The 115,343-nt window shown below is 70.3% G+C and carries 84 protein-coding genes and 1 riboswitch (1 of these 85 running past the window's edge); of the genes, 40 read left to right on the plus strand and 44 right to left on the minus strand.

What is annotated here, in order from left to right:
- Positions 1-144 precede the first annotated feature (144 nt).
- Complete coding sequence (gene eccCa / locus ACGF8B_RS15435) at positions 145-4,077, minus strand: type VII secretion protein EccCa (RefSeq protein WP_392739274.1); 3,933 nt, start codon at positions 4,075-4,077, stop codon at positions 145-147.
- Positions 4,078-4,376: 299 nt separating this feature from the next.
- Here eccCa and eccD point away from each other — a divergent pair, with 299 nt between their 5' ends.
- From eccD to ACGF8B_RS15500, 13 genes are all read left to right on the plus strand, one after another.
- The gene (gene eccD, locus ACGF8B_RS15440) at positions 4,377-5,777 is read left to right on the plus strand and encodes a type VII secretion integral membrane protein EccD (RefSeq protein ID WP_392738403.1); all 1,401 of its coding nucleotides are present in this window, start codon (positions 4,377-4,379) and stop codon (positions 5,775-5,777) included.
- 17 nt (positions 5,778-5,794) lie between these two features.
- Positions 5,795-7,354, plus strand: coding sequence for a type VII secretion protein EccB (eccB, locus tag ACGF8B_RS15445; RefSeq protein ID WP_392738406.1), 1,560 nt, complete (start codon positions 5,795-5,797; stop codon positions 7,352-7,354).
- Positions 7,355-7,457: 103 nt separating this feature from the next.
- Positions 7,458-7,823: a hypothetical protein gene (locus ACGF8B_RS15450; protein WP_241196407.1), complete on the plus strand. Its 366-nt coding sequence runs from the start codon at positions 7,458-7,460 to the stop codon at positions 7,821-7,823.
- Between the two features lie 109 nt (positions 7,824-7,932).
- Positions 7,933-8,256 carry a WXG100 family type VII secretion target gene (locus ACGF8B_RS15455; protein WP_259930064.1) on the plus strand — a complete coding sequence of 108 codons (324 nt, stop codon included), beginning with the start codon at positions 7,933-7,935 and terminating at the stop codon, positions 8,254-8,256.
- A 13-nt stretch (positions 8,257-8,269) separates the two neighbouring features.
- Positions 8,270-8,713 (plus strand): type VII secretion system-associated protein, encoded by a 444-nt coding sequence (locus tag ACGF8B_RS15460; RefSeq protein WP_342280486.1) that lies wholly within the window; start codon positions 8,270-8,272, stop codon positions 8,711-8,713.
- A gap of 135 nt (positions 8,714-8,848) precedes the next feature.
- Positions 8,849-11,530 carry an AAWKG family protein gene (locus ACGF8B_RS15465; protein ID WP_392738411.1) on the plus strand — a complete coding sequence of 894 codons (2,682 nt, stop codon included), beginning with the start codon at positions 8,849-8,851 and terminating at the stop codon, positions 11,528-11,530.
- A gap of 20 nt (positions 11,531-11,550) precedes the next feature.
- On the plus strand, positions 11,551-12,045 hold the full coding sequence (locus tag ACGF8B_RS15470; protein WP_392739276.1) for a YbaB/EbfC family nucleoid-associated protein: 495 nt from the start codon (positions 11,551-11,553) through the stop codon (positions 12,043-12,045).
- Positions 12,046-12,052: 7 nt separating this feature from the next.
- Positions 12,053-12,397: a hypothetical protein gene (locus ACGF8B_RS15475; protein ID WP_392738413.1), complete on the plus strand. Its 345-nt coding sequence runs from the start codon at positions 12,053-12,055 to the stop codon at positions 12,395-12,397.
- Between the two features lie 19 nt (positions 12,398-12,416).
- Positions 12,417-25,574 (plus strand): hypothetical protein, encoded by a 13,158-nt coding sequence (locus ACGF8B_RS15480; protein WP_392738416.1) that lies wholly within the window; start codon positions 12,417-12,419, stop codon positions 25,572-25,574.
- Complete coding sequence (locus ACGF8B_RS15485) at positions 25,571-26,278, plus strand: type VII secretion system-associated protein (protein WP_392738418.1); 708 nt, start codon at positions 25,571-25,573, stop codon at positions 26,276-26,278. The genes ACGF8B_RS15480 and ACGF8B_RS15485 overlap by 4 nt, the downstream gene beginning before the upstream one ends.
- Positions 26,275-27,711, plus strand: coding sequence for a hypothetical protein (locus ACGF8B_RS15490; RefSeq protein WP_392738420.1), 1,437 nt, complete (start codon positions 26,275-26,277; stop codon positions 27,709-27,711). Before ACGF8B_RS15485 ends, ACGF8B_RS15490 begins: the two co-directional genes overlap by 4 nt.
- Positions 27,712-27,810: 99 nt before the next feature.
- Positions 27,811-29,259: an argininosuccinate synthase gene (gene argG, locus ACGF8B_RS15495; RefSeq protein ID WP_392738423.1), complete on the plus strand. Its 1,449-nt coding sequence runs from the start codon at positions 27,811-27,813 to the stop codon at positions 29,257-29,259.
- A 258-nt stretch (positions 29,260-29,517) separates the two neighbouring features.
- The gene (locus ACGF8B_RS15500) at positions 29,518-30,891 is read left to right on the plus strand and encodes an alkaline phosphatase (RefSeq protein ID WP_392738426.1); all 1,374 of its coding nucleotides are present in this window, start codon (positions 29,518-29,520) and stop codon (positions 30,889-30,891) included.
- Here the strand turns inward: ACGF8B_RS15500 and ACGF8B_RS15505 are convergent.
- Complete coding sequence (locus ACGF8B_RS15505; protein WP_392738428.1) at positions 30,819-31,634, minus strand: hypothetical protein; 816 nt, start codon at positions 31,632-31,634, stop codon at positions 30,819-30,821. The two genes, ACGF8B_RS15500 and ACGF8B_RS15505, sit on opposite strands and share 73 nt — an antisense overlap.
- A gap of 486 nt (positions 31,635-32,120) precedes the next feature.
- Here ACGF8B_RS15505 and ACGF8B_RS15510 point away from each other — a divergent pair, with 486 nt between their 5' ends.
- Entirely contained in the window at positions 32,121-33,293 is a 1,173-nt protein-coding gene (locus ACGF8B_RS15510) for an NADH:flavin oxidoreductase (protein WP_392738431.1), read from the plus strand.
- A 276-nt stretch (positions 33,294-33,569) separates the two neighbouring features.
- On the opposite strand, the gene ACGF8B_RS15515 is transcribed toward ACGF8B_RS15510, so the two are convergent.
- A complete protein-coding gene (locus tag ACGF8B_RS15515; RefSeq protein ID WP_392738434.1) occupies positions 33,570-33,806 on the minus strand; it encodes a hypothetical protein in 237 nt (78 codons plus the stop codon).
- A gap of 503 nt (positions 33,807-34,309) precedes the next feature.
- On the opposite strand from ACGF8B_RS15515, the gene ACGF8B_RS15520 reads away from it, so the two are divergent.
- Positions 34,310-34,858, plus strand: a complete 549-nt coding sequence (locus tag ACGF8B_RS15520) for a GNAT family N-acetyltransferase (RefSeq protein ID WP_392738437.1) — start codon at positions 34,310-34,312, stop codon at positions 34,856-34,858.
- A 64-nt stretch (positions 34,859-34,922) separates the two neighbouring features.
- Here ACGF8B_RS15520 and ACGF8B_RS15525 read toward each other — a convergent pair whose 3' ends face one another.
- Positions 34,923-36,125, minus strand: a complete 1,203-nt coding sequence (locus ACGF8B_RS15525; RefSeq protein WP_392738440.1) for a cytochrome P450 — start codon at positions 36,123-36,125, stop codon at positions 34,923-34,925.
- A gap of 742 nt (positions 36,126-36,867) precedes the next feature.
- On the opposite strand from ACGF8B_RS15525, the gene ACGF8B_RS15530 reads away from it, so the two are divergent.
- From ACGF8B_RS15530 to ACGF8B_RS15555, 6 genes are all read left to right on the plus strand, one after another.
- Positions 36,868-37,044 carry a hypothetical protein gene (locus ACGF8B_RS15530; RefSeq protein ID WP_392738442.1) on the plus strand — a complete coding sequence of 59 codons (177 nt, stop codon included), beginning with the start codon at positions 36,868-36,870 and terminating at the stop codon, positions 37,042-37,044.
- Positions 37,045-37,424: 380 nt separating this feature from the next.
- Positions 37,425-40,511: a lantibiotic dehydratase gene (locus tag ACGF8B_RS15535; RefSeq protein WP_392738445.1), complete on the plus strand. Its 3,087-nt coding sequence runs from the start codon at positions 37,425-37,427 to the stop codon at positions 40,509-40,511.
- Positions 40,512-40,534: 23 nt separating this feature from the next.
- Complete coding sequence (locus tag ACGF8B_RS15540) at positions 40,535-41,836, plus strand: lanthionine synthetase C family protein (RefSeq protein WP_392738448.1); 1,302 nt, start codon at positions 40,535-40,537, stop codon at positions 41,834-41,836.
- A gap of 128 nt (positions 41,837-41,964) precedes the next feature.
- Complete coding sequence (locus ACGF8B_RS15545; protein WP_392738451.1) at positions 41,965-42,828, plus strand: hypothetical protein; 864 nt, start codon at positions 41,965-41,967, stop codon at positions 42,826-42,828.
- Positions 42,818-43,804, plus strand: coding sequence for an alpha/beta hydrolase (locus tag ACGF8B_RS15550; protein WP_392738453.1), 987 nt, complete (start codon positions 42,818-42,820; stop codon positions 43,802-43,804). Before ACGF8B_RS15545 ends, ACGF8B_RS15550 begins: the two co-directional genes overlap by 11 nt.
- Entirely contained in the window at positions 43,801-44,352 is a 552-nt protein-coding gene (locus ACGF8B_RS15555) for a hypothetical protein (RefSeq protein ID WP_392738456.1), read from the plus strand. Before ACGF8B_RS15550 ends, ACGF8B_RS15555 begins: the two co-directional genes overlap by 4 nt.
- A gap of 209 nt (positions 44,353-44,561) precedes the next feature.
- Here ACGF8B_RS15555 and ACGF8B_RS15560 read toward each other — a convergent pair whose 3' ends face one another.
- Positions 44,562-45,932, minus strand: a complete 1,371-nt coding sequence (locus ACGF8B_RS15560; RefSeq protein ID WP_392738459.1) for a peptidase C39 family protein — start codon at positions 45,930-45,932, stop codon at positions 44,562-44,564.
- Positions 45,933-46,130: 198 nt separating this feature from the next.
- On the opposite strand from ACGF8B_RS15560, the gene ACGF8B_RS15565 reads away from it, so the two are divergent.
- On the plus strand, positions 46,131-46,760 hold the full coding sequence (locus ACGF8B_RS15565) for a uridine kinase (RefSeq protein ID WP_392738462.1): 630 nt from the start codon (positions 46,131-46,133) through the stop codon (positions 46,758-46,760).
- A gap of 361 nt (positions 46,761-47,121) precedes the next feature.
- Positions 47,122-49,035, plus strand: a complete 1,914-nt coding sequence (locus tag ACGF8B_RS15570) for an AAA family ATPase (protein WP_392738465.1) — start codon at positions 47,122-47,124, stop codon at positions 49,033-49,035.
- Positions 49,036-49,092: 57 nt separating this feature from the next.
- Here ACGF8B_RS15570 and ACGF8B_RS15575 read toward each other — a convergent pair whose 3' ends face one another.
- The 10 genes from ACGF8B_RS15575 to ribD form a co-directional block, all read right to left on the minus strand.
- Positions 49,093-50,199: a hemolysin family protein gene (locus ACGF8B_RS15575; RefSeq protein ID WP_392738467.1), complete on the minus strand. Its 1,107-nt coding sequence runs from the start codon at positions 50,197-50,199 to the stop codon at positions 49,093-49,095.
- Complete coding sequence (locus tag ACGF8B_RS15580; protein WP_392738470.1) at positions 50,196-51,545, minus strand: hemolysin family protein; 1,350 nt, start codon at positions 51,543-51,545, stop codon at positions 50,196-50,198. The genes ACGF8B_RS15575 and ACGF8B_RS15580 overlap by 4 nt, the downstream gene beginning before the upstream one ends.
- A gap of 186 nt (positions 51,546-51,731) precedes the next feature.
- On the minus strand, positions 51,732-52,196 hold the full coding sequence (locus ACGF8B_RS15585) for a PH domain-containing protein (RefSeq protein ID WP_392738473.1): 465 nt from the start codon (positions 52,194-52,196) through the stop codon (positions 51,732-51,734).
- Positions 52,197-52,227: 31 nt separating this feature from the next.
- A complete protein-coding gene (hisG, locus tag ACGF8B_RS15590; RefSeq protein WP_392738476.1) occupies positions 52,228-53,076 on the minus strand; it encodes an ATP phosphoribosyltransferase in 849 nt (282 codons plus the stop codon).
- Positions 53,077-53,139: 63 nt separating this feature from the next.
- Positions 53,140-53,412 carry a phosphoribosyl-ATP diphosphatase gene (locus tag ACGF8B_RS15595; protein ID WP_018524273.1) on the minus strand — a complete coding sequence of 91 codons (273 nt, stop codon included), beginning with the start codon at positions 53,410-53,412 and terminating at the stop codon, positions 53,140-53,142.
- A 34-nt stretch (positions 53,413-53,446) separates the two neighbouring features.
- Complete coding sequence (gene ribH, locus ACGF8B_RS15600) at positions 53,447-53,932, minus strand: 6,7-dimethyl-8-ribityllumazine synthase (RefSeq protein WP_124718909.1); 486 nt, start codon at positions 53,930-53,932, stop codon at positions 53,447-53,449.
- Between the two features lie 30 nt (positions 53,933-53,962).
- Entirely contained in the window at positions 53,963-55,261 is a 1,299-nt protein-coding gene (locus ACGF8B_RS15605; RefSeq protein WP_392738481.1) for a bifunctional 3,4-dihydroxy-2-butanone-4-phosphate synthase/GTP cyclohydrolase II, read from the minus strand.
- Positions 55,258-55,902: a nicotinamide mononucleotide transporter family protein gene (locus tag ACGF8B_RS15610; RefSeq protein WP_342280513.1), complete on the minus strand. Its 645-nt coding sequence runs from the start codon at positions 55,900-55,902 to the stop codon at positions 55,258-55,260. The genes ACGF8B_RS15605 and ACGF8B_RS15610 overlap by 4 nt, the downstream gene beginning before the upstream one ends.
- Positions 55,899-56,516: a riboflavin synthase gene (locus tag ACGF8B_RS15615; RefSeq protein ID WP_392738484.1), complete on the minus strand. Its 618-nt coding sequence runs from the start codon at positions 56,514-56,516 to the stop codon at positions 55,899-55,901. The genes ACGF8B_RS15610 and ACGF8B_RS15615 overlap by 4 nt, the downstream gene beginning before the upstream one ends.
- Positions 56,517-57,617: a bifunctional diaminohydroxyphosphoribosylaminopyrimidine deaminase/5-amino-6-(5-phosphoribosylamino)uracil reductase RibD gene (gene ribD, locus ACGF8B_RS15620; protein WP_392738487.1), complete on the minus strand. Its 1,101-nt coding sequence runs from the start codon at positions 57,615-57,617 to the stop codon at positions 56,517-56,519.
- A 160-nt stretch (positions 57,618-57,777) separates the two neighbouring features.
- Positions 57,778-57,908: riboswitch (FMN riboswitch) on the minus strand.
- A 268-nt stretch (positions 57,909-58,176) separates the two neighbouring features.
- Between ribD and ACGF8B_RS15625 the strand changes: the two genes are divergently transcribed.
- Entirely contained in the window at positions 58,177-60,513 is a 2,337-nt protein-coding gene (locus ACGF8B_RS15625; RefSeq protein ID WP_392738490.1) for a chitinase C-terminal domain-containing protein, read from the plus strand.
- Positions 60,514-60,613: 100 nt separating this feature from the next.
- On the opposite strand, the gene ACGF8B_RS15630 is transcribed toward ACGF8B_RS15625, so the two are convergent.
- The gene (locus tag ACGF8B_RS15630) at positions 60,614-61,837 is read right to left on the minus strand and encodes an ROK family protein (protein WP_392738492.1); all 1,224 of its coding nucleotides are present in this window, start codon (positions 61,835-61,837) and stop codon (positions 60,614-60,616) included.
- Between the two features lie 173 nt (positions 61,838-62,010).
- Between ACGF8B_RS15630 and ACGF8B_RS15635 the strand changes: the two genes are divergently transcribed.
- Together ACGF8B_RS15635 and ACGF8B_RS15640 are read left to right on the plus strand one after the other, a co-directional pair.
- Positions 62,011-63,258 (plus strand): MFS transporter, encoded by a 1,248-nt coding sequence (locus tag ACGF8B_RS15635; RefSeq protein ID WP_392738495.1) that lies wholly within the window; start codon positions 62,011-62,013, stop codon positions 63,256-63,258.
- Positions 63,259-63,437: 179 nt separating this feature from the next.
- The gene (locus ACGF8B_RS15640; protein ID WP_392738497.1) at positions 63,438-64,838 is read left to right on the plus strand and encodes a uracil-xanthine permease family protein; all 1,401 of its coding nucleotides are present in this window, start codon (positions 63,438-63,440) and stop codon (positions 64,836-64,838) included.
- A 20-nt stretch (positions 64,839-64,858) separates the two neighbouring features.
- On the opposite strand, the gene ACGF8B_RS15645 is transcribed toward ACGF8B_RS15640, so the two are convergent.
- Positions 64,859-66,442: an FAD-dependent monooxygenase gene (locus ACGF8B_RS15645; RefSeq protein ID WP_392738500.1), complete on the minus strand. Its 1,584-nt coding sequence runs from the start codon at positions 66,440-66,442 to the stop codon at positions 64,859-64,861.
- Positions 66,443-66,561: 119 nt separating this feature from the next.
- Between ACGF8B_RS15645 and ACGF8B_RS15650 the strand changes: the two genes are divergently transcribed.
- Complete coding sequence (locus tag ACGF8B_RS15650; protein ID WP_392738503.1) at positions 66,562-67,104, plus strand: CGNR zinc finger domain-containing protein; 543 nt, start codon at positions 66,562-66,564, stop codon at positions 67,102-67,104.
- A gap of 112 nt (positions 67,105-67,216) precedes the next feature.
- Positions 67,217-67,948 carry a DUF5995 family protein gene (locus tag ACGF8B_RS15655; RefSeq protein ID WP_392738505.1) on the plus strand — a complete coding sequence of 244 codons (732 nt, stop codon included), beginning with the start codon at positions 67,217-67,219 and terminating at the stop codon, positions 67,946-67,948.
- Between the two features lie 282 nt (positions 67,949-68,230).
- Here ACGF8B_RS15655 and ACGF8B_RS15660 read toward each other — a convergent pair whose 3' ends face one another.
- From ACGF8B_RS15660 to ACGF8B_RS15685, 6 genes are all read right to left on the minus strand, one after another.
- Complete coding sequence (locus ACGF8B_RS15660; protein WP_392738507.1) at positions 68,231-69,163, minus strand: GNAT family N-acetyltransferase; 933 nt, start codon at positions 69,161-69,163, stop codon at positions 68,231-68,233.
- Entirely contained in the window at positions 69,160-71,331 is a 2,172-nt protein-coding gene (locus ACGF8B_RS15665) for a peptidase C14 (protein ID WP_392738510.1), read from the minus strand. Before ACGF8B_RS15665 ends, ACGF8B_RS15660 begins: the two co-directional genes overlap by 4 nt.
- 63 nt (positions 71,332-71,394) lie before the next feature.
- Positions 71,395-72,234 carry an SDR family NAD(P)-dependent oxidoreductase gene (locus tag ACGF8B_RS15670; protein ID WP_392738513.1) on the minus strand — a complete coding sequence of 280 codons (840 nt, stop codon included), beginning with the start codon at positions 72,232-72,234 and terminating at the stop codon, positions 71,395-71,397.
- 187 nt (positions 72,235-72,421) lie between these two features.
- Positions 72,422-73,267: an amidohydrolase family protein gene (locus ACGF8B_RS15675; RefSeq protein ID WP_384755379.1), complete on the minus strand. Its 846-nt coding sequence runs from the start codon at positions 73,265-73,267 to the stop codon at positions 72,422-72,424.
- The gene (locus ACGF8B_RS15680; protein WP_392738518.1) at positions 73,264-74,451 is read right to left on the minus strand and encodes a mandelate racemase/muconate lactonizing enzyme family protein; all 1,188 of its coding nucleotides are present in this window, start codon (positions 74,449-74,451) and stop codon (positions 73,264-73,266) included. Before ACGF8B_RS15680 ends, ACGF8B_RS15675 begins: the two co-directional genes overlap by 4 nt.
- Positions 74,451-75,821, minus strand: coding sequence for an aspartate aminotransferase family protein (locus ACGF8B_RS15685; RefSeq protein WP_392738521.1), 1,371 nt, complete (start codon positions 75,819-75,821; stop codon positions 74,451-74,453). Before ACGF8B_RS15685 ends, ACGF8B_RS15680 begins: the two co-directional genes overlap by 1 nt.
- A 304-nt stretch (positions 75,822-76,125) precedes the next feature.
- Here ACGF8B_RS15685 and ACGF8B_RS15690 point away from each other — a divergent pair, with 304 nt between their 5' ends.
- The 10 genes from ACGF8B_RS15690 (at position 76,126) to ACGF8B_RS15735 (ending at position 87,946) form a co-directional block, all read left to right on the plus strand.
- Entirely contained in the window at positions 76,126-76,983 is an 858-nt protein-coding gene (locus ACGF8B_RS15690) for an IclR family transcriptional regulator (protein WP_392738524.1), read from the plus strand.
- 208 nt (positions 76,984-77,191) lie between these two features.
- Complete coding sequence (locus tag ACGF8B_RS15695) at positions 77,192-79,339, plus strand: peptidase C14 (RefSeq protein WP_392738527.1); 2,148 nt, start codon at positions 77,192-77,194, stop codon at positions 79,337-79,339.
- A gap of 31 nt (positions 79,340-79,370) precedes the next feature.
- Entirely contained in the window at positions 79,371-80,627 is a 1,257-nt protein-coding gene (locus ACGF8B_RS15700) for a Gfo/Idh/MocA family protein (protein WP_392738529.1), read from the plus strand.
- An 83-nt stretch (positions 80,628-80,710) separates the two neighbouring features.
- A complete protein-coding gene (locus tag ACGF8B_RS15705) occupies positions 80,711-81,967 on the plus strand; it encodes an ABC transporter substrate-binding protein (protein WP_392738532.1) in 1,257 nt (418 codons plus the stop codon).
- A 109-nt stretch (positions 81,968-82,076) separates the two neighbouring features.
- Positions 82,077-82,982 (plus strand): carbohydrate ABC transporter permease, encoded by a 906-nt coding sequence (locus ACGF8B_RS15710; RefSeq protein WP_093541011.1) that lies wholly within the window; start codon positions 82,077-82,079, stop codon positions 82,980-82,982.
- 2 nt (positions 82,983-82,984) lie between these two features.
- Positions 82,985-83,944, plus strand: coding sequence for a carbohydrate ABC transporter permease (locus ACGF8B_RS15715; RefSeq protein ID WP_392738535.1), 960 nt, complete (start codon positions 82,985-82,987; stop codon positions 83,942-83,944).
- Positions 83,945-83,950: 6 nt separating this feature from the next.
- Complete coding sequence (locus ACGF8B_RS15720) at positions 83,951-84,979, plus strand: NAD-dependent epimerase/dehydratase family protein (RefSeq protein WP_392738538.1); 1,029 nt, start codon at positions 83,951-83,953, stop codon at positions 84,977-84,979.
- Positions 84,980-84,987: 8 nt separating this feature from the next.
- A complete protein-coding gene (locus ACGF8B_RS15725; protein ID WP_392738541.1) occupies positions 84,988-86,043 on the plus strand; it encodes a dihydrodipicolinate synthase family protein in 1,056 nt (351 codons plus the stop codon).
- A complete protein-coding gene (locus ACGF8B_RS15730) occupies positions 86,027-87,049 on the plus strand; it encodes a hydroxyacid dehydrogenase (protein ID WP_392738543.1) in 1,023 nt (340 codons plus the stop codon). Before ACGF8B_RS15725 ends, ACGF8B_RS15730 begins: the two co-directional genes overlap by 17 nt.
- A gap of 48 nt (positions 87,050-87,097) precedes the next feature.
- The gene (locus ACGF8B_RS15735) at positions 87,098-87,946 is read left to right on the plus strand and encodes a fumarylacetoacetate hydrolase family protein (protein ID WP_392738546.1); all 849 of its coding nucleotides are present in this window, start codon (positions 87,098-87,100) and stop codon (positions 87,944-87,946) included.
- An 18-nt stretch (positions 87,947-87,964) separates the two neighbouring features.
- Here ACGF8B_RS15735 and ACGF8B_RS15740 read toward each other — a convergent pair whose 3' ends face one another.
- From ACGF8B_RS15740 to ACGF8B_RS15760, 5 genes are all read right to left on the minus strand, one after another.
- Positions 87,965-89,656: a flavin monoamine oxidase family protein gene (locus ACGF8B_RS15740; protein WP_392738549.1), complete on the minus strand. Its 1,692-nt coding sequence runs from the start codon at positions 89,654-89,656 to the stop codon at positions 87,965-87,967.
- Positions 89,657-89,703: 47 nt separating this feature from the next.
- A complete protein-coding gene (locus tag ACGF8B_RS15745; protein ID WP_392738552.1) occupies positions 89,704-90,501 on the minus strand; it encodes a carbon-nitrogen hydrolase family protein in 798 nt (265 codons plus the stop codon).
- A gap of 198 nt (positions 90,502-90,699) precedes the next feature.
- Positions 90,700-91,155, minus strand: a complete 456-nt coding sequence (locus tag ACGF8B_RS15750; RefSeq protein ID WP_329817661.1) for an Lrp/AsnC family transcriptional regulator — start codon at positions 91,153-91,155, stop codon at positions 90,700-90,702.
- A gap of 110 nt (positions 91,156-91,265) precedes the next feature.
- Positions 91,266-92,723 carry an aldehyde dehydrogenase family protein gene (locus ACGF8B_RS15755; RefSeq protein WP_392738555.1) on the minus strand — a complete coding sequence of 486 codons (1,458 nt, stop codon included), beginning with the start codon at positions 92,721-92,723 and terminating at the stop codon, positions 91,266-91,268.
- A 196-nt stretch (positions 92,724-92,919) separates the two neighbouring features.
- Positions 92,920-94,386, minus strand: a complete 1,467-nt coding sequence (locus ACGF8B_RS15760; protein ID WP_392739278.1) for a GuaB1 family IMP dehydrogenase-related protein — start codon at positions 94,384-94,386, stop codon at positions 92,920-92,922.
- 308 nt (positions 94,387-94,694) lie between these two features.
- Between ACGF8B_RS15760 and ACGF8B_RS15765 the strand changes: the two genes are divergently transcribed.
- A complete protein-coding gene (locus tag ACGF8B_RS15765; RefSeq protein ID WP_392738557.1) occupies positions 94,695-95,717 on the plus strand; it encodes a terpene cyclase in 1,023 nt (340 codons plus the stop codon).
- Positions 95,718-95,825: 108 nt separating this feature from the next.
- Here the strand turns inward: ACGF8B_RS15765 and ACGF8B_RS15770 are convergent, their stop codons facing one another.
- The 4 genes from ACGF8B_RS15770 to fmt all read right to left on the minus strand — a co-directional run bounded on the left by ACGF8B_RS15770 (position 95,826) and on the right by fmt (position 100,302).
- Positions 95,826-96,842 (minus strand): sugar-binding transcriptional regulator, encoded by a 1,017-nt coding sequence (locus ACGF8B_RS15770; RefSeq protein WP_266919297.1) that lies wholly within the window; start codon positions 96,840-96,842, stop codon positions 95,826-95,828.
- A gap of 152 nt (positions 96,843-96,994) precedes the next feature.
- The gene (rpe, locus tag ACGF8B_RS15775) at positions 96,995-97,678 is read right to left on the minus strand and encodes a ribulose-phosphate 3-epimerase (RefSeq protein WP_384755420.1); all 684 of its coding nucleotides are present in this window, start codon (positions 97,676-97,678) and stop codon (positions 96,995-96,997) included.
- A gap of 186 nt (positions 97,679-97,864) precedes the next feature.
- Positions 97,865-99,298 carry an RsmB/NOP family class I SAM-dependent RNA methyltransferase gene (locus tag ACGF8B_RS15780; protein WP_392738561.1) on the minus strand — a complete coding sequence of 478 codons (1,434 nt, stop codon included), beginning with the start codon at positions 99,296-99,298 and terminating at the stop codon, positions 97,865-97,867.
- A gap of 71 nt (positions 99,299-99,369) precedes the next feature.
- Positions 99,370-100,302 (minus strand): methionyl-tRNA formyltransferase, encoded by a 933-nt coding sequence (gene fmt, locus ACGF8B_RS15785; RefSeq protein WP_392738564.1) that lies wholly within the window; start codon positions 100,300-100,302, stop codon positions 99,370-99,372.
- Between the two features lie 229 nt (positions 100,303-100,531).
- Here fmt and ACGF8B_RS15790 point away from each other — a divergent pair, with 229 nt between their 5' ends.
- Positions 100,532-101,074, plus strand: coding sequence for a hypothetical protein (locus ACGF8B_RS15790; RefSeq protein WP_266691986.1), 543 nt, complete (start codon positions 100,532-100,534; stop codon positions 101,072-101,074).
- A 227-nt stretch (positions 101,075-101,301) separates the two neighbouring features.
- On the opposite strand, the gene ACGF8B_RS15795 is transcribed toward ACGF8B_RS15790, so the two are convergent.
- From ACGF8B_RS15795 to ACGF8B_RS15850, 12 genes are all read right to left on the minus strand, one after another.
- A complete protein-coding gene (locus tag ACGF8B_RS15795) occupies positions 101,302-103,446 on the minus strand; it encodes a primosomal protein N' (protein ID WP_392738567.1) in 2,145 nt (714 codons plus the stop codon).
- A gap of 126 nt (positions 103,447-103,572) precedes the next feature.
- The gene (gene metK, locus ACGF8B_RS15800; RefSeq protein ID WP_342279870.1) at positions 103,573-104,781 is read right to left on the minus strand and encodes a methionine adenosyltransferase; all 1,209 of its coding nucleotides are present in this window, start codon (positions 104,779-104,781) and stop codon (positions 103,573-103,575) included.
- A gap of 242 nt (positions 104,782-105,023) precedes the next feature.
- On the minus strand, positions 105,024-106,226 hold the full coding sequence (coaBC, locus tag ACGF8B_RS15805; protein WP_392738571.1) for a bifunctional phosphopantothenoylcysteine decarboxylase/phosphopantothenate--cysteine ligase CoaBC: 1,203 nt from the start codon (positions 106,224-106,226) through the stop codon (positions 105,024-105,026).
- A 133-nt stretch (positions 106,227-106,359) separates the two neighbouring features.
- On the minus strand, positions 106,360-106,632 hold the full coding sequence (gene rpoZ, locus ACGF8B_RS15810; RefSeq protein WP_003970369.1) for a DNA-directed RNA polymerase subunit omega: 273 nt from the start codon (positions 106,630-106,632) through the stop codon (positions 106,360-106,362).
- An 89-nt stretch (positions 106,633-106,721) separates the two neighbouring features.
- Positions 106,722-107,339, minus strand: a complete 618-nt coding sequence (gmk, locus tag ACGF8B_RS15815; RefSeq protein ID WP_259932685.1) for a guanylate kinase — start codon at positions 107,337-107,339, stop codon at positions 106,722-106,724.
- A 38-nt stretch (positions 107,340-107,377) separates the two neighbouring features.
- Positions 107,378-107,701, minus strand: a complete 324-nt coding sequence (locus ACGF8B_RS15820; protein WP_003970367.1) for an integration host factor — start codon at positions 107,699-107,701, stop codon at positions 107,378-107,380.
- Between the two features lie 244 nt (positions 107,702-107,945).
- Positions 107,946-108,785, minus strand: a complete 840-nt coding sequence (pyrF, locus tag ACGF8B_RS15825; RefSeq protein ID WP_392738575.1) for an orotidine-5'-phosphate decarboxylase — start codon at positions 108,783-108,785, stop codon at positions 107,946-107,948.
- Complete coding sequence (locus ACGF8B_RS15830) at positions 108,782-109,891, minus strand: quinone-dependent dihydroorotate dehydrogenase (RefSeq protein ID WP_392738577.1); 1,110 nt, start codon at positions 109,889-109,891, stop codon at positions 108,782-108,784. The genes pyrF and ACGF8B_RS15830 overlap by 4 nt, the downstream gene beginning before the upstream one ends.
- 63 nt (positions 109,892-109,954) lie before the next feature.
- A complete protein-coding gene (gene carB / locus ACGF8B_RS15835) occupies positions 109,955-113,263 on the minus strand; it encodes a carbamoyl-phosphate synthase large subunit (RefSeq protein ID WP_392738580.1) in 3,309 nt (1,102 codons plus the stop codon).
- Positions 113,256-114,398 (minus strand): glutamine-hydrolyzing carbamoyl-phosphate synthase small subunit, encoded by a 1,143-nt coding sequence (gene carA, locus ACGF8B_RS15840; RefSeq protein WP_392738583.1) that lies wholly within the window; start codon positions 114,396-114,398, stop codon positions 113,256-113,258. The genes carB and carA overlap by 8 nt, the downstream gene beginning before the upstream one ends.
- Positions 114,395-114,973: a hypothetical protein gene (locus ACGF8B_RS15845; RefSeq protein ID WP_392738585.1), complete on the minus strand. Its 579-nt coding sequence runs from the start codon at positions 114,971-114,973 to the stop codon at positions 114,395-114,397. Before ACGF8B_RS15845 ends, carA begins: the two co-directional genes overlap by 4 nt.
- Positions 114,970-115,343, minus strand: the final stretch of a protein-coding gene (locus ACGF8B_RS15850) for a dihydroorotase (protein ID WP_392738586.1). It continues 940 nt past the right edge of the window; only the last 374 of its 1,314 coding nucleotides appear in the window; its start codon lies off the right edge, out of view — the gene reads right to left on this strand; it ends in the stop codon at positions 114,970-114,972. Before ACGF8B_RS15850 ends, ACGF8B_RS15845 begins: the two co-directional genes overlap by 4 nt.

Here is a 115,343-nt window from a genome sequence, read left to right on the forward strand (position 1 = left end):
GCGGGGGGGGGCGCGCCCGGGGGCGGCGCCGGGGGGGGGGGTCGGGGGGGCCGCCGCCGGGGGGGGGGCGCGGGGGGGGGGGGGGCCCCCCCCCCGGGGGGGGGGGCCGGGGGGCCCCCCCCCCCGCGCCCCTCGTTGTGCGGCTCAGTCCCCGGCCTCCTCGGCCAGTGCCGTCTGTACGAGGGTGGCCTTGCGCCGGACGATGTACTGGGCCCGGCCCGGCGGCAGGTTGCGCGGCTTCACGTTGCCGAACACATAGCCCTCGGACGGCGGGCAGGACAGCAGCATGCCGGGCGTGTTGACCTCGTCCAGGCGGCGCAGCAACTGGTCGTTGAGGCCGCGGCCGGAGCCGGTGGCCGACCGCACCGCCACCACGTGCAGACCGACCTCGTAGCCGAGCGCGAGATGGTCCAGGAGCGGGGCGAACGGGTGGTCGTAGGAGCCGGTGCCGCTGACCATGTCGTAGTCGTCGATCAGGACGAACAGCCGGGGCCCGGTCCACCAGTCGCACTGCCGCATCCGGGACGGGGCGATGTCCGGGCCGGGGAGCCTGGTCTTGATGGCGCGGGCCGCGCCGCCGACCATCTCGCGCAGGGCGTCGACCGCGACGACGTGTCCCAGGCGGTACTCCTCGGGTACGGCGTCGACCAGTTCGCGGCGGTAGTCCACCACCAGGATGCGGGCCTCGGCCGAGGTGTACCTGGCGGTGATGGAACGGACCAGCAGACGCAGCAGGTTGGTCTTGCCGCTCTCGCTGTCGCCGATGCCGATCAGGTGCGGGGTGCGCCCGAAGTCGTGCCAGACCGGCGAGAGGGTCTCCTCGTCCAGGCCGATCGGGACGCGCAGTCCCTCGGTGCGCTCCGGCTCCGGGAGTTCGGCGGCCGGGAGGCGGTGCGGCAGCATCCGTACCGGCGGGGCCGGCGGTCCCTGCCAGTGTCCGGCGATCCGGTCCACCAGGTCGGCGACGCCCTCGGCGAGGTCGTCGGCGCTGTCGCTGCCGTCGATGCGGGGCAGGGCGGTCAGGAAGTGGAGCTTGCCCTCCATGGTGAGGCCGCGGCCGGCGCCGCGCGGCACGGTGGCCGCCTTGCGGATGTCGATCATCGAGTCCATCGGGTCGCCGAGCTTGAGCTCCAGCCTGGTCAGCGACTGGTCGCGGACCTGGGCGGGGAGTTCGATCCAGCGGGCGGTGGTGACGACCAGGTGGACGCCGTAGTTGAGGCCGCGGGAGGCGATCTGGTGGAAGGTGGGGATCAGCGAGTCGAAGTCCTGCTTGACCGTGGCCCAGCCGTCCACGACCAGGAAGACGTCGCCGTGCGGTTCTTCGGGGAACTCCCCGGCGGCGCGGCGGCGCCGGTAGGAGGCCATCGAGTCGATGCCGTGGTCCTGGAAGAACTGCTCGCGTTCGTTGAGCACGGCGGTCACCTCGGCGACCGTGCGGCTGATGCGTTCGGTGTCGAGCCGGCCGGCGACGCCGCCGACGTGCGGCAGCCGGGACAGTGCGGAGAGTGCGCCGCCGCCGAAGTCCAGGCAGTAGAACTGCACTTCGCGCGGGGTGTGGGTGAGGGCGAGCGCGCTGATCAGGGTCCGTACCACGGTCGACTTGCCGCTCTGCGCACCGCCCGCGACCGCGACGTGGCCGCCGGCGGCGGAGAGGTCCACCGTCAGCGGGTCGCGGCGCTGCTCGAACGGCATGTCCACGAGTCCCAGCGGCACCTTGAGCCTGCCCGGCCCCGCGGTGCCCGCCGGGGTCAGGCCCCGTTCCGGATGGGGCTCGGGCGAGGGCAGCAGCAGGTCGAGGGCGGGCGGCAGATCCAGCGGCGGCAGCCACACCTGGTGGGCGGCCGGTCCGGAGCCGCGCAGCCGGTCCAGGGCGACGGAGAGCAGTGTGTCGCCGGTGTCGGGCTCCTCGGCCGAGGCGGCCGGTTCGGGGTCGGGGGTACGGGCGGGCGCCCGCGGCACGACCCAGTCGGTGGTCCAGGGCATCACCTGGCTGGCGACCCTGGCCTGCACGGCCGCGCCGCGCCGCTTGCGGTAGGGGCCGGAGACGTACGCCGCGCGGAAGCGGGTCAGCGCCTCGACGCCGCTCTTCAGGAAGCCGCTGCCGGGCTGGGAGGGCAGCTGGTAGGCGTCGGGCACGCCGAGCACACCGCGCGACTCCATCGCGGAGAAGGTGCGCAGCCCCACCCGGTAGGAGAGGTGGCTCTCCAGCTGGTGCATGCGGCCCTCGTCCAGTCGCTGGGAGGCGAGCAGCAGATGGACCCCGAGTGAACGGCCGAGCCGTCCGATCATCACGAACAAGTCCATGAACTCGCGGTGCGCGGAGAGCAGTTCGCTGAACTCGTCGACGACGACGAAGAGGCTGGGGAGCGGTTCGAGATCGGCGCCGGCCGCGCGGGCCTTCTCGTACTCCAGCGCGGAGGTGTGGTTCCCGGCGCTGCGCAGCAGCTCCTGGCGGCGGACGAGTTCGCCGTGCAGGGCGTCCTGCATGCGCTCCACGAGGGCGACTTCGTCGGCCAGGTTGGTGATCACCGCGGAGGTGTGCGGGAGTTCGTCGAGACCGAGGAAGGTGGCGCCGCCCTTGAAGTCCACCAGGATGAAATTGAGTGTTTCGGAAGAGTTCGTGAGGGCGAGGCCGAGCACGAGGGTGCGCAGCAGCTCGCTCTTGCCGGATCCGGTGGCGCCGATCAGCATGCCGTGCGGGCCCATGCCGCCCTGCGCGGACTCCTTGATGTCCAGTTCCACCGGGATCCCGTCGGCGCCGACGGCGACCGGGACGCGCAGCCGGGCGGCGCCGGTGGAGCGTTCCCAGAGGGTGGCCGGCTCGTGCCGGTACAGGTCGGGGATGCCGAGCAGGGTGGTGAGTTCGACGTCGGTGTCCAGCGGCTGGGCGGCGTCCGCCGAGAGGCTCATCCGGTACGGCGCGAGCAGCCTGGCCAGCGCTTCCGCGGCGGCCGGGCCCATGGCGTCGGGGCGGCCGAGGAGGGTGGTCTGCTCCTTGCGGCTGCGGTCGGTGCGTACGAGGTTCAGGGCGTCGGGCTGCACGTCAAGGCGCAGGGTGGTGCGGCCGGGGCGCCAGCTGAGGGCGCCGGACAGGTCGAGCACGACGACGTTGCGCAGTCCGGGGCCGTCCAGGCGGTGGCCGGTGGGCACGGTGGTGCCGTCGACGACGATCACCGTGAACGGTTCGTCGCGGCCGGGCACGGCCTCGGGGTCGAAGACGGGCCGCTCGGTGAATTCGGCGCCGAGCAGCTCCTCCAGGTCACGGAAGGCGGAGGCGACGAGCCGGGAGGGGCCGGCGCCGTCCTGTTCCTGGGCGTGCTGGCTGTGCGGGAGCCACTTGACCCATTCCCATTCGGCGCGCCGCTCGTCGGCGACGCACAGGGCGATCCACAGCTCCTCCGGCGGGTGGAAGAAGGCGAGCTGGGACAGGACGGCACGGACGGTGTCCCGTACGGCCCGCTCGTCGCCGCGGAACAGGATCCGGGTCCAGGACCGCAGGTAGAGCCCGGTGGGCTGGTCGGGGACGACTCCGTACGCCTTGATGAAGCGGCGCAGCGCGTGGGCGCAGAGCGGTTCGAGGTCCTCGACCGGTTTGGTCGCCGTCGGGGTGAGGCGCAGCGCGAGCTGCTGGTCGCCGACGGCTATGCGCACCTCGGCGAAGTCGTCGTCGGAGACCCGGCGCTCCCACAGCCGGGTGGAGCGCACCATGGTGCGCAGCACCCGGGGTTCGGGGTGCCGCCAGGCGAGGGCTTCCTGCTGGTCGCCGACCGCCTCGTGGACGCTGCGCCGGATCTGCGACAGGTAGCGCAGGTAGTCGCGCCGTTCGCCGCGCAGCCGCTGTTTGCGTTCGCCGCCCTTGCGCATCATCTGGCCGATGAGCATGGCGGCCGAGGCGGTGACCATCATGCCGAGTGCCAGGTAGGTGAACACACTGCTGCCGCCGCCCGGACGCATGAACATCAGCATCATGGACACCGACATCATGGCCATCGGGAGGTAGGTCCAGATCGCCGAGGAGTCGGGAACCGTCTCCGGCAGGGTCGGTGGCTCCTGGAGGTTCAGCTCTCCTTCGGGCATGTCCGGGCCGCGACGGCGGGCTGGGCGGCGGAAGAGGACCACACTCAACGAACAGACTCCTTCGACGACGGCGACGGCAGGCCGCGGACGGCGGCGGGCCGCCCGCCGTGACGGGTGGACCGGACCGGGATGGGCGCACAGGAGTGCCGGCCGGCGCACAAGCCGGACGGTTCCGGACCAACAGGGACTCGTGAGAGGTCCGTTGACGACGGCCCGGATGATGATCAGTAGTCTGCATCCGAATCACCAAGCGCGTCCACGTCGCATCCGACAAGTCCCCGAGAACGCGAGCCCTGACCTTGACCGACAGCTCCGTGGCGGGCCTGTGCCGCCTCACCATACGTGCCCCCGAAAAGACCATCGACCTTGCGGTGCCAGCCGATGTTCCGGTGGCCGATCTCCTTCCCACCGTGCTGCGTTACGCGGGTGAGGAACTGGAGGAGAACGGCCTGGACCACAGCGGCTGGGTGCTGCAACGGCTGGGTGGACCGGCCCTGGACGACGAGGGGACGCTGGAGACCCTCGATCTCAAGGACGGCGAGGTGCTGTATCTGCGCCCGCACACCGACGCCCTGCCCGAAGTGCGGCTGGACGATCTGGTCGACGGCATCGCCAGTGTGGTGCGCGACCGGCTGCACGGCTGGAGTGCCGACTCCAGCCGGCGGCTGCTGCGCGCCCTGTGCGTGCTGACGCTGGTCGCCGGACTGGCCCTGCTGGCCTGGCCGGGCGGCCCGGCCGGAGTGCGTGCCGCCGGGGCCGGCGCGGTGGGGGCGCTGTTGCTGGCGGGGGCCGCCTCGGCGAGCCGGGCGGTGGGTGACGCGGCGGCCGCCGCGGTGCTCGGGTCGATGGCGAGTCCGTATCTGGCGCTGGCCGGCTGGCTGCTGCCGGGCGGCGATCTGGGCGGACCCGATGTGCATCAGGTGCTCGGGGCGCGGCTGTTGGCGGCGGGGGCCGCCGGTGCGGGTGGTGCGGTGCTGGGGCTCGCGCTCGCGGCGGTGTCCGTGCCGTTCTTCCTGGCGACGGCGGTGTTCTGGTGTGCCGTCGCACTGGGCGGGGCACTGGCCGGGCCCGCCGGTCTGACGATGGACGGCGCGGCGACGGTGCTCGCCGCGCTGGCGGTGGTGCTGGGTGGTTTCGTTCCGGCCCTGGCGTTCAAGCTGGCGGGGATGCGGATGCCTTCGCTGCCGACCAATTCGCAGCAGCTCCAGGAGGGCATCGAGCCCTACGCGGGTGGGGACGTGACCACCCGTACCGAGCTGGCGAGCGGCTGGATGACCGCGCTCTACGGGGCGGCGGGCACCGTCTGCGCGGCCTCTCTCGTGGTGCTGGCCGACGATCCGAACCTGCCGGAGACGCTGACCGCCTCGGTGCTCTCGCTGCTTCTGCTGATGCACGGGCGCGGCATGGTCAATGTGCCGCAGCGGCTCGCGCTGCTGCTGCCCGGCATCTGGGGCGCCGCGCTGCTGACGCTGGCTCTCGCCGCGTCCCTGACGGCCGACGAGCGGCCGCTGCTGGTGGCGGGGCTCGTGGCGTTCACCGCGCTGCTGGCGATCGTGTCGTGGACGGTGCCCGGGCGCCGGCTGGTGCCGTACTGGGGCCGCGCGGCCGAACTGCTGCACTCGGCACTGGCGATCAGCCTGCTGCCGCTCGCGCTCTGGGTGCTCGGCGTCTTCGCCGCGCTCCGGGCGATCAACGGCTGACCCGGAAGGTATGCGACATGCAGTCCAAGCGTGACCAGGTCCAGGCCCACACCTTCGTGATGGGCCGGCTGACCTCGGGGATGCTGCTCGCCGACCCGGACGCCCCGGAGAGCCCGCTGGGGCGGACCACCCGCGGGGTGCTGGTCGGTGTGGTGATCACCGCGCTGGTGGCCGCCGGTTCGCTGGTGTACGGCCTCATGTCCCCCGGCGGCAACGACGCGTGGCGGGCGTCGGGGACCCTGGTGGTGAACCGGGAGACCGGTGCCCGTTACGTGTACGTGGACGGCCGGCTGCGTCCGGTGCGCAACTACGCCTCGGCGCTGCTGGTCGGCGACGGGAAGCTGAAGTCCGAGGACGTGGGCACGTCGTCGCTGAAGGGCACCGCGGTGGGCGCCCCGGTCGGGATACCGGGTGCGCCGGACTCCGTACCGGGGGTGCAGGACCTGGAGAAGGACCCGTGGCAGGTGTGCTCGGTGCTCGCGTCGGAGGCCGGGGCGGGCGCCGGGGGTTCGGGCGGCGCCACCGGCAGGAGCGGTGCGTTCACCGCGTTGGTGGCCGGTGCGCCGGTCGATGGGCGCGGGATGGGTGCCGGGCAGGGCCTGGTGGTGTCGGGGCCGGACCGGGCCCGGTACCTGGTCTGGCAGGGCAGCAGGCTGCGGCTGGACCGGAGCGGTAGCGCCGCGGTGTCGCTGGGGTACGGGTCGGTGACGCCCCGGCCGGTGTCGGCCGCGTTCCTGGACGCGCTGGTGCAGGGGCCGGACCTGGTGCCGCCGGCCGTGCCCGGCCGCGGTGGGGCGGGGCCGTCGCTGGGCGGGCGTCCGTCGAAGCTGGGGCAGGTGTTCCAGTCGCGCACTCCGGGGGCGGCACGCCAGTACTACCTGTTGCGCAAGGAGGGGCTGGTTCCGCTGACCGAGACCGGGGCGGCGCTGGCGCTGGGGGCCGCCGAGACCAAGGACCGGGCGTACGGCGGCGCGGCCCCGGCCGCGGTGGTGATCGGTGCGGCCGAGGTGAAGGCCGGGCTGGCGCCCGGTGCGGAGGGCAGCGAGCCCGTGCCGGCCGGTCTGCCGGCCACGCCGCCGCGCGCCGAGGCCGTACCGGCGGGCTGGGCGGCCTGCGCCCGGGTGCGGCCCGATCACGGGGACGGCACCCGGGTGACCGGTGCGCTGGTCCCGCTCGGCGCGCTGCCGCCTGCCTCCGCTGCGTCGCCGGAGCACATCGTCCCGGCCTGTCTGCCGGTGGACGCGACGGCGGTACGTCCGGGGCACGGGGCGCTGGTCAAGGCGCTGGGTGCCGGTGGCACCGATGTCGGCTCCACCACCTACTTCGTCGCGGACGACGGGGTGAAGTACCGGCTGCTCTCCCAGGCGGCGCAGAAGGCGCTGGGGTACGACGGTGCCGCCGCCCAGGCGCTCCCGTCACCGCTCCTGGCGATGCTGCCGTCCGGTCCCGACCTGAGCCCCGAAGCGGCCGCGGCGGGGCGCACGGTGGGCACCACGGCGCCCTCCTGCCCGCAGGCGGAGGGTGACGGGAACGGCGGCAAGGGCAACGGAGCATTGCCGACGGGTGAAAGAAGTTGATGGATCCTCAGGAAAAGCTCAGATGCGGACGAGGATCATTGAGCACACCACGGATCTGATCATAGGATCACCGCCATCCAGCAGTTGAGGCATGGGAGACACCGTGGCAGACGCAGGCGCTCAGGCGGCACCGGGCGGCAACCTCCAGCAGTCGAGCGAGAGCTCGACCAGGAACGGCATTCAGGCGCTTGAGGCCGCCTACAGCGGAATCCTCAAGTCCCGCCAGGACGTCGACGACACCCGCAACAACCTGAGCAAGGGATACCAGGGCAGCGACGGCGGCCAGTACGGTGCCCTGCTGAAGCAGTGGGACGACCAGGTCAACATCATCCTCCGCAACCTGGAGGACATGGTCGACAAGCTCAACACCAGCCTGGTGGAGCACGGCAAGACACAGGGCTCGTCCAACGACGCGATCAACCAGGCGTACAGCGCCTCGCAGAAGGCGTTCGACGACCTGATGGCGTAGGACCCGCCCCGGACGACGCATCCCGTCGTTCCGTCCGCCGGACGACCGGCACCCCTCGCCGCCACCGCGGCGGGGCACTCTTCCCAGGCAGTGAAGCGAGGTCTCCCCGATGCCCGACAACCTGACCGACGGTTACATCCTGGTCGACTACGGCCACATGAACAACGCCGGCGACGACATGGTCCGCCAGACCCAGGCGATCGCCCGGACCCTCGCGTCCCTGGAGGCGGAGCTCGGCGAGCTGCGCAAGACGTGGTACGGCTCCGACGCCGACACCTACCGCCAGAAGCAGGCCGCCTGGGACCAGGCGGTGCGGAACATGGAAACACTGCTCAACTCGCACGCGGCCCTGCTGACCGACATCTCGGGCAACTACAAGTACAGCGAGAACTCGCTGTCGCAGATGTGGTCCGAGATCGCCATCGGCCGCTGAGCGGGAGCCCCCGATGGCCGATCTGACCCACCTCGACGGCAAGAGCCTCAAGTCGTTCGCCGAGAACGACGTCACGGATTTCCAGACGGCGCTGGACAAGATCCGCAAGGACGACCCCAACGGTCTCAGGGCGCTCAAGAGCATCCTCGACGGGCGTACCACCCCGGGGACGCTCCAGCAGGACCCGGCGCTGGCCATCGGTCTGATGGGGACGGACGACAGTGTGCACGGCCAGTCCCTGGTGGCGGCGGTCAAGAAGGCGGCCGGCTCCGTGGACGAGATCTTCGAGAGTCAGCAGACGCTGTTCAAGCACATCAAGAGCGATCTGCTGACGACCATCGAGAAGCTGCTCAGCACTCAGGGCAAGAGTCTCGAATCGATCGACGGCGCCGCGCTGCTCGACATCTTCTCGGACGTGGACAAGGAACTGGGTCCGACCACCAAGACCGGTACCTGACCCGCCCGCCCCCGCCGGGGGCGGTCCGCTCCGGCGATCCGCCCGGGCCGCTCCGGCGGCCCGGGCCGGCCCGTCTGTGCACCGCCTCTTCTCCGCCCGCCCCGATCCTCCTTCTTCGCCCCCGGAGCGTTCCGCATGTCGACCCCCACTTCACAGAATTACGACGCCGACGACTACTGGGGGCAGGCCGTCACCAAGCTGACCGGCTATCCGATGCCCAGCCGCAAGGGCCTGTTCACCGGCCTGAGCAGCAAGGAGAAGAGCCCGCTCTTCCGGATGAGCCTGGACAAGATCGGTGTCCAGTCGGTGATCAACGCGGCCACGCAGGGTTCGCTGAAGAGCGACGGCCAGGACTACGACCTGTACTTCTACTCCAACAAGAACGGCCGCGTGGAGATGTACCACGCCCGGCTGGTCTTCATCGGCTCCTTCATGTCGGAGAAGGGGCGCAGCCGGGGGCTGGAGGCCAATGAGTCGCTGAGCGGCGGGAAGTACAAGGGCAAGTACGGCGACGACTTCGACATCGGCCCGCTCGGCCAGTACATGGGAGGGCCGGGGGCGGCCCTGGGCGCCCTGATCGATTCGAAGACCACGCACGGCGCGTCCTTCAACGGCGCCTCGGTGCCGGACGCGAACGTGGTGGACCTCAACTCCTTCCAGCGCACCGCCCAGGCCTTCGACCGGGCGGCCCAGTTCTTCGTCGACCAGTCGGCGGTCCTCGCGGGGTGGGAGAAGTCCCTGGGGAGCGAGCAGTCGGCCTGGAAGGGCCAGGCCGCGGGCATCTTCTGGCAACTGGTGCACCAGCTGAACGGGAACTACGACAACTACAAGGAACAGCTGGGCGCGGGGGACAAGTTCGACGCGGTCGGGGATCCCGCGTTTACACCGAAGTCCAACCATTCCAAGCAGCTGATGGCGGCGCAGCAGACGCTGCTGACCCAGGCGAAGTCGCTGCGAACGGCCTGGAACGCGTGGATGGGGCGCAACGAGCACGACCCGCACTTCCATCTGATCCAGGTCCTGGACGACATCCTGAACTGGCTGACCCAGCACAACATCCCGTTCATCACCTCGACGACCTCCACCGGGAACGTCATCAACCCCACCACCACGACGACGTACTCCACCAAGGACGGTTTCCAGGAACCGCATCCGACGTACGGCGATCTGACCGACATCCAGAACTGGGCCGCGGTGGGCAATGAGGCCGTCAAACGGTGGAACGACTTCATCGAGCAGCCGCACCCGGACATCGAGGGGCTCCAGGCCGGCCTGAACGGTACGGCGATGACGGTGCTGTCCGATCTCAACAACTCCTGGATCGACGCCACCACGCCGTTCGAGTCGCCGCTCACCACCAAGAACACCGGGTCGCTCACGGAGTTCTACACCAAGGAGAAGACCGAGAAGGCGAAGGAGGATGCGGACAAGAGCAGCAAGGACCTCAACACGGCCCTGGACAACCTCAACAAGGGCATCGGTGACATGGGGAACAACGTCACCAAGTCGCTCAACGACTTCGGGGGCGGGCCGGGCGGTCTGAAGGATCTGCTGGGCAATCCCGACACGAAGGATCTCAACGGTGACTCGGGCAACGGCCCCGGCGGTGACACCGGCAAGGACGTGACGAGCGACCTCAACAAGAACATCGACAAGATCCTCAACCCGGGCAACGGCGACTCGACCCAGGGCAACGGGGACACGACGCACACCGGCCCGCTGAACCCGACGATTCCGCCGCCCAACCTCCCCGGCAATTCGGTCCTGAACCCCGGTGGCGGGACCACCTCGCTCGACAAGAACCGCAACCTGGTCACGACGTACCCGAACGGCGACCGGGTGACGTACGACCCGAAGACCGGGAAGTACACGGTCACACCGCACCAGGGCAAGACCACGGTGCAGGACCTCAACCCGGGCCAGAGCGTGACCAACCCGGACGGCAGTGTCACCAAGCTGAACAAGGACGGCACGCTCACCACCACGTTCAAGGACGGCAGCCGGCAGATCGTCGATCCGGAGACCGGCAAGGTCACGAGCATCGACAAGAACGGCAAGGAGACGGTCACCGACCTGAACCCGAAGAACCAGTTCCAGTGGCCGCCGAACACCAACAACCACCTCACTCCCCCGCCGACCCACCAGGATCTCAATCACGACCTGAACCGTGACCTGAATCGCGATCTGAACCACGACCTGGACCGGGATCTCCACCGGGATCTGAACTCCCTGGGCGGGAACTCCCACACCTCGTCGAACAACTCCTCGTCCGGTGGCGGTCAGAACCGTTCCGGCAACGGCGACTACGAGGAGTACGACAGCACCTTCCACCCGGGCGGGACGCTGGGAGCGCCGCCCGGCGCCACCGGCAGCCAGCCCCCGGCCTCCCTGCCGGACACGGGCATCGGTTCGGGTTCGGGCACGTCGTCGGACGGCTCCACACCTCTCAACCCGATGATGCCGATGGGCGGCATGGGTGGGATGGGTGGCATGGGCGGGATGGGTGGCGCGGGTGCCGGTGGGCAGGCGGGCGGCTCGTCGGGCGAACGCGTCCGCAACGTCCTGACGGAGAGCGGCCCCGGCACGCGCGGCGGTTCGTCCCGCTCCGGCGGGCGGCGCGGCGCGGACGAGGAACGCAGCGCCCGCAGGGCCCGTACCGCCACCAGCTCCACGGCCGTCGCGGGCGGTACGGGCGGCGGCACCCAGGGCGGGCAGGCGACCGGCAGCGGTGAACGCGACCGGGTCCACTGGGTGGCCGAGGACGAGGACGTGTGGGGCGCGGAAGAGGGCGGCACGCCCACGGTGATCGGGCGGTGAGCGGGCGGATGGGCGGAGCGATGGACGGGGCGCCGCAGAGCGCGGGGCGCGGTGAGGTCTCGCCGTACGCCAGGTCCGTGGAGGCCCGGCTCGCCACGGCGATGGCCGAGCTGGAGGCCACCGAGAAGGGGGTGGCGAAGGCCGAGGCCGAACTGCGGCGGGCGACCCGCACCGTGCGGTCGGCGGACCGGTCGGTGGAGGTCACGGTCGGGCCGCAGGGCGAGCTGACCGCACTGCGGTTCCTGGAGGGGAAGTACCGGACGATGTCGCCCGGCGAGCTGTCGAATGCCGTGCTGGACGCGTTCGGCCGGGCGCGTACGGAGATGGCCCGCCAGGTCATGGAGACCTTCGAGCCGTTCACCCGGCCCAGCACCGAGGTGCCCGAGCTCACCGGGGTGGACATCGACTGGGCGCGGATCTTCGGGCCCGAGGTGCTCCAGGACCCGGAGGAGCGGGCCCGGCAGGAGTCGGGGCGCCGGCTGCGGGACGAGATCGACGAGGACGAGGAGCGCTGAACACCCCATGAGCGACGGCTACTTCGCCGAACCCGCCCGGATCCAGGCCGGGTTGCGGCAGATGTTCTCGATCAGTACCTCGATCGGCGCGATGGTGGACGACTTCGTCGTCGACGTGCGCGCCACGAGCGACTGGCCGGGTCAGGACGACAGCTTCGCCAAGGAGGTCATCCCGCAGGAGCAGAAGGAGCGGGAGAGCAGCAGCGAGACGGCGATCGCCCTGTCCGAAGCGGTCAACGGTGTGGCGCACGGTACCTCCGTCAACCTGAAGTCGATCACGTCCAACCAGAACAACATCCTGGACGCGATCCGGGACCACCGGATCAAGCCCAACACCAGCGGAAAGCGCTGACGGCAGAGAGCACGGCCCCATGTCGATCAAGGCGACGCCCGAGCTGAACAACCTGCTTTTCGTTCTCATCGGCGAGCGGTTGCTGCAGGCGGACGAGGACCTGGCGTACGCCAGCCGACGGCCGTACCACCGGCTCGCCGACCGTCTCACCGACCTGTCCGGTGAGATCGAGCAGTCGGTCGTCGGGATCAGCAGGTCGCTCCCGCCCAAGGTGGGCGCGAGCTATCTGCAGTCGATGAAGCTGTTCATCGACAACGGGGGAACCAACCATCTCCGGGACTTCTCCGACCAGTTGAAGACCATCGGCGACGGTCGCACCGACACGTCGATGAACATCATCGAGTCCAAGTGGCAGATCATCGCCGAGCTGATCAGGTTGATGATCGAGCTGCTCGTCATCTTCGTGATGTCGTTCTTCTCGGGCGGGGCCTCGGCGAGCGACGCGGCGGTGGCGAAGGCACGCAGCCGGGTGGTGCTGCTGACGGTGCTGGACACGCTGCTGAAGCGTACGCATCTGATGCCGAGCCTGAGCGAGGCGTTCCAGGAGGCGTTCCAGACCTTCGCGGTGCGTCTCGCCCTGATGATGGCGGGGCCCGACGGGCGCCGGCCGAAGGGGTTCGACTGGAAGGCCATCGCACAGGACGGTGTCTTCGGCGCGTTCGCGGGGTTCTTCCACAGCACTTTCTCGTCCGGGCTCGGGAAGCTGCTGAAGAACTTCACGGGCAACGGTCCGGTCAAGAACCTCACCAAGGACGTGACGGACAAGGCGCCCCGGCCGAGCAAGTTCTCCCCGAAGAACCTGGCCAACACCGCGCTGAACGACACGAAGGACTTCCTGACCTCCGGTGGCTCGGAGGCCGTCGCGGAGATCGTGGCCGGTGGTCTCATGACGGGGAACTGGACGACGAGCTGGGACACCTTCCTGGGCTCCGGGATCAGCAGCAAGGCCGAGCATCTGCTGGGGAGCGGCGCGTCCAAGCCGGGGACCTGGGTGAAGAACAACTTCACCGGGAAGAACGTGCCGACGTCGAGCCAGTCGGACGGGGACGGCACGGGGGCGAAGTCCGGGAGCGGAACGGACTCCGGGAGTGGAACGGACTCCGGCACCGGGAACACGGCCACGACCGGCACCGGTACGGGGACCGGGAGCGGCGGGGGCTCGGGGAGCGGGAAGAACGGCGGCAGCACGAACGGCGCCGGTTCCCCGGACCAGACGAAGTCGACGCAGGAGACCGGGGCGACGGACGAGTCGGGGCGGACGGGGAACGACGAGCACACGGGGCCGGAGGGGGACGACGAACGCTCGGGGCCGGCGTCGAAGTCGCCGTCGTCGGGGCCGTCCGGCTCGAACGGACCGGCCACCAAGGGGTCCGTCAACACCTCCAGCAACGAAGACCACGACTACATCCCTCCCCACGACGACACCGACGACACGAACGACGCCGAGGAGGAGTCCCAGCAGACTCCCGACGAGCGCACGGTCCCCCCGGCGAACACCGATTCGCACGGCGGCCCGAAACCGAGCCACAACCCGACGCCCACTCAAGGCCACCGGACGCCCGACTCGCAGCAGGGCGAAGAGCGGGGCGAAGAGCGGGACGAGGAGCAGGACGAGGAGCAGGGGGGCCGGCAGGAGACCGGGCCCGAGTCGGAGCAGAAGGCCGGCACACCGTCCGCGCAGCCCGACACACAGCCCGATGCGCAGACCGACGCCTCGAAGAACCAGGACCAGAACGAGACCGAGAACGAGACCGAGACCGAGCCCAGCACTGGGTTGCTCACCGAGGACGGCTCGTCCGACAACGGACAGGCCCTGTCCGACGCCGGCTCCTCGTCCACCCCGCAGGTCACCCCCCACACCGCCACGGTGCCGGAGCATCAGCTGTGGTCGCAGCTCCTCGGCACCCCCGGTCCCCCGTCGCAGCAGTTGCTCGACGACATCGCCGCCCACCGTCGGGGGGCCGCACCGTCGCCGGAGGAGATCGGCCTCCGCAGGGAGCTGCGGCAGAAGCTGAACGACACCGAGGGCGGCGTCACGATCTTCATCGACGACGCGGCCAACTTCGGTCATCAGGCCGCCGCCACGATGCTGATGGACTCCCTGAACGAGCTGGGCTACCAGGGCCCCATCACCGCCATCGCCCCGGCCAACGTGCAGCAGAAGCTCGCGCTGCTGCTGAGTGACGAGCTCAACGCCCGTGTCACCTGGCAGACCCAGACCTTCGACCCCGACCGCCCGATGGCCGATCCCCGGGCCTCCGGGAGGCCCGGGGTTCAAGGGCTGGTCATGGTCGCGGCGAGCGACCGGCTCGACGGCGACGAAGAGGTGGCGGAGCGGTTCCTGAACCTTCTGGGGATCGACCGGGCGATCGTGCTCAAGCCGTACGCCTGGGACACCTCGCACCGCTATCTCTACAGCAGGCCGTCCCCGGACTCCGCCGTCGAGGTCACCGACCTGGAGGAATCCGAGTCGTCCGGCAACACCATCGCACCCGACGCCCTGTTCAATTTCCACACCCCGCTCCTCACCCAGGACGAGCTCACCGACCTGATCGACCGGCGGGTCACCGCCTCCGACGTCGCCGAGGGGCTCAAGGAGATCGTCCGGGCCGTGCACGAGAACGGCACCGAGGTCATGCCGGTCTACGGCCTCCACAACGTCACCGAGTCGGGCCGGGCGTCGGCGCTCAGCACCCTGGCCGCCGGAATCAGCAGATCCGGGATCGACAGGCCGTCCGTGATCCTCTCGTTCGGCCGCACCACGGTCGACTTCGCTCCCGTGCACACGGACGCGCAGCTCAGGCGGACCGACATCACCGCACCCGACCTCCGCGAACAACTCGAACAGCTGGGGCCGAACGACGTCCTCGTCGTGCAGAGTGCGGGCCTCCCGCAGGACGTGTTCCGGCAGGTCTTCCAGCTCGGCACGCTGCCGGCGGTGCTGGAAGGTGCCAACACCACCAACCTGATGCAGCTGCTGGGCCGCCCGTACTTCTCCGCGCTGACCAACCACACCCCGTACGACCGGCTGGACGAGGTCGCGGCGAGCCACCTCGAACAGGTGACCAAGGCCATCACCCATCCCAGCCAGTGGGGGCGCAGGGCCGCGAAGCTGACGAGCGAGCAGCCGACGCGCGCGTGGCAGGCGCTTCAGAACGTTCACACGGCCCAGTCCGTGACGTCGGCCCTGCCCAGGGACGGGGACGGACACGTCCTGACGCAGGACGAGTGGATGCGCCTCAAGGCGGACGGGGTGCTGAGCGTCGGCGAACTCAAGTCGGTGCTCGGGAACGGCGCGGACGTTGTCGCCATGATCGCGGACATCGGGTACACCGGCCGCACAGCGACCATCAGCGCGGGGCAACTGGCCACACTGCGAACCCGGCTGGGTGAGCTCCGGGCCGGGCATCTGGTCGAGGTCCGCAACGCGATGGACCACCTGTCGGTCGTGCCGGAACCGGGCGCGGCCGAGGTCATAGCGGAGGCCATGGACGAACTGACACAGGCCGGCTCCCGGCTCCACGACTACTTCGCCGGCCTACGGGCCAAGGCGCACGACCCGGACAACGACCAGACCCTGCAGGCGCTTCGCCTGGTGCTCACCGATCGTCCGGCCCTGCCCCGGACCGAGTCCCTGGTCCAGGGCCAGGAAGTGAACCAGCAGCAGGAGACACCACGCTGGCAGACCGACTGGGACCGGGTCGACGACTCCGACGACGACATCGAGTACTCCGAGAGCTCGGGACCCCATTCCGTCGCCACGTCCAGCAGGTCCACTCCGACGTCCAGCCGTTCGCAGAGCCCTGTCGCCAATCGGCCGGCCACCGAGAGCCGACAGCAGAACACATCCCCGAACGAGAGCGAGAGCGAGAGCGACGACGACGGAGACGAGAACGAGAACGGGGACGGGGGCGACACCGAGGACAACGGCAATGACAACGGCAGCGACTACGACAGTGACTTCGGTGGGGACGTCGACTTCAGTTTCGGGTTCTTCGGCGACACCGGACCCGGAACAACACCGGACAACGCCTCCGGGCCGGCCGTGCAACCGTCCGATGTAGGCGATACCTCCGAAATCGCCCCTCCTCGGCTCGTACTCAGATCCGCCCGCTCGGCGGACGACGCCACGACCGACTCGGACGACATCGTCAAGCAGACGGTCGCGACCGGCTCGTCCGACTCCTCGCTCCTCGCGTCGTACACCCCGTCCGACTGGGCCGCCCGGAACGAGCGCTACAGCACCGTCATCACCTCCGACACCTTCCAGGACCACCACCACAGCGAATCGTCGATGTACCGCAAGCAGCGCCGGACCCCCTGGAGCGGCCAGAAGGTGTCGTTCTTCGCGGCGCACGGCACTCCCACCCGGGTGAAGCTGACGCGGCAGGACGGGACGAGCATCGTGGTCAGCGGCAGGGAGCTCGGCCGCTACCTGGAGCACTCCACCGACCTCGGTCCGAAGGACCGCCCCATCGTGCTGTACGCCTGCTCCACCGGCGCCTCGCCCACACACGGCGGGCTCTCCGTCGCCCAGCACGTCGCCAATGTGACGGGCCGGCCGGTGTACGCGCCCACCACCTCCGCAGGTACGGCGCTCGACTCCGAGCAGCAGCCGCGCCCGGTCCTCTTCCGCGACGACGCGGAGAATTCCGGGCAGTGGATCGCGTACACCCCCGAACCGACCGGCGCCGAACTCACCGCGCTCGCCCGCACGGCGGGCCTGCACCCCCCGGCGGGCACCACGGAGGCCACGGACACCGCGGCCGGAACCAGCTCCACCGGTCCCGCGACGACGCCAGAGGACGCCCCCGGTCCCTGGGTCACGACGCGAACGCTCCAGCTCGTACGTACGCTGCGCGGCACCTTCGGTACGCAGATCGGACAGTCCCCCGACCACGATGCGCTGCTGGCGGCGCTCGGCGCACTGGACAGTGAGCGTTTCGGGGGCGACGACACCGTCTGGGCGCCCTACCGTGACGGGCGGATGACGCCCGATCTGCTGCGCCGCATCAGCGAGGAGCTGGGAGGACAGGGCACACCGGGGCTGGACCGGTACTCCGCCCTCTTCGACCGGGTCAATCAGGAATCCGGCGGGAACGGACCGGCGGCCGGATCGTCGCAGGACGACCTCCGGTCACCGTCCCGCGACCTCACACAGGACGTCATCGAACCCGCGTCGGCACAACAGCCGCAGCAGATACAACAGACACAGGTGACTCAACAGACACAGCAGGCACAGCAGGCACAGCAGGTGTCCACATCCACGGACACCGATGCCTCCACCACTGTGGTCCAGCTGGTGGCGGCCCAGCTCGACACCGATCGCCCCGCCGAGGTCGACGACAACATGCTGCCCGCCCCGGCGCCGGGAGCGGTCCAGCGGTTCCCGGGCGATCTGACACTGCCCACGTACATCACCGGGGACGGTGTGGACGAAGATTCCGCCTTCACCTACGGTCAGAGCCAGGTGATCCAGCGGGGTGTCGACAACGTACTGAGGCGCATAGCCGGCTCGGCCCTTCCGGTCCCCGTCCGGAGCTCCGGCGCCGCCGGCAACCCGCTCGCCGAACTGGAACGGGCGCTCAGGCAGACGCCCCATCTGTTCCACGGGGACGGCTGGGTCTCCGCCCCCTTCAAGGACACCTCGGGGCGCATCCGCCAGCTGCGGGTCTCCCAACGGCCGCAGGCCCCCTGGTCCATGATCACCAATGAGAAGGGCGGGGCGATCTCGCTCGATCCGGTGAAGGTGGACCAGATCCACCGCAGCCAGATCACCTCCGGGAAGTCGGAAACGGCAAGTTCCTCAAGGCAGTTGGGCGTGGCGGTTCCGCTGGGACCACCGATCGGCCCCGCGAACATGTTCGGGCGGGTGGGCCTCACTCTGGGCTTCACGAAGTCGGTCGACTTCAACCTCCAGGACCAGACCCTGAGCCAGGTCGAGAGCCGCCACTCCGACGAATCGCATCTGTATCTGAGCGATGTGATGTACAGGGTCGAGCTGACGGACCCGGCGCCCGAGAAGTACGGGAAGCTGAAGCAGTTCACCCAACGGATCAGGCCGGTCACCCGGTCCACGGCGCCGGTCCAGGACAACGGATCGCAGACCTCCCTCACGTTCGGCGTGAAGGACGGGCTGCTGCTGCGTCTGCCGGACAACCTGACCGCCAAACGCAGTCACGAGCACGCACCGCAGACGATGCGGCTCGGCGAGCACAGCGACTACCGCATGGTGCACACCGAGGGATACGGCTCGGTGGCCGCGATCCAGGAATGGGCGGTGGGCCAGGCCGAGGCGGTCGTCGGCTCGTCGATGCACGCGGAGATCAGCCGCTTCTTCAGCTCGGAGAACTTCATCCGGACCGCGGACCGGATGGCGCACGGCACGGTCACCAGTCAGCCGATGTTCACGGAATCCGGGCAGCCCGGCGGTGTGTTCGCCGTGGACAAGATCGTGCCGGTCGAGGCCACCCAGATCTCGGAGACCGACTCGGCAGAGCTTCGCAACGCCATTCAGCGGGTCATCAAGAACGATCGGAGCACGTCGACGGCGTACAGCCAGGACCTCCAGTTCACCGTCGGCCCCAGCTTCTCCTTCGACGAGTACGCGACGAGCGCGGCCCAGCCGCGCGTCCAGGTGGGCGGCTTCGTCCAGTTCGGCAACCGGTCCACCCGGACCACCGGCTTCGGCGGCTCGGGCAGCCGCAAGATCGTCGGACGTGCCAAGAAGGTGCGTACCGAGCTGTACCTGGTGAAGAAGACCGTCCACGTCCGCAAGTCCGGACAGGACAGGGCCACCGAGTTCGACGTCTGGACCCTCGACCGGATGACCCGCGCGGAGGCGCGCCGCCTGGCCGGCTGGGACGACGGTACGAAGCTCCGTACCCGCTCGGCGGAGCACACGGCTCTCAACTCCGCCCAGGCCGAGGGCGACAACGGCAGCGGCAGCGGCAGCAGCAGTTCCGTCCCCCCTGTCGCCCCCGTACCGCCGAACACCGGTGAGCCCCCGGCCCCGGTCTATCTGCCCCAGGATCATCCGACGCTGCTCGGCATGGCGCGGGTGGAGGCGTTCCTCCCCGACACCGACTCCGTCGAGGGCGCTGCCGCGGACACCACCGGACCGCCGACGACGCCGCCCGCGACACCACCCGCGGCCCGGTCCACTACGCCGCCGCCCGCAGCGTTCCTCAACGGGCTGACGGAGAGTGTGATCGCCGCCATCGCCCAGCAGCACCCCGGTCTCGTCGCCCCGTTGGCGGACTTCACGACCCCCGACGACAAGTCGAAGGGATGGCGGGGCAAGAACCACTTCAGCGCCGCCCTGCAGAACACACTGAGTGTGATGGACGCCCTGAGCCATCACAGCGTGGCGGGGCAGCTGGAGTCCTTCACCACGGACGGAATCCCGATCCGGCTCGTCGACAACACGGGCACCAAGCGGAAGTACCGCTGGATCCGGGCCAAGGGCGAACTGACCGGGCGCCGCTACGAGGGCACGCGCAACGAGCTGATCCTGCGGAGCAGCACCCCCGGAGCCCAGCGGCTGGACAGCTCGGCCACCGTGTCCCACACCAGGGAGGCCGGGGTCGACGTCGGCATATCGGCGCGTGAGAACAACGCCGACGCGTTCAAGCAACCGATCAACAGCGGAGTGATCACCCCGGCCGGCCGGTTCGGCCGGCAGAAGGCCCGGAAGACCGGCTCCGGTGCCACCGTCTCGTACGAGCCCCTGCACGCCACGTCGGGCCCGTCCCATGTGTTCAGCTACCAGCTGTCGGTGACCGTCACCAGCGGCGGGTACTGGCGCTTCCGGGAGCCGCTGCGGGTGCTCGGGGTGCTCGGCACGGGGCTCTCCGTGGGACGCAACGCGGAGGTCGACCTGATCGGTGGCGCGGCGAGCCGTCCGGCGGTGACCGGACGGATCCTGCTCGACGTGCCCGACGAGCACATCCCGCCGACCGCTCCACGCCCGCGGCAGGAACAGGCTTCGACGCCGCCCGCTGCCTCCCCCCTCGCCGTCACACTGAATACCGAGGACGTCCGGAAGCTGCTGGGCGACCCGGAGAAGACCGCCGTCGTGACCGATACGGGCCGGGGCACCGGCGCGGAGGCGAACGCGCACGAGAACACCCGAGAGAACAACCAGGGGAACGGGGAGAACGGGGAGAACGTCGAGGAGATCGAGCTCCGGGAACAGGAGACCGCGCCGACTCCGTTCGGTGATCTGCCCCACCAGGTCATCGCCGTCGCGGGCGGCTCCGAGCTGAGCCGGGGCGTGGAGACCGCGCTCAAGGAAGGTTCCGGCGACGCCTGGCAGTTCAGCCTGCACGGAGCCGCTCCGCACGACGCGGTGATGCGCCAGTTCCAGCCGCAGGTCCTGGCCTCGTTCCTGGACCAGTCGATCAGCCGTGCGGGAATGCGCATGGTCGAGCTGTTCGGCGCCGGACCGTACGTCAACCGGATCGGCCGGCTCGTCCACCGTGTCACCCTGCGGAATCCGGTCGTGCAGTCGAAACCGGTCGCGGTGGAGACCGAGGTGACGCTCGGCGCCGAGACCCAGGTCACCCATGCGCGGACCTCGGTCACGGTGGCCAAGCTCAACCTCGGGGTCGCCTACGCACGCAGCCACGACCAGGGGCCCTCGCTGGTCGGTACGTACGGGCTCGTCCTGAACGGGGCGTGGACCAAGGGAAGCACCGCGACCGCGACGAACACCGTGTCGGTGGAGAACGACCGGGACGACGAGAACCTGAAGTACCTGGTCACCGCGGACGTCGATCACGAGGTCGGGTTCACGACGCGTGCCAACGGGCTGGCCGGTCCGCTGCGCGCCCTGCTGCCGGCGCTGCGCACCCGCTTCGCGGGGTTCACACTCACCATGCCCGGCGGCTGGCTCGGCCATGTGCCGGAGAAGGTCGCGCACCGCCTCGGCCTGGTCGGCAGCACACTGCCCGCCGCGCCCACCTACAGCGAGGACGCCTGGTCCCCCTCGCCCTGGCTGAAGGACACTCCGTTCGGCTCGTTCCCGGTCAACTCCCTCGACTCCGCCGCGGCCTCGCGGCACTTCGCCGAACTCCTCAAGTCGCGGGGGGTGGACGACGCCGGCCGGGACCACATCCTGGACATGGTGACGCCCCGTGCGCTGCTCGCCCTGCGGCAGCAGATGGCCGCCGCCAAGGGCGGGGTCACCGCGGTGACCCGCACCGCCTGGACGAAGCTCGGCGAGGTGTCCATCGGTTCGCAGCGTGCGACGGTACGCATCGAACTCATCCCGGAGGATGCGACGTTCGACGGGATCGATCACAGTGTCACGTTCCAGGAGACCCTGGGCATGACCGAGACCGTCGAGGTGAACAAAGTCAAGGCGGTCACGACCACGACCGGACTCTCGGTCACCGAAGCCGTGCGGACCCAGAACACGGCCGCTCCCACGGCCGGCCCGAGCCTCTCCGAGTCGCTCGCCGTCACCCAGCAGAAGACGGTGGCCGCTTCGGCGAGCCGCATGAAGAACTACACGTTCTACCCCAACGAGCCGTTCGCCGACTTCCTCACCACGTACCGGATCCGCATGGTGCTGGTGAACGCGGACGGGACGGAAGTGCCTTCGAGGGAATTCACGGTCGGCACCCTGCGGGAGCAGCTGCCGCTCAGCCTGGCGGTGCCGAACGCCGCGGACAACACCGGCGGCAATCCGGTGACGGAGGGGAACCAGCCCCCCAAGGTCACGGTCCGAAGGCCGGGACAGCTCACCGACGAGGCCATCGAGCGATGGCGACGAGCGGGGCAGACGAAGGCGTTCACCATGCCGGCCAACGGCTTCATGCCACGTCGGATCACCGACACCGACATGGCGTTGGACGCGGCCCACCTCGCCCTGGCCAAGGCCCACAACACCGATCTGCCGCACCTGCCCAAGCCGAGCAGCGGGACCGTCGAACTCACCGGCACGAATCTGGCCGCGGCGACGGGCAAGGCCCGGAAGTCCGGTCTCGCCCGCCAGGGACGGGCCTCGGGCCAGGCCCTGTCCGACGGGCTGGCGAGCACCCAGACGGCGGCCTTCTTCGGCAACACCGCGACGGGCAACGGCTACCTTGCCGCCACGATGCACGACGCCACTGTCGCGCTGGACACCCAGGGCAGCTACCGGCTGTTCTCCCGGCCCCGGCTGAGCGAGGCGGTGCTGCTGAGCGTGGCGGCGGACGCCACGATGGAGAGCCCCGAGCGGCAGACCGTGAGTTCGGACCTGTCGGTCACGGAGACCGGTGCCCAGGGCACGACGCTCGGCGCGACCGTCGGCACGTCCGTACCGGCGGTGGGCACCGTCTCACCCGCGCCGACCGGCAGCGGGGGGAACACCGGTGAGTCGACGACCCTCAAACTCGCCTCCGCGGACGGCACGCAGCAGAACATAAAGCCCAAGACGGGCCGGGCACTGCTGTTCTCGATTCCCACGGACTGGCTGGGCGAGGCGACGGTCACGCACGGCCGGGCCGCCAGTGTGTTCGTCCAGGGCAGCAGGTCGCAGACCGTCGAGTACCGGACCAATGTCCTGGCCTGGGTACGGGAGGACGTGGCCCGCGATCTCGGACTGATCGACGACACGACCTTCCCGTCCGACGTCACCGCCGCCTGGACCTCGGTGACGAAGGCGAGCAAGGCGTGGGTGGACGCGGACAAGGCGTACTGGAAGGTCAGGCGCGCCGTCACCGAAACGACCGGGGACACCGGCCCCACTCCAGAGCAGGTGGACCAGATGGCGGTGCTGTCCGAGCGCGCCCGCGCCGCGATGCGGGAGTTCCGGCGGGTACGGGCGGCGACGGACCGGCTCACCCAGTGGCACCACCGCACGCCGCGCAATGGCCCCCGGCCGCCTGCGGTGAGCTTCACCGCCCCCGAAACGCCGTCGACGACGTTCCCCAAGTACACCGGGACGGCGTTCACACCGGCCCCGGCGACGGCGACGCCCTCCGTCGACCCCTCCGTCGACGAGCCGCACACGCTCGTCTCCCCGGACGGCGAGACGTACACACTGCACAACGTGCCCGAGGACGGTGACGCGTTCTACCACGCGCTCGCTGCGGGGATGCGGCACACGAACACCACGCTGCCGGGCGCGGCCGGCAGTGCCATGGCCACAGCGCCGGACGTCACCGAGCTGCGCGACCGGTTGACGGACACCCTGACGAACGACTCGGGCGACCTGCTGGACTTCATGACCCCGGATCTCCTCGATCGGTTCGACCCCGAGGAGCTGGCCAACGGCGGCCCCACGTTCGCCGCGGGGTCGCCCGAGGCCCATGAGTTCGCGGACGATGCGCACACCCTGCCGCTGTACGCACGGCTGTCGGCCGACGAGCGCAGGGCGCTCGCGCTGGCGCAGTTGCAACGCGCCGGGAACTCGGGCGACGAGCGCGGCTGGAACCACGGGGCCGCGGACCTGTTGCCCGCGCTCGCGGCCCGGACCCTCGGTGTCAGGGTGACGGTCGTGCGGGACGACGGCACGTTCCAGGACTTCGAGCCCGAGAACGCCCGGACGCCCCCGGCACATGTCGTGCTGTACCTCAAGGACCGCCATTACCAGGCGGCCCTGGCTCCCGTTCCCACCGTCTGGGAGACGAACCATCAGTCGGATTCGGAGGACGACTCGGAGGGCCTGAAGGGCTCGGAGGACCTGGAGGACCTGGAGGACCTGAAGGGCTCGGAGGGCTCGGAGGGCTCGGAGGACCACGACCAGGACGACGAGAACGACGAGAACGACGACGAGAACGTCCAGGAGACCGAGACCAACGCGGAGAACGACGACCAGGGCGACGACGGGAGCGCGTCGGAGGCTGACTACGACGGGGACAGCGACACAAGCACGTCCACAACGCCCCCGTCGCAACGGACGAAGCACATTCGGAAGCGCAAGCCCTCCGAGCAGAACGACGACTCGACGACGGACACGGACACGGAACCGGTGCCACCGTGGACGCCCTCCGGCTCCAGGGCCGACTCCCCGGCTCCGTCCGAGACGGATACCGCCCCCGACGAAGCGACGACCCCGGCGCCCGCGACCACAGCCTCCGAAACCGACTCCACCACCGGATCCCGGACCGACTCCGAACACGACACCACCACCGACGACGACAAGAGCGCGTCGGATACGGGCAACGACGGGGACAACGACACAACCACGTCCACAACACCCCCGTCGCAACGGACGAAGCACATACGGAAGCGCGAATCGCCCCAGACATACGGCGGTTCGACGACAGACACAGACACGGACACGGACACGGAAGCGGATGACGACGCGGCACCTTTGCGGACGTCCTCCGTGTCCAGGACCAACTCCCCGGTCCCGTCCGGGAGCGAAAGCACGGCCGACGACACAACCGACGAAGCGACGACCCCGGCGCCCGCGACCACAGCCTCCGAAACCGACTCCACCACCGGATCCCGGACCGACTCCGAGCACGACACCACCACCGACGACGACGAGAGCGCGTCGGAGACGGGCAACGACGGGGACAACGAGACGAACACGTCCACAACGCCACTGGCGCAACGGACGAAACGAATCATCAGGAGCAGGCCACCGGCGAGGAACGACGGCTCGACGACGGAATCGGACACGGGCACGGATGACGACGCGACACCGCCGCGGACACACACCGAGGACGAAGCAACCGACGGGTGGGTGACCGAGTACGACTACGGGCCCCTCAGCGACGGTTCGTCGCTGCCCCCGGCCCCGCCCCCGACCCCGGTTCCGTCGACGCCCCCGGCGTCCCCGGTCCCGCCGGCCGTCCAGTCGCCCCCGGACTCGTCCACTCCCCCGCCACCACCGCCTCCGCCACCCCCGCACGCGGATGGCGACAACGGCGCGACGGACTCGAACGGTTCCTCCACCGATGTTCTCGGCCGGGTCCTCGACACGTACGCGGTGCGGGACGTCCTCGTACGGCAGGTGAATCTGCGCCAGCTCCACGATCCGCTCATCTCCGCGAGGGCCGCGCTGGACCTCGCTCCCGGTGGCCTGACCATGCGCGAGCTGGCGCTGACCGACACGCAGGTACTGACGGTGCTCGCCCATCACCGCCACCTGTCCCCCGAGGCGGTGGAGGAACTGCTCAAGCACCCGTCGTACGCGGCGGTCCTCCAGCACGAAGACGAGGCTCCCCAGGCGTCATGACGGACACGAACCGAGGCACCCAGATGCAGCACACCGACGGGCCGTCCGGGCAGGAGCTTCCGCCCGTTCCCGATCACATCCGCGAGGCCGCGCGGGAGGCGCCGGACCACTGGATCGGCGTCGTCGATCCGGCCTGGACCGACGCCGCCCCGCCGCCGCCCTGGGCCGTGGCCGGTGAATGGCGTTCCGGGCTCGACGGCGAAGTCGTGGAGTGGCGGCCGAACGAGGAGTACCGGCCGTCCCCGTCGGCCCTGGGCTGGCCCGAGCCGACCGATCCGGTCGACGCCGCCGTGCAGTTGGCCGTCACCGGGTACGGCCCGCTGAGCGACGCCGTGGAGGCGCTGGCGGGTGCGGAGGCGGTGGTGCTCCGGGCACCCGGCGGCGGCCCGCTGACGGTCGCCGGAGCCGACGGTTCACCCGCCGTGCCGCTCTTCACCGCCGTACCGCACCAGCCGTTCGAAGGTGCCCTGGCGCACGACACGGTCGCCGTCGCCGACCTGGTGCGCGACCTCGCCGCGGACGAGGGCCGCATCTCGGTCAACCCGGCGGGCCCGGCGCGCCTCCTGCTCGACGCGCGTCTGATCCTCGACGCCGTCCGGCCCGCTGTCCCCACCGTCCCGACCTCCGCCACCGTCTCCACCGGCGGTTCCCCCGATTCGTCCCACCAGCTCCCCACCAGTCCCGTCACCCAGAGGACCCCATGACCACGTCCAGGAACGAAGAAACAGCGGCCGCCTCCGAGCCGGAGGCGCACGCCACCGCCGAGGCCGCCGCGGGCGAGACCCCGGCACGGACCGCTCGCGCGGCTTCCGCCGAGCGCAGCGGTACGGCCGCGGCGGCGGAGCCGTCCGCGGCGCCGGAAGCTGCGGCCGGAGAGGCTTCGGAGGAGTCCGCCGAAACGACCGCGTCCACGGGAGCGGCAGCGGCGGGATCCGCGCGGAAGAGCGAGTCGGAGCAGAAGAAGCAGAAGCAGGAGCAGGAATCGGAGGCAGGGGCGGAGGCGCAGGGAGAAGCCACGGGCGCCGCTGCCACCGCCGAGGGCGAGGGCGCCGGCGCGACCGCCACCGCCGAGGCGGACGCGGAGGCGGAAGCCACCGCGACCATGACCGCCACCACCACGGCCGACGCCCCCGAGAAGACGGGGCGTCCCAACAAGGCACTCCTCGCGGGCGCCGCCATCGCCGGTGTCCTGCTGGTGGCCGTTCCGTTCCTGGTGCACACCGGTGGTGGCAACGACGGCAAGCGCTCGGCGGGCAACGGCGAGGCCCCCGGCACGATGCTCGGCGCCGGAAACGGCGACGTTCCCGGCGCGTTCGCCTCCGCGGCCCCCTCGCCACGCACGGGCTCGGGCAAGCAGCCGTCCGCCGGCAAGGACGGGAAGGGCGGCTCGGGGCCCTCCGCCGACGGCGCGGGCGTGTCCAAGCCGCTCAATGAGGGCGGCGGAAGCACGGGCGGGGACACCGGCGGCACCGGTGGCAAGGGCGACGGTTCCGGGGGCGGGAAGTCCACCGGCGGCGAGAAGTCCACGGCCCGGAAGACCACCACGGGCAGCGGCAGCGGCGGCGGCTCGGGCAGTGCGGCGGGCGGCACCGAGCAGAAGGCGGCCCCGCAGCCGACCGTCGTCTACACCGGGGTCACCGGCCACGGCTGCCCCACCCCCTCCGGCGGCGGCTTCCAGCAGGACCACTACTTCACCGACGGCAGCGCCGGCTGGTACACCCGCCCCTCCGGCGGCTGGACGGGCAACGGCTGCAACGGCAGCTACTCCTCCATACCGATGTCCGGCGACACCTCCACCGACATGCAGAACCGCGTCAAGTGGTGGTGGAAGCCCGGCACCCGGGCCCGGACCTGCCAGATCTCCGTGTTCATCCCGAACAGCAACACCAACCTGTACGTGGGCGGGCACCCCACCAAGTACCACGTGCTGGTCAACGCCAACGACCGTACGACCATGTACAGCAGCTTCTCGATCAACCAGACCGCGCACCGCGGCCAGTGGGTCGACGCGGGCACCTTCGCCATGAAGGGCGCCACGATCGGGGTGAAGCTGCTCGACCGCGGTGACGACTGGTCCAAGGGCTGGGAGAAGGCCCATCACGCCGCCGCGCAGATGCGGGCGACCTGCCGTTCCTGAACGCGTTCCACTTCGGGCCGGCCCCTCCCCGGGGCCGGCCCGTCGTGTTTCACCGCGCCCAATGTTGCATGATCATGCGAAGTGATGCATAGTCTTCCTATGTCCAAAGTCCTCACCTCCCTCCCCACCGGCGAGCGCGTCGGCATCGCCTTCTCCGGCGGCCTCGACACCTCCGTCGCCGTCGCCTGGATGCGCGACAAGGGCGCTGTCCCCTGCACGTACACCGCCGACATCGGCCAGTACGACGAGCCCGACATCGCGTCCGTGCCCGGCCGCGCCGCCGCTTACGGCGCCGAGATCACCCGGCTCGTCGACTGCCGTGCCGCGCTGGTCGAGGAAGGGCTTGCGGCGCTCTCCTGCGGCGCGTTCCACGTCCGGTCGGGCGGCCGCCCCTACTTCAACACCACGCCGCTGGGGCGCGCCGTGACCGGCACGCTGCTGGTGCGGGCCATGCTTGAGGACGGGGTGCAGATCTGGGGCGACGGCTCCACGTTCAAGGGCAACGACATCGAGCGGTTCTACCGCTACGGCCTGCTCGCCAACCCGCACCTGCGGATCTACAAGCCCTGGCTGGACGCGGACTTCGTCACGGAGCTCGGCGGCCGCAAGGAGATGTCGGAGTGGCTGCTCGCGCACGGGCTGCCGTACCGGGACTCGACGGAGAAGGCCTACTCCACGGACGCCAACATCTGGGGCGCCACGCACGAGGCCAAGACCCTGGAGCACCTCGACACGGGCGTCGAGACGGTCGACCCGATCATGGGCGTGCGGTTCTGGGACCCGTCGGTGGAGATCGCCACCGAGGACGTGACGGTCGGCTTCGACCAGGGCCGTCCGGTCACCATCAACGGCAAGGAGTTCGCCTCCCCCGTCGACCTCGTCATGGAGGCCAACGCGATCGGCGGCCGCCACGGTCTCGGCATGTCCGACCAGATCGAGAACCGAATCATCGAGGCCAAGAGCCGCGGCATCTACGAGGCCCCCGGCATGGCGCTGCTGCACATCGCCTACGAGCGCCTGGTCAACGCGATCCACAACGAGGACACCCTGGCCGCGTACCACAACGAGGGCCGGCGGCTCGGCCGGCTGATGTACGAGGGCCGCTGGCTGGACCCGCAGGCGCTGATGATCCGCGAGTCCCTGCAGCGCTGGGTCGGCGCGGCGATCACCGGCGAGGTGACGCTGCGGCTGCGGCGCGGCGAGGACTACTCGATCCTCGACACCACGGGCCCGGCGTTCAGCTACCACCCGGACAAGCTCTCCATGGAACGGACCGAGGACTCGGCGTTCGGCCCGGTGGACCGGATCGGTCAGCTCACCATGCGGAACCTGGACATCGCCGACTCCCGCGCCCGGCTGGAGCAGTACGCCGGTCTGGGGCTGGTCGGCGGCGGCCACCCGACGCCGATCGGTGCCGCGCAGGCCGCCTCGACCGGCCTGATCGGCGCCATGGACCAGGGCGGCGCCCAGGCGATCGCCTCGCGCGGCGAGGCCACGGACGAGGAGACGATGCTGGACCGCGCCGCGATGGAGTCCGGCACGGACTGACACCGGTCACGGCCGGCCCCGGTCACGAACCGATACGGGCCACCGGGGCCGGTCACCGGCCTCCGGCCGTGCGCACCCGGGCAGTGGGCCCCGGCGGATTCCCTTCCGCCGGGGCCCACTGCCGTACGGCGACCGGGCAGGTGCCCCGATGCCATGTTCCGGCAGGAAGAACGCGGCTTCCACGTCACCGATGGTTCACCCGCCGCTGGTGAGGTGATCCTCGTCGGTGCTCCCCGCCGGCCGGATCAAGGAGATTCCATGCCCAGTAAGCGCCTTTCCCGCGGTCACCTGATAGCCACCGGTGCGGTCCTCGTGGCCACCGCCACCGCCGCTGCCGCCCTGACGGCGACGGCCGGTGCGTCCGGTACGAAGGAGCACGCCAAGGACGCCATCAAGGGCGGCAAGGCGAAGAACGTCATTCTGCTCATCGGTGACGGCATGGGCGACTCGGAGATCACCCTCGCCCGCGACTACACGGTGGGCGCGGCCGGCCACCTGAACATGGACAAGTTCCCGCTGACCGGCGCGTACACGACGTACGCCGTGCACGCCGACGGCACGCCGGACTACGTCACCGACTCCGCGGCCAGCGGCACCGGCTGGGCGACCGGCGTGAAGACCGTCAACGGCCGGATCTCCAAGACGCCGGGCAAGGACAAGGCCGTGCCGACCATTCTGGAGCTGGCGCAGAAGGGCGGCTACGCGACCGGCTCGGTGACCACCGCCGAGCTGACCGACGCCACTCCGGCCGTCCTCGCCTCGCACGTCACCGACCGCTCCTGCCAGGGCCCCGCCGACATGGCCAAGTGCCCCACGGACACCATCGCCAAGGGCGGCCCCGGCTCCATCGCCGAGCAGAGCGTGAACCACAAGGTCGACGTCCTCCTCGGCGGCGGCAAGCAGCGCTTCGACCAGAAGATCACCGAGGGCCGGTACAAGGGTCTGACCGTCACCCAGCAGGCCCGGAAGCTGGGCTACCAGGTCGTCACCGACAACACCTCCCTGAAGGCGGTCAAGGGCGGCAAGCCGGTGCTCGGACTCTTCGCGCCGGGCAATGTCGCCACCGAGTGGACGGGCAAGCCCGCCGCGGTCGGCGGCACCGCCCCGCAGCGCTGTGTCACCTCCAACCCGGGCCGCCCCTCCGGCACCCCGAACCTCGCCGACCAGACCACCAAGGCCATCCAGCTCCTGGAGGCCAAGCAGAAGCGCGGCCACAGCAAGAAGGGCTTCTTCCTCCAGGTCGAGGGCGCGTCGATCGACAAGCAGGACCACGCCGCCGACCCGTGCGGCCAGATCGGCGAGACCGCCGCGTTCGACCGCGCGGTGAAGACGGCGCGCGCGTACGCCGCCAAGCACCCCGACACCCTCGTCGTCACCACCGCCGACCACGGCCACAGCAGCCAGATCGTGCCCCTGGAGGCCCAGCCGCCCGGCCTGACCTCCACGCTGATCACCGACGAGGGCCAGCAGCTCAAGGTCAACTACTCGACCAACCCGCCCGGCCAGTCGCAGGAGCACACCGGCACCGAGGTCCGGATCGCGGCGCAGGGCCCGCAGGCCTACCGGGTCCTGGGCGTCACCGACCAGACCGACCTGTTCACGACGATCCGCGAGGCGCTCCGCGTCCGCTGACCCCTCGCAGTACCCGCCCCGGCCCCGTCGGCACACGCAGCACGCCGACGGGGCCGGGGCTTCGGCGTGCCGGCGGAGGTGTTCGGTGCCGGGGTGAGGGTCGAGGCATCGCCGCCGAAACGGACGGCGAGGGCGCTGACGACCGGGTGGACCGTGAAGCCCGCGAGCGCCATGAGGGGGCCGGCTTCGGCGGGGCGGACGGTGACGCCCTGGTCGATGAGGTGCCCGAGGATCACCAGGCGCCGGGAGGAGCGGCCGACGGCACCACAACGGCCGGGGCCGCGCGTACAGCGCCGTACGGAATTGGCAGGTCCGGCGGTTTCGGCGGCCGTGAGCATGCCGGCGACCGCGTCGATCAATGCCGCCACGTACGACTCGGCGTCCAACTCATCGGGGGACGCGGTCTCCTGCGATCCCTCCAGGTCGGCCAGGGCCGAGATGATCAGTTGACCCGCCCACCTGATCCGAGGGCGCAGCCGAGGCCGGGTCAGACCGGGGAGCCGGGCGGTGACCAGGTGCCCGACGGCCACCGCCTCGTCGAGCCCGCCCATGCCCGGAAGGGCGGTGACATCGTGCCCGATGTACTCGAATACGCGGTCCAGGAAGCGGACGTAGTGGCTTCCTGACACGGTCGCCTGCTCGGCAAGGGGCCGAACCAGAATCTCCACCAGTTCCCTCGGGTCGCCGAGCCGGTCCCCGGCCTCGGCAGATTTCAGCAACTCTCCGCGCCGGGCGTCGATCACACCGAGTCGGTACTCGAAGACGGCTCTGATCAGAAGTTCTTTGTTCTGGAAATGGTATTTCGCCGCGGCCGTATTGCGCTGCCGCGCCCTCGGAGCTGACCTGCCGCAGGGAGGTCGCGTCGATCCCCTGTGTTGCGAACAGGCGCTCCGCAGCGAGCAGAATCTGCAATCGGGTCGATGATTCCACGGATCTTGCCTCTGTCCGGTCCGGTGGCGCCGCGAACCGGTTCCAGCCGATTCCGGCCCGGGAGTGCTACGTGGCGGTGCTCGACCGTCGCCGGGACGCCGAGCGGTCGCTGACGCGCGAACCCGGTTTCTTCGAGCCGCACCGGCGCGTCGCTGCGGAGCGGGCGATTGCGGGGGCGCTGAACCGGATGTTGGCGCCGTCGGCGCTCAGAGGATGCGAGCAGTCGTGGCCATGGCAATCGACGGCGCGAACCGCTACAGATGTCGTGCGCTCCAGCCACCCCGTACCCAGGAGGTCGCATGACCGGCAAGCCCACTCCCGATGTGCTGTCGCCGGGCGAGATCGGCCCGTTGAAGCTCCGGAACCGCACCATCAAGGCCGCGACGTTCGAAGGACGCAGTGACGGCGGTCTCGTCACCGACCCGCTGATCGAGTTCCACCGGAACGTGGCGGCGGGAGGCGTGGGCATGACCACCGTCGCCTACTGCGCCGTCGCTCCCGAGGGACGGACGCAGTACGACCAGATCTGGATGCGGCCCGACGCCGTCCCCGGCCTGCGGCGGCTCACCGATGCCGTGCATGCCGAGGGCGCCGCCGCGTCGGCGCAGATCGGACACGCGGGACCGGTCGCGAACCCCCGGTCGAACCGACTGCCCGCACTCGGACCGAGCCGGCGGTTCAACCACCTGGGCGGGCAGATGACCCGCGCCGCCTCGGAGGAGGACATCGCCCGCATCGCCCGCGCGCACGGGGCCGCCGCCCGGCTGGCGGTCGAGTCCGGGTTCGACGCCGTCGAGGTGCACCTCGGGCACAACTACTTCGCCAGCTCGTTCCTCAGCCCGCGGATCAACAAACGCAAGGACGCGTACGGCGGTTCGCTGCACAACCGTGCGAAGGTGGCCCGCTCCGCGGTCCGTGCGGTGCGCGAAGCGGTGGGCGACCGGATCGCGATCCTGGCGAAGTTCAACATGGACGACGGCGTCGGCGGCGGTCTCTGGCTTGACGAGGCGCTGCGGGTCGCCCGCTGGATCGAGGCGGACGGCACGGTCGACGCCCTGGAACTGACCGTCGGCAGCTCCCTGCTCAATCCCATGTACCTGTTCAAGGGGAGGGCACCGCTGCGTGACTTCGCGGCAGCCCTGCCGCGTCCGCAGCGCGTCGGCGTACGGATGCTCGGCCGGCGCTTCCTGCACGAGTACCCCTACCGCGACGCGTTCCTCCTTGAGGAGGCCCGCCAGTTCCGCGCCGCCCTCGACCTGCCCCTGGTCCTCCTCGGCGGCATCAGCAGCCGGGCGTCCATGGACCTGGCCATGGCGGAGGGATTCCAGTTCGTCGCGATGGCCCGCGCACTCCTGCGCGAGCCGGACTTCGTCAACCGCGTACGGGAAGAGGGTGCGGCCCGATCGCTGTGCGTGCACTGCAACAAATGCATGCCGACCAACTTCTCGGGGACACGCTGCGTCCTGGCGTGACCGTCGGCGTCCGCACGGACGCCGAGCAGGACGTCGCCGGTGAGTGTGCCCTCGTGCTCACGGCTCACGGCTCACGGCTCACGGCTCACGGCTCACGGCCGGACGCGCGGCGCGGCGCGCGGTTCCGACGGTGCCGCCCGGAGTGTGGCCGGCCTGTTCAGTGCCGTTGACGACGGGATCCAGTAGGTCTGCCGCACTGGGCTCCAGGACAACGTGGATCGGGGTGCCAGGGCGCGGGCCCGGACCCCTCACGGAACCGCGCGACGGCCCGGTCCGTCAGGGACAGCGTGTTCTCCCCGGCGTGCCGTCCGGCACGTCCGACCTGATCAGTCCCTGAGCGCGCAGATCGCCCCACAGGGCGTCGGGGACGTGCTGGGCGTGGAGTTCCACATTTCGCTCGGCCTGTTCCTGCTTCCGCATGCCGCGGGTAACGTTGACGACCGCTGGATGCGTCCGGGGCAAGGCGATGGCGGCGGGCAGGGTGGTGCCGTGCTGCTCACAGAGCTTGCTCATGGCCGGCGCTTGAGCGACCAGGTCGGGCGGAGCGTCCTGGTAGTCGTACTTCACGCCTTCGGTCGGCCGGTCTCATACAACACCAGGGCGAACCACCCGTCTCGCCGCCCGAGAACGCATCAGCCCCGGGGGTCCTGATGCCTGGCCACCTCTGTGGATTTCAGCCCGGCCCCCACTCTCGTCCCGCGAAGGAGATTCCGTTGAGACCGTCCGAACCGTCGGCCTCGGTCCACCTGGTCAACGTCGTCGCGGATGACTCCGGGCCCGGCCCGCTCAGCCGGCTGTCAGAGATACGGGAACACGGCGGGGAAGTCGTCGGGCGCATTCGCACCTCCGCAGATCCCGGTCGCGGATCCACGGTGGGCCGCATCGAGGAGCTCCGGATCAGCCGCCCGGACCCGGATTCCCGTTGGGGATCAGGGGCAGTACTGGAGGCGGAGCGACGATTTCGGACCGTGGGCTGCAAACACTCACAGGTGACACTTCAGCCGGATGATCCGCTTGTGCCGCTGTTCAGCGGGCTCGGCTATGCCGAACTGTCCCACACGATGCACAAGCCCCTTGAGGGGCTGCCGGAGATCGCACCGGGCAGCTCCGCACGCCCCATGGACGAGGACGAATTCCTCGACTGGTCCCGGCAGTTCCGCACCGACTACGTGCGGGCCCTGCGCCAGAGCGGCATGTCCGCCGGCCCTGCTGAGAAGCACGCCGAACTCTGGGTCGACGAGCTGTCCTCCACCGGAATCGGCTCTCCCCGGTACTCCTTTCGAGTCCTTGTCCACGACGACGTGACGGTGGGGTACCTCTGGGGCGGTCGCGACGGCAGCCTCTCGTCGCAGTGGTTTGTCTACGACATAAGAATCCGCCCGGACCATCGCGGCGCCGGTCATGGGCGCACACTCATGCACGTCGCGGAGATCGAAGCCCTGTCATCGGGATGCTCTGCCGTGGCTCTGAGTGTCTTCGCCGGTAACCAGACCGCGTTCCATCTCTACACATCCCTCGGGTACACGGTCGGCAACTCCCGGATGCTCAAGGATCTCGAAGCGTGAGCCGTGTTATCCGATGTCGCATTGCTCCGGGGTGCCGAGTGGGGCTGGGCTCCGATCGCGGCTGCTACCCGATCGCGACAGGAAGCTCCTCGAATCCCCGGATCGGGAAGCGGTGGGCGCGAACCGGCTTTCCCGCGAGTTTGATTCCGGGGAAGCGCATCAGGATTCGCTGGAGAGCCTCCTGGGCCTCGATACGCGCCAGACCTGTACCCAGGCAATAGTGCGGACCGGCACTGAACGTGAGAGAGGGCGCAGAGCTGCGCGCAGGATTGAACGTGTGCGGATCCTCGTATCGGGCAGGGTCTCTGTTCGCCGCCGCCAGGAGCACCATGACCTCCGCGCCCTCAGGCATGAGGCAACCACCCACCGTGGTTTCCTGCGCCACCCTTCGACGATTGGCGAGATGCGCCGGCGGGTCGTACCGAAGGACCTCGTCCACGAAGAGTGTCGCGGCTTCCATGGTCGCCGGTACTGCCACGCGATCATCAGGCCGCTCAAGAAGAATCGAAAGACCACTGGCGATGCCATAGGCGGTGGTCTCGAACCCCGCCACAAACAGAAAAACAATATTTGCCAGCAGCTCTCGATCCGTCAGCTTGCCGCCGGCGTCGTCCTGGACGTGCAGTAGCTCACCTATGAGATCATCAAGCGGGTTCCGTCGACTCTTCGCGATCAGTGATTTGAAATACTCCTCCACTTCTCTGGCGGACTTGGTGGCCTGAGGCAGGTCTTCTGGCTTATCCGCGTCCGCCAGATACTTGAACTGGACGAGAAGCCAATCCTGATCCGCTCGTGGCACACCTACGACTTCGCTGATCACCGATATCGGCAGCCGATAGGCGAACTCATCCATGAAGTCCACGATGCCGCGCTGTCGGGCCAGATCCTCGAAGCGATCCAGGAGAACCTCGACATTACGAGCGATGGCGGGTCTCATCGCGGCCAGCCGACGAGGAGTGAACGGCTGTGCCAGGGCGTGATGAGCCCGTCTGTGATCCTCGGGTCCGGCATGGATCAGGGAGTCCAGGAACAAGTTCACGGAAGAACCGTCCGGGTGCAGCTTCCCCCGGTCCGGACTGTCCAGCGTCTGCACCGGGAAAAGCGGACTACGTAGCACGTAATCGGCTTCGGCGTAGCCCACGACCAGGAATTTGCGGGCTGTCAGCTCATGGACCGGCCCGCCCTCGTTCAGGATTCTGTAGTAGGGATACGGATTATCCCGACCCTCCGCCGACCACGCCCTGGCCGTAATACCGTTGGCATCCATGGCGCGAAGCATGTCATGGCATTCCTGGAATCTGTCAAGGCAGCACTCACCCCCGGCCATCTGATTCACCCGTTCCTGACCGGGCTCTCTCAATGGCTCCAAATTCCTTCTGAATACTTTCCAGCGACCACCGCACCCAAACCAAAAATTTTCCTCGCCCCTCCCGGAGGGGGCTCGTGATGGGCGGCCACACCTCTCTCACCACCTCCACACACGCGGCCCGGTTCACCCTCCGCAGCCGCCGAACCGCCCACCCTCCAGGCTCCGGACCGGTCGCCGCCGACACGAGCATCCATGCCGTCGATGAGCTGACAGCACACCCTGACCTGCGACTACTCGACCTGCCTTCGACTCGCGCCGGCTCTCGTCCGCCAGTCCCCCCGCGCACGGAGAACACCCCCGCGATCCTGCGAGACCTGCTCCACAGGCGCTCTCCCCCGCGTGAAGCAGGCGGCCGCGCACTTCGGATGCCATCCGCCGTAACGCGCTGCGCCGGCACGGCACTAATCACCGTAAGGAATGCCGAAATACTCATGAAAACTAGATCAAAAACAGACGAAAGGGTAATGTGAAGGAGTTGAGAAGGAACTTTGATCATCCCTGTTCCCCATTCACCGGATAACGCATACAGTGCTTCCGAGTTCTACGGCAGACCCGTGGTTCCGCCGGTCCCATTTGCTCAAAAGGCAAGGGATCTGCGGTCTACTGACCTGGGTAAAACCTGGAATAGGGAGACAGCTACATGAGCACTGACCTCATTACTGCAGTGGCGAACAAGGAACTGTCCGACCTCGACCTCGACATTAAGTTCCTGGCGAGTGACGAAAGCGCGGACTTCACGCTGACCTGCGCGGTCGACAGCATGGGAAACAATGTCAACACCTCGATGGGGATTCGCGGACCGATCTGCTGCGCGTAAATCCGTAGCAGGCCGCAGGAACTCACACTTCAGTCAAGCGATTGATGGCCGGCTGAAGATTTGAGGGAGCAGAAGACCGGGCCCACGGATGGATCGCGAATCCAGGTCGATCCGTGGGCCTCCGGTCGCGCAGAAGTCGTTCGAACTTCCTCTGTACGATCCTGGCGATGAATCCCGGACCGGTCGGCTCGGCCGCTCCGGCCCGACCCATCGGCCACCGATGCTCCTATGAAATCCAGCGACCGGGCCTCCGAACCCATACCGAGGGGGACGCTCGGACAGATCCAGTCTGAATGAAATCAGAGATCGCGATGCCCAGATCGGTCCGCACTCGCCGCAGCAGACCGACGGCTCAGCCGGACGGAACAAGGAAAACGTAGATGACGGGCACTTATTTCGCCGCCGAGGATCCCATACTGCTCCGGGCTGCCGCCATCCCACGAGGCGCTCTCCCCATATCGACTCCTCGCTCGACGCACAGAAGCGAAACGTCGGATTCGGAACTCGTTGCCTACATCCGGGGGCTGGCTTCCAACGCAACCCTGAAAGAAGCCATTTCGGTTTCCAGCACATCGCTGGGTGAGACTCTGGATTCCCTTGCGCGTGGTGATGTGCTGTCCCGGAAGAAACTTGTCAGAACAGCGATCTCTGTCACGAAGTACGCCTTGCGCATAACGGGTCGGCCGACTCCCTTTGGGCTTCAGGCAGGGGTTTCCGTGGCAACTCCTGCCGACCGGGCGAGTCTCAGGTTCTCGCAGAACCAAAAACACGTGAATTACGACGAGGGATGGTTCTCCGAGGTCGCGAAGTCCCTGCTCGGCATCGCGGAGGTGCGCAACCGGCTGACCATCGTCGCGAACGACCTCTGCCACCTGCGGGGCAACAGAATGGTCATTCCGTACGCCGGTCAGCACGGCACGGATACTGAGCACCGGAAGGGACAGGTGAGCATACGCCTCACCAGACTCCTGTCTTCCGTACGCACCATCACCGAGAGTCCGATCCCTTATGCAGAAGCCATCGGCAGACTGGCCGACTCGTTTCCGGAGATCACTCGGGATCAACTTGATGGCTACATGCTGGAGCTCATCAGGAGCGAAGTTGTTCTCACCTCCCTCGTATCAGGGAATTTGGATGACATACCGGAGGAAACCCAGAACACCACGTTGATAGCCCTTCGTGAGGTATCCGAAGGCCTGCGGCAATACGAACAGCGCGCGGTGGGTGAGGGCCTTGAGGACTACAGGCGGATCCTTGCACTGGCCAAGGCGGCAACAGGAGGGCTGGAGGACGTCCCGCTCCAGGTCGACCTCAGGACGGGGATCGAAGCCGCACTGCCCCGCGGCGTGCTGCGCGAGATAGAAGAGTATGCGTCCGCAGTCTGGCGGATTGCACCGAACACCTCATCACACCCGCACATGGTCACATACTTCAATGCTTTCGCTGATAAGTACGGCAAATATGGCGCGGAACGCCTGGACCGTCTGATCGACTCCCATATCGGGCTGGGCTTCCCGCAAGGATTCCAGAACCCCCCGGTGGAATCCCGCATGCTCCGTGAGCACGATCACAGTCTGGGGACCGAATCGAAACCGAGTGAGCGCGCCGAGATGCTGGGAGCACTGCTCCACAGGGGACTGGCGAGCAAGGACGGAGAAATCGTCCTGAGCGATGTCGATATCGACATGCTGGCCCGTGGGGAAATGAGCACGGCTCCGCCTTCTTCAATGGATCTCTGTTTCCAGCTGATGGCGCGAAGCCTTGACGAAATGAATGCGGGGGATTTCAGGCTCGCAGCGTCTCCGCTCGTCGGGTCCCGCGTCATCGGCGCGACCATGGGACGTTTCTCCCGGCTCACCGGCAGCGTGAAGGCTGTTTCCGACCTCTACGCGCGTCCCACGACGGACATGCAGGAGGTCATCTATGCGCAGGTGGATTTCCAACCCAATAAGGCTCGGGCGCTCAATGTGATGCGGGCGCCGCAACTGTCTCCCTATGTCATTCCAGTCGGCACGTTCAGCGACCGCAGCGATGGGCACATCGACTGGAGGGAGCTCGTTGTCTATTCTGACGGTCAGGCGCTCCGGCTTCACTGGGAACGCAAGGGAGTGGATGTGCAGCCCTTCGTCCCACATATGCTCGCTCTTCAGAACCGCGCACCGAATCTTGCGCGTTTTCTCAGTGAACTCAGATACTCGGACGGCACGAAGGCATGGAAGCCGTGGTCCTGGACCGGCTACGAGTCGATGCCGGCACTGCCACGTGTCCGCATCGGCCGAGTAGTCGCCTTTCCCAGGACCTGGCGCCCCAGCGCGGAGATGCGGAGTTCGGCTCGGGATGCAGCATCCTGGACGCGTGCGGTTCAGGAATGGAGAGAGCGCACCGACATCCAGAACAACGTGAGCGTCTCCCACCTGGACAGGGTGTACGGAATCGATCTGGACAGTGAGTTCCACCGCGAGATGCTGCGGCGCGACATCCTCAAGGGCGGCGTCGAGATCACGGAGACCCTGGGGGAAGAGGATCACGACTTCGGATGGCTGCAGGATCGGAGTAGCGAGATCGTCGTCCCCCTCCGCAGCACACCGGACCCCAAGACCTCACGGAAGGTGCGACAGGTCCCCAGGGTGTTCGAGAACCCACGGTACGAACCGGCCGGTGAGTGGGTCTACATCCGGGTGTTCGGGGATCTCAATTCGCAGAACGAGTTCATATCGCAGCACCTTCCCAACATTGTCGGCGAGGTGGCTGAATGGACAGACCGATGGTTCTTCATCCGGTTCAACTCACCGGACCCTCACATCCGGCTACGCTTTCACGCCGCAAATGATGAGGCGAGGGAAGTCCTTCTCGTCAGGCTGTTGGACAATGCGAAGAGATTGCGCGCGTCCGGTGTCGTCCGCAAGGTGACGGTGGACAACTACGAACCGGAGGTCTCCAGGTACGGGGGCGCGGCCGCCATGACTCTGGCCGAGAAGCTGTTCTGCATCGACAGCCAGACGGCCATCAATCAGATCCGCCTCCTGGAGGCGAACAGCATCCAGAATGCAGGCATCGGAACTCTGATGGTCGCGAATTACGCCTGCCTACTGGATTCGTTGGGGCTGGACTGGTGCACCTGGGTGGGGAAGCAGTTCCCGAAGAGCCACGACGGGGCGGTTTCCCGTGCCGAAATCGACGAGGCGTGCGCCATCATATCGCCGACCAATACCGCCTCGAAGATCGGTGAGCACCTGGGGTCCTCGAACCTCGAACGGGCCTGGTCCGGGAACGTTATCGCCAAGGAATACGGGGATGCGATTCTGCGTGATTCCGAGTCCATTTCGGAGACCGCCCGGGACTACTCGATCCTGAGTCTTCTCCATATGCAGCACAACCGGCTCATCGGGATCAATCCTGAGAACGAGAAAAAGACCCTCACTCTCCTGGGTCATGTCGGACGGAAGCTCTCGTCCCTGCCCCGGTGAACTGCTGAATGTGACGTGGAAAAATGACGGACGCTCAAATCGGTGAATCGACATGGACAAAGATCTCCGGGGACATCGCACGACGGGTCACCGACCCGGATCGAGTGCTGACCATCCTTGAGAACCTGCCGGACTCCGAGGACTGGAACCCTCAGTCACGGCACGCGCTGGGAAGCGGCCTGCTGGGTCCGGCGATCCTGCTCGGTGGAGATCCCACCCGGGCGAGCCATGACGGGCCGGCAGCACACGAGCACATGAGACATGTTGCCCGTTGGGTCACCTCGGTCCCCGCTCTGAACCCCGGCCTGTACTCGGGGCAGGCCGGGGTGGCGTTCGGCATCGTCATGCGACAGAGGGCGGCAGGAGGTTATACGGAGGCCCTGCGGGCACTGGACCGGAAGATCTCGACCGGCATCGCCGCCATCTGCCGCAGGATGAACGAGGACAGCATCGGCGACAGAGCGAGGTTCGACACCATAGCCGGTTTGGCCGGAATCGGCCGCTACGCCCTGATGCGACCTGCCTCCATGGCAGATGCCCTGCGAACCGTCCTGTCGACGCTGGTGGGCATGAGCGAGTCGGTTCGGGCCGAGGGCCTCGATGTGCCGGGCTTCTGGTGCCTGACCCGTCCCCGGGGCGGGCCTGTCGATTCCGTCCAGGAAGGTCATCTCAACCTGGGCTTGTCACATGGCATCGCCGGACCACTGGCCCTGTTGTCAATCGCCCGGAGCTCGGGAATCGAGGTCCCTCACCAGGAGCGGGCGATCGAGCGCCTCGCCCAGATATTCCAGGAGCAGAAGCTCGTGGACCACCACGGCGTCCACTGGCCGAATCTCCTCACGTGGGACGACTGGCGCCGCGGGTACTCCACGAAGGAGCGGGGCCGAACGGCCTGGTGCTACGGCGGCCTTGGAATCGCCTGCTCTCTCCAGCTGGCCGCAGCTGCCACGGGCCGCCGCGATCTGAGGAAACTGGCCACCGACTCGGTCGACGCCATCATCCGCACCCCACTGGCGGAGTGGGGCATTCGCGATGTCTCGCTGTGCCACGGTTGGGCCGGCGCACTCAATTGCCTGAAATTCTTCAGCGACGGGGAGCGCGCCGAGGACGTCTCGCGCACAAGGGATCGCATTGCAGCCATCATTGAGAGGGAGTTCGAGCCCGACTCCCCGTTCGGCTATCGATACCCGGACGAGAGACACGACCAACTCCTCGATCGGCCGGGGTTCCTGGACGGTGCCAGCGGCATCGCCCTGGCCCTGGAAGCCTATTCCTCGGGTGAGACGTCTGCCGCCCCCTGGGACGCCGCGCTCCTTCTGGCATGACGTGCCGGCCTGCGCGACATACCGCCCACGAAACAAATGATCTCTTCCGATCTTTCCTTCTCCGGGGCGGACGACTTGGCCTTTTGCATGGTGTGAGGCAGATTTCACGCAGAAAAGAGGTGGCCGAAATGAAGATTCTGAAGCGAATCAAAAAAATATCCCGCTCACAGATCAGCCGGGAACGGGCGCTTACCACGACCGAACAGATCAGCGCCGTGACTCATCTGGTCAACAGCCTGGAGGTTCTCGCGAACGACCGCAACCCCCGGAACGCCGCCCTGGTGGACTGGAATCTCATCAAGGATGAATATTCGTGGGCTCCGCGTCCCGTCCATGATTTTCTCGGCTTCGTTTCCCGACCGGGCGTCAGTCGCGCAATCCATGTGGCGCGTGCCGCTTCTGCTCTTTCGTTGTTGATTCCTGGAACACATCGCCGTCATCGTGCGGCAGCGGGAATGTTCCTTTCACTGACATCCGTGATCACGAGCCCACGTCAGCATTTCGGAACGGATGGCTCCGACCAGGTCGCGTTTTTGGTTCAGGGTGTTGCCGCCCTGGCGCGTATGGGCGAGCAGCAACCCAGAATCGTCGACTCCTGCCTCTGGTTCGTAGGTCTGCAGTCGAGCCTCTCCTATTTCGCTTCCGGGGTGGCCAAGGCCGCCGGCCCCCTCTGGCGTTCCGGCGAAGCTCTGCCGCTCATTCTGCGCACCGAGGCGTACGGCGACAGCACCGCCTTTCGCCTCGTCAAAAAATACCCCCGCGCGGCCAGGGCTACGACTACAGGTGTGCTGCTCCTGGAGTGCGGTTTCCCCGTGGTGTTTCTGGCCAAGGGCAGGATGACGCTGCCGATACTTGTCTCGGCGGGCACATTCCATGTGATAAATGCCCGCGTGATGGGTCTCTCCCGCTTCGTGTGGGCCTTTCTTTCCACATACCCTGCGATTCTCTATGTCACGCAGCAGGACCTCGGATCGGTGCGCCATGGAAAATAGAAGCGACACCCTCCCCCGGCTGATCGCAGGAGTACTGGCCGGCAGCCTTGCGGGGGGCATCGGGGTTCAGCGGATGCGACGGCGGAGAGTCGGCCTGGGGTCGGGCCGCGAGCGCTTCCTCGATGCCGACTCGGGGAACCTGATCTCCTATCAATTGCACCCGGCAGTCGACCCTGCCTTCTCCCAGGATCCCCTACTGGTATTTATTCCCGATCTGGGCGCGACGGTGGAGCGCTGGAGCGAGCTCAGGATGGCGCTTGAGCACGATTTCTCCGTCCTTACCCACAACCGTGCCGGCTACGGCAGGAGCCGGTACCGGATGGGCGGAGAGTTCTCTCTCGGCTCGGCGGTCAGCGACTTGCTCAACGTCATCGAGAAGGCCGGTTCCGACCGACCCGTGGTCCTCATGGGTCATGGATTGGGCGGCCTGATCGCATTGCTCGCGGAGGAATCACTGCCCACGGCATCGCTGATGCTCCTTGATCCGCGGTATCCCGCAGAGCTTCAACGCTCCGTGCTGCTTCGTTCGAAGTCCGAACAGTCCGGCTTCAATCTGAAGTACATGCCCTCGTCGTCGCGCATCGGCCTCTCCTCGCTTCTGGTGCCGCCTCCCTGGGCCGGCTCCCTCCCCGCAGACGTGAGGCGGCTGTGTCTCGACCAGTACCGGGACGCGGAGTTGTGGCGCGCGTACATGCGGGAGTGGAAGGCGGCCCACTCCGAATTACAGAACCCCGATCCGATACCCGTGGTGCGCAAGCCCCTGCACCTGGTCACGTCCAACACCAAGGGTGTCGAGAGCGAGGCATACGAGGAGATGCACGTGGAGCTGCTGAAGTCCGCGGACGCCGGCCGCCGGACGAGTCTTGAGAATGTGATGCGTGACCAGCTGCCGATGGGAAGCCGCTGCGTGGCGAGCCTCGCGCCTCTCGTCGGCGAGTTCCTCCAATCGATCTGCGGACCCGGGAGGTCGTCTTGAAGCGCAGTTCAACCGTGGCTCATCGTTCCGTCGACGCCCTGCTGGCCGGATGGTTCGCGATCACGTTGGTGAGCCAGCACCCGCACCGTTCCTTCGATTGGTTCCGTCGGTTCGACAGGATGGGCGCCATCCCCAACTGGCGTTTCTTCGCCCCCTTTCCCATCCGGTACGACTTCGTCGTGCTTTTCCGAGTCGTCGGCGAGAGGGGTGAGGTCTCGCCCTGGACACGGCTCGTCGGAGGTGACGGACGGTCCTGGAGCGCGGTCGTATGGTCTCCGGAACGACGCCACGAGAAGGCTGTTCTCACCGTCTGTGGCGATCTGGTTTCGACGCTGACGGCCTCGGGCCCCGGAGCGATAGAGAATTCGGTCCCCGACAGGGTTCTCCGTGAACTCGTGCGGCGAGAGGTCCTGCACGGTTCGCATGGGTCGCGCGATCCGGCACAGCGCTGCCAGTTCCTGATCACCAAGAGCGGCGGATACGACGACCAGGTAGCACCGAAGTTCCTCTACGCCTCGCCTCTCTTTTCCACCCGGAGCCAGGGCTGATGCACTGCCAGGTGGCGGGACGGGCGGTCCGCCCCGGCGCGGCGAGGGACCAACGATTCGCCCGACCGGAAGTGACGGGTGCCGGTAGGGCCCCGGCCGGCTCGGGCATCGCTCGATCGAGGTCACGGTGGACCAGCACGGCCACCTCTCCCCGGACGGCCGGGAACGCTGCCGCCGGACGGGCGAGGCGGCCGTGGCGCCGCGCCCGATCACATCAGGCCGAACGACCTCAGGACCCGGCGCTGCTCAGCGGTCGGCATGGCCGGCCAGTACAGGTAGCAGACCCCGCCCGTACCGCTCCTGACCTTGCCCTGCGCGTCGTAGCGCTTGGTGCGGAGCCAGATGTTCTCCCACTCCCGGCGCCGGTAGATCCGGCGCACCGCCTCGTTGTCCGGCGAGGCCGGGTCGTTCGCGATCACGTCGCCGGACTCGGTGAAGCCGATCACGGTCATCAGATGGCCGGAGGTCCCGTACCCGGCGCCGGTCAGCTCCTCCTTGAGGAAGGACTGTGACGTGATGACCGGGATGCCCGCGCGGATCAGCGTCTCCAGGTCCCCGAGCGAGCCCAGTCGGGTCACCGCCGAGCTCATCTCGTCGTACGTCGCGGCGTAGGCGGCGTTGAACGGCCAGTTGCCGCAGCCCTCGTACTGGTAGTCGTAGGTGAACCGGGCCGCGTGGCAGACCTGCGGGTCGGCCAGGCCGGGCTTGACCCAGGCGAGGTCCTCGGCGGTCGGCCGGCGGCCCCAGTACTCGATGATCATCTGCGAGGAGGTGGGGCTGCACCAGGCCTCGCCGCCGTTGTCGTACTCGGGGTACTGGCCCGCGTGGACGTTCTGCGAGTAGCGCGGCACCCGCAGCTCGCGGACCAGGCCGGGGGTGCCGGCCGGGACGGTGAAGCGGTCCGGGATGTCGGAGGCCATCGCGCCGATCCTCCGGACGGTGGGCGTCAGACGGCTGCCCGGGGTGCGGTACAGGGTGAGCCGCAGCCGGTAGGAGACCAGTCGCAGTCCGCTCGCCGGGTCGTCCACCGAGAAGGTGTCGGTCCAGATCGAGCTCCTGCCGTCGCTCTGGTCGTCGACCGACGTGCGGCGGATGTCGCCGTCACCGGCGGCCCAGCGGCCCATCACGTACCAGGGTGTCGAGGTGCCGTCCGAGTAGCGGCCCTGGAGCTCGATCCGGATCCAGGTGCCCGCCGGGGTCTGCGCGTTCCAGGAGGCGATCACCTCGGTCGCCGGGACCGAGGAGCGGTGCACCGGGGAGGTCCAGGTCGCGTACTCCCAGGTGGCGGTCGTACCGGTGTGCGGGTCGGTGTAGTCGGTGCGTCCCGCGGCGTGGCCGATCGCCAGCCCGGGGCGGCGGCCCGCGACGACCCGTGTCCCTGCGCCGGAGCCGGCGCGCCAGTCGGTGTAGGTGTGCCAGAAGCGGTTGTCCACGGCAGGGGCCTTCACCGAGGGAGCGTGGGGCGGGGCGGCGGAGCGGACGGCGGCGGTCGCGGAGCCGGCGGACGACACCGCTCCGGCGGCGGCCGCCGCCGCGATCGCGGCGGTCAGCACGGTCCTGCGCGAGGTCGGTCTGTTCATGGGCGAGACCCCCGGTCGTAAGCGGAATGGGGCTGCGATGTGCACGACAGTGCGCCAACTATCGCGGGTCGCGGCCGGATCCGGCCAGCGATTCGGCTCGCGCCGATGAACCAATATTGGTCTGGTCCACTGGCGTGACCTGCGGCTGTCCCGGAGGCGGACGGCGGGTGCCCGGGCCCGGCTCGTAGGCTGGTGTCCATGAACGACCTCTCGCCCCTCGCCCGGCGGCTGCGCATCCTGGCGTCGTCCTGCGGACCGGTCCGGCTGATCGCCGTCGACGGCCACGCGGGCTCGGGGAAGAGCACCTTCGCCGCCCGCCTGGCCGCCGCACTCGGTGACGCCCCCGTCCTGCACCTGGACGACGTGGCCACGCACGAGTCCTTCTTCACCTGGACGGACCGGCTGCGGGAACAGGTGCTCGTACCGCTGGAGCGCGGTGAGCGCGCGCGGTACGCGCCGTACGACTGGACCGCGCGGAGCTTCGGGGCGCCGCGCGAGCTGGAGCCCGCGCCGGTGGTCCTGATCGAGGGCGTCGGGGCCGGCCGCCGGGCACTGCGGCCGCACCTGGCCGGGCTGCTGTGGATGGACCTGCCGGCCGCACGGTCCTGGGAGCGCGGCCGCCGCAGGGACGGGCCCGCGCTCTCGGAGTTCTGGGACGGGTGGACGGCGGCCGAGGCGGAGCACTTCTCGGCCGACCCTTCCCGTTCCCACGCGGACACTCTGGTGCGGCAGTTGCCGGTGGGATACGAGTTGCTGGAGGGACCCGGAACAGCAGCAGGAACGAACCATTCCGTCACGGACCGTGAGCGCGTGACACCGCCGTACTGAATGGTGAGAAATCGCCCGGCAAGTACCTCAACTCCGCTTGACCCGGGGGCGGTACAGGTCTTACGTTCTCAATGTGCGGCTTTTCGGAGCCCTCGCAGACGCGAAGCCCCCGATTGTTCCCCCGTGATCGGGGGCTTCGTTCTGCCCTCGCACCCCCTCCCCCACACCCGTCCGACGGATTCCGCTCACCCTGGGTCACGGTCTCCCTTCGGCCTGCGGCGCTCTTAGTCGCACACTCCCTGCGCAGGTACGATGCCTCTCGGTGCGGTCAATTCCCGTCCGTGGCAAAGTGATTCGGCGCGCCCGGGTGGGCAGAATCGTGCGGCGGGACATCCTGGGGGCACGGTTTGTGGGGGACCAGATGGACATCGGCACTCAGGGCGCACAGGCCCCGGCCGACCTCGCCTGGCTGCGCGGCGTGGACGCCTACACCATGGGCGCCTACCCACAGGCCGAGGAGGAGTTCAGGGCCGCGGTCCGGCTCGATCCCGGCATGGCGGACGGCTGGCTCGGCCTCCATGCGCTGAGGGTCGACACGACCGCGGCGCTGCTGCACATGTACCGCCATCGCGAACGCTTCGGCGAGCAGCGCACCCGGCACCGGCGCACGCTCAACTCCTGGTACTGGCTGGGCTGGTGGGTGCAGCCGGTCCTGGAGAGCGCACGGGACCTGCTGCTGGCGCACGCCTCGCACTGGCTGGACGGCCGCCACGTTCCCGAACTGGACCGGGCGCTCGCGGGCCTGCCGCCGGTGGACACCGACCCGCAGGTGCGCTTTCTGCACGCCTGCCGCTCGTACCTGGTCAAGGACTGGGAACAGCTCGTACGCAACACCGAGCAGCTGGTGGACGATCCGCTGCTGGGCATCGAGGCCGGGCTGTTCGGCGGGATGGCCCGGGTGCGTCTGGAGATGTACGGGCAGGCCGAGCCGCTGCTCTCCACCGCGCTGATGCGCTGCCGCAGCGAGCAGCCGCAGCGCAAGGAACTGCGCTACTGGCTGGCCCGTGCGCACGAGGGCACCGGCCGCAGCGCCGCCGCCCTGCCGCTCTACCGGGCGGTGCACCGGATCGACCCCGCGTTCATGGACACCTCGGCGCGGCTCGCCGCGATCGCGGACTACGACGGCCTGGAGGGCTCCGACGAGGCGGCTGGCCTGGCCGCCGTGTCGCTGGCCGGGCTCGGCACTGACGGCACCGTATCGGAGGCGCAGCCGGACACGGATCCGCTGCTCGGCGCCGATCCGGTGGACGGGCGGGAGCTGCGGCCCGGCGGTGAGGCGCCCGGTTTCGTGGACGTCGGGATGCCGCCGCCGTCCGGCGGGACGCGGCGCAGAGCGGCGGTACCCGGTCAGCCGGCGTCCCCGTTCCCGGCGGGGCCCAGCGATCCGGTGCTGCTCGCCCAGGCGCTGGCCGAGCTGGAGCGGATGGTGGGGCTGGAGCCGGTGAAGCGCCAGGTCAAGGCGTTGTCCGCGCAGCTGAACATGGCGCGGCTGCGGGCCGGCCAGGGGCTTCCCGTGCAGCCGCCGAAGCGCCATTTCGTCTTCTCGGGCCCGTCCGGCACCGGCAAGACCACGGTGGCCCGGATTCTGGGCCGGGTCTTCTACGCGCTGGGGCTGCTCGGCGGCGACCATCTGGTCGAGGCCCAACGGGCCGATCTGGTGGGCGAGTTCCTCGGCCAGACCGCGGTCAAGGCCAATGAGCTGATCGACTCGGCGCTCGGCGGGGTGCTCTTCGTCGACGAGGCGTACAGCCTCGCCAACAGCGGCTACAGCAAGGGCGACGCGTACGGCGACGAGGCACTTCAGGTCCTCCTCAAGCGCGCGGAGGACAACCGGGACCATCTCGTCGTCATCCTCGCGGGCTATCCGGAGGGCATGGACCGGCTGCTGGCCACCAATCCGGGGCTCTCCTCGCGCTTCACCACCCGGGTGGACTTCCCGAGCTACCGGCCGCTGGAGCTCACCTCGATCGGTGAGGTGCTGGCGGCGGAGAACGACGACGCGTGGGACGAGGAGTCCCTGGACGAGCTGCGATCCATCAGCGGTCATGTGGTCGAGCAGGGCTGGATCGACGAACTGGGCAACGGCAGGTTCCTGCGCACCCTGTACGAGAAGAGCTGCGCCTACCGCGATCTCCGGCTCTCCGGCTACGCGGCCGTACCGAGCCGGGACGATCTGGCCACGCTGCGGCTGCCGGACCTGATGCAGGCGTACGGCGAGGTGCTGTCCGGCCGGGGGCCGGTGGACCGGGGGCAGCAGGAGCCGCCGGCCCTGTGAGCCCCGGTGGCCGGAGGGGCCGGGTGACGGCCCCTCCGGCGGACCGGGACGGTGCGGTCAGCGGACCGCTGCGGTGAGTTCGCCGTATCCGGTCGTGGTGCCCGCGGGTTCCGCCGCCCGGCGCGGCACCGCGATCCGGTGGGCCGGGTCGCGCACCTCGCCGACGAGCATCTCCAGGACGTCCTCCATGGCGACCAGGCCGAGGATCCGGCCGGACGCGTCGGCGACCTGTGCCAGGTGCGTGGCGGCCCTGCGCATCACGGTCAGGGCGTCGTCCAGGGGCAGCTCGGCCCGTACGGTCGCCATCGGGCGCCATACGTGCTGGGGGACGGCCCGCTCGCCGTCCTCCAGGTCCAGCACATCCTTGACGTGCAGGTAGCCCATGAACGGGCCGCCGCCCTCCGCGCACACGGGGAAACGCGAGTAGCCGGTGCGTACGGTCAGCTCCTCGATCCGGTGCGGGGTGACGGACGGGTCCACGGTCACCAGGGACGCCCGGCTGAGCAGCACATCGGTGACGGGCCTGCTGCCCAGCTCCAGCGCGTCCTCCAGCCGCTCCTGCGCCTCCGGCTCCAGCAGTCCGGCCTGGCCGGAGTCCTCGACGAGCCGGTTGAGCTGCTCGCTGGTGAAGACGGCCTCGACCTCGTCCTTCGGTTCGACACCGAAGATCCTGAGCACCAGCCGGGCGCAGGCGCCCAGCGCGACGGTGACCGGACGGCAGACGCGGGCGAAGCCGACGAGGCCGGGGCTGAGCCAGAGCGCGGTCTTCTCCGGCGCCGCCATCGCGAGGTTCTTCGGGACCATCTCGCCGATGACGAGGTGGAGGAAGACCACGAAGACGAGCGCCAGGACGTAGCCGAGCGGGTGGATCAGGCCCTCGGGCAGGTGGACCGCCTGGAAGACCGGCTCCAGCAGATGGGCGACCGTCGGTTCGGCGACGGCGCCGAGGGTCAGTGAGCAGACGGTGATGCCGAACTGGGCGGCGGCCATCATCCGCGGCAGGTTCTCCAGCCCGTACAGCACCTGGCGGGCCCGGCCCGAACCGGCCGCCGCGAGCGGCTCGACCTGGCTGCGCCGTACGGAGACGAGGGCGAACTCGGCGCCGACGAAGAAGCCGTTCGCCAGCACGAGGAGTGCGGCGAAAAGCAGTTGGACCAGGCTCATCGCACGGCCTCCAGGACGTCCTGGGCCGCCGGGGCCTCGGCCGTGCGGACGAAGCGGACCTTCTCGGCCCGGTAGTGGCCGACCTGGCGGACGGAGATCCGCCAGCCGGGCAGCTCGGCCCGGTCGCCGGGGGCGGGGATCCGTCCCAGCAGATCGGCGACGAGTCCGGCCACGGTCTCGTACGGTCCGTCGGGTACGTCGAGTCCTATCCGGCGCAGGGTGAGGACCCGGCAGCTGCCTTCGGCGTCCCAGGCCGGGCGGCCTTCCTCCGGGGCGGCGGGGGCCAGCTCGGGCCGGTCGGCGCCCTCGGCGTCGTGCTCGTCCCTGACCTCACCGACGAGTTCCTCGATGATGTCCTCCAGGGTGACCACTCCGGCGGTGCCGCCGTACTCGTCGACCACCACGGCGATCGGCTGCTCGTTGCGCAGCCGCTGGAGCAACTGTTCGACGGGCAGGGTCTCGGGGACCAGCAGCGGCGGTACGGCGATCCGTCCGGCGGGGGTGCGCAGCCGGTCCTGGGCGGGCACGGCGAGCGCGTCCTTGAGGTGGATCATGCCGACGACCTCGTCGATCCGTTCCCGGTAGACGGGGAAGCGGGAGAGGCCGGTGGCACGGGTGAGGTTGAGGACGTCCTGTGCGGTCGCCGAGGACTGCAGGGCGCTGACCTTCACCCGTGGGGTCATGACGTGCTGGGCGGTGAGTCCGGCGAGCGACAGGGTCCGTACGAAGAGGTCCGCGGTGTCCTGTTCGAGGGTGCCGGCCTCGGCCGAGTGCCGGGCCAGGGAGACCAGCTCCCCGGGGGTGCGGGCGGAGGCCAGTTCATCGGTGGGCTCGACGCCCAGCAGCCGCACCAGCCGGTTGGCCACGGTGTTCAGCAGGCTGATCACCGGCCGGAACACGGCGGAGAAACGGTGCTGGGGGCCGGCGACGAACCGGGCGACCTGGAGCGGCCGGGAGACCGCCCAGTTCTTCGGTACGAGTTCGCCGATCACCATCTGGACGGCGGAGGCCACCATCATCCCGATCACCACGCTGATGCCGGGGACGGCGCCGTCGGGCAGCCCGGTCGCGGTGAGCGGGCCGTCCAGCAGCTGGGCGAGCGCCGGCTCGGCGAGCATGCCGACGACCAGTGAGGTGATGGTGATGCCCAGCTGGGTGCCGGAGAGCTGGAAGGAGAGTTCGCGCAGGGCTTCGACGACGGTACGGGCCCGCCGGTCGCCCTCGGCGGCGGCGCGCTCGGCGTCCGGCCGCTCCACCGTGACGAGCCCGAATTCGGCTGCCACGAAGAATCCGTTGGCGAGGATGAGAAGGAATGCCGCGCTCAGAAGCAGCAGGGGGGTGGTCATGCCGCCGCCTCCGGGGAAGGGGCGGCGCAGGTACTACCGGACGATCCGTCCATTGCTGGAAGGAGTCACTCCTTGGGTCGCAGGAAAGCCCCGCCGGTCTCGTGGACCTCTGGGTGCGGGGCGGGGTGCGCAGGGGCACCGCCGCCCTCCAGAGTAATCAAGAAGAGGCCGTACGGGGCAGGGGGCTCAGCCGATGTCCGTTCCGGTGCCGTGGCTCTCGGCGAGGGCGCGCAGCGTCCGGGCGTCGCGGATGGCCTGCTGCTTGGCGATTCCCGGCTGGATGCCGAGGGCGGGCATGCTGGTCCCGTCGCTGAGGTCGAGGAAGACCCAGGGGTCGCCGACGCGCAGGTTGACCCGGAGGATCTCCGCCCAGGACAGCCGGCGCGTCCGGGTGAGATTGACCACGGTCACCCCGTCCTCGTTCGCGACGACCTTGGGGCGGCTGAGCAGCGCCAGCACCCCGAAGAACAGCAGCGCCGTGAAGACGAAGCTGGCCCGCTCCCCCGGACTCAGCTGCTCCAGGGTCAGCGCGACGACGGTGATGACGAGGAACATCAGCGCCCCCACGCTCAGCAGGACCACCCGGGTTCGGGTCGGCCGGAACGTGACCGGGAGAGTGGGGAGTTCGGGCCGGGGTGCGGGGGCGGACATGGTGTTCTTCTGTCTTCCGGGCGGCCGGCCGTCAGAGGCGGCAGGCGTGGATGGCGGTGGTGAGGATGGCGCGGGCGCCGAGGTCGTACAGATCGTCCATGATCCGCTGGGCCTCCCGGGCGGCGACCATGGAGCGGACGGCGACCCAGCCCTCGTGGTGCAGCGGCGAGATGGTCGGCGACTCCAGGCCCGGGGTGAGGGCGACCGCGCGCTCCAGGTGCTCGACGCGGCAGTCGTAGTCCATCATCACGTAGGAGCGGGCGACCAGGACGCCCTGGAGGCGGCGGAGGAACTGCCGCACCTTGGGGTCGTCGTCGGGTGCGCCGGTACGGCGGATGACGACGGCCTCGGACTTCATGATCGGCTCGCCGATGACTTCGAGTCCGGCGTTGCGCAGGCTGGTGCCGGTCTCCACGACGTCGGCGATGACCTGGGCCACACCGAGCTCGATGGCGGTCTCGACGGCGCCGTCGAGGTGGACGACGGAGGCGTTGACGCCGACGTCGGCGAGGTGCTTGGCGACGATGCCCTCGTAGGAGGTGGCGATCGTCATGCCGTCGAAGTCCTGCGGGCCCTGGGCGGTGCCGGGCTTGGTGGCGTAGCGGAAGGTGGAGCGGGCGAAGCCGAGCTGGAGGATCTCCTCGGAGTCCGCGCCGGAGTCCAGCAGCAGGTCGCGGCCGGTGATGCCGATGTCGAGCCGGCCGGAGCTGACGTAGATCGCGATGTCGCGCGGCCGCAGGTAGAAGAACTCGACCTCGTTCTCGGGGTCGACGAGGACGAGTTCCTTCGACTCCTTGCGCTGCTGGTAGCCGGCCTCATGGAGCATCGCCATCGCAGGCCCGGAGAGTGAACCCTTGTTGGGGACGGCGATGCGCAGCATGAGGTCAGGTTCCTTTGCGAGGAGGGAGTGCCGGTGCGGACGTACGGGGTGCGGAGGTAGGGCTCAGAGGTGGGCGTAGACGTCGTCGAGCGAGATCCCGCGGGCGACCATCATCACCTGGACGTGGTACAGCAGCTGGGAGATCTCCTCGGCGGCGGCGTCCTTGCTCTCGTGCTCGGCGGCCATCCAGACTTCGGCGGCCTCCTCGACGACCTTCTTGCCGATGGCATGGACGCCCTTGTCCACGAGCTCGGCGGTACGGGAGGTGGAGGGGTCGCCGTTGGCGGCCTTGAGCTGCAGCTCGGCGAAGAGCTCTTCGAAGGTTTTGTTCGCCATGATGGTCTTAGAGTACGGGGTCGGCGCCCTGTGCTCAGCGCCAGGGCTCGCTGACCGTGCGCAGCGTGGCGGCGGTGGCGACGGCCGCGGTGACCGCTTCGTGCCCCTTGTCCTCGTTGGACCCTTCGAGGCCGGCCCGGTCGAGCGCCTGCTCCTCGGTGTCGCACGTGAGTACGCCGAAGCCGACCGGGACGCCGGTGTCGACGGCGACCTGGGTGAGGCCGTTGGTGACGCCGTGGGACACGTACTCGAAGTGCGGGGTGCCGCCGCGGATGATCACGCCGAGGGCGACGACCGCGTCGTAGCCGCGGCCCGCGAGGACCTTGGCGACGACCGGGAGTTCGAAGCTGCCGGGCACCCGGAGCAGGGTCGGCTCGTCGATGCCGAGTTCGTGCAGGGCGCGCAGGGCGCCGTCGACGAGGCCGTCCATGATCTTCTCGTGCCACTGCGCGGCGACGACCGCCACGCGCAGGTCACCGCAGTTGCGTACGGACAGTTCGGGTGCGCCCTTGCCGCTCATGTCTCTCCTGCCGCTCGTTTCCGTGATTCGTTACTGGTTGCCGCAGGTCGACGCCTTGGCGGCGTCGAGCCAGGGCAGGTCGTGCCCCATGCGGTCGCGCTTGGTGCGCAGGTAGCGCAGATTGTGCTCGCCGGCCTGGACGGGCATCGGCTCGCGGCCGGTGACGGCGAGCCCGTGCCGCAGGATCGCGGCCGTCTTGTCGGGGTTGTTGGTCATCAGCCTCAGGCTGTGCACCCCGAGGTCCATGAGGATCTGGGCGCCGGCCGCGTAGTCCCGGGCGTCCGCGGGCAGGCCGAGCTCCAGGTTGGCGTCGAGGGTGTCGATGCCGCGCTCCTGGAGTTCGTAGGCGCGCAGTTTGGACAGCAGGCCGATGCCCCGGCCCTCGTGGCCGCGCAGATAGACGACGACACCGCGGCCCTCCTCGGTGATCCGCTCCATGGAGGCGTGCAGCTGGGGCCCGCAGTCGCAGCGCTGGGACTGGAAGATGTCTCCGGTCAGGCACTCGGAGTGGACCCGGACCAGGACGTCGTCGCCGTCCCCGAGGTCGCCGTGGACGAGGGCGACGTGTTCGACGCCGTCGGTGGTGGAGCGGTAGCCGTACGCGGTGAACGCGCCGAAGGCCGTCGGCAGCCGTACCTCGGCCTCGCGGCGGACGGTCGGCTCGGAGCTGCGGCGGTAGGCGATCAGGTCCTCGATGGAGATGATCGTGAGGCCGTGCTTGCGGGCGAACGGGACGAGCTGGGGCAGCCGCAGCATCACGCCGTCCTCGCCGGCGATCTCCACGATGGCCCCGGCGGGCCGCAGGCCGGCCAGCCGGGCGAGGTCGACGGCGGCCTCGGTGTGGCCGTTGCGGACCAGTACGCCGCCGGAGCGGGCGCGGAGCGGGAAGATGTGGCCGGGGCGTACGAAGTCGCCGGGGCCGGCCTCGCCGCCGGCCAGCAGCCGGAGCGTGGTGGCCCGGTCGGCGGCACAGATGCCGGTGGTGACGCCGTGGGCGGCGGACGCGTCGACGGTGACGGTGAAAGCGGTGCGCATCGACTCGGTGTTGTGGTCGACCATCTGCGGGAGCGCGAGCCGTTCCAGCTCGTCGTTCTCCATGGGTGCGCAGATCAGGCCGCGGCACTCGCTCATCATGAACGCGACGATCTCGGGGGTGGCCTTCTCGGCCGCGATGACGAGGTCGCCCTCGTTCTCCCGGTCCTCGTCGTCGACGACCACGACCGGCCGTCCGGCGGCGATGTCGCGGATCGCCTGCTCGACGGGGTCGAGGCGGAGGTCCTCCGCGGCGCTCGGGGGTTCCCGGTGCAACCAGGTGGGCTGGGCAGTCATGCCGTGGCTCCTTCCAGAGCGGGTGTCCGCGAACGCAGCCACCAGTCGCGCATGCCCCACAGGACCAGGGCGCCGTACACGACGTAGATGAGACCGGAGAAGGCGAGCCCGCTGTGGAAGTTCAGCGGTACGCCGACCAGGTCGACCAGCAGCCAGGCGAACCAGAACTCGACCATGCCGCGGGCCTGGGCGAGCATCGCCACGAGCGTGCCGGCGAATATGTACGCGTCCGCCCAGGGGCTCCAGGAGAGCGAGGGGAACGCGGTGAACAGGCCGCCGACGGCGAGGGTGCCGAGGGCGGCGCCGCCGAGCAGGTAGCCGCGCTCGCGCCAGGTGGCGAACCGTACGGCGATGGAGCCGTCCTGGGCCTGCTGCCGGCCCCGGGTCCACTGCTGCCAGCCCCAGACGGCCACGGCGATCACGACGACCTGCTTGCCGACGCTGCCCGCCTGGTGCACGGAGGCGTTGGCGGCGACCAGCACGACGCCGGACAGCAGCTGGGCGGGCCAGGTCCAGATCGAGCGGAGCCAGCCCAGGGTCAGGGCGATCAGCCCGACGGTGTTGCCGATCATGTCGGACCAGATGATGTGCTGCCCGAAGACGGTGAACGCCTCCGAGTTCAGCCAGTGCAGGGCGCTCACCGGACCGGCTCCCCGGGTTCCCGCGCGGTGTTGCCGAGCAGCCGCTCGACGTACTTCGCGATGACGTCCACCTCCAGGTTGACCGGGTCGCCGGGCTCCTTGATGCCGAGCGTGGTCAGGGCGAGGGTGGTGGGGATGAGACTGATGGTGAAGTAGTCGGATCCGGCCTCCACCACGGTGAGGCTGACGCCGTCGACGGTGATCGAGCCCTTCTCGACCACGTAGCGGCTCAGGTGCGCGGGGAGGGAGACCTTCACGATCTCCCAGTTCTCGGAGATCCTGCGCTCGACGATGTGCCCGGTGCCGTCGACATGGCCCTGGACGATGTGTCCGCCGAGCCGGCCGCCGACCGCCATGGGGCGTTCCAGGTTGACCCGGGATCCGGTGTCCAGGGCGCCGAGGCTGGACCGGTCGAGGGTCTCGGCCATGACGTCCGCGGTGAATTCGCCGTCGCCGAGGTCGACGACGGTGAGGCAGACGCCGTTGACGGCGATGGAGTCGCCGTGCTTGGCGCCTTCGGTGACCACTCGGCCGCGCAGGCGGAATCGGGAGGCGTCGGCGAGCTTCTCGACGGCGGCGACTTCACCCAGTTCTTCGACAATTCCGGTGAACACTCAGTTTCCCTTCCGGGCAGGGCCGGGGACGGCGGTGATGCGCAGATCGGGGCCGATGCGGACGGTCTCGGTCACATCGAGGCGCAACGCCCCGGCGATGGTGGAGATTCCGGCATCGGCGAGGGCCGCGGGGCCCGCGCCGAGGAGTACGGGGGCGAGATAGCCGACGACCTTGTCGACCGTTCCCGCGGCGACGAAGGCCCCGGCCAGGGTCGGGCCGCCTTCGAGGAGTACGGAGCGGATGCCGCGCCCGTGCAGGGCACGGAGCAGGGCGGGGATGTCCAGGCCGGGGCCGTGGGCGGCACGCGGCAGCCGCAGGACGGCGGCTTCGGGCAGGTGTCCGGCGTCGGCGTCCTCGGCGACGGCGATCAGGGTGGGTGCGGTGTCGTCGAGGACCCGGGCTCCGGGGCGTACGGCGGTGGCGCCGGTGTCGACGACCACCCGCAGCGGCTGCGCGGCGTCCTCGATGCCGCGTACGCCGAGCTGCGGGTCGTCGGCGCGGGCGGTGCCGGAGCCGACCACCACGGCGTCGGCCTCGGCGCGCAGCCGGTGGACGTCGGCGCGGGAGGCGGCGGAGGTGATCCAGCGGCTGGTGGCGTCGGCGGCCGCGATCCGGCCGTCGAGGGTCGCCGCGTACTTCCACAGGACGTACGGACGGCCCAGGCGCACCGAGGTGAGCCAGGCCGCGTTGCCCGCTTCGGCCTCGTCCGCCAGGAGCCCCTGCTCGGCCTTGATCCCGGCCGCGCGCAGGGTGTCGCCACCGCCGGTGGCCTGCGGGTCCGGGTCGCCGACGGCGTAGACGACGCGGGCGAGGCCGGCCTCGGTGAGCGCCTGGGCACAGGGGCCGGTGCGGCCGGTGTGGTTGCAGGGTTCGAGGGTGACGTAGGCGGTGCCGCCCCGGGCCCTCTCGCCCGCCTCGCGCAGGGCGTGGATCTCGGCGTGCGGTCCGCCGGCCCGCTGGTGGAAGCCTTCTCCGGCCTGTCGGCCCGCGGCGTCGAGGATGACGCAGCCGACGACGGGGTTGGGGCTGGTGGAGCCGAGACCGCGGGCGGCGAGCGTGATCGCACGGCGCATGGCGGTGATGTCGGCTGCGGTGTCCACCGGGTCCTCCTGCCTCTTCGGGCACGGACTCCGGGGCCTGTCGATGACGACAGATGAAGCGGGAACACCACGGGGGAACGCCGGAAAAGCCGGAAAACACGGATGGATCGGTCGCCCGAAAAACCATCCGCCGACGGCGGCGTACCCGCGAAACGGCCCGCCGCGCACTGCCTCCCATCCGGACTTTAACCGTCGGTCCAGGAATCTCACCTGGTCAACCGGCCGCTGGATGCGGACGGGTCGCGGACTATAACCGCCGGTTCGGAATTGCACCGACCCCGGAGTGCGCTGCTGCTGGTACACGATCAGTGTGCCACGCCCGGCGGTGGGCCATGCGGGTGAGTGTCTGTGGACTGGCTCACAGGGAACATCCGGCGGACGGCCCGGCGGAAGAAGTTGACCCTTAAAGGTCCAGACCTATTGACGCACTGGTCTAGTCCTTTTAATCTCTGCGTCACCTCCGAGGAGCGGCCCCGCGGTGTGCGCACATCCGGGGCACCGACACGCCCCACCCCCTTGTCAGTCGTGTTCTGCCGAACCTCCCCGGGAGGAACCGAACGTGCTGTCCCCCACTCGTGCGAGAGCCACCCTGCTCACGGTCGGCGCAGCCGTCGCCGGTCTGCTGATGGGCTCGCTCGCCGCCACCCCGTCGGCCGCCGCCGACCAGGAGTCCTGTCGCCCCGACGGGCTCTACGAGACGCCCGGCGTCGCCGTCCCCTACTGCTCCGTCTACGACACCGAGGGCCGCGAGAGGATGGGCGCCGACCACCAGCGGCGGGTCATCGGATACTTCACGGACTGGCGGACCGGCAAGGACGGCAGACCCGCCTATCTCGTCCCCGACATCCCCTGGGACAAAGTCACCCATTTGAATTACGCGTTCGCCCATGTCGACGGCGCCAACAAGCTCTCGGTCGGCGCCGACGGGCCGGACAACGCCTCGACCGGCATGACCTGGCCGGGTGTCGCGGGCGCCGAGATGGACCCGGACCTCGCCTACAAGGGCCATTTCAACCTGCTGAGCAAGTTCAAGAAGAAGCACCCGAACGTGAAGACCATGGTGTCGGTGGGCGGCTGGGCCGAGACCGGCGGCTACTTCGACGACAGCGGCAGGCGGGTGGACTCCGGCGGCTTCTACTCGATGGCGACCAACACCGACGGCTCGGTCAACCAGGCCGGTATCGACACCTTCGCCGACTCCGCCGTCGCGTTCGTCGAGAAGTACGGCTTCAACGGCGTGGACATCGACTACGAGTACCCCACGACCATGAAGGACTCGGGCAACCCGCTGGACCGGACGCTCTCCAACGCGCGCCGGGCCGGTCTGGTCAAGGGCTACGCCGCGCTGATGAAGACGCTGCGCGAGAAGCTCGACCGGGCGTCCGCCGCCGACGGCACGCACTACCTGCTGAGCGTGGCAGCGCCCTCGTCCGGCTATCTGCTGCGCGGGATGGAGACCTTCCAGGTCCAGAAGTACCTGGACTACGTCAACATCATGTCGTACGACCTGCACGGTGCCTGGAACGAGTACGTCGGTCCCAACGCCGCGCTCTTCGACGACGGGAAGGACGCCGAACTCGCCCAGGCGGGCGTCTACTCGACCTCGCAGTACGGCGGCACCGGCTACCTCAACACCGACTGGGCGTACCACTACTTCCGCGGTTCGATGCCGTCCGGCCGGATCAACATCGGCCTGCCGTACTACACCCGCGGTTTCAAGAACGTGCAGGGCGGCACGGACGGGCTGTGGGGCCGGGCCGCCACCACCGACTGCCCGGCCGGCGCTGGTCTGACCAAGTGCGGTGACGGCGCCGTCGGCATCGACAACCTCTGGCACGACCTGGACACCGCGGGCAAGGAGTCGCCCGCCGGTTCCAACCCCATGTGGCACGCGAAGAACCTGGAGAAGGGGGTCGTCGGCGACTACGTCACCGACTACGGATTCCCCGCCGACACGAAGCTGACCGGCACCTACGCCCGCAAGTACGACTCGACGCTGGTCGCGCCCTGGCTCTGGAACGCCGAGAAGAAGGTCTTCCTGTCCACCGAGGACGAGGAGTCGGTCGCCGCGAAGGCCGACTACGTCGTCGACAGGGGCATCGGCGGCACCATGATCTGGGAACTCGCGGGCGACTACGGCTGGAACGCCGCCAAGGGCCAGTACGAGCCGGGCGCCACGCTGACCTCGGCGATGTACGACAGGTTCAAGTCGGCCACCCCGTACGGCGCGAAGCGGTCCACCATCGATCTGCCCACCGAGGCGCTCGACATCGATGTGTCCTTCGGCCAGTTCCCGCTCGGCGACTCCAACTACCCGATCAGCCCCAAGCTGAGGATCACCAACAACACGAGGGCGACCCTGCCCGGCTCCACGGAGTTCCGGTTCGACTACGCGACGTCCGCGCCGGCCAACGCCAAGGACCAGTCGGGCTTCGGCACGACGATCGTGCGCAGCGACCACACCGCCGCCGACAACATCGGCGGGCTCAGGGGCGACTACAACCGGGTCTCGCTGAAGCTGCCGGCCTGGCAGAGCCTGGCCCCCGGCGCCTCGGTCGAGCTCGACTTCGTCTACTACCTGCCCACCTCGACTCCGTCGAACTGGACGGTGGCCTTCGGCGGGAAGTCGTACGCCCTCGCCGCCGACCTGGCGCGCGGCACCACCCCGGTCGACCCCGGCACCGGGACGTCGACCCCCTCGCCGGACCCGTCGACCGGCCCGGAGCCCGGTGGCGGCGGCTGCACCGCGCCCGTCTGGAGCGCGGGCTCCGAGTACGGCGCCGGTACGGCCGTCTCCCACGGCACGCACCAGTGGAGGGCCAAGTGGTGGACGAAGGGCGAGGAGCCCGGTTCCACCGGTGACTGGGGGGCCTGGCAGGACCTCGGGGGCTGCTGACGCCCCTCCCGCAGCCGCCCGGCGGTGACCGGTCCGCCCCCGGTCACCGCCGGGCTCTCCGCCGTCCGGGGCCGGGGTCCTTCGTTCGGTGCAGGCCGGATCAGCGAGCCCGGCGTGATCCGGACGGGAGGCCCTGACCCGCCGGTGCGAACAGCTCGTCCTGGGCCGCGTCCCGGGCGGCGAGCAGCGCGCCGCGGAGCACCGCCGCGCCGCCCAGCAGGCCGGCCCTGACCTCGGTGCGCAGCGGTGACATCCGGGTCAGCCGTTCCTCGACCCGTGCCGCGAGGTCGGCCCCGCCCGCGTGGCCGACCTCGCCCGCCAGCAGCACACAGCCCGGGTCGAGGACCGAGGCGACGGCGGCGGCGCCCAGCGCGAGGCGTTCGGCGAGGGTGTCCAGGAACGCCTCGTGGTCCCCCTCCCCGGCCAGTGCGGCCCGCACCGCCGACGCCGCTCCCGGTTCCTTGTCGCCCTCGGCCTCGCCCGGGGGCACGGCGATGCCGTGGGCGGCGGCCAGTTCACAGACCGGGGCGGAGCCGACCAGGGAGTGGAAGCCGCCGTCGCAGTTGAGCGCGGACGGCGCACCGGCCGTCCCGGGCACCGGCAGGAAGCCGATCTCGCCCGCTCCGCCGGAGGCTCCCCGGCGCAGTTTCCCGTCCAGCATGACGGCGGCCCCGACACCGTGGCCGAGCCAGAAGAGCACGAAGGTGTCGCGGTCGGCGGCCGCTCCGCCCCGGTGTTCGGCGACCGCTGCGAGGTTGGTCTCGTTCTCGACCAGCACGGTCGCGGGCAGCCGCTGCTGGAGCACCCGCACCAGCCGCCGGTGCCAGGCGGGCAGCCCGCTGGTGTCGCGCAGCTCGCCGGTGACCGGGTCGATCAGTCCGGGCGCTCCGATACCGACGCTGTGCAGCGGGCCGGCGCCGGCCTCGCGCGCGGTGCGCTCCAGGAGCGCGGCGGCCTGTTCGGCGGCGGCCTCGGTGTCGGTGTCGCTGCCGATGGGCAGGGTGGCCTCGGCGAGGGTGGTGCCGACGAGATCGGCGACGACCACGGCGACACTGCGGGTGCGTACGTCGAGCGCGGCGAGATGGGCCCGGTCGGCGGCGATCCCGTACAGCCGGGCATTGGGGCCGCGGCGCTCGGCGCCGGCCTCGCCGACGACCCTGATCAGACCGGCTCCCTGGAGCCGTTCGACGAGGTCGGCGACGGTGGGCCGGGAGAGGCCGGTCAGGGCCTTCAGCTGCGTGGCCGTCAGCGGGCCGTCCTGCTGGAGCAGTCGCAGGGCGAGCCGGTCGTTGATGGCCCGTGCGGTGCTCGGTGATGCGGGCATGCCGGGATCCTTCCAGATCGCTGACGTACGGATCGCTGACGTACTCGACGTACGGACCCACTATTTATCAGGCAGGGTTCCTGATAGTTTACTGCGCGCACCGTGGAGACGGGCACCGGGACCACCGGAGACAGCGAATTCCGAGAGAGACTCCCAGGGGAGGGCACGGCGGTATGACAGCGGATTCCACAGACGCGGGCTTCGGCATGGCGCAGGTGAGGCGGGCCAGGTTCGCCGTCGCCGCGGTCTTCACCGTGCACGGCGCGGTGACCGGCAGTTTCGCCACCCGGGTGCCCTGGATCCAGGACCACGCCGGGGTCAGCGCCGGCCAGCTCGGCCTGGCTCTCGCCTTCCCGGCGATCGGCGCCTCGCTCGCGATGCCGCTGGCCGGCGCGATCAGCCATCGCTTCGGCGCGAAGACCGCACTTCGCGGACTGCTCGCCCTGTGGACGCTGGCGCTGGTCCTGCCCGCGCTGGCACCCAACCTGCTGACGCTGTGCGCCGCGCTCTTCGTGTACGGGGCCTCGGCCGGCATGTCGGACGTGGCGATGAACGCCCTCGGCGTCGAGGTGGAGAACCGCCTGGACAAGTCGATCATGTCCGGGCTGCACGGGATGTGGAGCGTGGGCGCCCTGATCGGTTCGGCGGCGGGAACAGTGGCCGCGCATCTGGGCACCGACGCCCGGCTGCACCACACCCTGGCCGCCCTGGTGCTCACCGCGCTCGGCCTGATCGCCTGCCGGGACGTACTGGATCTGCGCAGCGAACCGGACGAGGAGCCGCCACCGCGCTTCACGCTGCCGCCGAAGTCGGCGCTGATCATCGGCGCGGTGGGCTTCTGCGCGGTGTTCGCGGAGGGCGCCAGTCTGGACTGGTCGGCGGTGTATCTGCGGGACATCATGGACACCTCCGCGGGGCTCGCCGCGGCGTCCACGACGGCGTTCGCGCTGACCATGGCGGTCGCCCGGATCGCCGGTGACAAGGTCGTCGACCGCTTCGGCGCGGTCCGGACCGTACGGGTCGGCGGGGTGCTCGCGACGGTCGGCGGGCTGCTCGTGGTCGCCTCGCCCGACGCCGTCCTGGCGATGTGCGGCTTCGGGCTCCTCGGCCTCGGTGTGGCCGTGGTCGTGCCGCTGGCCTTCGCGGCGGCCGGGCGCAGCGGTCCGAACCCGAGCCAGGCGATCGCGGGCGTCGCCACCATCACGTACACCTCCGGGCTGATCGCCCCGTCCGCGATCGGCTCGCTGGCCGAGGCGACCTCGCTGGTCGTGTCGTTCGGCCTGGTGACGGTGCTGGCGTTCGGCCTGGTGCTGGGGGCGGGGGTGCTGCGGGCGGGCGACCGCCGGGCGGCGCCGGCCTCCGACGCGGGTGCCCCGGACGCCGGTCCCCGAAGTCCGGCGGCCACCGAGCCGCGTCCCTGACCGGTCGCGGTGGCGGGCGGGCCCGCTCCCCCGCCTCACCTGCGCCGTCCGCGTCCGGGAGGGCCCGGCCCGGCCGCGAACACCTCATGGTCCGGCATTACCATGGCGCTGATCATTTCTGCGGCAGCGACGTGCCCGGCGAGGCGCTCGGCTCCGCACCCAACACTCAGGGAGCGACCATGGGCCTCGGCGTGCGCTGGACCTTGCACGGCGACGGGAAGACCCCCGCCCCGGGAGCCGTGGTCAGGCCGGACGAACGGCTCACCTGGCCCCGTACGTTCGGGCTGGGCGCCCAGCACGTGGTCGCCATGTTCGGGGCGTCGTTCGTCGCGCCGGTGCTCATGGGTCTGGACCCGAACCTGGCGATCATGATGTCGGGTGTCGCGACGGCCATCTTCCTGCTGGCCACCCGCGGCCAGGTGCCCAGCTACCTCGGCTGTTCGCTCTCCTTCGTCGGGGTCGCGGCGACGATCCGGGCGAGCGGCGGCAGCAGTGCCGTGGTCACCGGTGCGGTCTTCGTCGTCGGCGCGGCGCTCTTCCTCGCCGGTCTCGCGGTGCAGCGGTTCGGCGCCCGGATCATCCACGCGGCGATGCCGCCGGTGGTCACCGGCGCGGTCGTGATGCTGATCGGTTTCAACCTGGCTCCGGTCACCGCGTCGACGTACTGGCCGCAGGACCAGTGGACGGCCCTGCTGGTGATGCTGTTCACCGGACTGGCCGTAGTGTGCCTGCGCGGTTTCTTCTCGCGCATCGCGATCTTCCTCGGCCTGGTCTTCGGGTACGCGCTGTCCTGGGTCCTCGACCGGGTCTTCGGCAAGATCCACTCCCCGGCCGGCGGCGCGGAGGCCGTGGACCACTGGCGGCTCGACCTGTCGGGTGTAGCCAAGGCCGACTGGATCGGGCTGCCGTCCTTCCACGCGCCGAGCTTCGAGTGGTCGGCGATCCTGGTCGCCCTGCCGGTGGTCATCGCGCTGATCGCGGAGAACGCCGGGCACGTGAAGGCCGTCGGCGAGATGACCGGCGCCTCGCTGGACGACAAGCTGGGCACCGCGATCGCCGCCGACGGCGCCGCGTCGATGCTGTCGACCGCGGTGGGCGGTCCGCCGAACACCACGTACTCGGAGAACATCGGCGTGATGGCCGCGACCCGGGTCTACTCCACCGCCGCGTACTGGGCCGCCGCCTGCTTCGCCCTGCTCTTCGGCCTCTGCCCCAAGTTCGGCGCGGTCGTCGCCGCCATCCCCGGCGGGGTGCTCGGCGGCATCACCGTCATCCTCTACGGCATGATCGGCCTGCTCGGCGCCCAGATCTGGCTGAACGCCAAGGTCGATCTGCGCAACCCGCTGAACCTGGTGCCGGCCGCCGCGGGCATCATCATCGGCGTCGGCGGGGTCAGCCTGAAGATCACCGACAACTTCGAACTGAGCGGGATCGCGCTCGGCACCATCGTGGTGATCACCGGCTATCACGTGCTGCGCGCCTTCGCGCCGGCACATCTCAAGACCCAGGAGCCCCTGCTGGACTCGGGCACGTCGGCGTACGACGACGAAGCCGCCCGGAAGCCCGACGAGAAGCCGTAGGGCCTCCCGCCGGGGGGCGCTCACCCGGCGGACAGGATGCGGCGCAGGGTCATGGCGAGCGCCGGGCGCGAGGAGCCGGGTGCGACCAGGGCGACATGCCCGTCGGGACGTACGAGGACGGCGCCGTCCGCTTCCGCCGTGCCGCGGAGCCCGGCCCACTGTCCGGGCACTGCTTCCCGCTGCGCCCCGGTGTCGAGGGCGCGGGCGACGACCGGGATGCCGGTCGCCGCGCGGACGGCATCGGCCTCCTGCCGCCAGGCCGGGCTGTCCGTCCTGGTGAGGAGGGTGAAACCGGGGCCGACGAGGTCGAGCGTGGAGGTGACTCCGGGCGGCCCGCCGACCAGCCGGACGTGCGGTGCCCGCCGGCCGGGGGCGCAGTCCGGGTGGAGGCCCGTGGGATCCAGCGCGGTGGCACGGCCGTCCGTTCCGGTGCCGGTGACGACGGCGGTGGAGCGATAGTCGGCGGTCAGCAGGAGTTCGTCGTCGATGCGGTAGCCCGTGCGGTTGCGGGCGTTGTCGGTGGAGATGTCGAGGATCTGGCGGGCGACCGGCCGTCGTTCGGCCTCGTAGGTGTCGAGCAGGGCTTCGCCGGCGTGTCCGGCGACGACGGCAGCGAGCTTCCAGGCGAGATTGTCGGCGTCCCCGATGCCGGTGTTCATTCCGTGCCCGCCGGACGGCGGGATCGCGTGGGCCGCGTCGCCCGCCAGCAGCACGCGCGAGCCGCGGTAGGCGGCGGCGAGCCGGGCGTCCATCCGCCAGGTCATCGTGGAACGCACGGTCACGTCCAGGTCGGGGATGCCCGCCGCGGTGCGGATGAGCCGGGCCAGGTCACCGTGGTCGGAGAGGTCCGGCCACTGTTCCTTCTCCGGGCCCAGCGGGTGCTGGTAGATCCAGTGCCGGTCGTTGTCGACGGCCATGAAGCCACCGCCTCCCGGCACCGTGAGGAAGTACGAGGCGCTCGCGCGGTCGGCCACGGCCTCGCCCAGCGGCGCCTCGAAGCGGACGCTGAGGTACCGGCCCAGACCGGTGGGGCCCTCCATCGCGATTCCCGCCCCGGTGCGTACGGTGCTTGAGGCGCCGTCGCAGCCGACGACCCAGTCCGCGCGCACGGAGTGCCGGTCCCCGGTGGCGGTGTCCTCGACCGCGGCCGTCACGCCGTGGCCGTCGTCGGCCAGGGACAGCAGCCGCATGCCGAACCGGACCCGCGAACCGGCCAGGTCCTGGGCGCGCCGCCGGAGGATGGGCTCCAGCACGTCCTGGGAGCAGATCAGGCCCGGTGACGGGGTGTGCTCCTGCTCGTCCTCCAGTGGGCCGTGCGCCAGTCCGGTCCGGACGAAATCCGGATCGACGAGGTCGCGGCCCCGGTAGAAGAAGACCTGGGACGCCGGGAGGCCGGCCTCCCGGATGCGCTCCTCCAGGCCCATCCGCCGGAAGATCTCCATGGACCGTGCCGACACTCCGCGTGCCTTCGGGTGGCTCGACGTCTTCGGGCGGGCCTCGACCAGCAGGTGGTCGACGCCGTGGCCGGACAGCAGGGCCGACATGGTCAGGCCGACCGGTCCGCCCCCGACCAGCAGTACGGACACCTTCGACGGAACAGTCATGATTCTCCCCGTGCACATGCGCGATCGACCAGGTAACGACTAACTTCTGAAATTGACGTTACCATGAGGTCGGGCAGCACGCGCGGAGCAGCAGCACGGCGCAGAGCAGAGGAGACGCGATGAGCGGCAATGGACCCGGTGACGACAACCCCCGCGGCCTGTACTTCCTGACCGACCTGATCAACACGGTCCAGGACGACGTCCCGGCGAGCGCGGCCGATCTGCAGGCCGTGGTGGAACGCCACGGCGGCCCGCCCCTCGCCCTCACCGGGACCGCCGCAGGGGAACTGCGGGACGCCGCGGCGTCGCTCGTCGGGATTCTGGAGCTGAGCGACGAGGACCGTGCGGCCGACGCGATCAACGATCTGCTCGACCGCTACCCGGCCCGTCCCCGCCTGGTCCGTCTGCCCGGACGCCCCTGGTCGCTCCACTCCCGGGCGCCCGAGGGCACGGAACCAGCACGCTGGCTCCTGTCCACGGCCGCCCTCGCGCTCGCGCTCTGGTTCAGCGAGCGCGGGTACTGCGCCTGGGGACGGTGCGCGGCACCCGGATGCCGCAACTACTTCGTCGACACCGGCCGCCGGTCGCCGCAGCGCTACTGCTCGCCCCGCTGCGGGACCCGCGTACGCGTCGCCGCGCACCGAGCGCAGCGCGATCAGTGAGCCGGTCCGCCCGGCCGCGCCCCCGGCACGGCGGAGCGGGGCCGTTCGCCCATTGAGATGAACCCCCGGCCCGGCGCTGCCGTGGCGGGTGCCCGGCTGGAACGCTGCCCGCATGGCGCAGTACGAGCAGACGCAGGAGCTCCCGGCGGGAGACGGACCGGTCCTCACCGCTGCCCCCGGCATCGACCGGGTGATCGGCCGGATGCGGGCGCTCCGCCCCGTCCGGCCGCCGGTGGGCGGGGCGGAGGACGGGGTGGCCGTCTTCCACCGCGTCTATCTGACGGTCACCGAGACCGTCGGGCGGCAGATCACCGGTGGCGCGTTCCCGGACCGGCGGGCCGCCGCCACGCTGGATGTGCGGTTGGCCGAGCGCTACCTGGCGGTGATCGACGCCGCGGCGGGAGAGCGGACGCCCGACTGCTGGCGTCCGCTCTTCCAGTACCGCCACCATCCGGGCGTACGGCCGCCGCAGTTCGCCCTGTCCGGCATCAACGCGCACATCGGCCACGACCTGCCGCTCGCGGTGGTGGACACCTGCCGCACGCTGGGCTGCGCCCCGCCCGATCTGGAGGAGGAGTTCGACCGGGTGGGCGATCTTCTGCTGATGCTGGAGGAGCGGATCCGGGAGGATCTGCTGCCGGGCCCCGAACTGCTGGAACTGGCGGACCCGCTCACCCATCTGTTCGGCTCGTGGAGCCTGGAACGGGCCCGCGAGGCGGCCTGGTCGACGGCGCTGGTGCTCTGGCGGCTGCGTGAGGTTCCGCTGCTCGCCGAGGAGTTCCGCCGCCGGCTGGACGCGGGGGCGGGGCTGGTGGGGCGTTTTCTGCTCACGCCCTGCCGCTGACGGCGAGCCCGCCCCGGGAGGGGCGCCGTACGCCCCTCCCGGGGTCTTCCGTCCGGATCATGCCGGGATCCGCGTGCCCCGGTGCCCGGTCCGGCCCGATCCGAACGAAGGGCCCGGGGCCGTGCCCGCGAAGTCCCGCCCTGCCCGCGAAGTCCTGCCTGGCTCGCGAAGTCCCGCCCGGCTCGCGAAGTCCCGCCCGCCTCGCGACGCCCCGCCCGCCTCGCGAAGTCCCGCCTGGGTCGCGACGCCCTCCGGCGTACGGCGGGACGTTACGGACACGGCCTAGAAGCAGTCGCCGTACCAGTGGACCGCGCCGGGTGCCGTGACCGTGGCACGCACCGATTCCTCGGTGGCGTGCAACGGGCGTGCCATGCCCACTCGCTCGGTCACCCGCCAGGTGTCCGCCAGCAGCACCGGCAGCGCGGCCCGGACCCCGGGACCGTCGGGGAGCCGGACCCGGGCCCGGCTCAGACCGGCCGCCCTGCCCCGTTCTCCGGCGGCGGCGAACAGCCCTTCCAGGCTCTCGGGGGCGCCCGCGAACTCCCGCACCTCCAGGTACTCCCCTTCGTGCCCGGCCACCAGCCAGCCGGCGAGCGCCCCCGACACGGGGTCCTGGGCCACCAGCGACCGGTCGAGCGGCCCGTACCAGGCGGGCACCCGCACCGCCCAGTCCTCGGCCGCCCGCACCGAGCTGAGCGGCCGGTCCGCGTTGTACGCCCGGTGCAGGGCGGCCACCTCGGCGGTGTCCCGCACGGTGGCCGGGCGGATCCGGAATTCCCCGGCGGCGGGCGAGGGCGCGAGGGTTCCCTCGGTGTACGTGCCGGCGAACTCCTGCCATCCCGAGCCCCGGTAGACGCCCGGTGTCCCGGTGAACAGCAGCGACCAGGCGCACCCTTCGGCCGTCATGGTGTGCTCCGCCGCCTCCAGCAGCCGGCGCACCAGCCCCTGGCCGCGGGCCTCGGGGCGGGTGGCGACGCTGCCGATGCCGCCGACCCGCTGCGGGGTGCCGTCCGCGTCGCGGATCAGCCTCGGTACGTAGACGACGACCGCGTCGATCCCCTCTCCGTCCGCGCCCTGCGCGACGAAGGTGTGACGGTGGCGGTCCGGGTCGAGGGCGTGCAGGTCGGCGATCTGCGGGGCGTCGAAGCAGCGCCGCCACAGGGCGGCCAGGGCCGGGTCGTCGGCCGGGGTGGCGGTGCGGATCGTGGCGGTCACAGGATCAGGTTCCCGTCCGTGCGCACCTTGTCGCCGTCGGCCGGCATCGCGCTGCGCTTCGTGCCGTCCTCGACACACGTGGTGTGCAGGACCGAGGCCAGGGCGTCCGGAGCGAGGTGGAGGGTGCCGCCGGTGAAGCGGCTGCCGGTCGCCGCGTAGTGGTTCGTCCCGTCGGCGATGCGGACATGGGCGGTGTCCGGGCCGGAGGCGGAGCTGCTGAGACCGTTGATGTCCCAGGTGGTCCGCCCCTCGCCGACGGCCCGGCCGAGCAGCGCCCGGGCCTTGTTGCTGCCGGTGAGGCGGGTGCCGCCGGTGACGGTGATCCGCTGGTCGCGCACGGCACTGAGTTCGATGCCGGTGTTGTCGTAGCTGCCGCCGTCGATCCGCAGATCCGCCGAACCGACCGAGATCGGGGCCGCGTTCTCCGCACCGGTGACCGTGCAGTCGGTGAAGTGGACGGGGCCCGCCCCGCGCAGGATCGCACCGTCGACGCCCTTGAACGTGCAGCGTACGAAGTGCACGGGCGCGGTGACCGGGGTCTGGACGAGGACGGCTCCGGCGGGCGGCTCGAAGGAGCAGTCGCTGATGGTGGTGGGCCGGGTGGAACGCGCGGAGCGCTGGGCGACCGCGAAGGTCTTCGCGGTGCAGCCGCGCACCTGGGCGCCGTCGGCGTTGACCGTGAGGGTGCCGGCCTGGTCGAAGGTGGGGCGGGCGATCACCGTGATGTCTTCGAGGGTCAGGTCGGTGATCTTGGTGTTGGCGGTGAACCAGGAGCAGACATGTCTGCGCACCGTGATCCTCTTCGCCGAAATGCCCCACTGCGCACCGGAGTTGGCGATGTCCATCAGGCCGGAGTTGCCGTCGAAGAGCAGATCGTGCTCGTACTGCCCGTGCGTGGTGAAGGGGTTGCCGCCCGCGTCGTCGCCGTCTCCGTGGCAGTTCACGACGGTGCAGTACGCGGAGGCGGTGAGGTCGTTGAGGTGGCGGACATTGCTGGTCGTGCAGTCCGCGACCCGTCCGTACAGGCAGTAGATCTGCTGGGTGAGGTATCCCGCGCCGCCGTACTCGACGGTGGGCGGGTTCTTCAGGGAGCAGTCCTCGGTGCGGAAGCGGGTGCACCAGCGGCGCATGACGACCGGCCAGAAGGTGCCGGTGGCGTGGATGCCGGAGACGTCGCAGCCCACGGCGTACTCGAAGCTGACCGGGTGGGAGCCGGTGTACTCGTCGGGGCCGGCGCCCTCGAAGACCATGTTGCGGATGTGGGTGTCCCGGACCGGTTCGACGCGGGTCCAGGTGAGGTTGCGGCCGGCGGCGAGTTCCCAGCCGTTGAGGTAGCCGATCCGGATGTGTCCGGCGTCGACGATCTCGGTGATCTCGACCAGCTTCTGCAGTTCGCGCTCGTCACCGCCCCCGCCCGCGACCGGGTCCACCTGCACGGTCCACCACTGCCCGACCGCGAACGCCTTGGCGTCGGGGACCGGGAAGGTGTCGGTCAGCTCGATGACCTTGCCGGGGAGCGCGTGCTTGACGGTGGTGTCGGTGACGGTGCCGCGGAAGGAGAGGACGGCGCCGAAGGGGTTGTCGTGGGTGTTCTTCTCGATGCCTTCGGTGCGTATGCGGTGGCCGCCGAAGTCGAGTTCGATGTGGGAGCGGTCGAAGAGGTGGCGTCGGGTGAACAGGAGGTCGGTGTGGGCTTCGATGCGGTGGACGCCCGGGTCGGCGATCATGGCGTCGAGGGCGGCGTCGGCGGGGGTCTTGGCGTCGAAGTGGCCGAAGGTGCGGAAGTCGAGGGTGCCGGTGTGGAGCTGGTGCCAGCGGCCGGTCTTCGCGTTCTGCGGGGCGATGACGGTGCCGCCGTTGTGTGCGGCGGTGGACTTCCTGTCCCAGCGCACGGCCATGGTGCCGCCGTCGCCGGGGGTGCGGTAGCCGGCGATCAGGACCTGGGTGCCGTCGTCGAGGGGTTTGGTGTTCAGCGCGCGCAGTGCTGCGACCGTGTCGACACGGAGTACCTCGCCGGTGTGCGACGGCGCGGCCTGGGCGGAACCGGCGGCCACGGCCGAACCGGCCACGACCAGACCGGCCAGCCCCGAAGCCCGAAGCAGATTCCGACGGGACGAAGCAGCGGGTGAAGCAGAGGGCTGAGCGGGGGACGATGCGTTGACGGACATGTCGGAGGCGCTCCTCGCGTTGTCGATGCGTGCTCGGGGGAACCGACTGCCGGTCGGTCGCGGTCAGATCGTGTTGCGGTACGGCGGCATGAAACGCATCCGCGGCATCTGGTCGGCCAGCACTCCCCCGTCGACGACGATGCGGGCCCCGGTGAGATACGCCCCGGCGTCGGAGGCGAGCAGCAGCAGCGCGCCCACGCATTCGTCGGGCTGCGCGTACCTGCCGAGCGGGATGCGCTCGCGGTACGCGGATTCGAAGGCCTCCCGGTCGAAGGGGAATTCGCCGTCGATGGGGGTCTCGACCATGCCGGGGGCGAGGGTGTTGGCGGTGATGCCGTGCGGGGCGAGCTCGACCGCGAGGGTCTCGGTGAGCAGTTGGGCGGCGGCCTTGGAGGCGTTGTAGTGGGCCAGGCCGGCCTCCGCCACCAGGGCGTTCTTCGAGGTGATGGTGATGATGCGGCCGGCGACCGAGTCCGCCGTCATGTGTTCGGCGATGCGCTGGCTGAGGAAGAAGACGGCGTCGACGTTGACCCGCATGATGTGCGACCAGCTCGCCGGGGTGATCTCGTTGAAGCGCTCCAGCGCCGCGGTGCCCGCGTTGTTGACCAGGATGTGCAGCGGGCCCGTCTCGGCGCGTACGGCGTCGACGAAGCCGGGCAGCGCGTCGATGTCCGCGAGGTCCTGGCCGTAGGTGCGGCACCGGCGGCCGAGTGCCTCGATCGCCGCCGCGGTCTCGGCGACGCCCTGGGCCCCGGGCAGGTCGACGAGGACCAGATCGGCGCCCGCCTCCGCGAGGCCGACGGCGAAGGACCGGCCGAGGCCGCGGGCGGCCCCGGTCACGACCGCGGTGCGGCCGGTCAGATCGAAGCGGTCGGTTCCGCGGGGCGGGACGGCTGCGGTCATGGCGGGGTTCCTCCAGGCGGAGCGGTACGGAGAGGGGTGTGTCGGCTCCGGTACTGGTCGCCGGAGGGGTCCGGGCCGCCGCGCTGGGACACATGGGTGATGGCGCGGCGGCCCGGCTGCCGGTCGGTGCCGGGCGACAGGGGGATGACCCCGGCACCGTACCGGCAGGTTCGGAGGAACGGCCGGATCAGCCGTTCAGGCCGAGCAGGTCCAGCGACGGCCGGTGGATGATCTCCTCCACCGCGTCCGCGTCGAGCGGCGGCAGCCCGGGGATGCCGGGGATGCGGGCGATCTCCCGCAGCCCCTTCACCGAGTCGTCGACCGTCGTGAACGGGTAGTCGCTGCCGAACATCAGCTTGTGGAAGACCCCGTAGTCCTGGACCAGCCGGAGGCTGTGCCAGAGCTGGAAGGGCCGGTAGTGCAGGGCGCTGATGTCCGCGTACACGTGCGGGTGCTTGCGGATGACCGCGATGCACTCGCCCTCGAAGGGGTGGCCGAGGTGGGCGAGGACCATCCGCAGTTCCGGGTGGCGGATGGCGACCGCGTCCAGGTGGCGGGGCATCGCCCACTCCAGCGGCGCGCTCGACACGAACGTCGTGCCGGTGTGCACCAGGAGCGGGAGGCCGTGCCGTTCCGCGTACGTGTACAGCTCGTCGTACTCCTCGGCGGCCGGGTCGAAGCCCGCGTACATCGGCATCAGTTTGATGCCGCGCAGGCCCAGTTCCTGGTGGCCGTAGCGGAGTTCGTCCTGCCAGCCGGGCTGGGTGGGGTCCAGGGACAGATAGCCGATCAGCCGGTCGGGGTGCGCTCCGGCGTACGAGGCGACGGCCGCGTCGTCGACCCAGAGGCCGCTGCGCCGCGCCTTGCCGCCGACGACGATCGTGCGGGTGCCCTCGGGGGCGGTGGCCTCGTACTCCTCCCACTTCACCGTGAGGTCGACCTCGCCCGCGTGGGCGCGGGCGGAGTCGGACCTGAACGGGTCGGTGAAGTCGTGGCTGTGCCGGAAGAGGTGCGAGTGGACGTCGACGATCATGTCCGGTTCCGCTTCTCCCAGCCGTCCGCGAACATGTTCCAGAAGCGGTGGGTGGGCGGGTGTTCCTCGAAGACCTCGTCGACGAGTTCGACACCGAGACCCGGTGCGGTCGGCAGGCCGATCCGGCCGTCGACGATCGGGAGGGTGCCCTTGAGCGCGTCGAAGACGTAGTCCTCCAGGAGTCCGTCGAAGGTTTCGAGGATCTTGAAGTTGGGGATTCCGAGTGTCGCGTGCACCGAGACGGTGGTGCACAGCGGCGAGTTCGAGTTGTGCGGGGCGACGAGCATGCCATGGGTATCGGCGATCGCGGCGAGTTTCCTGACCTCGGTGAAGCCGCCGGCCATGGAGAGGTCGGGCTGGATGATGTCGACGGCGTTCGTCGCGAAGAGCTGCTTGTACTCGTAGCGGTTGTGGAAGTGCTCACCGCCGGAGATCGGGAACGCGGCGCGCTGCCGCAGTTCCGCGTAGCGCTCGATGTGGGTCCACGGCATCGGCTCCTCGAACCAGCCGATGTCGAAGGGCTCCAGCTCGCGCACCAGCCGGGCCGCGGTCGGCATGGCGAACCGGGCGTGGCCCTCGATGAACAGGTCGACGTCCGGTCCGATGGCCTCGCGGACGGCGGCCACGAGATCGACGGAGCGGCGCAGTTCGGAGCGCTCCAGATCGTGCAGGCCGGGGCCGAACGGGTCGAACTTGAGGGCGGTGAAGCCCTTCGCCACGGTCTCCTTCGCCTTGGCGGCGAAGGTCTCGGCGTCGCGCTCGCCGTTGTACCAGCCGTTGGCGTACACGCGTACGTCGTCGCGGCAGGCGCCGCCGGTCAGCCGGTAGGCGGGGACCCCGAGCGCCTTGCCCATCAGGTCGTACATGGCCTGGTCGAGGCCGGACAGGACGACGCCGCCCATGTCGCCGCCGCGCAGGAAGTCGCCCTGGTAGACGCGGAGCCAGAGCTCCTCGATGTCGAAGGGGTCGGCGCCGATGAGGTGGCGCTGTGCCAGTGCCTCGGTGAGGGCGCAGACCTCGCGGACCCGGTAGGGGTGGGTGATCTCGCCGATGCCGGACAGGCCCTCGTCGGTGTGGACCCGGACGTATCCGAAGTCGCGCCAGGAGGTGCCGAGCATCAGGGTCTCGACACGGGTGATCCGGCCGGCGGGGCCTGCCGGGCGGGTGCGGTTGACAGTCAGCATCAGCGGGTCGCCCCGCCCATGGTGGAGGTGTTCTCCAGGTCGCGGGCGCCGCCGTCGGCGAGCACGGCCTTGACCGCGGCCTCGGTGCCCTCGATGAGACGGTCCACGTCGGCGTCGGTGTGGGCGTAGCTGATGTGGCTGCGCTTCAGGTTGAGCGGCAGCTCGAACAGGCCGTGGTCCAGGAGTTTGCGGCGGTAGCCGACGAACAGCGAGGCGTCGTTGTTCAGCAGGTCCGCGTAGGTGCGGGGGGCCTCGCCCGGCATGAAGTAGCTGACGAAGACGGAGCCGTAGCCGGTGACGACGGCGGGGACGCCGAGGCGCTCGTACAGTCCGGTCAGTTCGGTGCGGACCCGCTCGCCGAGCCGGAAGACGTGCTCGTGGACCGGCTCCTCGCGCAGCTTGCGCAGGGTGGCGAGGGCCGCGGCGACCACGGAGGGGTGGCCGTTGTACGTACCGGCGAAGAAGGCGGGGGCGCCGGGGCGGGTGGAGAAGAGGTCCATCAGGTCGGCGCGGCCGCCGATCGCGCCGACGGGGGCGCCGTTGGCGATCGCCTTGCCGAGGGTGGTGAGGTCGGGGGTGACGCCGGAGATCTTCTGCCAGCCGCCGATGTCGTGGCGGAAGCCGGTGATGACCTCGTCGAAGATCAGGACGCTGCCGGCCTTCGTGGTCTCCTCGCGCAGCGTGGTGAGGAACTCCTGGTACGGCAGGAGCGCCCCGACGTTGTGCGGTACGGGCTCGACGATCACGGCGGCGATGTCGGAGCCGTGCTCGGCGAAGGTGCGGCGGACGGCCTCGCTGTCGTTGAACGGCAGGACGAGGGTGGCTTCGAGGACCTCGGGCAGGATGCCGGTCGAGATCGGGTCGTGGCCGCCGACCTTCTCGGGCGCGGAGATGACGTTGAGGCTGACCGCGTCGTGCCAGCCGTGGTAGCAGCCCTGGAACTTGACGACCAGGCGGCGGCCGGTGGCGGCGCGGGAGACGCGCAGCGCGTGGAACGTGGCCTCGCTGCCGGTGCTGGTGAGCAGCACCTTCTCGATGGAGGGGATCAGCTCGGTGAGCTGTTCGGCGAGGAGGACCTCGCCCTCGGTGACACCGACGCCCATGTGGCCGAGGGTGGCTCCGGCCTCGGCGGTGGCGCGGGCCACGTCGGGGTCGTTGTGGCCGAGCAGGGGCGGTCCGAACGCCGAGTGGAAGTCGGTGTACTCGCGTCCGTCGGCGGTACGGAACCGTGCGCCGTCCGTCCCCGTGACGACCAGGTCGGTCAGTCCGGGAACACTGCGCTGACCGCTGTTCACGCCGCCGGGTACGACCTGGCGGGCGCGCTCGGCGAGTTGGGCTCCGGATTCGTTGCCCACCGGGCCTGAACTCATATCGCTTGCTCCTTGCGTCGAGAGTCGTCGGTCTTCGCAGGCCCTGCCCGGCCCGTGAATCCCTGGCGCCATCCGCCCGGCAGTCGCCGCAGGAAAGGGATGATCCGTGGTGCTTGAGGTGGTGCTCGGGGTGGTGCGTTTCGCTTTTCCAGAACACTGTTCTGTAGAGCAGAACAGTTCCTGGATATTACGTCCGGCTTCGGGGCCGGTCAAGACCTTTTCGGACCCAGGAAGGCCGGATTTCGCGCCTTCTTCGCCGAGAACGAGCGTTCCGGGCGTCCCCGAGGGACTAGGCTGTTCTGCTATGACGAACAGTGCTGCCCCAGAAGAACCGAAGTACTGGGTCAAGAGCGTGGCCAGGGCAGCGGACATCCTCGAAGCGCTCGCCGCCCCCGCACAGGGGAACGGCCTGAGCGTCACGGAGGTCGGCCAGGCCTGCTCCATCTCCAAGAGCGCCGCCTTCGGCATGCTCCAGACCCTGCGCGCCTACGGCCTCGTCTCGGACGACGGCGAGGGCATGAACCGCCGCTACCGGCTCGGCATGAGCCTGGCCCGGCTCGGCGACCGGGCCCGCTCCCAGGTGTCGCTGCGCGGCGTCGCCCACCCGGTGCTGCGCGAGCTGACCCGGGCCACCGGGATGGCGTCCAGGCTCGCGGTTCCCGAGGACGGCCACGCGGTCGTCGTGGACCAGGTCGAGCTCGACCAGCGCGTCCGGCTCGATCTGCGGATGGGGCAGCGCGAGCTGCCGCACTGCACGGGCCTGGGCAAGGCGCTGCTCTCCGCCGTACCGCCGGGCGAGGCGGCCGCGGTCGTCGAGCGGTTCGGGCTGCCCCGGCGCACCTCCCGCACCATCACCGACCCGGCGACCTTCCTGTCGCATCTGCGCGACATAGCCCGGGTCGGCTACGCCCTGGACGACGAGGAGGACGCCGAGGGCATCATCTGCATCGGCGCGCCGGTCTTCGACGACCGTTCGGTGTGCGCCGGGGCCGTCTCGATCACCGGCCTCAAGCTCGGCCTGCCGGCCTGGCGCTACCAGGAACTGGGCGGCCAGGTGCGGGACGCGGCCCGCCGGATCAGCGTCTCGCTCGGCTGGGTCGACGACCCGGACGGCACCGCGTCCGACAGCGACACGTCGCATTCCGACGGATTCGGGTCTTGACCAAATGGCTTAACCCGCCGTAGGTTCCCTGCCAACCGCGATGACACTTCAAGGTCACCGGTGTTTTACCCCTTCCGACCCGGTTCCGGCGCCTGCCCATCGCGCCGTGGACACTCGACGGCCGGACCCTTTTCAGCCATCCGCCTCATGGCAGTCCCCCGCAGGAACGCTCCCTCACTTGTCGCACTTCTCGGAAGGCGAAGTCCGCATGAGCGTTCCGCAGCAACACACCCCCGCTTCGTCCCGTCGGAATCTGCTTCGGGCTTCGGGGCTGGCCGGTCTGGTCGTGGCCGGTTCGGCCGTGGCCGCCGGTTCCGCGCAGGCCGCGCCGTCGCACACCGGCGACGTGCTCCGTGTCGACACGGTCGCAGCACTGCGCGCGCTGAACACCAAACCCCTCGACGACGGCACCCAGGTCCTGATCGCCGGCTACCGCACCCCCGGCGACGGCGGCACCATGGCCGTACGCTGGGACAGGAAGTCCACCGCCGCACACAACGGCGGCACCGTCATCGCCCCGCAGAACGCGAAGACCGGCCGCTGGCACCAGCTCCACACCGGCACCCTCGACTTCCGCACCTTCGGCCACTTCGACGCCAAGACCCCCGCCGACGCCGCCCTCGACGCCATGATCGCCGACAACAGCGTCCACCGCATCGAAGCCCACACCGACCTCCTGTTCACCCGACGCCACCTCTTCGACCGCTCCCACATCGAACTCGACTTCGGCGGCCACCGCATACGCACCGAAGGCATCGAGAAGAACACCCACGACAACCCCTTCGGCGCCGTCCTCTCCTTCCGCGGCACCGTCACCGACACCACCGTCGAACACACCCTGAGCGCGGCGATGCCGGACCTGTCGGACCTCTTCGAGGTCGGTGACTCGTCGAAGTTCGCCGTGGGCCAGTGGTGGGCCGTGGAGATCGACGCGCTGGCCGGGAAGTACGAGAAGGAGATCCAGCGGCTCGTCCAGGTCACCGATGTCGTCGACTCGACGCACGTCCGGGTCAACTACCAGATCGGCTGGGACCTGGCCGCCGGCCGGACCCTGACCTGGACCCGCGTCGATCCCGTCGACCGCGCCCACGTCCGCAACATGGTCTTCGAGGGCTGGGGCGAGGACGAGATGACCGGCTCGCACCCGGTCGCCTACGAGTACGCGGTGCGCTGCGACGTCTCCGGCATCGAGGCCATCGGCACCTTCTGGCCGGTCGTCATGCGCCGCTGGTGCACTTACTACCGCACCGAGCAGTGCTCGCTGACCAACCCGAAGTCCGTCACCTACGGCGGCGCGGGATACCTGACCCAGCAGATCTACTGCCTGTACGGGCACGTCGAGGACTGTCACACCTCCAACGCCCGTCACCTCAACGACTTCACGGCATCCGCCTACTGCTACGTCACCAACTGCCACGGCGACGGTGACGACGAGGGCCCGTTCGTGACGCACGGTCAGTTCGAGCACGACCTCGTGTACACCGGCAACTCCGGCCTGATGACCTTCGCCAACTCCGGCGCGGCCTGGGGCGGCAGGGCCAAGCGGATCACCGTTCGCCGGCACGCCTGCTCCTGGTTCGTGGCCCGGGTCAAGATCACCGATCTGACCCTGGAGGACGTCCTGGTCGTCGGCAAGAAGTCGCTCGCCGGCTCCGGAATGCTCTGGGTCAACGCCGACGGCGTGCAGATGCGCGGCTGTACGGCCACCGGTCCGCTGATCGTCTCCCGGGCCTCCGACCTCTCCGCCCGGCCCAATGTGATCGCCGACTCCTCCTTCGCCTTCGCGGCGGGCGCGGAGATCTCCCAGGCCAACGTCACCGCCCCGCTCACCATCCAGCGCAGCGTCCTGAAGGGCGTCGACGGCGCGGTGTTCAACGGCACAGGACCGCTCACCCTGGACCAGTGCACGCTGACCGGCTCCAAGGACACCGCCCCGGTCTCGCTCGCGCACTCCGAGGTCACCGTGCTCGGCGGCGAACTCCGCGACACCGGGCTGAAGCTGACCTCGGCGAAGGACCAGCGGCTGCGCGTCGACGGAACACGGCTGAGCGGCACCAACAAGGACGGCGCCCTGCTCGCCCGTACCGGCTCCGGACGGACCGTCGACTGGCAGCTCACCGGCCTCGACTCGACCGCGCCCAAGGGCACCGCCCATGTGCTGGTCACCGAGGGCCCCAACCGCTACCGGGCCACCGGCTCCACCTTCACCGGCGGCCGGATCGAACTGCGGCCCGCGGCGTTCACCGGTGGCAGCCATCTGCTGCACACCGGCTGCGTCGAGGACGGCACCGAGCGCACCGCGCTGCCGGACGAGGGCGGCCGCGTCGCCCACACCGCGGCCACGCTGCGCATCTGACCACCACGCCCATCGAGCACCAGGGATTCCCGTGTCCACGCATACCCCGATCACCGGCCGGCCCGTACGGGTCGCGCTCGTCGGCGCCGGCAACCGCGGTCTGACGTACGCCGAGTGGATCAAGGCGCACCCCGAGCGCGCCGAGCTCGTCGCCGTCGCCGACCCGCGCCCCGCGGCGCGGGCCGCCGCCGGCGCACCCGTCGAGTTCGACGACTGGCGGCCGCTGGTCGAGAACCGCATCGCCGACGCCGTCGTCGTCGCCACCCAGGACCGCTTCCACGTGGAGCCGGTGCTTGCGCTGGCCGAGGCCGGTTACGCGATCCTCGCCGAGAAGCCCCTCGCCCCGACCGAGGAGGAGACCCGGCGGATCGTCGAGGGTGTGGAGCGGGCCGGAGTCCTGTTCGCGGTGTGCCACGTCATGCGGTACACCCCGTACACCGACCTGGTGAAGGAGGTCGTGGACTCCGGAGTGCTCGGTCAGCTGGTCTCCCTCGACCATCTGGAGCCGGTCGGCTGGTGGCACTACGCGCACAGTTATGTGCGCGGTCCGTGGCGCAGCGAGAAGGACTCCTCCCCGATGCTGCTCGCCAAGTCCTGCCACGACCTGGACTGGATCACGTACGTGATGGGCGGCCGCATCGAGCGGGTGTCCAGCTTCGGCGGGCTGAAGCACTTCCGGCCGGAGAACGCGCCGGCCGGATCCGCCGAGCGCTGCCTCGACTGCGCGGTGGAGTCCGACTGCCCGTACAGCGCGCTGAAGCTGTACATGCCGACGCTGCGTGAGAAGGGCGCGGTCTGGCCGGTCACCCATGTCACCGAGGCGACCGACGAAGCCGGTCTCGTGCAGGCGCTGCGCGAGGGGCCGTACGGCGTCTGCGCGTACCGGAGCGACAACGACGTGGTCGACCACCAGGCCCTCGCGATGCAGCTGACGGACGGAGTGACCGCCACCTTCCAGATGGTGGCGTTCACCGAGCAGACGCACCGCCAGACCCGGATCTTCGGCTCGCACGGCTGGCTGATCGGGGACGGCGAGCGGGTCACGGTGCAGGACTTCCGGACCGGCGAGACCACCGTTCATGAACTCGGCACGTCCGGTTCGAACGCGGCCGACGGGCACGGCGGCGGGGACGCCGCGCTCGTCGAGGCGTTCGTCACCGCCGTCGCCACGGGTGACGCCGGGGCGGTCCGCTCCGGTCCCGCCACCTCGCTCGGCAGTCATCTCGCGGCGTTCGCCGCCGAACGTGCCCGGCACACCGGCACCGTCCAGACGGTCCCGGCGCAGTGACTCCCCCTGAAGGGCCTGTCGTTCGGACCGGACCGGGCTCGCCCTCTTCCCGCCCCACCCTCACGTCCTCGGAGGACCACCTCATGTCCCGTCTCCTCACCCGCCGTTCCAGAGTCCGCGCCGTCGCCGCCCCCGTGGTGGCCACCGCGCTGGCCGCCGGAGTGCTGGCCGGCTGTTCCGGCAGCGGCAGCGACGACAACACCGTCACCATGTGGACCTACCCGGTCATCTTCGACGAGGCCAAGAACAAGGCGTACTGGGACGGCCTGGTCAAGGCGTTCGAGAAGGACCACAAGGGCGTCAAGGTGAAGGTGGAGACCTTCCCGTGGGCCAACCGCGACACCGCGCTGGCCACCGCGATCGCCTCCGGCAAGGGCCCGGACGCGGTCTACCTGATCCCGGACCAGCTGCCGAAGTACGCCAGGAACATCGTCCCGGCCGACGACTACATGCCGGCCGACGCCAAGTCGGACTACACCGACTTCGCGCTGAAGTCCGTCACGGTCGACGGCAAGGCGCTCGGCACCCCGATCCTGACCAGCGCCAACCCGCTGATCTGCGACAAGCGGGTGTTCGCCGCGATCGGTGAGAAGACCTACCCGACGAGCTGGGCGGACCTGGAGGCGCTGGCCCCGAAGCTCAAGGCGAAGGGCTACTACGCCACCAGCTACAGCGGTGACACCCAGCAGACCCTGAACATGACCTTCTACCCGCTGCTGTGGCAGGCGGGCGGCGACGTCTTCTCCGAGGACGGCAAGAACGTCACGTTCAACGACGCGGCCGGTGTGAAGGCGCTGACATACCTGAAGAAGCTGGTCGACGGCGGTTACACCGACAAGGACCTGGTCACCACCACCCCGAAGCTGGAGCAGACCCCGACCGCCAAGGGCAAGATCGCCTGCACCTGGCAGAACACCCCGGCGGACGTCGAGCCGTTCTGGGGCAAGGAGAACATCGTCGTCCAGCCGCCGCTGAAGGACGCGAAGTCGGTCGGCTACGGCACGGTCGGCGCGCTGTCGATGCTGAAGGGCGCCGACAAGAAGAACACCGGCGACTGGCTGAACTTCGTCGCCGAGTCGAAGAACGCGGCCGGCCTGCAGAAGGACGCGGGCTACTTCCCGGCCCGCAAGTCCGGCGGCGACCTGTACCCGGGCGACGCCCTGCAGACGGCGGTCGGCGCGACGCTGCCGAGCATGACCGTGGGCCCGCTCCAGGACAAGGCCCGTGAGGTCCAGGGCGTGCTCGCGCCGGAGATCCAGGCGGCGCTGCTGGGCAAGAAGAGCCCGCAGGAGGCGCTGAACGCCGCGCAGAAGGCCGCGCAGGCGATGCTCGGCCGCTAGTCCGGGCCCGGTACCGGGGTCCGACCGCACTCGGGCCCCGGTACCGCCCCTCTCCCGGGGGCACTCCCCCCGACCCCCCGCAATTCCCCCGTACCGCAAGGAGATCCCCGTGGCAGTCGTCGCGGAACCAACCCGCCGGGGCCGTCGCAGCGGGCCGCAGGCGCGCCGCGAGGCCCGGATCGGCCTGCTCTTCGTCCTTCCGTGTTTCCTGCTCTTCCTGGCGTTCCGGTTCGGTCCGGGCATCGCCGGCGTGCTGATGAGCTTCACCGACTACTCCCTCACGGGCGGCGGCAGCTTCATCGGGCTGGACAACTTCACCCGTCTCTGGGACGACCCGCTGTTCTGGCAGGCGCTGAAGGTCACGGTCCTCTACACCGTGCTCGCCGTGCCGGGCACGCTCATCGCCTCGGTGTCACTGGCACTGATCACCCGCCGCGCGTTCCGCGGCGCGAAGTTCTTCCGTTCGGTGTTCTTCCTGCCGGTCGTCACCTCGCTGGTGCTGGCCGCCACCGTCTTCGTCTGGATCTTCTCGACCGGCGGACCGTGGTCCACCCTGATGAGCTGGTTCGGGATGTCCGAGGGCTCCTGGCTCTCCGACGACGTGCTGGTGCTGCCCGCGCTCGCGATCGTCGGCGTCTGGTCCCGCTTCGGCTACGGGATGCTCATCCTGCTGGCCCGGATGCAGGACATCCCCCGGGAGCTGGAGGAAGCCGCGCTCACCGACGGCGCGGGCCCCTGGCAGCGGTTCCGGTACATCGTGCTGCCGCAGCTCAAGCCCGCCCTGTTCTTCCTCGCCGTGATCGAGACGACGGCGTCGTTCCAGGTCTTCGACGCGGTGTACACGATGACCGGCGGCGGCCCCGCAAACGCCAGCTACACGCTCGTCTTCCAGCTCTACGACGCGGGCTTCAAGTACTTCGACCTGGGTTACGCCTCCGCCATCGGCGTCGCGCTCTTCGCGCTGACCGTGGTGGTCGCGGTGATCCAGCGGCTCGTGATCGGGAAGGACCAGTGACCATGACCGCAGCACCCGCCCAGACCGGGACCCCGCCCGGGACCCCGCCCGGGCCGAAGGCCCCCGCGACGCCCGACCGGGCCGCCCGCCGCGCCGAACGCAAGCTGCGCAAGCTCTCGGAGCAGGACACCGTCCCTTACGGCATGCGGCCCACCCGGGCCGGCCGGATCGGCCGCGCCGTCCTGCTGACGGTGGCCGCGCTCGTCACGATCTTCCCGTTCTACGCGATGGTCGTGCTCTCCCTGAAGCCGTCCGCGGCGGTCGAGTTCCCCGGCAGCCTGCTGCCGTGGCCGCTGACCGGCGAGGCGTACGACACCGTCATGAACGCCCAGGACGTACCGCGCTGGCTGTTCAACACGCTGATCTACTCGGTCGTCTCGGTCGTCGGCGTGCTGCTGCTCGCCTCGCTCGCCGGGTACGCCTTCGCCAAGAAGCGCTTCCCCGGCCGGGAGACCATGTTCTGGTCGTTCCTGTCGATGGTGATGGTCCCGTACCACGTCACGATGATCCCGACCTTCGCGATGATCGCGAAGCTGGGCGGTGTGGACACCTACTGGGGTCTGATCGTGCCGACCCTGGCCAACGCCCAGGCGGTCTTCCTGATGCGGCAGTTCATCCAGGGGCTGCCGGACGAGCTCTTCGAGGCGGCCCGGCTGGACGGCTGCAACGAGTGGCAGATCTTCTACCGGATCGTGCTGCCGCTGCTGAAGCCGATCCTGGCCACGCTCGGCGTCTTCGTCTTCCTGTGGCACTGGAACGACTTCCTGTGGCCGCTGGTCATCGGCCAGTCCACCGACATGCGCACCCTGACCGTCGGCATCGCCTCGCTCCAGCAGCAGAACGTGCCGCTCAATGTGGTGCTCTCCGGCTCCGTCATCGCGTTCGTGCCCATCTTCGCCGCGTACATGGTGGGCCAGCGCTACTTCACCGAGGGCGTCACCGCGTCCGGAATCAAGGGATAGTCACGAATGTTCACCGATGAGGCCGCGCTCGAAGAGCGGCTCGCCACCCCCTCCCCCGCGCTCGTCGCCGATCTCGGCCGCCTCGAAGGCGATCTGCTGGTGCTCGGCGCGGGCGGCAAGATGGGCCCCAGCCTGTGCCGGCTCGCCCGCCGGGCGCTGGACGCCGCGGGCCGCGACGACGTGACCGTGTACGCGGTCTCCCGCTGGTCCGACAAGTCCGCCGCCGACGAGCTGGAGGCCGCCGGGGTCTCCACCGTGGCCTTCGACCTGATGGACCCGGCCGCCGACCTGGCCGGCCTGCCGGACGCCGGGAACGTCGTCTTCATGGTCGGCGCCAAGTTCGGCTCCGCCGGAGCGCCCTCGCACGCCTGGGCGGTGAACGCCGCGATGCCGGACCGGGTGGCGCGCCGCTGGTCGGGGGCGCGGATCGCCGCGTTCTCCACCGGCAACGTGTACCCGCTGGTGCCGGTCTCCTCCGGCGGCTGCACCGAGAGCGACCCGGTCGGCCCGGTCGGCGAGTACGCCATGTCGTGCCTGGGCCGGGAGCGGATCTTCGGCCACGCCGCGCTGACCCGTGGCACCAGGGTCGCCAACATCCGGCTCAACTACGCGGTCGACCTGCGCTACGGCGTACTCGCCGACATCGCCTACCGCGTGCAGGCCGGCGAGCCCGTCGATGTGACGACCGGTCACGCCAACGTGGTGTGGCAGGGGTACGCCAACGAGGTCGCGCTGCGCTCGCTGCTGCACGCCACCGACAACGAGGCGTTCACCCTCAACCTCACCGGCCCCGAGACCGCTTCGGTGCGCCGCATCGCCCGTTGGTTCGGCGAGGAGTTCGGCAAGGAGCCGGTGTTCGCCGGCGAGGAGGCGCCCACCGCGCTGCTCTCCGACGCGAGCCGCTGCCACGCGCTGTTCGGCTATCCGGACGTCGCGCTGCGCACCCTCGTCGAGTGGCAGGCCGACTGGCTGCGCCGCGGGCTGCCGCTGTCCGGCAAGCCCACCAAGTTCCAGGTCCGTGACGGAAGGTTCTGATCCACTCCATGTCCACTCCCTCCCTCGCACCGACCCCCGCCCTGGACGCGCTCGCCCACGGTGCGGTGATCCCCGCGCACCCGCTCGCCCTGCACGACGACGGCTCCTTCGACGAGCGCCGCCAGCGTGCGCTGACCCGCTACTACCTGGCCTCCGGCGCGGGCGGCGTCGCCGTCGCCGTGCACACCACCCAGTTCGAGATCCGCGAGCCGGAGGTCGGTCTGTTCCGGCCGGTGCTGGAGCTCGCCGCCGAGACGATCGACGCCGAGGCCGGCCGCCCGTTCATCAAGGTCGCCGGTGCCTGCGGCTACACGGCCCAGGCCGTGGCGGAGGCCGAGACCGCCGCCGGACTCGGCTACGACGCGGTGCTGCTCAGCCCGGCCGTGCCCGGCGCGGACGAGAAGGGCCTGCTGGACCGGGCACGGGCGGTCGGCGAGGTGCTGCCGGTGATCGGCTTCTACCTCCAGGAGGCGGTCGGCGGACGCTACCTGTCGCCGCACTTCTGGTCCTCGTTCACCGATCTGCCGAACACGGCCGCGGTGAAGATCGCCCCGTTCGACCGCTACCGCACCGCCGATGTCATACGCGCCGTGGCCGCCGCCGACCGGGCCGACGAGGTGGCGCTGTACACCGGCAACGACGACGACATCATCGGTGATCTGCTCACCCCGTACGAGACGGCGGGCGGCAGTCCCCGCTGGTTCGCGGGCGGGCTGCTCGGCCAGTGGGCCGTGTGGACCGGCTCCGCGGTGACGCTCCTGGACGACGTCCGCAAGGCCCGCGGCGGGGACCACGAGGCGATGGTGCGCTGCCTGGCCCGGCGCCCCGAACTGACCGACGCCAACAGCGCGGTCTTCGATGTGCGCGGCGCGTTCCGCGGCTGCATCGCCGGGGTCCACGAAGTGCTGCGCCGCCAGGGCCTGCTGGCGAACATCCGGTGCCTGGACCCGGCCGAGACGCTCTCCCCCGGACAGGCCGAGGAGATCAGCCGGGTGGCCGCGGCCTACCCTTGGCTGACCGATGACGCCTTCGTTGCGGAGCACCTCGATGCCTGGCTCTCCTGATCCCGCCGACCGCTCCCGGGTGGTCGTCGCCGTACCGCCCGGCCTGCGCGCCCAGTTCTTCACCACCGAGGTGTGGCGGGAGCTGGAGCGGGCGGCCGAACTCGCCGTCGTCGACGAGCACTCGGACCGGGCGGCGGTCACGGCCGCGCTGCCCGGCGCCCGGGCGCTGATCACCTCGTGGCGGGCGCCCAGGGTGGACGCCGGACTGCTCGCGTCGGCCGACCGGCTGGAGCTGGTGGCGCACACCGGTTCGGCGGTCGCGCCCTACGTCACCGAGGAGGTGTTCCGGCGCGGCATCCTGGTCACCCAGGCCGGTGACGAGATGGCCCGCCCGGTCGCCGAGGTGGCCCTCGCCTTCACGCTCTCGCTGCTGCACCGCATCCAGCGCTTCGACCACGCGCTGCGCGGCGGGCTGGAGTGGGCGGCGGCGAGCGAGGCCCCGCCGCGCCACGAGATCCACGGCAGCGACATCGGCGTGATCGGTGCCTCCCGCACCGGGCGCGCCTACATCGCCATGGTGCGGGCGATGGGCGCGCGGGTGAGCGTCACCGACCCGTATCTGTCCGCCGCGGACGCCGAGGCACTCGGCGTGGAGTCCGTACCCCTCGAAACGCTGCTCTCGCGCAGCAGGATCGTGGCCGTGCACGCACCGGTCACCGAGGAGACCCACCGGATGATCGGCGCCGAGCAGCTGGCGCTGATGCCGGACGGAGCCGGTCTGGTGAACACCGCCAGGTCGTGGCTGGTGGACGAGGACGCGCTCCTGGCCGAACTTGCCTCGGGCCGGCTGGACGCGGCGATCGACGTCTTCGACGCCGAACCACTGCCCGTGGACCACCCGTTCCGTTCGCTGCCCAACGTGCTGCTCACCCCGCACCAGGCGGCGGGCAGCGTCGAGTGCCGGCAGCGGCTGGGCGCCAGCGCCGTCGACGAGGTGCTGCGGCTGCTCGCCGGACGCCCCCCGGTCCACGCCGTCACCGCCGACGCCCTCACCCGTCTGCACTGAGGGCTCACCGAGCCCTCACCCCCCGCACCGATCAGGAGATCTCACTTCATGCGACTGATGCGCATCGGCGAGCCGGGCCACGAGCGCCCGGTCCTCGTCTGCCCCGAGGGCCGTCACTACGACCTGTCCGGCATCACCGAGGACATCGACGGCGCGTTCCTCGCCGCACTCGCCGACAACCCGCACCTGGTGCCCGCCGAGCCGGTGCTCCCGGAGACCGACATCACCGGTCAGCGGATCGGCGCCCCGGTGGCCCGGCCGTCCGCGCTGCTCTGCATCGGGCAGAACTACGCGGCCCACGCGGCGGAGTCGGGGGCCGAGCCGCCCGAGCAGCCGATCCTCTTCTACAAGTCGCCGAACACCGTCGTCGGCCCGTACGACGACGTGCTGATCCCGCGCGGCTCGAAGAAGACGGACTGGGAGGTGGAGCTGGCCGTGGTCATCGGCCGCCGCGCCTCCTACCTGGACTCCCCCGCCGACGCCGCCGCGCACATCGCCGGTTACGCCGTCAGCAACGACGTCTCCGAACGGGCCTTCCAGCTGGAGCAGTCGGGCGGGCAGTGGTCCAAGGGCAAGAGCTGCGCGACGTTCAACCCGCTGGGCCCGGTGCTGGTGACGGCCGACGAGGCCGGCGACCCGCAGCAGCTGCGGCTGCGCAGCTTCGTCAACGGCGAGCCCCGCCAGGACTCCTCCACCGCGGACATGATCTTCAGCGTGGCGCATCTGGTGCACCATCTGTCGCAGTACCTGGTGCTGGAGCCCGGCGACATCATCAACACCGGCACCCCGCAGGGCGTGGCACTGTCCGGCCGCTTCCCCTACCTGGGCCCGGACGATGTGATGGAGGTCGAGATCTCGGGCCTCGGCCGGCAGCGCAGCGTCTGCCGGCCCGCGTAACGGAGGCCGTGACGAGGCTCAGTCCTCCGGGAGTTCGACCGGGGCGATGTCGTCGAAGACATCGCCCGGGCCGGGGTTCGTCGCATCGGTCGCGCCGCCGAACCGGGTCATCACACCCCAGACGGCGTTGAGCGCGGTCTGTACGGCGCCCTCGGCCCAGCCGGCCGTCCAGGAGATGTCGTCGCCCGCGAGGAACAGCCCCCGGCGGTCGGCGGGCAGCCGGTCCTGCATGAAGTGGGTGAACAGCCGCCGCTGGTAGCGGTAGTGGCCCGGCAGGTTGGCCTTGAACGCGCCCATGAACCACGGCTCGTTCTCCCAGGAGACCGTGACCGGGTTGCCGATGATGTGCTTCCTGATGTCGACGTCCGGGTAGATCTCGCCGAGCGACTTGAGCATGACGTCCATCCGCTCGTTCGGGGAGAGCGGCAGCCACTTCAGGCTGTCGTCGCACCAGGTGTACGAGAGGCAGATGACGGCGGGCCGGTCGGGTCCGTCGTCCAGCAGGTACGTCCCCCGGGTCATCCGGTCGGTGAGCGTCATCGACATGGCCTCCCGTCCCGTGGTCCCGTCCTTGTCGAGCCAGAACGGCCGGTCGACGGGGACGAAGAGCTTGGACGACTCCATGTAGTGGGTGCGCTCCATCGCCGTCCAGTGGTCGATCGGGAAGAGCGCGTCGTCGCAGTCGATCTTGGAGAGCAGCAGCCAGGACTGTCCGGTGAAGATCGCGGCCGGGTAGGTGCGGATGTCGCCGGTGGCGTCGGTGACGGTGATCCGGTTGCCGGCGGTGCGGTTCAGCCGGGTCACGGCGGGGCGCGGCTCACCGTCGTGCAGCGAGGACAGTGACGTGCCGAGCGGCCAGTGGACGATCTTCTGCGGCTCGCGGTCCCAGAGCCGCAGCGGGAGCTGCTGGCTGCCGCCGACGATGCCCCGGTGATGGTCGTCCGCCTCGGTGTAGACGACGCGGAGGATCTCCAGGATGGAGTTGGGGAAGTCGGTGTCCCAGCCTCCGGTGCCGAAGCCGACCTGGCCGAAGATCTCCCGGTGCCGGAACGACTTGAAGGCTTCGGAGTCGCAGAGGAATCCGTAGAAGGTCTGGTTGTCGAGCTTCTGGACGAGCTTCGACCAGATCTCCCGGATGCGCGGCACATCGCGCTCACGCATCGCGCGGTTCATGTCGGAGAAGTCCGCGCCCTCCTCCAGACACCGGTTCCAGGCGTCCATCACGTCGCGGTAGACCTGCGGCAGGTCGTCGATGGTCCGCGCGTAGTGGGACTCGCCCTTGAGGTCGACGACCGTCGAGGGGGTGGCCGGGGAGAGCGGGTTGGGGAACGGCTTCGTCTCCAGGCCGACCAGGTCGATGTAGTGCTGGAGGGCGGTGGAGGACGGCGGGAAGCGCATCGCCCCCATCTCGGCGGTGAGCTGCGGGTCGCAGCCGTCGAATCCGACGGTGCGCAGCCGGCCACCGATCCGGTCCGCCTCGTAGACGACGGGCCTGAGCCCCATCTTCATCAGCTCGTACGCGGCGACGATGCCGGAGAGCCCGCCGCCGATGACGGCGACCTCGGTGCCGTGCTCGGTCGCCGGTATCTGCCCGATGCCGGCGGGGTGCGCCAGGAAGTCGTCGTACGCGTAGGGGAAGTCCGGCCCGAACATGGTGATCGGCTCGGTGGCGTCGGTGTGCTGGACGGCGTTGGGCACCGTGGACGTCATGGGGTACGGACTCCTTGCGCGAAAGACAGTGGAACGGTGGGGCGGGCTCAGACGAGGGAGCCGTACAGGCCGGGGCGGCGATCGTGCAGATACGGGTTGAGGGTCCGCGAGGCGCTCAGCAGCGCCGGGTCCACCTCGCCGACGACCAGTTCCTTGCCGCGTCCGGCGCGGCTGCGCACGGCACCGTCGGGACCGGCCAGGCAGCTCAGCCCGACGAACTCGAACTCGCCCTCCGGACCGGTCCTGTTGACGTACGCGACGTACATCTGGTTCTCGAAGGCGCGGACCGGCACGAGGGCCTCGGCGACGAACTGGAAGGGGTGCATCTGCGCGGTGGGCACCAGCAGCAGATCGGTGCCCGCGAGGGCGTGGGCGCGGACGTTCTCCGGGAACTCGACGTCGTAGCAGATCATGATCCCGATGCGTACGCCGTCCAGTTCGGCCTGGACCACGGTCTGCTCGCCCGGGGTGAACCACTCGTGCTCGAAGGCGCCGAAGAGGTGGGTCTTGCGGTAGTTGGCGAGCGGTGTCCCGTCCGGGCCGATGAGCTGTGCGGCGTTGAAGATCCGCTCACCGGCGCGCTCGGGGTAGCCGTAGAGGACCGCGAGCCCGTGCCGGGCGGCGATCTCGCCGACGGCCAGGGCGGCCGGCCCGTCGGCCGGCTCGGCCAGCCGGGGCACCTCGGCCCCGATCGCGTAGCCGGTCAGGAACAGCTCGGGGCAGACCAGGAGCCGTGCCCCGGCGTCGGCCGCACGCCGTGCCGCGCCGTCGAGCACCTCGATGTTCCCGGCCACGTGCCCGGGACGTCCGGAGTTCTGGAGCAGGGCGGTGCGCAACGGCGGCATGGCTGACCTCGGACGGTGCGGGCTGGCGGGGACGTATCGAAGGTACGGTCCGCCGCTCGTGGGGGACAAGGCGCGAGTGTTGCGCGTGCACCGTCGATCCATTGCGCGCCGAAGGCTGTCGGCGGCGATTCATTGCGTCGGGCGTCTGCGCAGGTCACAAGGGTGACCTGGGTCTCATGCGGCCCTGGTGCGCGGGCCCTACTCCGGTGCGCCCGAGGAGTACCGCCGCAGCAGCGGCGACAGCACCAGTACGGACTTCGTCCGCTCCACGTACGGTTCGCCCGCGATCCGCTCCAGCACCTGCTCGAAGTGGCGCATGTCGGCGGCGAAGACCTGCACGATCGCGTCGGCCTCCCCGGTCACCGTGGAGGCCGAGGCGATCTCCGGATAGCGGGCGAGGCCCCGCTTGATCGCCTCCGGCGAGGTGTTGCGGCTGCAGTAGATCTCGATGAACCCCTCGGTCTCCCAGCCCAGCGCCGCCGGGTCGACCCGGACCGTGAAACCGGTGATGGCACCCTCGGCACGCAGCCGGTCCACCCGGCGTTTCACGGCGGGCGCGGACAGGCCGATCATCGCGCCGATGTCCGCGTAGGAGCGCCGGGCGTCTTCGGCGAGGGCGTGGACGATGCGTTCGTCGAGGTCGTTCAGGCGCACTTCGGGCGGTTCACTTCTCTGCGATGGCCGGTGTCGGGGGCGGCGCGGGCCGCCCCCGAAGTAGACCATGGCGCGCCCGCCCGGGCGCGCTCACGGCGGGGTGCGACCGGTCAGAACGGGAACCGTGAACGGCCGTGCTGCACCGAGATCCACTTCTGGGTGGTGAAGGCCTCGATCATGGAGTCGCCGTTCAGCCGGCCGAGGCCGGAGCTCTTCTCGCCGCCGAAGGGGACGATCGGCTCGTCGTGGACCGTGCCGTCATTGATGTGGATCATGCCGGTGTGGATGCGCTGCCCGACCCGGACGCCGCGTTCGATGTCGCCGGTGTGCACCGCGCCGCTCAGGCCGTACGGGGTGTCGTTGGCGATCCGGACCGCCTCGTCCTCGCCGTCGAACGGGATGAGCAGGGCGACCGGGCCGAAGATCTCCTGGGAGAGCACGGGGGAATCGGCGGCCAGCCCGGTCAGCACGGACGGGCTCACCAGATTGCCGTCGGCGCCGCCGTGCAGCAGGGCCGTCGCACCGGCCGCCACGGCCTGGTCGACGAGCGTGGAAATGGCCTCTGCCTGCGAGGAGTTGATCAGCGGGCCGATCACGGTGTCCGGTTCGGCCGGGTCGCCGACCTTGAGCGAGGCGACCTTGGCGACGAACTTCTCGGTGAACTCCCGCTCCACCGACCGGTCGACCAGGATCCGGTTGGCGGCCATGCAGACCTGGCCCTGGTGCACGTACCGGCTGAAGACGGCCGCGTCCACGGCGTAGTCGAGATCGGCGTCGTCGAGGACGATCAGCGCGCTGTTGCCGCCGAGTTCGAGCACGGCGCGCTTGAGGTTCGCCGCGCAGACCGTGGCGACGTGCCGTCCCACCTTGTCCGAGCCGGTGAAGGAGATGACCTGCGGCACGGGGTGCTCCAGCAGGGCGTCGCCGATCTCGGCGATGTCGGTGACCACGACGTTGAGCAGTCCGGCCGGCAGACCGGCCTCCTCGAACACCTTCGCCACCAGCGTACCGCCGCAGACCGGGGTGTTCTGGTGCGGCTTGAGCACCACCGCGTTGCCGAGCGCCAGGGCGGGGGCGACCGACTTCAGGGACAGCAGGAACGGGAAGTTGAAGGGGCTGATGACACCGACCACGCCGACGGGCACCCGGTAGACCCGGTTCTCCTTGCCCTCGGTCGGCGAGGGCAGGATCTGCCCGGAGGGCCGCAGCGCGAGCTGGACGGACTCCCGCAGGAACTCCTTGGCGAGGTGCAGTTCGAAGGCCGCCTTCAGCCGGGTACCGCCCAGCTCCGCGACGATCGCGTCACCGATCTCGGACTCGCGCTCCTCGACGATCCGCAGCGCCCGCTCCAGCACCGTGCGCCGGGCGTAGGGGTTGGTCTCGCCCCAGGCCCGCTGGGCGTCCTGCGCGGACCGGTACGCCCGGTCGACCTCGTCGGCCGTGGCGACGGTGATCGAGGCGAGCTTCTCACCGTTGTACGGGTTGAAGTCGATGATGTCCCAGGAGCCCTTGCCCGGCCTCCACTCTCCGTCGATGTACTGATGGGCCAGGTCGGTGAAGAAGGACATGAGTTCCCTTACCACGGAGGAACGGGCAGCTGATTGCGCTTCATGTTACTTATATTTCAATGGGGTTGAAGCGGGTAATGGCGCCGCCGGACGGCTGGAACCGGACATCCGCGCGGCCCTTCACCGGCCCCGGAAACACCGGTGCCCCTCCGGGCCGCAGCGGCCGGGAGGGGCACCGGATTCATCCGGGGAGGGATCAGCTCCAGCTGGCGTGCAGCGGCTTGCCCTCGGCGTAGCCCGCGGCGCTCTGCACCCCGACGACCGCCTTCTCGGCGAACTCCGCCAGGGAGGCCGCGCCGGCGTAGGTGCAGGAGGAGCGCACGCCCGCGATGATCGAGTCGATCAGGTCCTCGACGCCGGGCCTGGCCGGGTCGAGGAACATCCGCGAGGTGGAGATGCCCTCCTCGAAGAGGGCCTTGCGGGCCCGGTCGTAGGAGGACTCGTCCGACGTGCGGTTCTTCACGGCGCGCGCGGACGCCATACCGAAGGACTCCTTGTAGAAGCGGCCGTCGGCGGACTGCTGGAGGTCGCCGGGCGACTCGTAGGTACCGGCGAACCAGGAACCGATCATCACGTTGGACGCGCCCGCGGCGAGCGCCATGGCGACATCGCGCGGGTGCCGGACGCCGCCGTCCGCCCAGACGTGCTTGCCGTACTTCTTCGCCTCGGCGGCACACTCCAGAACGGCGGAGAACTGCGGCCGGCCCACGCCGGTCATCATCCGGGTGGTGCACATGGCGCCGGGGCCGACACCGACCTTGATGATGTCCGCGCCGGCCTCGACGAGGTCGCGCACGCCCTCGGCGGCGACGATGTTGCCGGCGACGATCGGAACCTGCGGGTCGAGCGCGCGCACGGCCCGGACCGCGTTGATCATGGACTCCTGGTGGCCGTGGGCGGTGTCCACGACGAGCGTGTCGACGCCGGCGTCGAGGAGCTGCTTGGCCTTGCCCGCGACGTCGCCGTTGATGCCGACGGCGGCGGCGATCCGCAGCCTGCCCCGCGCGTCGGTGGCGGGGGTGTAGAGCGTGGCGCGCAGTGCGGCCTTGCGGGTGAGGATGCCGACGAGCCGGCCGTCCGCGTCGACCGCGGGGGCGAGCTTGCGGTTGGCGCCGTCCAGCGTGTTGAACGCGTCGCGCGGATCGATGTCCGCCTCCAGCAGCACCAGGTCCTTGGTCATGACCTCGGAGAGCTGGGTGAAGCGGTCGACGCCGGTCAGGTCGTGCTCGGTGACCACGCCGACGGGGCGCCGCTCCTCGTCGACGACGACGCCCGCGCCGTGCGCGCGCTTCGGCAGCAGCGACAGGGCGTCGGCGACCGTCTGGCCCGGGGCCAGCACGATCGGTGTGTCGAGCACCAGGTGTCGCGTTTTCACCCAGGAGACGACGTCGGTGACGACCTCGATCGGGATGTCCTGCGGGATGACGACGATGCCGCCGCGGCGGGCGATCGTTTCGGCCATCCGGCGGCCCGCGATGGCCGTCATGTTCGCGACGACGAGGGGGATGGTGGTGCCGGTGCCGTCGGGCGAGGAGAGGTCGACACCCTGGCGGGAACCGACTGCCGAACGGCCCGGGACCATGAAGACATCGTCGTAGGTGAGGTCGTACGGGACCGAGGGGGACTCTGTGTAACGACCAGTACCGGGCTCAAGAAAACGCATATCGCTCATTTTTTCATATGAAACGGAGCAGGTCGCTTCCACGAAGACACAACAAAGGACACCCGCGTTCGTATGTTCCTCCGAAGGGAACCGGACGGGCGTCCCGGGCAAGTGGAACCTGCCTTGCCCGCGGACCCTACCCGAAAGGCATTCGAATCATTCGCGATCATCTTCCCTGGACCTGGTGACAAGGGGTCCGGTAGCTTCAAACTCGCAGGTCCCGTGGGTCTCGACTACGCCCCGGAGGAACAGCCGGAAGGGTCACAACTTCCGTCACCCGTACGACCGGAGAGGATCACGACCCACCCGTGGAGAGCGAACTGCCGGACATCTACTGCCCGTTCCCCCAGCTCACCAACCCGCACGTCGGACACACCCGGGACCATCTCGACGAATGGACCCGCAACACCGGCCTGGTGCACCGTGATTCGGCCAGGGACCGCTTCGTACAGGCGGACTTCGGCTCGTTCGTCGGCATGGTGTACCCGACCGCCGACAGCAAGAACCTCGACCTCGTCGCGGACTGGTTCGTCTGGCTGTTTCTCGTCGACGACCAGCTCGACGACGGCCATCTGGGCCGCAGTCCCGAGCGGGTACGGGACGTGGTCGAGCTGATGCGGACCGTCATCGGGGGCAACGCCCCCGCCCCACTGCCGGACGGACGGCTCCCCGCCGCGGTGGTCGCCCTGGCCGATCTGTGGGAGCGGACGACGCCGGCCGCGGCCCCGCACTGGCGCACCCGGTTCGGCTGGCACCTCACCACGTACCTCACGACGGCCACCACCTGGGAGGCGGGCAACCGGGCCGCCGGTGTGGTGCCGACCGAGGAGACGTACATCGCCAAGCGACGCCACACCGGCGCGATACACGTCTGCATGGACCTGATAGAGATCGTGGCCGGGATCGAGGCTCCCGAGTCGATCCACAACGACTCCCGGTTCATCGCCGCGCTGGAGGCCTCGTGCAACGTCGTGTGCTGGGCCAACGACGTGTACTCGTACGAGAAGGAGCAGGTGCTCGGCGAGATCCACAATCTCGTCCATCTGGTCCGGCACCACCGCGGTTACGGGCAGCGGCAGGCGCTCGAACACGTCTGCTCGGAGATCGCGACGGAGACCGAGCGCTTCCTCGCCGCCGAGGCCGAGCTGCTGGCGGCGTACCCGCAGCTGTCCTGGATGCTCAAGCCGTATCTGGAGGGGATGCGCAGCTGGATGCGTGGCAACCTCGACTGGTCGCGGCAGACCCCGCGCTACAACCCGGCCGATGTGAGTCAGTACGAGGAGCCGGAGGAGTACCTGGAGGCGACGGTCCTGGGCGTGGCCCGGGACTGAGCCGCGAGGCACAGGAACGCCCGGACAGCGCGTGCGCCGTCCGGGCGTTTCCGTGTCCGCGGCCGAAAGGCCGCCCGACGCCGGGGTGGCGGCCGCCCCCGGGGTCGTTCAGTCGCCGTCCGGGTCGGCCCGCTCCAGGGCCGGACGCTGCGGTGCCGCCGACTCCGTGAGCAGGTAGTCGGCCGCCGCGGTGTCCGTCACCAGGCTGGTGACCAGCCCGGACCTCAGTACCGCCCCGATCGCCGCGGCCTTGCGCTGGCCGCCCGCGATCGCCACCACCTCGGGGATCCGGCGCAGCCGGTCGGCCTCGACCGTGATGCAGCGCTCCCCCAGGTCGCGGCCGACCCGCCGCCCCTCGGTGTCGAAGAGGTGCGCCGACATCTCCGCCGCGACACCGAGCGAGGCGTAGTGCGCCCGCTCCTCGTCGGTGAGCATGTCGTGGACGGTCGAGATGCCCGGCTCCCAGGAGCCGATGGAGACCGCCGCGACCGTCACCTTGTCGAAGTAGTCGAAGGCGCGGGCGATGCCGGTCTGGTGACGCAGCGCGGCGGCCGTCGCCGGGTCGGGCAGCAGCATCGGCGCGTAGATGGGGTGGGCCTCGCCGCCGGACACCTGGGCGGCCCGCCGGACCGCCTCGACGGAGCCGCGCTCGGCCGTGCCCGCGTCGTACACGCCGGTGAGCTGCACGACCGTGCACGGCGGAAGCCGGTCGAGCGCCGCCGCCATGTGGATGGTGGACCGGCCCCAGGCCAGCCCGAGCACATCACCCTCGTTCACCAGTTCGCCGAGAAGATCGGCCGCGACCTCGCCCAGGTTCTCCGGGTCCGGTGCGTCGTCCTGCTCCTCGGCCGGGGACTCGACGACGACCGCGTGACGCAGCCCGTAGCGGGCGCGGAGCGCGTCGGAGCGCTCGGCGTCGAGCTCGGCGGGGACGCGGATCTCGATTCGTACGAGGTCGCGCTCAAGGGCCGTCTCCAGGACCCGGGCCACCTTGAAGCGGCTGACGCCGAACTCCTCGGCGATCTGGATCTTCGACTTGCCCTCAAGGTAGAAGCGGCGGGCCATGGCCGCCGCCTGCACCAGCTCCGCGGGCCCCATCCGCAGGGCGGACCTGCCCGCCGACATTGCAGACACCGCGATCTCCTCACTGCTGTTCACACTCTCGATACGCCGTTCATCCTGTCAGATCCGGCGTTCCTTGATCGGTCCCGTCGGACCGAGTTCATCTGTCCTTGGCCGGGCGGACCCGCAATCGGGAGCGGGAGCCGGCCTCGGCGTCAGTGGGCGCACGCCCAGGCCGCCGAGGCGGTGGCCCCGTCCGCCTGGGCACGCAGGGCCCGCACGGCTTCGGCCGGGTCCGTCGCCCCGTACACCGCCGAACCCGCGACGAAGACGTCCGCCCCGGCCTCGGCGCACCGCTCGATGGTGGACGCGGAGACGCCGCCGTCGACCTGGAGCCACAGTTCGAGGCCGTGCTTGGAGATCAGCTCACGGGTGCGGCGGATCTTCGGCAGCATGATGTCCAGGAACGCCTGGCCGCCGAAGCCCGGCTCCACCGTCATGATCAGCAGCATGTCGAGCTCGGGAAGCAGGTCCTCGTACGGCTCGATGGGCGTGGCGGGCTTGAGCGCCATGGAGGCGCGGGCGCCCTTGGCCCGGATCTCCCGCGCCAGCCGTACGGGGGCCGCCGCGGCCTCCGCGTGGAAGGTGACCGAACCGGCACCGGCCTCGACGTACCGGGGTGCCCAGCGGTCCGGGTCCTCGATCATCAGATGGCAGTCCAGCGGGGTGTCCGTGGCCCGGCTGAGCGACTCGACGATGGGCACGCCGAGGGTCAGATTGGGTACGAAGTGGTTGTCCATCACATCGACGTGGAGCCAGTCGGCGCCTTCGACGGCCTTCGCCTCCTCGGCGAGACGGGCGAAGTCGGCGGACAGGATGCTGGGGTTGATCTGGGCCATGTCCCAAGCCTGCCATGTTCCGCGCCACTTCCCCGCCCCCGTGCGGGCCAAAGCCTCACGGGATCATTACAGTTCGCTCGATCCGGGGCTCCCGGCCGCACGATCCGGGCGTTTCGGTCCCGGGCGGGTGCTCCGGGGCCCGTCGCCGCCGGAGCGGTCGCAGGGCCCCGGGGCCCGTCGAAGCGGTCAGGCGGTACGTCGCAGCAGCGCCAGGTACATCGCGTCGGTGCCGTGCAGATGCGGCCACAGCTGGACGTCGGGGCCGTCGCCCAGCGCGGGCACGCCCGGCATCAGCGGTCGGGCGTCCACCCACTCGGCCTCGACGGGCCGGTCGCCGCGCCCCTTGAGCACGTCCTCGACGACCACCCGGGTCTCCGCGAGGTGCGGCGAGCAGGTCGCGTAGCCGACGACGCCGCCGACCCGTACCGCCTTCAACGCCTCGCGCAGCAGGCCGCGTTGGAGCGGGGCGAAGCTCTCCAGGTCCTCCTTGCGGCGGCGCCAGCGCGCCTCGGGGCGGCGGCGCAGGGCGCCGAGACCCGAGCACGGCACGTCCATGAGGACCCGGTCGAAGCTGCCGGGCTGCCACGGCGGGCGGGTGCCGTCGGCGGTGATCACCTGGTACGGGCCGGGGTTGCCGGCCAGCGCGCGTTCGACGAGGCGGGCCCGGTGCGGCTGCTTCTCGGCGGCGAGCAGGGTGGCGCCGCGTCCGGCGGCGATCGCGGCGAGCAGGGCGGCCTTGCCGCCGGGGCCGGCGCAGCCGTCGAGCCAGCGGCTGTCGCCGCCCTCCACGGTTGCGCCGGCGAGTGCGGCGGCCACCAGCTGGCTGCCCTCGTCCTGGACTCCGGCCCGGCCCTCCTGGACGGCGGTCAGCGCACCGGGCTCGCCGCCCTCCGCCATCCGCACGGCGTACGGGGACCAGCGGCCCGGCAGGCCGTTCTCGTCGCCGAGGGCGGTGAGCAGCTCATCGGTGGTGGAGCGGCCGGGGCGGGCGACCAGGGTGACCTCGGGCCGCTCGTTGTCGGCTTCGAGCAGGTCCTCGATCCCGGCGCGGCCGCCGCCCAGCGCGTCCCACAGGGCGGAGACGACCCACCGCGGATGCGAGTGCACGACGGCGAGGTGGTCCTCGGCGTCCTCCTCGTACGACGGGGCCACCTTGGCCACCCAGCCGTCGAGGTCGTCCGCGGAGACCTTGCGCAGCACCGCGTTGACGAACTTGGCCCGGCCCTCGCCGAGCACCACCCGGGCCAGCTCCACGCTGGCGGAGACCGCGGCGTGGGTGGGGATCCGGGTGCCGAGCAGCTGGTGGACGCCCATGTTCAGCACGTCCAGGACCGGCGGGTCGACCTCGCGCAGCGGCCGGTCGATGCAGGCGGCGACGATCGCGTCGTACGTGCCCTGGCGGCGCAGCGTCCCGTAGACCAGCTCGGTCGCCAGCGCCGCGTCCCGGTTGTCGAAGTCGCCCTTGGCGCGGGCCTTCTTCAGCAGCGGGGGCAGGACGAGGTTGGCGTACGCGTCCCGTTCGTCGACGGCCCTGAGGGCTTCGAAGGCGAGGAACCGGACGGGGTCCTTCATGGGGCGGCGATGCGGCTTGGCGGGACGGCGACGCTGCTGGTCGTTCACGTGAAAGGTGCTCCGCTGGTGGTGAGGGGGCGAACCCTCCCAGCCTACGTCGCCGTCCCGGCCCCGGCGGCTCAGCTGCCGAGCAGCTCGCCGTGGACGATCCGGACCCCGCGGGCCCAGTCGGCGGCCCGCATCGGCTTCTTGCCCTGGGGCTGGACCCAGAGCAGCTCGACCGCGTGCGATCCGGTGCCCACGTACACGTTGTTCTTGGCCGCCGACAGCTCGCCGGGCGCCAGATCGGCGCGGTCCAGCACGGGTGCCGCCTGGATCAGCTTCAGCCGCTCCCCCCGGAACAGCGTCCAGGCGCCGGGCGCGGGCGTGCAGCCGCGCACCACGCGGTCGACCCGCAGGGCGGGGGCGGACCAGTCGATCTGGGCGTTCTCGACCGTGATCTTCGGCGCGAGGGTGATTCCGTCGGCGGGCTGCGGCACGGCGTGCAGGGTGCCGTCCTCGATGCCGTCCATCGTGGCGACGAGCAGCCCGGCACCGGCGAACGCCAGCCGGGTGAGCAGGTCACCGCTGGTGTCGGTGGGACGCACCTCCTCGGTCAGCACTCCGTACACCGGGCCGGAGTCGAGCCCCTCCTCGATCAGGAAGGTCGAGGCGCCGGTCACCTCGTCCCCGGCCATGATCGAGTGCTGCACGGGGGCCGCGCCGCGCCAGGCGGGCAGCAGCGAGAAGTGGAGGTTGACCCAGCCCCGCGCGGGCACGGCGAGCGTCTCCTTGGGCAGCAGCGCGCCGTAGGCGACGACCGGGCAGCAGTCCGGGGCGATCTCCCGCAGCCGGGCGAGGAAGTCCTCGTCCCGCGGCCGGGCGGGCTTGAGCACCTCGATGCCGGCCTCCTCGGCGCGTTCGGCGACGGGGCTGGCGACCAGGCGACGGCCCCGCCCGGCGGGGGCGTCGGGCCGGGTCACCACGGCGGCCACCTCGTGCCGGTCGGAGGCGATCAGGGCGTCCAGGGCGGGTACGGCTACCTCGGGGGTGCCTGCGAAGACGAGCTTCATGGGTGGCTGACTGCCTCTCGGGCCGGAACGTGCGGTGACGAGCAACGCACAAGTCTATGGGCCCCGCGGCCGGGGGGCGTACGCATGGCCGCGCGCCCCTTTGAAGGGCTCACGCGCCCCTGAAGCGTGACCAGATCCACAGCTGAGGCGTTGGTCAAGAGAGATTGACCGAAGCGAGCCGCCCTGGTGCGGCCCGATCCCTTTCAACGCCGGTTCGAGAGGCTTCTTCATGGCCGACCACGCAACCCACGACGCCCAAGCGAGGGCCAGTCTGCATCTGTTGGTGCGGGACATCGAGCGGGTCCGGCGGCAGGTGGACGCGCTGCGCACGCTCACCGCCCAACTGGGCAACGTCTACCGCCCGCGCCGCTCCGGCCCGTCCACGGGCTTCGTCGTCTACGGCAGGGCCCCGGCCCCCACCGTCAGGCTGGCCCAGGAGCTGCGCGACAGCGTCGAGACCCTGGTCACCGCGGCGGTCGACTTCGACCGCTCGCTGGGTTTCTCCTGGGACGCGGTGGGATCCGCGCTCGGGGTCACCAAGCAGGCGGTGCACCGCCGCTACGGCGCACGCCGCAACGCCCGCCAGCCTGGGGCGGCCGAATCCGGCGCGGAGACCGCGGTGCCGCGCCCCCTGCCGGGGCCCGCCGGCCCGTCCGCGCTGCCGCCCGTGGTGCCGGCCGCGCGCTCCATGCCGCCGCAGCCGTCGGCGGACCGCCCGTCACTCCGCGACGACCTGCGCCCCGGCGTCTTCCCCGGCCCGCGCAACGGCTGACCGAACCCGACGCCGTCCACTGCCCCGCCGCGCCCGCCGCCCGGCGGGGCAGCCGCATGCCGACCTCCCGGACCCCCGGGCTCCGGACTCCGGATCTCTGGTATCCCGTGCTTTCGACCGGCCCCGGGCGCCGCGTCTTTCGTCGCTTCACCCGCCTCACCCGGCGGCCCCGGGCCGTCCGCCCCGGCGGGCAGGCCGACGCCCCGTCACCCGGCCCGGCCACCCCGTCACCCGATGTCCGGCGGGTCCACCCTGATCCGGACCTGCTCGCCGCTCCCCCTGGACATCCGGGCCGCCTGCGCGGCCTTCAGCGCGGCCGCCAGCGCCGCCCCACTGCCCGGCGGCACCCTGAGCAGCACCCGCTCCCAGGACTCCCCGTGCGGTGCGTCCCCGGGTCTTCGGGGCCTGCCCGGTCCGGTGGCCGGCACCGGGACCGGGCCCAGCACCTCGGCCTCCGGCGGCAGCCCGGCCGCCGCCAGGAACGCGGCCAGCGCCTCGGGCGTGCCGGTCACCGCGGCCATCCGGGACACCGGGGGGAAGCCCAGCTCGGCCCGCTCCGCCAGTTCACGGCGGGCATGGCCGACCGGATCCCAGCGCACCAGGGCCTGAACGGGCCGCAGCGTCGGCTCGGCGACGACCACCACCGTGCCGCCCTCCGGCTGCCCGCGCACCAGCGAGGCCGCGGCCGTCCAGCGGCGCAGCGCCTCCTCGCCGGCCCGCAGGTCGGGGCGGCCGACCATCGCCCAGCCGTCCAGCAGCAGCGCGGCCGCGTAGCCGCCCTCGGCCACGGGCTCGGCGCCGGGGGTGCTGACGACCAGCGCGGGCGCGTCCGGCACCGAGTCGAGGATGTGGTCACGGCCGGACGTCCGCACCGGCACGGCCGGGAACGCCCGGCCGAGCTCCTCGGCGGTCCGGCGGGCGCCGACGATCCGGGCCCGCAGCCGGTTGGAGCCGCAGGCGACGCAGTGCCAGGCGGTCTCCGCCCGCCCGCACCAGGCGCAGTTCAGATCCTGCTGGTCCGGTGCCTCCAGCGGCCCCGCGCAGTGCCGGCACCGGGCGGGTTCGCGGCAGCGCTCGCAGGCCAGCCTCGGCGCGTATCCCCGGCGTGGTACCTGGACCAGGACGGGGCCGCTGCGCAACCCGTCCCGTACCGTCTGCCAGGCCAGGCTGGGCAGTCGGGCGGCCCGCGCGGCGCCGTCCCGCGCCAGCTCCCCGTCGCCGACCGTACGGACCAGGGGTGCCGCGATCCGCAGCTGCTCCCGGTCCGCGCGCAACGGCAGCGCCCAGCCGCTCTCCACCAGCTGGGCGGCCTCCACCGTGCAGTTCGTACCGCCGAGCAGGAACGCGCAGCGGCCGTGCGCGGCCCGCAGTTCGAGCACCTCGCGGACGTGCGGGAAGGGTGCGTTGTCGTCGCTGTGGCTGGAGTCCCCGTCGTCCCAGACGGCGACCAGACCGAGGTCCGCGACCGGGGCGAACATCGCCGCTCTCGTCCCGACGACCGCCCGCACCGAGCCGCGCCGCACGGCGAGCCACTCCCGGTACCGCTTCTCCGGTCCGGAGTCGGCGGTCAGCAGTGCGTGGCGTCCCGTCCCGAGCAGCTCGGTGAGCGCGGCGTCCACCCGTCCTGCGGTCCGGCCGTCGGGAACGACGACGAGGGCGCCGCGCCCGGAGGCGAGGGTCGCGGCCATGGCCCTGGCGATCTCCTCGGGCCAGTGCGGTCCGGGCAGCGCGGTCCACACGGCCCGGGGCGCCCCGCCTCCGGCCAGCGCCCGCAGAAAGGCGGGCCCCTGCGCGTACCGCGCCCAGGTGCCCGCCTGCGGTGCGGGCGGCGGTGGCAGGGGCTCGGGCGAGGGCCTGGACTCGGCCTTGCCGTTGCGGGGCGGGACGGCGAGCTGGAGCACATCGGCGAGGCTGCCCGCGTAGCGGTCGGCGACGGCCCGCGAGAGGGCGAGCAGCTCCGGTCCCAGCACCGGTTCGGGCGATACGACATAGGCGAGCGCCGCGAGCGCGCCCGTGTAGTCCGACTCGGCGAGCCGCTCGACGAGGAAGCCGTCGATCAGGCCGCCCCCTTCGCGCCGGCCGCCGCGCACATTGCGCTTCCCGGCCCCGAACCGCACCCGCACCCGCACGCCGGGCTGTGCCTCGGCGTCGAGCTCCTCGGGCACCGCGTAGTCGAAGTACTGGTCGAGATGGAGCACGCCCTTGTTGACCAGCACCCGGGCGACGGGCAGCTCCTTGGCGAGCGCGGCGCCGCGCCAGGTCCGCGGCTTGGCCCTGGGCACCTTGGCCTTCCGCACCGTCTCCCGGATCAGCGCAAGCTGCTCCGGGGCCCCGTCGCCGGGGTCCGCGGATCGCTCGTTGTCGCTGCTCACAGCCAAATTCCTACCAGAGAGGACTGACAGCGGCCCCGTCGAGGCGGGGCCGGGCCCGGACGCGCCGGGGCCCGGACACCCTGTGCGGTGTCCGGGCCCCGGCGTACGGCTGGAGAGCCTGCCGGCCTACAGCCCGGCCGCCGCGCGCAGCGCGTCCACGCGGTCGGTGCGCTCCCAGGTGAAGTCGGGAAGCTCCCGGCCGAAGTGTCCGTAGGCCGCGGTCTGGGCGTAGATCGGGCGGAGCAGGTCGAGGTCGCGGATGATCGCGGCCGGGCGGAGGTCGAAGACCTCGCCGATGGCGTGCTCGATCTTCTCCGTGTCGACGGCGGCGGTGCCGAACGTCTCGACGAACAGACCGACCGGCTCGGCCTTGCCGATCGCGTACGCGACCTGCACCTCGCAACGGGCGGCGAGGCCCGCGGCGACGACGTTCTTGGCGACCCAGCGCATGGCGTAGGCGGCCGAGCGGTCCACCTTCGACGGGTCCTTGCCCGAGAAGGCGCCGCCGCCGTGGCGGGCCATGCCGCCGTAGGTGTCGATGATGATCTTGCGGCCGGTCAGGCCGGCGTCGCCCATCGGGCCGCCGATCTCGAAGCGACCGGTCGGGTTGACCAGCAGCCGGTAGCCGTCGGTGTCCAGCTTGATGCCGTCCTCCAACAGCTGCCCGAGCACGTGCTCGACGACGAACTCGCGGATGTCGGGCGCGAGCAGCGAGTCGAGGTCGATGTCGCTGGCGTGCTGCGAGGAGACGACGACCGTGTCGAGACGAACGGCCTTGTCGCCGTCGTACTCGATGGTGACCTGGGTCTTGCCGTCGGGGCGCAGGTACGGGATGGTCCCGTTCTTGCGGACCTCGGAGAGCCGGCGGGAGAGCCGGTGCGCGAGGTGGATCGGGAGCGGCATGAGCTCGGGCGTCTCGTCGCAGGCGTAGCCGAACATCAGGCCCTGGTCGCCGGCGCCCTGCTTGTCGAGTTCGTCCTCATCGCCCTCGACCCGCTTCTCGTACGCGGTGTCGACGCCCTGCGCGATGTCGGGAGACTGCGCCCCGATGGACACCGAGACACCGCAGGAGGCGCCGTCGAAGCCCTTCTTCGAGGAGTCGTAGCCGATCTCCAGGACCTTGTTGCGTACGAGGGTCGGGATGTCGGCGTAGGCCTTGGTCGTGACCTCACCCGCAACATGCACCAGACCGGTGGTGATCAAGGTCTCGACGGCGACGCGGGACCGGGGGTCCTCGCGGAGCAGTGCGTCGAGAATGGTGTCGCTGATCTGGTCAGCGATCTTGTCGGGGTGACCCTCGGTGACGGATTCCGAGGTGAAGAGACGGCGGGACACATCGCTCCCTGGGGTTGCAGCGGCTGCTGGCTGATCATTTGGCGGACGGCCGGGAGCTGCGCCCGGCACGGTCCGGGACCAGTTTATCGGTCGCTTCCGTCCGGCGGACAACGTGTCTCGCCCTTTGGTAGTTCTGTGACCTGCGGCACGGCCCTGCGGAGCGGGCCGATTCCTCTCGGGCGATGCCATTTACGCCCATATCCCAAGGGTTTCGGCCCGGCCACGGGCACGTCACAGGAAATTCATCCGAGACGTGACGACACGAGATCCCAGACCGTGTCGGCGAGCGCTTCCTTGGGACCGTACGGCACCTGGGTCTCGCCGCCGTCGGCGGCGAGCACCACGGCCTCGTTCTCCTCCGAGCCGAAGGTCCGGCGCTCCCCCACCTCGTTGACCACGAGGAGGTCGCAGCCCTTGCGGCGGAGCTTCTCGCGGCCGTTGGCGAGGACGTCGTCGGTCTCGGCGGCGAAACCCACCACGATCTGCTCCGGCCGGGCGCGTTCGCCGGCCACCTCGGCGAGGATGTCCGGATTGCGCACCAGCGTGATGGGCGCGGGCTCCTGACCGTCCTTCTTCTTGATCTTCCCCGTCGCGTACTCGGCGGGCCGGAAGTCGGCGACCGCCGCCGCCATCACGACCACATCGGCGTCCGCGGCGGCCTTGAGCACCGCCTCGCGCAGCTGTACGGCGGTCCCCGCGTGCAGGACGTCGGCGCCCGCCGGGTCGGGCAGGCCGGTGTTGGCCTCGACGAGGGTGACCCGGGCGCCGCGGGCGACCGCGGTGCGGGCCAGGGCGTAGCCCTGCTTGCCGGAGGAACGGTTGCCGAGGTAGCGCACCGGGTCGAGCGGTTCGCGCGTACCGCCCGCGCTGATCACCACATGGCGGCCGGCCAGATCGGGTTCGACGGGACCGCGGGCCAGTACCCGCCGGCAGACCTCGAAGATCTCCCCGGGGTCGGGCAGCCTGCCCTTGCCGGTGTCGACGCCGGTCAGCCGGCCGACGGCGGGCTCGATGACGACGGCACCGCGGCGGCGCAGCGTGGCGACGTTCTCCCGGGTGGCGGGGTGCTCCCACATCTCGGTGTGCATGGCGGGCGCGAGGACGACCGGACAGCGTGCGGTGAGCAGCGTGTTGGTGAGCAGGTCGTCGGCGAGGCCGTGGGCCGCCTTCGCGAGCATGTCGGCGGTGGCGGGGGCGACGACCACCAGGTCGGCGTCCTGCCCGATCCTGACGTGCGGCACCTCGTGGACGTCGTTCCAGACCTCGGTGGAGACCGGGTGGCCGGAGAGCGCGGACCAGGTGGCCGCCCCCACGAAGTGCAGCGAGGACTCGGTCGGTACGACGCGCACGTCGTGACCGGACTCGGTGAGCCGGCGCAGCAGTTCGCACGCCTTGTACGCGGCGATGCCTCCGCTGACCCCCAGAACGACCTTCGGCTTGTCCACTGCGTCTCCCCGCACTCGGATACGAACACCCCCATGCTGCCTCACCGCGGCCGGTCCGACGCTGTCGCCCCGGACACACCTCAGGCCCGGCGGTCGCGGCCGCCGGGCCTGAGGTGAAGGTGCCGTTCCTGCCTTACTGCGCGGGGCCCTCGATGGCCTCGGAGGTGAGCAGGCCCGCGTTGATCTCGCGGAGCGCGATCGAGAGCGGCTTCTCGTGCACGTGGGTGTCGACGAGCGGACCGACGTACTCCAGGAGACCCTCACCGAGCTGCGAGTAGTACGCGTTGATCTGGCGCGCGCGCTTGGCGGCGTAGATCACGAGGCTGTACTTCGAGTCGGTGGCCTCAAGGAGCTCATCAATCGGCGGGTTGATGATGCCCTCGGGCGTGGTGATGGAAGAGGACACTCTCTGCCTTCCGAAGGGGGTAAAGATCAAAGAAATCTTTGACGATGCGGAGATCCGCGGTGGTGTGTGTACCGGCTTCGGCGACTTCGTCAGTCGCTGTCGGCGCGGTGGCCGGAAACCTCCAGCATCAAGGCTAGCAGCTCACGGGCCACGTCCTCGACGGAGGTGTTGACCAGCGTCGTGTCGAACTCGGCCTCGGCGGCCAGTTCGATCTTGGCGGCGGCGAGCCGGCGCTCGATGACCTCGGGCGCCTCGGTCCCGCGGCCGGTGAGCCGGCGGACCAGCTCCTCCCAGCTCGGCGGGGCCAGGAAGACCAGCTGTGCGTCCGGCATGGACTGCCGGACCAGCCGGGCACCCTGGAGGTCGATCTCCAGCAGCACCGGCTCGCCCGCCTCCAGGCGGTCGAGCACGGCGCGGCGGGGCGTGCCGTAGCGGTTGCCCGCGAATTCGGCCCACTCCAGCAGCTCGCCGTTGGCGATCAGCTTGTCGAACTCCTCGTTGTCCACGAAGAAGTAGTGGACACCGTTGCGCTCGCCGGGGCGCGGCTTGCGGGTCGTCGCCGACACCGAGAGCCAGACCTCGGGGTGGACCTTGCGCATATGAGCGACGACCGTGCTCTTGCCGACCCCGGAGGGGCCGGAGAGCACGGTCAGCCGCGGACGTACGTCCGGGGGTACGGGGGACGTCCCCCGGGATGTTGCAGCCATGGAGCGATTATCCAGGTTCTCAGGAGTGCCTGAGAACGTCAGGCGGGGCTGCCGCCGAACTCACGCTCCAGGGATGCGATCTGGTTGGAGCCGAGACCCCGGACCCGGCGGCTCTCGGAAATGCCGAGCCGCTCCATGATCTGCTTGGCGCGGACCTTGCCCACGCCCGGCAGGGACTCCAGAAGGGCGGAGACCTTCATCTTGCCGATGACGTCGTTCTCCTGGCCCTGCTTGATGACCTCGTGGAGGGAGGCGCCGGAGTGCTTGAGTCGATTCTTGACCTCGGCCCGCTCCCGGCGAGCCGCGGCGGCCTTTTCGAGCGCGGCTGCGCGCTGTTCAGGGGTAAGGGGCGGAAGAGCCACGCCTACGTCACCTCGGATGTCGATCTGTCGGATACGGACCGGTGAGGAAGCTGAGCGCTCCACACCAGGTGAGCGACGGACAACTTGTGTACGTCGGCTCTCGACGGAGACTAGCGGCCAAGGCCGCCGGAGTCAGCGAGAACCAACGAAAAGTCCTGGTCAGCCTTGGCCGACCAGGACATTTCTGGCATAACAACCGAGTTTTTTGGTCAGGAAAGAGTCAACACCCGGTTACGTGGCATGGTCAGCTACCCGCCACGGCCGCCCGGATCTCGTCCGTGAGCCGTTCTGCGGCGTCCCGGAGTCCCGTCACGTCCGGCCCCTGGCTCAGCACTCCACGGCTCACGCTGGGCACCACATTGCCCACCGAGGCGCCGAAGACGCCGGGCAGATCCGCGGGCGTCGCGCCCTGCGCGCCGATCCCGGGAGCGAGCAGCGGGCCGTTGATCGCCAGGTTCGCCCCGGCGTCCCCGAGGGTGGCCCCGACCACCGCGCCGACGGAGCCGAGCGGGGTCATCCCCTCGTTCTCGGCGGCCATGTGGTCGAGCATGAGCTGGGCCAGCGAGCGGCCGTCGGCGGCGGTGGCGCGCTGCACCTCGGCGCCCTCCGGGTTGGAGGTGAGGGCCAGCACGAAGACGCCCGAGCCGGAGAGGACCGCCGCGTCGAGCGCCGGGCGCAGCGAGCCGAAGCCGAGGTACGGGGAGACGGTGACCGCGTCCGAGAACAACGGCGAGTCCTTCTCCAGGTAGGTCGCCGCGTAGGCGCCCATGGTGGAGCCGATGTCACCGCGCTTGGCGTCCATCAGCACCAGCGCGCCGGCCGCCCGCGCCTCCTGGACCGCCTTCTCCAGGACGGCGATGCCGCGTGAGCCGAATCGCTCGAAGAACGCGGACTGCGGCTTGAGCACGGCGACCCGGCCGGCCAGTGCCTCCACGACGGTGCGCGTGAAGCGTTCGAGCCCGGCGACGTCGTCGTTCAGGCCCCAGGCGGTGAGCAGCGAGGCGTGCGGGTCGATGCCGACGCACAGCGGGCCGCGGGTGTCCATGGCGTGGCGCAGGCGCGCGCCGAACGGTTCGGGGCTCATGCGGTGGCCTTCCTGGTCTCTGCGCCGACGGCCTCGGCGAGGGTGGCGTACGGGGAGGCGGCCAGGCGTGCGGCCAGGCCCTTGTGGACGGCGCGGGCGTAGAACGGGCCCTCGTAGATGAAGGCGCTGTAGCCCTGGACGAGCGTGGCGCCTGCCAGGATGCGCTGCCAGGCGTCCTCGGCGTTCTCGATGCCCCCGACGCCGACCAGGGTGATCCGGTCGCCGACGCGCGCGTAGAGGCGGCTCAGCACCTCCAGGGAGCGCGCCTTGAGGGGGGCGCCGGAGAGCCCGCCGGTCTCCTGGACCAGGGACGGCGAGGACTTCAGGCCGAGGCCGCTGCGGGCGATGGTGGTGTTGGTGGCGATGATGCCGTCCAGGCCCAGTTCGACCGCGAGGTCGGCGACCGCGTCGACGTCCTCGTCAGCGAGGTCGGGGGCGATCTTGACGAGCAGCGGTACCCGGCGTCCGGTGACGGTCCGGTCGGCCGCCTCGCGCACGGCGCTGAGCAGGGGCCGCAGCGCCTCGGTGGCCTGGAGGTTGCGCAGCCCCGGGGTGTTGGGCGAGGAGACGTTCACGACGAGGTAGTCGGCGTGGGCGGCGAGCCGCTCGGTGGACTTCACGTAGTCGCCGACCGCTTCGTCCTCCGGCACGACCTTCGTCTTGCCGATGTTGACGCCGACCGTGGTCCAAAAGACCGGCCGGCGGGCGGCGAGGCGGGCGGCGACGGCGGCCGAGCCCTCGTTGTTGAAGCCCATGCGGTTGATCAGCGCGCGGTCCGCGACGAGGCGGAAGAGGCGCTTCCTGGGGTTGCCGGGCTGCGGCTCGCCGGTGACCGTGCCGATCTCGACGTGGTCGAAGCCGAGCATCGACATGCCGTCGATCGCGACGGCGTTCTTGTCGAAGCCTGCGGCGAGGCCGAACGGGCCGTGCATCCGCAGACCGAGGGCCTCGGTGCGCAGCTCCTTGTACCGGGGCGCGAGCGCGGCGGCGACGAAGGTACGCAGCACGGGGGTCCGGGCGGCGAGGCGGATCCACCGGAAGGCCAGGTGGTGGGCCTGCTCCGGGTCCATCCGCTTGAAGACCAGGCGGAAGAAGAACTTGTACATCGGGGTGTCCTCGGTGTCCTCACGGAGAGGGGGACACCGTTTCCGGTGTCCCCCTGTCGGCTGCTAGTCGCGGGCCGCGGTCAGATGCTCGGCGTGTTCCTGGAGGGAACTGACGCCGACGCTCCCGTGGGTGAGCGCGTCGATGCCCTGGACGGCGGCGGCGAGCGCCTGGACCGTCGTCAGGCACGGTACGGACCGGGCCACGGCCGCGGTACGGATCTCGTAGCCGTCGAGCCGGCCGCCCGTTCCGTACGGCGTGTTGACGATGAGGTCGACCTCGCCGTCGTGGATCAGCTGGACGATGGTCTTCTCGCCCTGCGGGCCCACGCCCTCGGACTGCTTGCGCACGACGCGAGCGTTTATGCCGTTGCGCTTGAGGACCTCGGCGGTGCCGGAGGTGGCGAGCAGCTCGAAGCCGTGCGCGACGAGTTCGCGCGCCGGGAAGATCATCGAGCGCTTGTCCCGGTTGGCGACCGAGATGAAGGCGCGGCCCTTGGTGGGCAGCGGACCGTACGCGCCGGCCTGCGACTTGGCGTACGCCGTGCCGAAGACCGAGTCGATGCCCATGACCTCACCGGTGGAGCGCATCTCCGGACCGAGGACGGTGTCGACGCCGCGGCCGTGGATGTCGCGGAAGCGCGACCACGGCATCACGGCCTCCTTGACGGAGATCGGCGCGTCCAGCGGCAGGGTGCCGCCGTCGCCGTGGGCCGGGAGCAGGCCCTCCGCGCGCAGCTCGGCGACGGTCGCGCCCAGCGAGATGCGGGCGGCGGCCTTGGCGAGCGGGACCGCGGTCGCCTTCGAGGTGAAGGGGACGGTGCGGGAGGCGCGCGGGTTGGCCTCCAGGACGTAGAGGATGTCGCCGGAGAGCGCGAACTGGATGTTGATCAGTCCGCGGACGCCGACGCCCTTGGCGATGCCCTCGGTGGAGGCCCGCAGCCGCTTGATGTCGTAGCCGCCGAGGGTGATCGGGGGCAGCGCGCAGGCGGAGTCGCCGGAGTGGATGCCGGCCTCCTCGATGTGTTCCATGACGCCGCCGAGGTAGAGCTCGGTGCCGTCGTAGAGCGCGTCTACGTCGATCTCGATGGCGTCGTCGAGGAAGCGGTCGACCAGGACCGGCCGGGTGGGGCTGATCTCGGTGGACTCGGCGATGTACGAGGAGAGCCGCGTCTCGTCGTACACGATCTCCATGCCGCGGCCGCCGAGCACGTAGCTGGGGCGGACGAGGACGGGGTAGCCGATCTCGTCGGCGATGGCCTTGGCCTCGTCGAAGGTGGTGGCCGTGCCGTGCTTCGGGGCGGGGAGCCCGGCCTCGGCCAGGACGCGGCCGAAGGCGCCGCGGTCCTCGGCGGCGTGGATGGCCTCCGGGGACGTGCCGACGACCGGCACGCCGTTGTCCTTGAGCGCCTGCGACAGGCCCAGCGGGGTCTGGCCGCCGAGCTGGACGATGACACCGGCGACCGGTCCGGCGAGGGTCTCCGCGTGCACGATCTCCAGCACGTCCTCAAGCGTCAGCGGCTCGAAGTACAGGCGGTCGGAGGTGTCGTAGTCGGTGGAGACCGTCTCCGGGTTGCAGTTGACCATCACGGTCTCGTAGCCAGCGTCGCTCAGCGCGAAGGAGGCGTGTACGCAGGAGTAGTCGAACTCGATGCCCTGGCCGATGCGGTTGGGGCCGGAGCCGAGGATGATCACCGCGGGCCTGGTGCGGGACGCGACCTCGTTCTCCTCGTCGTAGGAGGAGTAGAAGTACGGCGTCTTCGCGGCGAACTCGGCGGCACAGGTGTCGACCGTCTTGTAGACCGGGCGGATGCCCAGCGCGTGCCGCACCTCGCGCACCACGTCCTCGCGCAGGCTGCGGATCTCGGCGATCTGCGCGTCGGAGAAGCCGTGCCGCTTGGCCTCGGCGAGCAGCTCGGGGCCCAGCTCGTCGGCGGCGGCGAGCTCGTCGGCGATCTCCTTGATCAGGAAGAGCTGGTCGACGAACCAGGGGTCGATCCTCGTGGCGTCGAAGACCTCTTCCTGGGTGGCGCCGGCCCTGATCGCCTGCATGACGGTGTTGATCCGGCCGTCGGTCGGGCGGACCGCCTCGGCCAGCAGCTCGGCCTTGTCGCCGGGCTCGCCGACGAAGGAGAACTGCGAGCCCTTCTTCTCCAGCGAGCGGAGCGCCTTCTGGAGCGCCTCGGTGAAGTTCCGGCCGATGGCCATGGCCTCGCCCACCGACTTCATGGTGGTGGTGAGGGAGGAGTCGGCGGAGGGGAACTTCTCGAAGGCGAAGCGGGGGGCCTTGACGACGACGTAGTCGAGGGTCGGCTCGAAGGAGGCCGGGGTCTTCTCGGTGATGTCGTTGGGGATCTCGTCGAGCGTGTAGCCGACGGCCAGCTTGGCGGCGATCTTGGCGATCGGGAAGCCGGTGGCCTTCGAGGCGAGCGCCGAGGAGCGGGAGACGCGCGGGTTCATCTCGATCACGATGACCCGGCCGTCGGCCGGGTCGATGGCGAACTGGATGTTGCAGCCGCCGGTGTCGACGCCGACCTCGCGGATGATCGCGATGCCGATGTCGCGCAGCCGCTGGTACTCGCGGTCGGTGAGCGTCATCGCCGGGGCGACGGTGATCGAGTCACCGGTGTGGACGCCCATCGGGTCGAAGTTCTCGATGGAGCAGACGACCACGACGTTGTCGTTCTTGTCGCGCATCAGCTCCAGCTCGTACTCCTTCCAGCCGAGGATGGACTCCTCCAGGAGCACCTCGGTGGTCGGCGAGAGCGTGAGGCCCTGTCCGGCGATGCGGCGCAGCTCGTCCTCGTCGTGGGCGAAGCCGGAGCCGGCGCCGCCCATGGTGAAGGAGGGGCGGACGACGACGGGGTAGCCGCCGAGCGTCTCGACGCCCGCGAGGACGTCGTCCATGGAGTGGCAGATGACCGAGCGGGCGGACTCGCCGTAGCCGATCTTCGCCTTGACGGCCTCGACGACGCCCTTGAAGAGGTCGCGGTCCTCGCCCTTGTTGATGGCCTCGACGTTGGCGCCGATGAGCTCGACGCCGTACTTCTCCAGGACACCGTTCTCGTGCATGGAGATCGCGGTGTTGAGCGCGGTCTGGCCGCCCAGGGTGGGGAGCAGCGCGTCGGGGCGCTCCTTGGCGATGATCTTCTCGACGAACTCGGGGGTGATCGGCTCGACGTACGTGGCGTCGGCGATCTCCGGGTCGGTCATGATCGTCGCCGGGTTGGAGTTCACCAGGATGACGCGCAGGCCCTCGGCCTTGAGTACGCGGCATGCCTGGGTGCCGGAGTAGTCGAACTCGGCGGCCTGGCCGATGACGATCGGGCCGGAGCCGATGACCAGGACGGACTGGATATCGGAGCGCTTAGGCACGCTGGCCCTCCATCAGGGAGACGAAACGGTCGAAGAGGTACGCGGCGTCGTGCGGGCCGGCGGCTGCTTCGGGGTGGTACTGGACGCTGAAGGCGGGCTGGTCGAGGAGCTGGAGCCCCTCGACGACCTGGTCGTTCAGGCAGACGTGGGAGACCTCGGCGCGGCCGAACTTCGTGTCGGACACCTTGTCGAGCGGGGCGTCGACGGCGAAGCCGTGGTTGTGCGCGGTGACCTCGACCTTGCCGGTCGTGCGGTCCTGCACGGGCTGGTTGATGCCGCGGTGGCCGTACTTCAGCTTGTAGGTGCCGAAGCCGAGTGCGCGGCCCAGGATCTGGTTGCCGAAGCAGATGCCGAAGAGCGGGGTCTTCCGCTCCAGTACGCCCTGCATGACGGAGACCGGGTGGTCGGCGGTGGCCGGGTCGCCGGGGCCGTTGGAGAAGAACACGCCGTCGGGCTCGACGGCGTACACCTCCTCCAGGGTGGCGGTCGCAGGCAGTACGTGCACCTCGATGCCGCGCTCGGCCATCCGGTGCGGGGTCATGCCCTTGATGCCGAGGTCGATCGCGGCGACGGTGAACTTCTTGGTGCCGATCGCGGGGACGACGTAGGTCTCCTTGGTCGCGACCTCGGCGGAGAGGTCGGCGCCGACCATCTCGGGGGCCCGCAGGACCCGGGCCAGCAGCGTGGCCTCGTCGGCGACCGCGTCACCGGAGAAGATGCCGACGCGCATGGCGCCCCGCTCGCGCAGGTGGCGGGTGAGCGCGCGGGTGTCGACACCGCTGATGCCGACGACGCCCTGGCGTTCCAGCTCCTCGTCGAGCGAGCGCTGCGCGCGCCAGTTGGAGGGCACCCGGGCGGGGTCGCGGACGACGTAGCCGGAGACCCAGATCCGTCCGGACTCGGGGTCCTCGTCGTTCACCCCGGTGTTCCCGACGTGCGGGGCGGTCATCACGACGACCTGGCGGTGGTACGAGGGGTCGGTCAGCGTCTCCTGGTAGCCGGTCATGCCGGTGGAGAAAACCGCCTCGCCGAAGGTCTCCCCCACGGCCCCGTAGGCGCGGCCGCGGAAGGCGCGGCCGTCCTCCAGGACGAGTACGGCGGGAGCTTTGGCGGCTCCCCGGGTGGAGATCGTCATCGTGCGGTGCCTTCCGTAGTGCTGGTGAGTTGGTTGATGGCCTCGACCCACGCCGGGTGCTCGGCGGAGTGGTCGGAGCGGAATCCGGAGTCGATCAGCTTGTCGCCGTGCGCCCAGGTGATGATCAGCAGGCCGCCCTCGGGGAGGACCTTGCCGGCGATGCCCTTGTCCAGCCGGGCCTCGCGCAGGGCGGCGGCCGGCACGAAGAAGTCGGCCGCGCCGGGCCGTACGACGTCGAGGCCCTGTCCGGTCAGGGTGAGCTCGACGCGGCTGCGGGTGCCGAGACCCTGGGCGACGATCCGGTCGAGCCACTGCCCGGCGGTGGTCGAGGCGTGGTAGCGGCCGCTCAGCGTGAGCAGCTTCTCGCCGTCCGCGTACCCCTGCGGGGTGGCGGCGAGCTCGGGCAGGTCGGACTGGAGGCTGCCCCGCCACTTCCATCCCTGGCGCATCAGCCAGTAGACGAAGGCGATCAGGACGATCAGTCCGACGACCCAGCTGATCCGGGCGGACCAGTCGGTCACCTCGGCCGACTTCCGGTCGGCGGCGAGCTGGTACAGAGGGATGAGTGTTGTCACGCGAGCTTCCCGTCGACGACCGTGGCACGGCCCCGCAGGAAGGTGTGGGTGACTCGGCCCGGCAGCTCGCGCCCCTCGTACGGAGTGTTGCGGCTGCGGGAGGCGAAGCCCGCGGGGTCCACGACACCACGGTAAGCCGGATCGACCAGGGTGAGGTTGGCGGGTTCACCGGCCGAGACGGGCCGGCCGTGTCCGTCGAGCCGTCCGATGGCGGCCGGGCGGAACGACATCCGGTCGGCGACACCCGCCCAGTCGATCAGGCCGGTCTCGACCATCGTCTGCTGGACGACGGAGAGCGCGGTCTCCAGGCCCACCATGCCCATGGCGGCGGCGGCCCACTCGCAGTCCTTGTCCTCGTGCGGGTGCGGGG

It is taken from the genome of Streptomyces sp. NPDC047917 (assembly GCF_043204345.1).
Taxonomy (GTDB): domain Bacteria; phylum Actinomycetota; class Actinomycetes; order Streptomycetales; family Streptomycetaceae; genus Streptomyces; species Streptomyces sanglieri.

Coding starts and splice junctions, on each gene's coding strand:
- ribH (WP_124718909.1), bottom strand. CDS start 53,932: ATGAGCGGCAAGGGCGCACCCGAACTGTCCGTACGCAACTGCGGTGAC.
- ACGF8B_RS15685 (WP_392738521.1), bottom strand. CDS start 75,821: ATGAGTTCAGGCCCGGTGGGCAACGAATCCGGAGCCCAACTCGCCGAG.
- ACGF8B_RS15605 (WP_392738481.1), bottom strand. CDS start 55,261: ATGACTGCCCAGCCCACCTGGTTGCACCGGGAACCCCCGAGCGCCGCG.
- ACGF8B_RS15735 (WP_392738546.1), top strand. CDS start 87,098: ATGCGACTGATGCGCATCGGCGAGCCGGGCCACGAGCGCCCGGTCCTC.
- ACGF8B_RS15540 (WP_392738448.1), top strand. CDS start 40,535: ATGACGGACGCTCAAATCGGTGAATCGACATGGACAAAGATCTCCGGG.
- gmk (WP_259932685.1), bottom strand. CDS start 107,339: ATGGCTGCAACATCCCGGGGGACGTCCCCCGTACCCCCGGACGTACGT.
- ACGF8B_RS15635 (WP_392738495.1), top strand. CDS start 62,011: ATGACAGCGGATTCCACAGACGCGGGCTTCGGCATGGCGCAGGTGAGG.
- ACGF8B_RS15485 (WP_392738418.1), top strand. CDS start 25,571: ATGACGGACACGAACCGAGGCACCCAGATGCAGCACACCGACGGGCCG.
- ACGF8B_RS15830 (WP_392738577.1), bottom strand. CDS start 109,891: ATGTACAAGTTCTTCTTCCGCCTGGTCTTCAAGCGGATGGACCCGGAG.
- eccB (WP_392738406.1), top strand. CDS start 5,795: ATGCAGTCCAAGCGTGACCAGGTCCAGGCCCACACCTTCGTGATGGGC.
- ACGF8B_RS15695 (WP_392738527.1), top strand. CDS start 77,192: ATGAGCGTTCCGCAGCAACACACCCCCGCTTCGTCCCGTCGGAATCTG.
- ACGF8B_RS15515 (WP_392738434.1), bottom strand. CDS start 33,806: ATGAGCAAGCTCTGTGAGCAGCACGGCACCACCCTGCCCGCCGCCATC.
- ACGF8B_RS15645 (WP_392738500.1), bottom strand. CDS start 66,442: ATGACTGTTCCGTCGAAGGTGTCCGTACTGCTGGTCGGGGGCGGACCG.
- ACGF8B_RS15580 (WP_392738470.1), bottom strand. CDS start 51,545: ATGACCACCCCCCTGCTGCTTCTGAGCGCGGCATTCCTTCTCATCCTC.
- ACGF8B_RS15655 (WP_392738505.1), top strand. CDS start 67,217: ATGGCGCAGTACGAGCAGACGCAGGAGCTCCCGGCGGGAGACGGACCG.
- ACGF8B_RS15790 (WP_266691986.1), top strand. CDS start 100,532: ATGGCCGACCACGCAACCCACGACGCCCAAGCGAGGGCCAGTCTGCAT.
- ACGF8B_RS15455 (WP_259930064.1), top strand. CDS start 7,933: ATGCCCGACAACCTGACCGACGGTTACATCCTGGTCGACTACGGCCAC.
- ACGF8B_RS15640 (WP_392738497.1), top strand. CDS start 63,438: ATGGGCCTCGGCGTGCGCTGGACCTTGCACGGCGACGGGAAGACCCCC.
- ACGF8B_RS15570 (WP_392738465.1), top strand. CDS start 47,122: ATGGACATCGGCACTCAGGGCGCACAGGCCCCGGCCGACCTCGCCTGG.
- ACGF8B_RS15630 (WP_392738492.1), bottom strand. CDS start 61,837: ATGCCCGCATCACCGAGCACCGCACGGGCCATCAACGACCGGCTCGCC.
- ACGF8B_RS15575 (WP_392738467.1), bottom strand. CDS start 50,199: ATGAGCCTGGTCCAACTGCTTTTCGCCGCACTCCTCGTGCTGGCGAAC.
- ACGF8B_RS15525 (WP_392738440.1), bottom strand. CDS start 36,125: ATGGATGCCAACGGTATTACGGCCAGGGCGTGGTCGGCGGAGGGTCGG.
- ACGF8B_RS15475 (WP_392738413.1), top strand. CDS start 12,053: ATGAGCGACGGCTACTTCGCCGAACCCGCCCGGATCCAGGCCGGGTTG.
- ACGF8B_RS15680 (WP_392738518.1), bottom strand. CDS start 74,451: ATGCTGACTGTCAACCGCACCCGCCCGGCAGGCCCCGCCGGCCGGATC.
- ACGF8B_RS15650 (WP_392738503.1), top strand. CDS start 66,562: ATGAGCGGCAATGGACCCGGTGACGACAACCCCCGCGGCCTGTACTTC.
- ACGF8B_RS15465 (WP_392738411.1), top strand. CDS start 8,849: ATGTCGACCCCCACTTCACAGAATTACGACGCCGACGACTACTGGGGG.
- ACGF8B_RS15730 (WP_392738543.1), top strand. CDS start 86,027: ATGCCTGGCTCTCCTGATCCCGCCGACCGCTCCCGGGTGGTCGTCGCC.
- ACGF8B_RS15755 (WP_392738555.1), bottom strand. CDS start 92,723: ATGTCCTTCTTCACCGACCTGGCCCATCAGTACATCGACGGAGAGTGG.
- ACGF8B_RS15490 (WP_392738420.1), top strand. CDS start 26,275: ATGACCACGTCCAGGAACGAAGAAACAGCGGCCGCCTCCGAGCCGGAG.
- ACGF8B_RS15460 (WP_342280486.1), top strand. CDS start 8,270: ATGGCCGATCTGACCCACCTCGACGGCAAGAGCCTCAAGTCGTTCGCC.
- ACGF8B_RS15500 (WP_392738426.1), top strand. CDS start 29,518: ATGCCCAGTAAGCGCCTTTCCCGCGGTCACCTGATAGCCACCGGTGCG.
- ACGF8B_RS15740 (WP_392738549.1), bottom strand. CDS start 89,656: ATGACGTCCACGGTGCCCAACGCCGTCCAGCACACCGACGCCACCGAG.
- ACGF8B_RS15715 (WP_392738535.1), top strand. CDS start 82,985: ATGACCGCAGCACCCGCCCAGACCGGGACCCCGCCCGGGACCCCGCCC.
- ACGF8B_RS15725 (WP_392738541.1), top strand. CDS start 84,988: ATGTCCACTCCCTCCCTCGCACCGACCCCCGCCCTGGACGCGCTCGCC.
- carA (WP_392738583.1), bottom strand. CDS start 114,398: ATGACGATCTCCACCCGGGGAGCCGCCAAAGCTCCCGCCGTACTCGTC.
- ACGF8B_RS15510 (WP_392738431.1), top strand. CDS start 32,121: ATGACCGGCAAGCCCACTCCCGATGTGCTGTCGCCGGGCGAGATCGGC.
- ACGF8B_RS15470 (WP_392739276.1), top strand. CDS start 11,551: ATGGACGGGGCGCCGCAGAGCGCGGGGCGCGGTGAGGTCTCGCCGTAC.
- ACGF8B_RS15545 (WP_392738451.1), top strand. CDS start 41,965: ATGAAGATTCTGAAGCGAATCAAAAAAATATCCCGCTCACAGATCAGC.
- ACGF8B_RS15560 (WP_392738459.1), bottom strand. CDS start 45,932: ATGAACAGACCGACCTCGCGCAGGACCGTGCTGACCGCCGCGATCGCG.
- pyrF (WP_392738575.1), bottom strand. CDS start 108,785: ATGAGCCCCGAACCGTTCGGCGCGCGCCTGCGCCACGCCATGGACACC.
- ACGF8B_RS15720 (WP_392738538.1), top strand. CDS start 83,951: ATGTTCACCGATGAGGCCGCGCTCGAAGAGCGGCTCGCCACCCCCTCC.
- ACGF8B_RS15585 (WP_392738473.1), bottom strand. CDS start 52,196: ATGTCCGCCCCCGCACCCCGGCCCGAACTCCCCACTCTCCCGGTCACG.
- ACGF8B_RS15760 (WP_392739278.1), bottom strand. CDS start 94,386: ATGCGTTTTCTTGAGCCCGGTACTGGTCGTTACACAGAGTCCCCCTCG.
- ACGF8B_RS15675 (WP_384755379.1), bottom strand. CDS start 73,267: ATGATCGTCGACGTCCACTCGCACCTCTTCCGGCACAGCCACGACTTC.
- ACGF8B_RS15690 (WP_392738524.1), top strand. CDS start 76,126: ATGACGAACAGTGCTGCCCCAGAAGAACCGAAGTACTGGGTCAAGAGC.
- ACGF8B_RS15770 (WP_266919297.1), bottom strand. CDS start 96,842: ATGTCGGCGGGCAGGTCCGCCCTGCGGATGGGGCCCGCGGAGCTGGTG.
- ACGF8B_RS15665 (WP_392738510.1), bottom strand. CDS start 71,331: ATGTCCGTCAACGCATCGTCCCCCGCTCAGCCCTCTGCTTCACCCGCT.
- ACGF8B_RS15550 (WP_392738453.1), top strand. CDS start 42,818: ATGGAAAATAGAAGCGACACCCTCCCCCGGCTGATCGCAGGAGTACTG.
- ACGF8B_RS15535 (WP_392738445.1), top strand. CDS start 37,425: ATGACGGGCACTTATTTCGCCGCCGAGGATCCCATACTGCTCCGGGCT.
- ACGF8B_RS15530 (WP_392738442.1), top strand. CDS start 36,868: ATGAGCACTGACCTCATTACTGCAGTGGCGAACAAGGAACTGTCCGAC.
- ACGF8B_RS15705 (WP_392738532.1), top strand. CDS start 80,711: ATGTCCCGTCTCCTCACCCGCCGTTCCAGAGTCCGCGCCGTCGCCGCC.
- ACGF8B_RS15670 (WP_392738513.1), bottom strand. CDS start 72,234: ATGACCGCAGCCGTCCCGCCCCGCGGAACCGACCGCTTCGATCTGACC.
- ACGF8B_RS15565 (WP_392738462.1), top strand. CDS start 46,131: ATGAACGACCTCTCGCCCCTCGCCCGGCGGCTGCGCATCCTGGCGTCG.
- argG (WP_392738423.1), top strand. CDS start 27,811: ATGTCCAAAGTCCTCACCTCCCTCCCCACCGGCGAGCGCGTCGGCATC.
- rpe (WP_384755420.1), bottom strand. CDS start 97,678: ATGGCCCAGATCAACCCCAGCATCCTGTCCGCCGACTTCGCCCGTCTC.
- ACGF8B_RS15480 (WP_392738416.1), top strand. CDS start 12,417: ATGTCGATCAAGGCGACGCCCGAGCTGAACAACCTGCTTTTCGTTCTC.
- hisG (WP_392738476.1), bottom strand. CDS start 53,076: ATGCTGCGCATCGCCGTCCCCAACAAGGGTTCACTCTCCGGGCCTGCG.
- eccCa (WP_392739274.1), bottom strand. CDS start 4,077: ATGCCCGAAGGAGAGCTGAACCTCCAGGAGCCACCGACCCTGCCGGAG.
- ACGF8B_RS15745 (WP_392738552.1), bottom strand. CDS start 90,501: ATGCCGCCGTTGCGCACCGCCCTGCTCCAGAACTCCGGACGTCCCGGG.
- ACGF8B_RS15595 (WP_018524273.1), bottom strand. CDS start 53,412: ATGGCGAACAAAACCTTCGAAGAGCTCTTCGCCGAGCTGCAGCTCAAG.
- fmt (WP_392738564.1), bottom strand. CDS start 100,302: ATGAAGCTCGTCTTCGCAGGCACCCCCGAGGTAGCCGTACCCGCCCTG.